Origin of the sequence: Corynebacterium sp. UMB6689, from assembly GCF_030215295.1 — a bacterium.
GTDB classification, from domain to species: Bacteria; Actinomycetota; Actinomycetes; order Mycobacteriales; family Mycobacteriaceae; genus Corynebacterium; species Corynebacterium aurimucosum.
This window is the reverse complement of the sequence record NZ_JASOLS010000003.1, coordinates 1-115,343: the sequence shown is the minus strand read 5'-3', so window position 1 is coordinate 115,343 and position 115,343 is coordinate 1. Positions and strand designations below refer to the sequence as shown.

106 protein-coding genes and 8 tRNA genes (1 of these 114 running past the window's edge) are annotated in these 115,343 nt (G+C 59.5%); 82 read left to right on the top strand and 32 right to left on the bottom strand.

All coding sequences use genetic code 11. The features are described 5' to 3' along the window. Together QP363_RS02530 and dxs are read left to right on the top strand one after the other, a co-directional pair. On the top strand, window positions 1-707 hold the 3' portion of the coding sequence (locus QP363_RS02530) for a class I SAM-dependent RNA methyltransferase (protein ID WP_070719187.1). It extends 586 nt beyond the left edge of the window; 707 of the gene's 1,293 nt are visible here — the last part of the coding sequence; its start codon lies beyond the left edge, outside the window; it ends in the stop codon at window positions 705-707. 114 nt (window positions 708-821) lie between these two features. Continuing rightward, window positions 822-2,714, top strand: a complete 1,893-nt coding sequence (gene dxs, locus QP363_RS02525; protein WP_070719189.1) for a 1-deoxy-D-xylulose-5-phosphate synthase — start codon at window positions 822-824, stop codon at window positions 2,712-2,714. Here the strand turns inward: dxs and QP363_RS02520 are convergent. Both QP363_RS02520 and QP363_RS02515 read right to left on the bottom strand, forming a co-directional pair. Continuing rightward, a complete protein-coding gene (locus QP363_RS02520; RefSeq protein ID WP_284762258.1) occupies window positions 2,711-3,958 on the bottom strand; it encodes an HRDC domain-containing protein in 1,248 nt (415 codons plus the stop codon). The genes dxs and QP363_RS02520 overlap by 4 nt on opposite strands. Window position 3,959: 1 nt before the next feature. Beyond that, a complete protein-coding gene (locus QP363_RS02515) occupies window positions 3,960-4,574 on the bottom strand; it encodes a DUF3000 domain-containing protein (RefSeq protein WP_070446948.1) in 615 nt (204 codons plus the stop codon). A 176-nt stretch (window positions 4,575-4,750) separates the two neighbouring features. Between QP363_RS02515 and hemQ the strand changes: the two genes are divergently transcribed. Further along, window positions 4,751-5,452, top strand: coding sequence for a hydrogen peroxide-dependent heme synthase (gene hemQ, locus QP363_RS02510; RefSeq protein WP_070446778.1), 702 nt, complete (start codon window positions 4,751-4,753; stop codon window positions 5,450-5,452). A 56-nt stretch (window positions 5,453-5,508) separates the two neighbouring features. Here hemQ and msrB read toward each other — a convergent pair whose 3' ends face one another. The 5 genes from msrB to QP363_RS02485 form a co-directional block, all read right to left on the bottom strand. Beyond that, window positions 5,509-5,922 (bottom strand): peptide-methionine (R)-S-oxide reductase MsrB, encoded by a 414-nt coding sequence (msrB, locus tag QP363_RS02505; RefSeq protein WP_070644921.1) that lies wholly within the window; start codon window positions 5,920-5,922, stop codon window positions 5,509-5,511. Then, window positions 5,919-7,130: a glycosyltransferase family 87 protein gene (locus QP363_RS02500; RefSeq protein WP_070644919.1), complete on the bottom strand. Its 1,212-nt coding sequence runs from the start codon at window positions 7,128-7,130 to the stop codon at window positions 5,919-5,921. Before QP363_RS02500 ends, msrB begins: the two co-directional genes overlap by 4 nt. 11 nt (window positions 7,131-7,141) lie before the next feature. Next, a complete protein-coding gene (locus tag QP363_RS02495; RefSeq protein ID WP_284762254.1) occupies window positions 7,142-7,792 on the bottom strand; it encodes a dihydrofolate reductase family protein in 651 nt (216 codons plus the stop codon). Window positions 7,793-7,883: 91 nt separating this feature from the next. Next, window positions 7,884-8,780, bottom strand: a complete 897-nt coding sequence (locus QP363_RS02490; RefSeq protein WP_246821797.1) for a TDT family transporter — start codon at window positions 8,778-8,780, stop codon at window positions 7,884-7,886. 260 nt (window positions 8,781-9,040) lie between these two features. Then, window positions 9,041-9,115: transfer RNA gene (locus QP363_RS02485), tRNA-Val, on the bottom strand. A gap of 290 nt (window positions 9,116-9,405) precedes the next feature. Between QP363_RS02485 and QP363_RS02480 the strand changes: the two genes are divergently transcribed. The 16 genes from QP363_RS02480 (at window position 9,406) to QP363_RS02405 (ending at window position 21,090) form a co-directional block, all read left to right on the top strand. Continuing rightward, window positions 9,406-9,481, top strand: a tRNA-Gly gene (locus tag QP363_RS02480). 62 nt (window positions 9,482-9,543) lie between these two features. After that, window positions 9,544-9,615: transfer RNA gene (locus tag QP363_RS02475), tRNA-Val, on the top strand. A gap of 38 nt (window positions 9,616-9,653) precedes the next feature. Beyond that, window positions 9,654-9,729, top strand: a tRNA-Gly gene (locus QP363_RS02470). Between the two features lie 31 nt (window positions 9,730-9,760). Beyond that, window positions 9,761-9,831 (top strand) — tRNA-Cys (locus tag QP363_RS02465). 32 nt (window positions 9,832-9,863) lie between these two features. Next, a tRNA-Val gene (locus QP363_RS02460) sits at window positions 9,864-9,935 on the top strand. Between the two features lie 43 nt (window positions 9,936-9,978). Continuing rightward, window positions 9,979-10,054 (top strand) — tRNA-Gly (locus QP363_RS02455). A gap of 171 nt (window positions 10,055-10,225) precedes the next feature. After that, complete coding sequence (locus QP363_RS02450; protein WP_284762252.1) at window positions 10,226-12,292, top strand: VWA domain-containing protein; 2,067 nt, start codon at window positions 10,226-10,228, stop codon at window positions 12,290-12,292. Window positions 12,293-12,480: 188 nt separating this feature from the next. Then, a complete protein-coding gene (locus QP363_RS02445; RefSeq protein ID WP_070711296.1) occupies window positions 12,481-13,068 on the top strand; it encodes a copper resistance CopC family protein in 588 nt (195 codons plus the stop codon). Between the two features lie 76 nt (window positions 13,069-13,144). After that, on the top strand, window positions 13,145-13,801 hold the full coding sequence (locus QP363_RS02440; protein ID WP_083308534.1) for a copper chaperone PCu(A)C: 657 nt from the start codon (window positions 13,145-13,147) through the stop codon (window positions 13,799-13,801). 66 nt (window positions 13,802-13,867) lie between these two features. Beyond that, on the top strand, window positions 13,868-15,139 hold the full coding sequence (locus QP363_RS02435; protein WP_284762250.1) for a Dyp-type peroxidase: 1,272 nt from the start codon (window positions 13,868-13,870) through the stop codon (window positions 15,137-15,139). Between the two features lie 93 nt (window positions 15,140-15,232). Beyond that, the gene (thrS, locus tag QP363_RS02430) at window positions 15,233-17,296 is read left to right on the top strand and encodes a threonine--tRNA ligase (RefSeq protein ID WP_284762249.1); all 2,064 of its coding nucleotides are present in this window, start codon (window positions 15,233-15,235) and stop codon (window positions 17,294-17,296) included. Window positions 17,297-17,339: 43 nt separating this feature from the next. Continuing rightward, window positions 17,340-17,918 carry an HIT domain-containing protein gene (locus tag QP363_RS02425; protein WP_070446786.1) on the top strand — a complete coding sequence of 193 codons (579 nt, stop codon included), beginning with the start codon at window positions 17,340-17,342 and terminating at the stop codon, window positions 17,916-17,918. Next, window positions 17,911-18,546 (top strand): phosphatidylinositol phosphate synthase, encoded by a 636-nt coding sequence (gene pgsA / locus QP363_RS02420; protein ID WP_070731232.1) that lies wholly within the window; start codon window positions 17,911-17,913, stop codon window positions 18,544-18,546. The genes QP363_RS02425 and pgsA overlap by 8 nt, the downstream gene beginning before the upstream one ends. Window positions 18,547-18,609: 63 nt before the next feature. Further along, complete coding sequence (locus tag QP363_RS02415; protein ID WP_070644908.1) at window positions 18,610-19,512, top strand: phosphatidylinositol mannoside acyltransferase; 903 nt, start codon at window positions 18,610-18,612, stop codon at window positions 19,510-19,512. Between the two features lie 18 nt (window positions 19,513-19,530). Then, window positions 19,531-20,631, top strand: a complete 1,101-nt coding sequence (locus QP363_RS02410; RefSeq protein ID WP_070446789.1) for a glycosyltransferase family 4 protein — start codon at window positions 19,531-19,533, stop codon at window positions 20,629-20,631. After that, on the top strand, window positions 20,632-21,090 hold the full coding sequence (locus tag QP363_RS02405) for a hypothetical protein (RefSeq protein ID WP_070644906.1): 459 nt from the start codon (window positions 20,632-20,634) through the stop codon (window positions 21,088-21,090). It begins immediately after the preceding gene. Window positions 21,091-21,103: 13 nt separating this feature from the next. On the opposite strand, the gene QP363_RS02400 is transcribed toward QP363_RS02405, so the two are convergent. Next, window positions 21,104-22,318, bottom strand: coding sequence for a DUF2029 domain-containing protein (locus QP363_RS02400; RefSeq protein ID WP_070644904.1), 1,215 nt, complete (start codon window positions 22,316-22,318; stop codon window positions 21,104-21,106). A gap of 25 nt (window positions 22,319-22,343) precedes the next feature. After that, window positions 22,344-22,826: a DUF3817 domain-containing protein gene (locus QP363_RS02395; protein WP_070644902.1), complete on the bottom strand. Its 483-nt coding sequence runs from the start codon at window positions 22,824-22,826 to the stop codon at window positions 22,344-22,346. 118 nt (window positions 22,827-22,944) lie between these two features. Here QP363_RS02395 and QP363_RS02390 point away from each other — a divergent pair, with 118 nt between their 5' ends. Together QP363_RS02390 and QP363_RS02385 are read left to right on the top strand one after the other, a co-directional pair. Next, the gene (locus QP363_RS02390; RefSeq protein ID WP_070644900.1) at window positions 22,945-23,811 is read left to right on the top strand and encodes an acyl-CoA thioesterase II; all 867 of its coding nucleotides are present in this window, start codon (window positions 22,945-22,947) and stop codon (window positions 23,809-23,811) included. 139 nt (window positions 23,812-23,950) lie between these two features. Further along, window positions 23,951-24,706: a YebC/PmpR family DNA-binding transcriptional regulator gene (locus QP363_RS02385; protein ID WP_070446794.1), complete on the top strand. Its 756-nt coding sequence runs from the start codon at window positions 23,951-23,953 to the stop codon at window positions 24,704-24,706. Between the two features lie 5 nt (window positions 24,707-24,711). Here QP363_RS02385 and QP363_RS02380 read toward each other — a convergent pair whose 3' ends face one another. After that, window positions 24,712-25,407, bottom strand: coding sequence for a nitroreductase (locus QP363_RS02380; RefSeq protein WP_083276479.1), 696 nt, complete (start codon window positions 25,405-25,407; stop codon window positions 24,712-24,714). Window positions 25,408-25,548: 141 nt separating this feature from the next. Between QP363_RS02380 and ruvC the strand changes: the two genes are divergently transcribed. From ruvC to QP363_RS02325, 11 genes are all read left to right on the top strand, one after another. Continuing rightward, entirely contained in the window at window positions 25,549-26,160 is a 612-nt protein-coding gene (gene ruvC / locus QP363_RS02375) for a crossover junction endodeoxyribonuclease RuvC (protein ID WP_070446956.1), read from the top strand. Between the two features lie 39 nt (window positions 26,161-26,199). Further along, window positions 26,200-26,808 carry a Holliday junction branch migration protein RuvA gene (gene ruvA, locus QP363_RS02370; protein WP_070446796.1) on the top strand — a complete coding sequence of 203 codons (609 nt, stop codon included), beginning with the start codon at window positions 26,200-26,202 and terminating at the stop codon, window positions 26,806-26,808. A 15-nt stretch (window positions 26,809-26,823) separates the two neighbouring features. Beyond that, window positions 26,824-27,909 carry a Holliday junction branch migration DNA helicase RuvB gene (gene ruvB / locus QP363_RS02365; protein ID WP_070446798.1) on the top strand — a complete coding sequence of 362 codons (1,086 nt, stop codon included), beginning with the start codon at window positions 26,824-26,826 and terminating at the stop codon, window positions 27,907-27,909. 39 nt (window positions 27,910-27,948) lie between these two features. After that, window positions 27,949-28,281 (top strand): preprotein translocase subunit YajC, encoded by a 333-nt coding sequence (yajC, locus tag QP363_RS02360; protein WP_070644898.1) that lies wholly within the window; start codon window positions 27,949-27,951, stop codon window positions 28,279-28,281. 246 nt (window positions 28,282-28,527) lie between these two features. Further along, window positions 28,528-30,321, top strand: a complete 1,794-nt coding sequence (gene secD / locus QP363_RS02355; protein ID WP_210388765.1) for a protein translocase subunit SecD — start codon at window positions 28,528-28,530, stop codon at window positions 30,319-30,321. A gap of 2 nt (window positions 30,322-30,323) precedes the next feature. Then, window positions 30,324-31,487, top strand: coding sequence for a protein translocase subunit SecF (gene secF / locus QP363_RS02350; RefSeq protein WP_070644894.1), 1,164 nt, complete (start codon window positions 30,324-30,326; stop codon window positions 31,485-31,487). 3 nt (window positions 31,488-31,490) lie between these two features. Continuing rightward, complete coding sequence (locus tag QP363_RS02345) at window positions 31,491-33,104, top strand: ABC transporter substrate-binding protein (RefSeq protein ID WP_168166185.1); 1,614 nt, start codon at window positions 31,491-31,493, stop codon at window positions 33,102-33,104. After that, a complete protein-coding gene (locus QP363_RS02340; protein ID WP_070446808.1) occupies window positions 33,101-33,655 on the top strand; it encodes an adenine phosphoribosyltransferase in 555 nt (184 codons plus the stop codon). Before QP363_RS02345 ends, QP363_RS02340 begins: the two co-directional genes overlap by 4 nt. A gap of 34 nt (window positions 33,656-33,689) precedes the next feature. Next, window positions 33,690-35,987 (top strand): bifunctional (p)ppGpp synthetase/guanosine-3',5'-bis(diphosphate) 3'-pyrophosphohydrolase, encoded by a 2,298-nt coding sequence (locus tag QP363_RS02335; RefSeq protein WP_284762246.1) that lies wholly within the window; start codon window positions 33,690-33,692, stop codon window positions 35,985-35,987. A 171-nt stretch (window positions 35,988-36,158) separates the two neighbouring features. After that, on the top strand, window positions 36,159-38,258 hold the full coding sequence (locus QP363_RS02330) for a bifunctional UDP-sugar hydrolase/5'-nucleotidase (RefSeq protein WP_284762245.1): 2,100 nt from the start codon (window positions 36,159-36,161) through the stop codon (window positions 38,256-38,258). Between the two features lie 106 nt (window positions 38,259-38,364). Continuing rightward, entirely contained in the window at window positions 38,365-38,907 is a 543-nt protein-coding gene (locus QP363_RS02325) for a DUF421 domain-containing protein (RefSeq protein ID WP_210386015.1), read from the top strand. Window positions 38,908-39,047: 140 nt separating this feature from the next. Here QP363_RS02325 and QP363_RS02320 read toward each other — a convergent pair whose 3' ends face one another. The 3 genes from QP363_RS02320 to QP363_RS02310 form a co-directional block, all read right to left on the bottom strand. Next, complete coding sequence (locus tag QP363_RS02320) at window positions 39,048-39,302, bottom strand: hypothetical protein (RefSeq protein ID WP_070446814.1); 255 nt, start codon at window positions 39,300-39,302, stop codon at window positions 39,048-39,050. A gap of 57 nt (window positions 39,303-39,359) precedes the next feature. Continuing rightward, window positions 39,360-39,755, bottom strand: coding sequence for a hypothetical protein (locus tag QP363_RS02315; protein ID WP_144656253.1), 396 nt, complete (start codon window positions 39,753-39,755; stop codon window positions 39,360-39,362). Window positions 39,756-40,043: 288 nt separating this feature from the next. After that, on the bottom strand, window positions 40,044-40,904 hold the full coding sequence (locus QP363_RS02310) for a peptidylprolyl isomerase (protein ID WP_070719217.1): 861 nt from the start codon (window positions 40,902-40,904) through the stop codon (window positions 40,044-40,046). Between the two features lie 107 nt (window positions 40,905-41,011). Here QP363_RS02310 and tpx point away from each other — a divergent pair, with 107 nt between their 5' ends. From tpx to hisS, 3 genes are read left to right on the top strand one after another with little or no spacing between them, the layout of a single operon-like run. Next, window positions 41,012-41,509, top strand: a complete 498-nt coding sequence (gene tpx / locus QP363_RS02305; RefSeq protein WP_070644883.1) for a thiol peroxidase — start codon at window positions 41,012-41,014, stop codon at window positions 41,507-41,509. Then, window positions 41,509-42,153 carry an MBL fold metallo-hydrolase gene (locus tag QP363_RS02300; RefSeq protein ID WP_144656256.1) on the top strand — a complete coding sequence of 215 codons (645 nt, stop codon included), beginning with the start codon at window positions 41,509-41,511 and terminating at the stop codon, window positions 42,151-42,153. Before tpx ends, QP363_RS02300 begins: the two co-directional genes overlap by 1 nt. A 5-nt stretch (window positions 42,154-42,158) precedes the next feature. Next, window positions 42,159-43,436 carry a histidine--tRNA ligase gene (hisS, locus tag QP363_RS02295; protein ID WP_070446824.1) on the top strand — a complete coding sequence of 426 codons (1,278 nt, stop codon included), beginning with the start codon at window positions 42,159-42,161 and terminating at the stop codon, window positions 43,434-43,436. Here the strand turns inward: hisS and QP363_RS02290 are convergent. From QP363_RS02290 to QP363_RS02265, 6 genes are all read right to left on the bottom strand, one after another. Then, window positions 43,433-44,842, bottom strand: coding sequence for an L-serine ammonia-lyase (locus QP363_RS02290; RefSeq protein ID WP_070644879.1), 1,410 nt, complete (start codon window positions 44,840-44,842; stop codon window positions 43,433-43,435). The genes hisS and QP363_RS02290 overlap by 4 nt on opposite strands. Before the next feature lie 73 nt (window positions 44,843-44,915). After that, window positions 44,916-45,593 (bottom strand): FMN reductase, encoded by a 678-nt coding sequence (locus QP363_RS02285; protein ID WP_070719219.1) that lies wholly within the window; start codon window positions 45,591-45,593, stop codon window positions 44,916-44,918. Further along, the gene (locus tag QP363_RS02280; protein WP_284762239.1) at window positions 45,594-46,700 is read right to left on the bottom strand and encodes an LLM class flavin-dependent oxidoreductase; all 1,107 of its coding nucleotides are present in this window, start codon (window positions 46,698-46,700) and stop codon (window positions 45,594-45,596) included. A gap of 45 nt (window positions 46,701-46,745) precedes the next feature. Next, complete coding sequence (locus tag QP363_RS02275) at window positions 46,746-47,468, bottom strand: CBS domain-containing protein (protein ID WP_070711279.1); 723 nt, start codon at window positions 47,466-47,468, stop codon at window positions 46,746-46,748. A 135-nt stretch (window positions 47,469-47,603) separates the two neighbouring features. Continuing rightward, a complete protein-coding gene (locus tag QP363_RS02270) occupies window positions 47,604-49,193 on the bottom strand; it encodes an inorganic phosphate transporter (RefSeq protein WP_201829559.1) in 1,590 nt (529 codons plus the stop codon). 336 nt (window positions 49,194-49,529) lie between these two features. After that, on the bottom strand, window positions 49,530-50,423 hold the full coding sequence (locus QP363_RS02265) for a neutral zinc metallopeptidase (protein ID WP_284762237.1): 894 nt from the start codon (window positions 50,421-50,423) through the stop codon (window positions 49,530-49,532). A gap of 204 nt (window positions 50,424-50,627) precedes the next feature. Between QP363_RS02265 and aspS the strand changes: the two genes are divergently transcribed. The 15 genes from aspS to nusB all read left to right on the top strand — a co-directional run bounded on the left by aspS (window position 50,628) and on the right by nusB (window position 66,580). Next, on the top strand, window positions 50,628-52,448 hold the full coding sequence (aspS, locus tag QP363_RS02260; RefSeq protein ID WP_070446838.1) for an aspartate--tRNA ligase: 1,821 nt from the start codon (window positions 50,628-50,630) through the stop codon (window positions 52,446-52,448). Window positions 52,449-52,514: 66 nt separating this feature from the next. Beyond that, window positions 52,515-53,732, top strand: a complete 1,218-nt coding sequence (locus tag QP363_RS02255) for a phosphotransferase (protein WP_083308536.1) — start codon at window positions 52,515-52,517, stop codon at window positions 53,730-53,732. Further along, on the top strand, window positions 53,732-55,087 hold the full coding sequence (locus QP363_RS02250) for a replication-associated recombination protein A (RefSeq protein ID WP_284762235.1): 1,356 nt from the start codon (window positions 53,732-53,734) through the stop codon (window positions 55,085-55,087). Before QP363_RS02255 ends, QP363_RS02250 begins: the two co-directional genes overlap by 1 nt. 67 nt (window positions 55,088-55,154) lie before the next feature. Continuing rightward, window positions 55,155-57,842 (top strand): alanine--tRNA ligase, encoded by a 2,688-nt coding sequence (gene alaS, locus QP363_RS02245; protein WP_144656265.1) that lies wholly within the window; start codon window positions 55,155-55,157, stop codon window positions 57,840-57,842. 45 nt (window positions 57,843-57,887) lie between these two features. Next, a complete protein-coding gene (gene ruvX / locus QP363_RS02240; protein WP_070446844.1) occupies window positions 57,888-58,436 on the top strand; it encodes a Holliday junction resolvase RuvX in 549 nt (182 codons plus the stop codon). Between the two features lie 22 nt (window positions 58,437-58,458). Then, window positions 58,459-59,634: an endolytic transglycosylase MltG gene (mltG, locus tag QP363_RS02235; protein WP_070644989.1), complete on the top strand. Its 1,176-nt coding sequence runs from the start codon at window positions 58,459-58,461 to the stop codon at window positions 59,632-59,634. Between the two features lie 4 nt (window positions 59,635-59,638). Beyond that, a complete protein-coding gene (locus QP363_RS02230) occupies window positions 59,639-60,445 on the top strand; it encodes a shikimate dehydrogenase (protein ID WP_070446846.1) in 807 nt (268 codons plus the stop codon). Between the two features lie 59 nt (window positions 60,446-60,504). Further along, on the top strand, window positions 60,505-60,897 hold the full coding sequence (locus QP363_RS02225; RefSeq protein ID WP_070446847.1) for an A24 family peptidase: 393 nt from the start codon (window positions 60,505-60,507) through the stop codon (window positions 60,895-60,897). A gap of 51 nt (window positions 60,898-60,948) precedes the next feature. Then, on the top strand, window positions 60,949-62,160 hold the full coding sequence (aroC, locus tag QP363_RS02220) for a chorismate synthase (protein ID WP_070446849.1): 1,212 nt from the start codon (window positions 60,949-60,951) through the stop codon (window positions 62,158-62,160). Next, window positions 62,157-62,666, top strand: coding sequence for a shikimate kinase (locus QP363_RS02215; RefSeq protein ID WP_070446851.1), 510 nt, complete (start codon window positions 62,157-62,159; stop codon window positions 62,664-62,666). The genes aroC and QP363_RS02215 overlap by 4 nt, the downstream gene beginning before the upstream one ends. A gap of 75 nt (window positions 62,667-62,741) precedes the next feature. Then, a complete protein-coding gene (gene aroB, locus QP363_RS02210) occupies window positions 62,742-63,812 on the top strand; it encodes a 3-dehydroquinate synthase (protein ID WP_284762231.1) in 1,071 nt (356 codons plus the stop codon). Between the two features lie 18 nt (window positions 63,813-63,830). Further along, a complete protein-coding gene (gene aroQ / locus QP363_RS02205; protein ID WP_070446855.1) occupies window positions 63,831-64,256 on the top strand; it encodes a type II 3-dehydroquinate dehydratase in 426 nt (141 codons plus the stop codon). Between the two features lie 42 nt (window positions 64,257-64,298). After that, window positions 64,299-65,390: a Xaa-Pro peptidase family protein gene (locus QP363_RS02200; protein WP_070446856.1), complete on the top strand. Its 1,092-nt coding sequence runs from the start codon at window positions 64,299-64,301 to the stop codon at window positions 65,388-65,390. A gap of 94 nt (window positions 65,391-65,484) precedes the next feature. Then, complete coding sequence (efp, locus tag QP363_RS02195) at window positions 65,485-66,048, top strand: elongation factor P (RefSeq protein ID WP_070446858.1); 564 nt, start codon at window positions 65,485-65,487, stop codon at window positions 66,046-66,048. 1 nt (window position 66,049) lies between these two features. Next, window positions 66,050-66,580 (top strand): transcription antitermination factor NusB, encoded by a 531-nt coding sequence (nusB, locus tag QP363_RS02190; protein ID WP_070644861.1) that lies wholly within the window; start codon window positions 66,050-66,052, stop codon window positions 66,578-66,580. Window positions 66,581-66,792: 212 nt separating this feature from the next. Here the strand turns inward: nusB and QP363_RS02185 are convergent, their stop codons facing one another. The 6 genes from QP363_RS02185 to QP363_RS02160 form a co-directional block, all read right to left on the bottom strand. After that, window positions 66,793-67,557, bottom strand: coding sequence for an amino acid ABC transporter ATP-binding protein (locus QP363_RS02185; RefSeq protein WP_070446863.1), 765 nt, complete (start codon window positions 67,555-67,557; stop codon window positions 66,793-66,795). Continuing rightward, on the bottom strand, window positions 67,557-68,510 hold the full coding sequence (locus tag QP363_RS02180; RefSeq protein ID WP_070446865.1) for an amino acid ABC transporter permease: 954 nt from the start codon (window positions 68,508-68,510) through the stop codon (window positions 67,557-67,559). The genes QP363_RS02185 and QP363_RS02180 overlap by 1 nt, the downstream gene beginning before the upstream one ends. Further along, window positions 68,503-69,384 (bottom strand): ABC transporter substrate-binding protein, encoded by an 882-nt coding sequence (locus tag QP363_RS02175; RefSeq protein WP_144656278.1) that lies wholly within the window; start codon window positions 69,382-69,384, stop codon window positions 68,503-68,505. The genes QP363_RS02180 and QP363_RS02175 overlap by 8 nt, the downstream gene beginning before the upstream one ends. Window positions 69,385-69,387: 3 nt before the next feature. Continuing rightward, entirely contained in the window at window positions 69,388-70,203 is an 816-nt protein-coding gene (locus QP363_RS02170; protein WP_070446869.1) for a DUF368 domain-containing protein, read from the bottom strand. Between the two features lie 136 nt (window positions 70,204-70,339). After that, window positions 70,340-70,615, bottom strand: coding sequence for a hypothetical protein (locus QP363_RS02165; RefSeq protein WP_070446871.1), 276 nt, complete (start codon window positions 70,613-70,615; stop codon window positions 70,340-70,342). 67 nt (window positions 70,616-70,682) lie between these two features. Next, window positions 70,683-70,756 (bottom strand) — tRNA-Leu (locus tag QP363_RS02160). A 91-nt stretch (window positions 70,757-70,847) separates the two neighbouring features. Between QP363_RS02160 and polA the strand changes: the two genes are divergently transcribed. After that, on the top strand, window positions 70,848-73,499 hold the full coding sequence (gene polA / locus QP363_RS02155; protein ID WP_284762332.1) for a DNA polymerase I: 2,652 nt from the start codon (window positions 70,848-70,850) through the stop codon (window positions 73,497-73,499). Window positions 73,500-73,502: 3 nt separating this feature from the next. Here polA and QP363_RS02150 read toward each other — a convergent pair whose 3' ends face one another. Together QP363_RS02150 and QP363_RS02145 are read right to left on the bottom strand one after the other, a co-directional pair. Further along, window positions 73,503-73,973, bottom strand: a complete 471-nt coding sequence (locus QP363_RS02150; RefSeq protein ID WP_070644855.1) for an RDD family protein — start codon at window positions 73,971-73,973, stop codon at window positions 73,503-73,505. 60 nt (window positions 73,974-74,033) lie between these two features. After that, window positions 74,034-74,774 carry a class I SAM-dependent methyltransferase gene (locus QP363_RS02145; protein WP_070644853.1) on the bottom strand — a complete coding sequence of 247 codons (741 nt, stop codon included), beginning with the start codon at window positions 74,772-74,774 and terminating at the stop codon, window positions 74,034-74,036. A 241-nt stretch (window positions 74,775-75,015) separates the two neighbouring features. Here QP363_RS02145 and rpsA point away from each other — a divergent pair, with 241 nt between their 5' ends. Continuing rightward, on the top strand, window positions 75,016-76,476 hold the full coding sequence (gene rpsA / locus QP363_RS02140) for a 30S ribosomal protein S1 (protein WP_010190105.1): 1,461 nt from the start codon (window positions 75,016-75,018) through the stop codon (window positions 76,474-76,476). Between the two features lie 113 nt (window positions 76,477-76,589). Continuing rightward, window positions 76,590-77,192, top strand: coding sequence for a dephospho-CoA kinase (gene coaE, locus QP363_RS02135; protein ID WP_216379603.1), 603 nt, complete (start codon window positions 76,590-76,592; stop codon window positions 77,190-77,192). 14 nt (window positions 77,193-77,206) lie between these two features. On the opposite strand, the gene QP363_RS02130 is transcribed toward coaE, so the two are convergent. Further along, entirely contained in the window at window positions 77,207-78,571 is a 1,365-nt protein-coding gene (locus tag QP363_RS02130; RefSeq protein ID WP_070446882.1) for a DUF4185 domain-containing protein, read from the bottom strand. Window positions 78,572-78,675: 104 nt separating this feature from the next. On the opposite strand from QP363_RS02130, the gene QP363_RS02125 reads away from it, so the two are divergent. The 4 genes from QP363_RS02125 to QP363_RS02110 all read left to right on the top strand — a co-directional run bounded on the left by QP363_RS02125 (window position 78,676) and on the right by QP363_RS02110 (window position 82,367). Then, a complete protein-coding gene (locus QP363_RS02125) occupies window positions 78,676-79,038 on the top strand; it encodes a DUF4259 domain-containing protein (protein ID WP_201828125.1) in 363 nt (120 codons plus the stop codon). Between the two features lie 97 nt (window positions 79,039-79,135). Next, the gene (uvrB, locus tag QP363_RS02120; protein WP_070446886.1) at window positions 79,136-81,229 is read left to right on the top strand and encodes an excinuclease ABC subunit UvrB; all 2,094 of its coding nucleotides are present in this window, start codon (window positions 79,136-79,138) and stop codon (window positions 81,227-81,229) included. 111 nt (window positions 81,230-81,340) lie between these two features. Continuing rightward, entirely contained in the window at window positions 81,341-81,787 is a 447-nt protein-coding gene (locus QP363_RS02115; RefSeq protein WP_070644846.1) for a universal stress protein, read from the top strand. Between the two features lie 139 nt (window positions 81,788-81,926). Continuing rightward, on the top strand, window positions 81,927-82,367 hold the full coding sequence (locus tag QP363_RS02110) for a universal stress protein (RefSeq protein WP_070446890.1): 441 nt from the start codon (window positions 81,927-81,929) through the stop codon (window positions 82,365-82,367). Window positions 82,368-82,452: 85 nt separating this feature from the next. Here QP363_RS02110 and QP363_RS02105 read toward each other — a convergent pair whose 3' ends face one another. The 4 genes from QP363_RS02105 to QP363_RS02090 form a co-directional block, all read right to left on the bottom strand. Beyond that, window positions 82,453-83,466 carry an App1 family protein gene (locus QP363_RS02105; RefSeq protein ID WP_070711267.1) on the bottom strand — a complete coding sequence of 338 codons (1,014 nt, stop codon included), beginning with the start codon at window positions 83,464-83,466 and terminating at the stop codon, window positions 82,453-82,455. Window positions 83,467-83,476: 10 nt separating this feature from the next. After that, on the bottom strand, window positions 83,477-85,717 hold the full coding sequence (locus tag QP363_RS02100) for a UvrD-helicase domain-containing protein (protein WP_070711266.1): 2,241 nt from the start codon (window positions 85,715-85,717) through the stop codon (window positions 83,477-83,479). Window positions 85,718-85,897: 180 nt separating this feature from the next. Further along, window positions 85,898-86,821 (bottom strand): DoxX family protein, encoded by a 924-nt coding sequence (locus QP363_RS02095; RefSeq protein WP_070446965.1) that lies wholly within the window; start codon window positions 86,819-86,821, stop codon window positions 85,898-85,900. A gap of 95 nt (window positions 86,822-86,916) precedes the next feature. After that, complete coding sequence (locus QP363_RS02090; protein WP_070711265.1) at window positions 86,917-87,519, bottom strand: MBL fold metallo-hydrolase; 603 nt, start codon at window positions 87,517-87,519, stop codon at window positions 86,917-86,919. Between the two features lie 76 nt (window positions 87,520-87,595). On the opposite strand from QP363_RS02090, the gene uvrA reads away from it, so the two are divergent. The 25 genes from uvrA (at window position 87,596) to tyrS (ending at window position 115,179) form a co-directional block, all read left to right on the top strand. After that, window positions 87,596-90,433 (top strand): excinuclease ABC subunit UvrA, encoded by a 2,838-nt coding sequence (gene uvrA, locus QP363_RS02085; RefSeq protein ID WP_284762221.1) that lies wholly within the window; start codon window positions 87,596-87,598, stop codon window positions 90,431-90,433. A gap of 50 nt (window positions 90,434-90,483) precedes the next feature. Beyond that, a complete protein-coding gene (locus QP363_RS02080; RefSeq protein ID WP_284762219.1) occupies window positions 90,484-91,395 on the top strand; it encodes an S-adenosylmethionine synthetase in 912 nt (303 codons plus the stop codon). A 249-nt stretch (window positions 91,396-91,644) separates the two neighbouring features. Further along, window positions 91,645-92,166, top strand: coding sequence for a translation initiation factor IF-3 (infC, locus tag QP363_RS02075; protein ID WP_080550383.1), 522 nt, complete (start codon window positions 91,645-91,647; stop codon window positions 92,164-92,166). A 36-nt stretch (window positions 92,167-92,202) separates the two neighbouring features. Continuing rightward, a complete protein-coding gene (rpmI, locus tag QP363_RS02070; protein WP_039675593.1) occupies window positions 92,203-92,397 on the top strand; it encodes a 50S ribosomal protein L35 in 195 nt (64 codons plus the stop codon). Between the two features lie 56 nt (window positions 92,398-92,453). Beyond that, window positions 92,454-92,837, top strand: a complete 384-nt coding sequence (rplT, locus tag QP363_RS02065; protein ID WP_005323264.1) for a 50S ribosomal protein L20 — start codon at window positions 92,454-92,456, stop codon at window positions 92,835-92,837. A gap of 212 nt (window positions 92,838-93,049) precedes the next feature. Continuing rightward, window positions 93,050-93,502 (top strand): NINE protein, encoded by a 453-nt coding sequence (locus tag QP363_RS02060; RefSeq protein WP_070446903.1) that lies wholly within the window; start codon window positions 93,050-93,052, stop codon window positions 93,500-93,502. 115 nt (window positions 93,503-93,617) lie between these two features. Then, window positions 93,618-94,418 carry an RNA methyltransferase gene (locus QP363_RS02055; RefSeq protein ID WP_070731197.1) on the top strand — a complete coding sequence of 267 codons (801 nt, stop codon included), beginning with the start codon at window positions 93,618-93,620 and terminating at the stop codon, window positions 94,416-94,418. Between the two features lie 96 nt (window positions 94,419-94,514). Further along, window positions 94,515-95,561, top strand: a complete 1,047-nt coding sequence (gene pheS / locus QP363_RS02050) for a phenylalanine--tRNA ligase subunit alpha (RefSeq protein WP_070446907.1) — start codon at window positions 94,515-94,517, stop codon at window positions 95,559-95,561. Between the two features lie 29 nt (window positions 95,562-95,590). After that, complete coding sequence (gene pheT, locus QP363_RS02045) at window positions 95,591-98,104, top strand: phenylalanine--tRNA ligase subunit beta (RefSeq protein ID WP_284762172.1); 2,514 nt, start codon at window positions 95,591-95,593, stop codon at window positions 98,102-98,104. Between the two features lie 173 nt (window positions 98,105-98,277). Then, window positions 98,278-98,730: a hypothetical protein gene (locus QP363_RS02040; RefSeq protein ID WP_070711261.1), complete on the top strand. Its 453-nt coding sequence runs from the start codon at window positions 98,278-98,280 to the stop codon at window positions 98,728-98,730. 144 nt (window positions 98,731-98,874) lie between these two features. Next, window positions 98,875-99,918, top strand: coding sequence for an N-acetyl-gamma-glutamyl-phosphate reductase (argC, locus tag QP363_RS02035; protein ID WP_284762170.1), 1,044 nt, complete (start codon window positions 98,875-98,877; stop codon window positions 99,916-99,918). Between the two features lie 83 nt (window positions 99,919-100,001). Further along, window positions 100,002-101,159 carry a bifunctional glutamate N-acetyltransferase/amino-acid acetyltransferase ArgJ gene (gene argJ, locus QP363_RS02030; RefSeq protein WP_070644825.1) on the top strand — a complete coding sequence of 386 codons (1,158 nt, stop codon included), beginning with the start codon at window positions 100,002-100,004 and terminating at the stop codon, window positions 101,157-101,159. An 18-nt stretch (window positions 101,160-101,177) separates the two neighbouring features. Next, window positions 101,178-102,113 carry an acetylglutamate kinase gene (gene argB, locus QP363_RS02025; RefSeq protein WP_070446917.1) on the top strand — a complete coding sequence of 312 codons (936 nt, stop codon included), beginning with the start codon at window positions 101,178-101,180 and terminating at the stop codon, window positions 102,111-102,113. Then, a complete protein-coding gene (locus QP363_RS02020; RefSeq protein WP_284762168.1) occupies window positions 102,110-103,288 on the top strand; it encodes an acetylornithine transaminase in 1,179 nt (392 codons plus the stop codon). The genes argB and QP363_RS02020 overlap by 4 nt, the downstream gene beginning before the upstream one ends. Continuing rightward, complete coding sequence (argF, locus tag QP363_RS02015) at window positions 103,285-104,202, top strand: ornithine carbamoyltransferase (RefSeq protein WP_070446921.1); 918 nt, start codon at window positions 103,285-103,287, stop codon at window positions 104,200-104,202. Before QP363_RS02020 ends, argF begins: the two co-directional genes overlap by 4 nt. Before the next feature lie 4 nt (window positions 104,203-104,206). After that, a complete protein-coding gene (locus QP363_RS02010) occupies window positions 104,207-104,692 on the top strand; it encodes an arginine repressor (protein ID WP_070446922.1) in 486 nt (161 codons plus the stop codon). Between the two features lie 75 nt (window positions 104,693-104,767). Continuing rightward, window positions 104,768-105,982: an argininosuccinate synthase gene (locus QP363_RS02005; RefSeq protein WP_070446924.1), complete on the top strand. Its 1,215-nt coding sequence runs from the start codon at window positions 104,768-104,770 to the stop codon at window positions 105,980-105,982. Between the two features lie 32 nt (window positions 105,983-106,014). After that, a complete protein-coding gene (argH, locus tag QP363_RS02000; RefSeq protein WP_070719268.1) occupies window positions 106,015-107,439 on the top strand; it encodes an argininosuccinate lyase in 1,425 nt (474 codons plus the stop codon). A 303-nt stretch (window positions 107,440-107,742) separates the two neighbouring features. Continuing rightward, the gene (locus QP363_RS01995) at window positions 107,743-109,170 is read left to right on the top strand and encodes an amino acid permease (RefSeq protein ID WP_284762330.1); all 1,428 of its coding nucleotides are present in this window, start codon (window positions 107,743-107,745) and stop codon (window positions 109,168-109,170) included. A gap of 26 nt (window positions 109,171-109,196) precedes the next feature. Beyond that, window positions 109,197-110,234: an ornithine cyclodeaminase gene (locus tag QP363_RS01990; protein ID WP_070446930.1), complete on the top strand. Its 1,038-nt coding sequence runs from the start codon at window positions 109,197-109,199 to the stop codon at window positions 110,232-110,234. A 96-nt stretch (window positions 110,235-110,330) separates the two neighbouring features. After that, the gene (locus QP363_RS01985) at window positions 110,331-111,458 is read left to right on the top strand and encodes a hypothetical protein (protein WP_284762163.1); all 1,128 of its coding nucleotides are present in this window, start codon (window positions 110,331-110,333) and stop codon (window positions 111,456-111,458) included. 38 nt (window positions 111,459-111,496) lie between these two features. After that, window positions 111,497-113,062, top strand: coding sequence for a VWA domain-containing protein (locus QP363_RS01980; protein WP_284762161.1), 1,566 nt, complete (start codon window positions 111,497-111,499; stop codon window positions 113,060-113,062). 35 nt (window positions 113,063-113,097) lie between these two features. After that, complete coding sequence (locus QP363_RS01975) at window positions 113,098-113,691, top strand: hypothetical protein (protein ID WP_070711253.1); 594 nt, start codon at window positions 113,098-113,100, stop codon at window positions 113,689-113,691. 11 nt (window positions 113,692-113,702) lie between these two features. Continuing rightward, entirely contained in the window at window positions 113,703-113,882 is a 180-nt protein-coding gene (locus tag QP363_RS01970) for a Trm112 family protein (protein WP_010190039.1), read from the top strand. A gap of 37 nt (window positions 113,883-113,919) precedes the next feature. Next, a complete protein-coding gene (gene tyrS, locus QP363_RS01965) occupies window positions 113,920-115,179 on the top strand; it encodes a tyrosine--tRNA ligase (protein ID WP_284762157.1) in 1,260 nt (419 codons plus the stop codon). Window positions 115,180-115,343: the final 164 nt, after the last annotated feature.

Here is a 115,343-nt window from a genome sequence, read left to right as displayed (position 1 = left end):
CGGTCATGGACAGCGACGGTAACCGCCACGTCGTGGAAACCCGGAAGGCGCCGCGCGGCCGGAGGATCGAGACTATTCGGGAGACCATCGAGGCGCCGACGCAAGACGTAGTTCAACGCGCTGATGGCCACGAGTTTCACTTCCCACCCACCGCCTTTTGGCAAGCACACATCGGCGCACCTGATGTCTACACACGGCTTGCGCGTCAGTGGCTCGCGGCTGAAGGCGAGGCCGAAGAACACGAAGCAACGAAGGGATCCGAGGTCACAGCAGTAGCGTGGGATCTCTACGGAGGAGTAGGGCTATTCGTTCCCGCGCTGGCTGAAGTCACTGCACCTGAGGGTGGGCACGCCACGGTGTATTCCGTCGATTACTCGCCGGCGGCTGCGGCAGCGCAGCCGGGCCTTTCAGGAATTGATGTGCACTTCCGGACAGCTAAGGTGGAGCAGGCCGCAAGCCAGCTGCCGCGGCCAACAACGGTCATTTTGGATCCTCCGCGTACCGGTGCGGGTGTTGAGGTGGTGGACGCCATTGCCGCTGCGGCGCCGCAGCGCGTCCTCCACATTGGCTGTGACCCCGCTACGTTTGCGCGTGATATCGCTGCATGGTCCGAGCGCGGCTACCGCATGGAGCGCCTAGCTATGGTGAATGCCTTTCCGGGAACACACCATTTTGAGACCTTGGCACTGCTGGTTCCTGCGGCATAAGGCAGGATGCATCCGCGGCGGAAGATCCCGGGGTAATGATTGACGTGTCACGCGTATAAGCGGGTACGGTGGTAGAGAAGAAAACGATCGATGAAGGGGTTTAAGGCAAGCTCTATGGGCATTCTGGATTCCATTCAATCACCAGGCGATCTCAAAGCCCTGAGCAAGACGCAACTGGTTGAGCTCGCGGCGGATATCCGCCAGCGCTTGATTGAGAAGGTGTCCGCCACGGGCGGTCACCTCGGGCCCAACCTGGGCGTTGTGGAGCTCACGGTGGCGATCCACCGCGTCTTCGACTCCCCGCGGGACCCCGTCGTCTTCGATACCTCGCACCAGTCTTATGTGCACAAGATGCTCACCGGCCGTGCCAACCAGTTTGATTCCTTGCGCCAGAAGGGCGGCTTATCCGGGTACACGGACCGTGGGGAATCGGAACATGACTGGACCGAATCCTCGCACGCTTCTGCAGCGCTATCCACGGTGGACGGCCTTTCCAAGGCTTTCAAGATTCGCGGTGAATCGCACCGCAATGCCGTGGCAGTCGTCGGTGATGGTGCCCTCACCGGTGGCATGTGCTGGGAGGCATTGAACAACATCTCTGCGGATAAAGACCGCAACGTCGTCATCGTCGTTAACGACAATGGCCGCTCCTATTCGCCGACCATTGGCGGCCTTTCGGAGAACCTCGGGCGTATTCGTGCACAGCATGGTTATGACGAGTTCATGGAGTTGGGCAAGAAACGCCTGAAGTCGATGGGTTGGGTAGGCGAGCGTACCTTTGATGCTCTGCACGCGGTCAAGGAGGGCGTAAAGTCCACCGTTCTGCCTACCGAGATGTTCCCAGAGTTGGGAATCAAATACATTGGCCCCATTAATGGCCACGATATCGACGCGGTGGTCCGGGCACTGAGTTATGCCCGGGACTATGACGGTCCCATCATCGTGCACACCGTCACGGAGAAGGGGCATGGCTTTGCCCCGGCGGTCAATGAGCCGAAGGACCAGATGCACTCCACCGGAGCTATCGACCCGGTCACCGGTGTCTCCAAGGGGCAAAAGCAGCCGGGATGGACTGCGGCCTTTTCCGAGGAACTCATCAAGGCCGGTCATGCGCGCGAGGATATCGTGGCTATTACCGCTGCTATGGCGGGGCCGACGGGTCTTGCGCCCTTCCAGGAGGAATTCCCGGAGCGATTCTTCGACGTTGGCATCGCCGAACAGCATGCCATGGCCTCCGCCTCCGGTCTGGCGCTGGCCGGAATGCATCCGGTAGTGGCGGTGTACTCCACCTTCCTTAACCGTGCAGTGGACCAAGTCGTCATGGACATCGCGCTGCTCAAGCTGCCCGTCACCATCGTGCTCGACCGCGCCGGTGTCACGGGCTCTGATGGCCCTTCGCACAACGGAGTGTGGGACATGGCGTTGATGAGCATCGTCCCGGGGATGCGCATTGCCGCGCCGCGCGATGGCGCACGCCTGCGTGAGCTCTTTAATGAGGCCATCGCTATTGAGGATGGCCCCACGGTGGTGCGCTTCCCCAAGGGCAACCTCCTTGATGACCGCGACGAACTCAAGCGCCTCGATGACGGGGTAGATATCCTGAGCTATTCCGATGCTGCTGCGGCGGAGGCCACTGATGTACTTATCGTCGCTATCGGTGCCATGAGTGCGCGTTCCCTGGGAGCAGCTGAGCTGCTCGAAGCCCAAGGTTTCAACGTCACCGTCGTGGATCCGCGCTGGCCGGTGCCGGTCCCGCAATCCATCGTTGCACTCGCTGCTGATCATGATCTTGTGGTCACGGTAGAGGATGGCCTCTTGCGGGGCGGCGTGGGTTCCATGGTGGCGGAAGCACTCGACGCCGCGGATGTGGATACCCCAGTCCACCGCCTTGGTGTTCCTGGGTGCTTCCCCAAGCATGCCAGCCGCGGAGAAATCCTTGAGGAATTCGGGTTGACCCCGGAGGGAATCACGGACTCCGTGAATGAGTGGGTAGCTGCTCGGAGCTAGAGGCGCGGTGGCATACAGCGTATTCGCGCTAGACCGCGACGCAGGAGCGGCGCGGATAGCTCTACCTGCCATTCGCGCGCACCTTGGGAACGCAGGAAATCGGGGATATCGGCGTCTGCTGCGATTTCGCCCGCCACACCGCCTTCAGGTCCGCAGGCCGCCCAGACTACAGCGCGGACCAAGCTGGGTTTGAGGATCAGCTCGTAGCTCATGCCCAGCTCTTCACCGAGAGCCTCGAAATCACTACGGATCTCGGTATAGAGCTGCCACAGCTCGGGGAAATCTCGGTTAAAAGCTGATTTGGAAGGAACCGGGCGTGGGCTGCGCAACGCCTTCGGCCACTGCTGGCGCGGGCTAGCAAGGGCGGTCTCGACGGCATCGAACCAGCGCAAGGTGGCGCCGCCGCGGCGGCGGGGGAAGCCTTTAACTTGATTGATTTCGTGCGGCGACCGGGGCACGCGGCGCGCGATGTCGACGAGCACACGGTGCGGCAGTACTCGGTTAGGGGCGATGTCTTGGGAGCGGGCGATGGATTCGCGTCGCTGCCACAGTTCACGGGCTACCACGAGTTGCTCTCGGGAGCGCAGAGAGGAGACACCCTTGAGGGCCCGCCACGACCTAGGTTCAGGCCCAGTGATGCGGGCGTGGTCTTCGACAATCCTCTCAAACTCTTCATAAGCCCAGTCGAGCTTGTCCTGTTCCGCAAGAATATCTCGCAGTGTCACGGCGAGCTCGTTGAGAAGCTCCACGTCGAGCGCCGCATAATTGCGCCACTTCCGCGGGATGGGGGTTTCGGACCAGTCGGAATCGCCGTAGCCTTTTTCCAGTTCAACGTCGAAAAGCTCCAGCACCATTGCGGCCAAGTTAGGGTGTGCGAAACCGGCGAAGCGGGCAGCTAACTCGGTATCGAACAGCATGCCCGGGTATAGGCCCAGCCACGCTAGGCTCGGGAGATCGGAAGGGGCGGCATGGACCACCCACTTTTGCCCATTGAGCACCGGTGCGAGTGCTGCGCGGAGCTCATCGCGGTGGTGCTCCGGGGCGAACAAGAACGTGCCTGCACCCTCCCGGCGGATTTGCACGAGGAAGGCGCGGTCATCAAAACGGTAGGACGAGGCGCGTTCGGTGTCGATGGCAAACGGCCCGGTGCCCGCAGCTAAGCGGGCGGCACCGGCTTGAAACTCACGGGGAGAAAGGAGGACTTTCGGCGTCCCATCAACCGGTACCTGGCGCAATTCGCTCATCTTAGCGTCCGAGTTCGGCTACGCCCTCTGGCGGCAAACCAGCGACGAGAGAGAGGACTTGCGCAAAAGCTTCGACGTGTGGGGCGAGATCCAGGCCGGAGGCAGTCCACGAGGCGCGCATTTCTAATTGGTAGGCGCGCGGTGGTCCGCCAATTTCGCCGAAACGAACGGAAGCGGTCGAGGTGACGGTGCCTCCCAAATTCGTATGAGTAGCTTCGCGCACGTCGAGGGATTCAGTGAGCCATTCCCAGGCGACGTCGGGAAGCAGCGGGTCCCCGGCGACGGCATCGTCCAAGTCTGCCTGGATGTAGGCCACCAGGCGCATCGCACCTTCCCAGGCTTCCTCAGCGCCTGGGTCGTGCAACAGGATGAGGCGGCCGAAGGCATCGCCTTCAGAGTCAGTAGGGATAAGGTCCCCGTGTTCTGTGCGCTCAACCTCGAGGCCGATGGCGTGGCTGAATGGAGCCAGGCGTTGCGGTGGGCGGATGGTGCCCAAGGTGATTTCGGGGCGCAGCTGTGCGGTATGGAGGGACTCGACGGCCTCCGTGAAGGCGGTCGGAGTGCTCGGCTCCGCAGGGCGCGATTCGGCGGAAGAGGCGGCGGCGCGATCGTGCAGGTTGGTCGGTGCCCCTGCGAGGTTGCGCGAAGAAACGTCGGAATTGCTCACGGGGATCAAGGTATAAGCTCCGCCCGTGTGGCGGTGGAAGGCGCGCCGAAAAGCTAGTGGCGCGCGGAGGCGCCTCCAACTTATGATGGATAAGAAACTCTGTCGGTTGAAAGAAGGAGAAAGGCATGTCGAAGGTCAACTTCGCCGAGCTCAACAAGGTCCAGCGCTACTCGCAGCACGCGGTATTTCAGGTGATCCCGGGTGCGTTGGGCACGGAGCGCGAGGAGATCGTGGCGCAGGCGCAGAAGTTCTTCTCTGAGCTCGAGGAGGCAGGCGTGGTTACCGTTCGCGGTATCTATGACCTGTCCGGAATGCGCGAGAGCGCTGATTACATGATTTGGTGGCACGCGGAAGAATTCGCCGACATCCAGAAGGCTTTCGCGGATTTCCGCCGCGAGACCGTCCTGGGCCAGGTTTCTGAGGTGACGTGGGTAGGAAATGCTTTGCACCGCCCGGCGGAGTTCAACAAATCTCACCTGCCGTCCTTCATCATGGGCGAAGAACCTGGCGAGTGGATTTCTGTCTATCCCTTCGTGCGTTCCTACGACTGGTACACCATGGATGAAGAAAAGCGCCGCCGCATCCTCATGGAGCATGGCATGCAGGGCCGTGATTACCCGGATGTGCGCGCAAACACCGTGCCGGCCTTCGCGCTGGGTGACTATGAGTGGATCCTGGCCTTTGAGGCCCCAGAGCTGCACCGCATCGTGGACCTGATGTACCTGATGCGCTACACCGAGGCTCGCCACCACGTGCGTGAGGAAATTCCCTTCCACACCGGACGCCGCGTGAAGGACGTGGCTGAGCTCATCGCTATCCTGCCTTAAGAGCTGCGATAATTCGGGGTAGCGGCAGCGAAAGGCACCGGAAGTCGGTTGAGGGTTTAGTCCTCGACCGGCTTTTCTTCTAGGTCGAGGCAGATGGAATTAATGCAGTAGCGCAGGTCCGTCGGCGTATCGTAGCCTTCGCCTTCGAAGACGTGTCCAAGGTGGGATTCGCAGTTGGCGCACAGCACCTCGATGCGGCGCATGCCCAGTGAATTGTCTTCACGCTCAATGATGGCGTCGCCGGCCAAAGGGGAGAAGAAGGACGGCCAGCCGCAGTGCGACTCGAACTTTTCCGTGGAGCGGAAGAGCTCGGCACCGCAGGCACGGCAGGAGTACACACCCTCGGTGGTGGTGTTGGTGTATTCACCGACGTGCGGTGCCTCGGTGCCAGCCTCGCGCAGGACGTGGTATTCCTCCGGACTTAGGCGCTTGCGCCATTCAGCATCAGCAATGAGCTTGTAATCAGTCATGCAGGGATTTTATCGCTCGCTTGATGCTTGGGGCTAGTGCCTCGCTCCGCAGCCCACCAGCCGGCCACCGAGGCGGCGGTGACCACAATGAGCAGTCCCCACCCAAGGGTAGCGATAAAGACGCTCATCCAGTGCGCGGCGGTGGGCATGCTGGACGACGTCCACTCGAGCGGCGCCAAGAATAAAAATGCGGCCAACCATGCTCCCCACGTGTGGAAGACCGAGCGCGCAAGTACCACCGTAAACAGCATGGGGATAAGCCACATGGAGTAATACTGCTGACCCAGGGAGGAAAGGAAGAAGATGCCGACCATGATGGCACCACTGGTGCTCAGCGCCCAGAAGGTGGGCTCACTGTCGTGCCAGCGCAGCAGACCGAGGATCGCCACTGCCGCTAGAGCCGCGAAGAGCAACCAGATGGGGTAGTAGATGATGCCGGGGAGATCGAAGTAGGCGCGCACGCCCGGCCACGAGGCGTTGGCATAATCGCGCGTGGTGGACAGGTAAGGCACAAGGTTGGCGCGGAAGCCCTCCACGCCGGGGACGAACGGCCAGGCTGCAAGGTTGACTACCAAAGGTACGGCTACGCCCAAGCCTACAGTGAGCCAGCGCTTGCGGACGAGGGCGAGGAAGAGCAGCGGGGCAAATTGTGGTTTGACCAGAATTGCCAGTCCGATGCACAAGCCAGCGGCCCATCCGTGCTTGTCCAACAAGACCAAAAATGCCACCATCGCGAGCAGCAATAAACCGTTGATGTTGGTAAAGACCAACGTGTTGATAACTGATTCGGTAGCGAAGGCAGCAGCGATGCTGACCGGCCACAGTGGGCCCCGCAGGGTGTGGCCCACGAAGCGGGTCAACACGGCTAGTGCAGCGATGATGGCGGCGGCGTTGGCCAGAATGAAGGCGAGGCGCGCGTGTTCCTCGGACACGAGCCCCAAGGGGGACAAGAGGACCGTGGCGCCTGGGTTATACAGGTAGAGCGGTTCGACGAAAGAATAGTTCTGTTCATAGACCGGGGTGCCCACCCACAGGTTCCGGATCGCGCGGTAGACGGTGCCGAAATCATCAGTCACCGAGCCGTTAACAGCGAGCACGAACACGCGATGAAAGACCAAAACAATGGCGGCGGGCCACGCGGCGGCCGTCCACAGTCGCGCGGAATCAGCGAATGTGGAATCTGAGGGTGAGGGAGCCGGAGAAGTCACGGCAGCACAGTTTACGGGGTCTGAGTGCGCCGGTAGCGCAGAAACACCGTGTTGTCGACGGCGGTGACGTTCTCTAGCTCGAGCTTGAGCGCGGGGGAGGTGGCCTCGCCGTCAACGACTGGCTTTTCGACGGAAGGGGAAAGGTGCGGATCAAGCGTCAAATACAGCTTGTCTACGAGGCCTTCTGCGATAAAGGCGGAGTAGACGGATGGCCCACCTTCACAACTGATGCGGCGCGCGCCCTGGGCGCGGAGGGCAGCAATAGCCTCGCTCATGGTTCCGGTACCTGTGCTAACGACTTCGGCACCAGCGTCGGCTAAGCGCCGTGCCTCGAGTGAAGATGCGCGTTCTGCGGGGGTAAGCACGAGGGGGCCAGTTGCAATGAAGTCCTCGAAGCCGGAAAAATCGAGGGAGTGGCTGAAGACGGCGAGACGGGTATTTGACGCCGGCCCATAATCTTCTGCTTCCACCGTGGCTGAGCCGACGACGGCAACGTCCGCCCACTCGCGTAGGGCGGCAAAGAGTTCAGCGTCGGTGTCGTTGCCCATCGGTTCGGAGGTGCCATCGATGGTGGCGGAGCCGTGGAGCGTACTCACCGCAATTAAGCGGATTCCTTCTTGGTCTGGGCCCAGCAGGCGTTCTATTAGCGCAGTGTCACTCATGGCGCCCTACGGTACCTCAAAGGGTGACTATGCCTGGGCTGGGCTGCCCCTGCGCTGGACTGGGCTGTGGGCTGGGCCGGGCTTCAGAAGTTTAGGCGCTCTGGAGCCGCCACGTGCCGAAACGCAGCGCGGAGGCTCCCCAGTGGAGCAGCAAGAGCACCAGTAAAGCGAAGGACAACCGGTGCCAGCCTTCATCCCATGAACCTAGGCACAGCGTTCCGACTGGGAAGGTCGAACCCCACCAGCCGGGGCCGTAGGGAGCCCACGCGAATACCGCTTGGTAGAAGCAGTACATGGCGAATGCTACGCAGGGTGCTCCGATGGCGAACATGATGATGCCGTAGAGGTGGGCGTCAAAAAGCAAAGTCGAGGCGGCCGTTGATTGACCAACCACGCCCAGCGGGATCCACGCTGTACCTGCAGCTGCGCCCCGCGGCCTATCTCGGCGTTGTACAAGAGACCGGTAACAATAGGCGAACAGTGGAATTGCCGTGATGAAGGTGAGGAAGAAGCACAGCTCGCCGGCAAAGTGATAGAACTGCCCATGGTTGATAGCCAATTGGCCTGCGGAGGTCGCCGCCACCATAGGGGAAACCAGCGCTAGCCCCCAAGGAAAAGCGGGCTTGTCGTAGTGGTGCGGCTGCTGGAATAACCCCCAGAGCTGCCACAGGCACACCACGACAGAAAGCGGTGCGCCAATCCACCAACTTACTAACTGGAAGGCAACGTTTCCGGTTAACGCAGTCCACGCCGAGCCGCACGCCAGCAGACCCATCGTGTACATCCCCCACGCCGCCATGTTCTGGTGCCGAGGAGGTTCATTCTTTGTCCCCACGGTAAAAATCACCAGCAGCATTGCTGCGATAAGAGCGAAGACAATTTGGCCTACGTCTAAACCATGTAAACCCGACAAAGTTGACGCAATGGAGGTTCCCATCAAGGCGCCTGCCCAGGCTGGGCCAAACTTTGGCAACTGCACGAAAATCATCCTATTCCTGCACTTGTTGCTAGTGAACTTTTATGGAGTAATTGGATAACTGCGCCAGGGGGCAGGTTCAATGTTGTGCAGGCTTGTTCGACCGTGCCGTGACCCCAACGCGTTAAGGTATGCGTCTAGCTCCGGTGGTCAGTATGAGGCGCAACGAGAAAACACCCCCGCGAGAAAGGATGAATGCAGGTTTATTATCCTCATCATCTCCACGTGGAGGCTTTTATCCAGTACTGCATGTTGCTGACTCGCAGTAATAATGGTGGTCCTAGCTGGGATTGAACCAGCGACCTTTCCGGTGTGAACGGAACGCTCTCCCACTGAGCTATAGAACCTCGGTGCAGGCTTTAAAGTACACCGCGCATATGGAAACCCCTAATCGTCCAGCTCAACCGTGTTTTAATTTGTGGCTTGTCGGCACTAGAGCCTTGATGGAGTTAATAAGGGGGCTTGCAACCGCCATCCCTGCCGTGTCCGTTGTAACTGCAGTCTCAATCACACTGATGTAATCTGAATCCTGTTGGAAGTCAGGGGATTAGTGCCGTGGGCTGCGGATTTGGAAACTGGGGCGGCGCACGATAAAGTTTCTTCTCGCACCACGGCATACCGGCCGGGAACGTGCAATGCGGATGTAGCGCAGTTGGTAGCGCATCACCTTGCCAAGGTGAGGGTCGCGAGTTCGAGTCTCGTCATCCGCTCCAGGACTTTCTTGAAGTCAAGGTCACTTGGCTAGGTTCAAGTAAGAGTCTTGATAAATGCATAGGCGCGATTAGCTCAGTGGGAGAGCGCTTCCCTGACACGGAAGAGGTCACTGGTTCAATCCCAGTATCGCGCACAAGGACTTAGTCCTAGAAACCGGGCCTGGTTTCGAATGCGGATGTAGCGCAGTTGGTAGCGCATCACCTTGCCAAGGTGAGGGTCGCGAGTTCGAGTCTCGTCATCCGCTCCAGCACATGTAGTGTGTGAGGCGGTATCGCCACGGTGGAATGGCCGAGTGGTGAGGCAACGGTCTGCAAAACCGTGCACACGGGTTCGATTCCCGTTTCCACCTCAAGAGCAGGCGCCCAACTCTGGGTGCCGTGAGCGCGTTTAGCTCAGCGGGAGAGCGCTTCCCTGACACGGAAGAGGTCACTGGTTCAATCCCAGTATCGCGCACAGGGTTTCCACTAGGAGCCCACGACGAGCGAGAGCTCGTCACGCGGATGTAGCGCAGTTGGTAGCGCATCACCTTGCCAAGGTGAGGGTCGCGAGTTCGAGTCTCGTCATCCGCTCCACATCGAGTGCCCCTCCAAATTGGAGGGGCACTTTTAGTTTTCTGTCTCCCGGATTTTAAGGGGGGTTAAGGATTAAGGGGGTGAGGGGGCTCTTCCCCGTCAGCGAGAGAACTTCCGGTCAGCTGTTTATGATGTTTCTCACAGTCTTGTCGTCTCAAGGAAGTAGACATCATGAAAGCCTTTTCTCCACCTTCGTCTTCCCCGCAGGGCCTGTTACGCGGGGTCTTTGCTATTCTCGCAGCGCTACTCATCGCGTTTCTCAGCGTGGCGTCGATACCAGCTTTTGCACAGAATCCCACCGGGGTGACGCCGAGCGTCGAGCCGAGCTCCGAAGCAACCTCCAATGGGGGTGCGGCCGATTCCCAGAGCGGCGCAACGATGCTTGTTCTCGATTCTTCTGGCTCGATGAATGCGCAAGACGCTGGCGGGCAGACCCGCCTCGACGCCGCGAAGGACGCAACGAAGAAGTTCGTCTCTGAGCTTGGTGGGACTATCCCACTAGGGCTTGTTACTTACGGCGGCACGGTCGACGAAGCACCAGAGAATCAGGAAGCAGGGTGCCAAGACATCCACGTGGTCAGTGGCCCCAAAGAGGATGTAGGGGATTCTTTCACTGGCCCGATCGATGCGCTCCATGCAAAGGGCTACACCCCGATTGGTGATTCCCTGAAGAAGGCCGCCGAGGAATTGGGTGGCCAGCACGGCACCATTGTGCTTGTCTCTGATGGAATCGATACCTGTGCGCCGCCGCCAGTATGTGAGGTGGCCAAAGAGCTTCACGAGCAGGGCGTCGATCTGGTCATCAACACCATTGGTTTTAACGTCGATGAGGAGGCCCGAAAGGAGCTCTCCTGTATTGCAGATGCCGCTGGCGGCGAGTATCTCGACGCCGATGATGCAGACTCATTGGCAGCGATGATCAAGAAGGCAGCAGGGCGCGCCGCGGACATCTATCAATCCGATGTTGAACAGATTGAAGGCAGCGAAGACATCAGCCGACCAACGCAGCTTCCACGCTGGGAGTCTGGTGAGGACTTCATCTTCCGCGCGGAGTTGGATGCCCCACCGAACGGCGGCGAGGAATCTCGCACCGATTTCCATGCTGAGTCATGGTCGATCCCCGTCAAGCCGGGTGAGCGCTATGTGGCGACGATGTACAAGACACTTGAAGGTGCAGTGGGAACACCGAACGACCTGTATTTGAAGACATTTTTCGGCGATGGTACAGAACCGCCAACGGGTACGCATGGTGGCGACGAAGGCTCAGATGATTGCACAGCTGACTGGGAAAGTGCGAACACCGGCACTGTATCTGAGGCCTTGGCAAACGCTAGCGCTTATACCTACGAAATCGGTTCCAAGAATTGCCAGGGCGACTTGGTCTTGACGGCGATGCGCGCAGGCCAGTACAAGGCCGATGAACCTTTCGACGTGGAGATTCTGCTTCACCGTGTTGACCCAGTATCCAACATTGACGAGCTTGTTAGTGGTCTTAGCAGCGAGCTGGACGGCGAACTCCATGCCAACGCCAACGATGCTGAACAGATGGCTCCCGGAAACTGGTTTGACAATGCCACGGAGCTTCGCAGCGGTCAGGCCATCGAAACCGACATTGTTCAGGGCGAAGCGCACGTCTACAAGGTCCCCATGAAGGAAGGACAGCAGTTGGCTGCCGCAATTAGAGCTGGAGAGGCTTCGGATAAGAAGGCTCTCCAGTACTCAGGCCTCGATGTGTCTATCCTCAATCCAGTTCGTGAGAAAGCTGGAGAGCATGAGTCTTTGATCTGGCCCGATGAGGGGGACGAGGGATCGGTCTCGGCAGCAAACCCTATTGCTTTCACTAACCGCTTCAGCTCGGATTCTGCACCCTCTTATGGCAACGCGAACTGGTTGGAGGGTGACTACTACATCGTGGTGACACTAGATGCAGGTACGGGGAATAATCTAGCGGATAGTGAAGGCAATTTCACTGACAAACGTGCCACCATGAAATATTACCTCACGTCCAAGGTGTTGGGGGAGCCAATCCAAGGCCCAATCTATGAACCCGTCAAGGACCAGACTGAGGCACCGAAGAGTGATGGTGACGAAGGAAAAGTGGACCAAGCAGCAAGCGCCGATGAGGATGAAGGCTTTGGCTTTGGCATTCTTGGCTATCTCTTAGCCGCTGCGCTGGGCATCATTGCACTTGCCGTAATCATCCTGGTAGTTATCCTTCTGCGCGGACGTAGCCACTAGAAGTCTTATAAGAAACACGACCTTGCTGCTGGAGAGGACTGGGAACTTTTCCGCCGCGTGCAACGACTACTTGGTAACCCCGCACAATCCGTGCGGGGTAAGGATTGGCTCGAGGATCCCTCCCGGCGATAGGATGAGGGAACCTTCAACCAAAAGTTTCATCAGACCATCAAGGAGTAATCCGGGAAATGCAGCTGCGTCAGGTCACTACGGGAATTGCCGCTGGGGCCGCGGGCCTTGCGATTGGGTTGTCCGCGCCGCTAGCGGTGGCACATGACTCAGTCATTGGCGGAAACGTGGTGGGTGACGCACCGCTGGAAGAGTTTCCGCGTGAAATCACGCTGGAGTTCTCTGGTATTCCCCGGGATGACTTCAATACTTTTGCTGTGAGCGATAAGTCAAGCGGCGAGGTGCTCTTTGACGCCACCCCAACCATTGATGGCCGCAATCTCACCGTTGAGGTTCCTCAGGACATCGAACCTGGCGATGGTGAATACCAGGTAGGTTTCCGCATTACCTCCTCCGATGGCCACTCCACGCTCGGTTCCGTGCCGTTTAGCGTGGGCTCTGGGGCCGGCGGACATGAGGCTGCAGATGCTTCTGCCGATGGTGCCAAGGAAGGCGAAGAGGCGCAGGAGTCTCAGGATCCGCTGAGCTCCTTGCCCACTGCGGCCAGATGGATCATTGGCGTAGGGGCAGTTCTCGTTGTCGGCGCAGCGCTCTTTGCCTTCGGAGCAAAGACCCGCCGCGCTGGTGGAGAAGGCTCAGAAGGCTAAACACCACCAGCCGCTGATGAGACGAGAGTCAATCCGCACTTTCCTTAACTACTGTTACTGCAGAAAGGCATGTCCCATGCTGAATACCCGTTCTTTCCTCCGTGTCTCCGTGGCGGCTCTCGCAGCAGGCAGCCTGACCTTGGCGGCTTGCTCCCCGAGCGAAGAGGATTCCGCCGCGGCTCCGTCGAGCGCTGCAAGCAGCGCGGAGAAGGACAAGGACGCAGAGACCAGTACTTCGGCTTCTTCCTCCGCTGAGTCTGGCGTAACGTTCGAGGATGCTGTTGTGCGCGCCATGGAGGAGGACTCCGATATGACCGCTATCTTCGGCACTCTCCACAACAACACGGACAAGGATATCAACGTGCTTGGCTTCAGCTCTTCGGTAAAGGCGAAGCACTATGAGATCCATGAGGTTGTCGATGGCGTCATGCAGGAGAAGGAGGGCGGCTTCGATATCCCTGCCGGCGAATCCATTGAGCTCGCGCCGGGCGGTTTCCACTTCATGTTGATGGGCGTGACCGAGCCTGTTATGGCCGGTGAGACTGCCACCCTCACGCTGGAGCTTGCCGACGGTTCCTCCGTCGAGCTCGGCGATATCCCGGTGCGCACCATTGGTGCCGGCGACGAAGACTACGGCGATATGGACCACGGATCCATGGACCATGCAGAGCACATGGACCACTCGGAGTCCGCAGACATGTCTGACATGAAGAAGGAAGAGCACGCGCACTAGAAACTAGCGTGCTCTGGGCCAAAGTAGGCAAGAAATCGGTTCTCACGAGATAGGGAGAAATCAAGGATGAGCGGGTTCGCGGAACCTGTCAGCCGGCGTGGATTACTCGCCGGAAGTGCTGTGGCGGCAAGCGCGGTAGCGCTTGCAAGCTGTGCGAAAGGGGATGAACCTGGACAGGCATCTGCGGATGCCTCCCGCGCAGCACAGGCTGGGGACGCCGGAAGCACCGGTCCGGACAGCCGCGAGGAGACCATGGGCGGCGATATCGTCGCCTTCGACGGAAAGCACCAAGCGGGCATCCAAACTCCGGTCCAAGCGCACGTGGAACTGGTGGGCTTTAATCTGAAAAAGGGGACCACCGCACGCGGCGCGGCCGCGCTCATGCGCCTGTGGACAGAAGACGCCCGCCGTCTGTGCACCGGTGAGAACCCGTTGGGCAGCCTCGAACCCGAATTGTCTACCACCCCAGCAAACCTCACCGTCACGTGCGGTTGGGGAGAGGGATTCTTCGACACGGTGGACGTCGCCAAGCCCAGCTGGCTGCGCGATATCCAGGCTTTTGACCATGATGACCTCCGCCCGGAATGGGGCCAGACAGATATCGTCCTGCAGATCTGCAGCGATGACCCTTTCACTGCCGCCTTCGTATTGCGGCATATGACCCGCGCGGGCAAAGATTACGCCGATGTTGCGTGGATCCAACAGGGATTCAGCCATGCCTATGGCTCCGCACCGAAGGGTATGACTCCGCGCAACCTCTTTGGGCAAAAGGACGGAACGGTCAATCCCCGAAGCGATGAAGACTTCAACGAACAGGTGTGGATCGAAGACGGCCCCTTCGCCGGCGGCAGCGCCATGGTGGTACGCCGCATTCACATGAACCTGGACACATGGGAGCAGCTTGATCGCGCGGCACGTGAGAACTCGACTGGGCGCACGCTCGATACCGGAGCTCCTCTAGGCGCTAAGGACGAGTTCGACCCGGTGGATCTGGATGCCCGCAACGAGTTTGGGCTCAAAGCCATTGATGAAAACTCGCATGTCGCCAGAGCGCATCCGCCGGCAGAGCATCCAGAACAAAAGCTTTTGCGTCGCCCGTATAACTACAACCTGCCGCCGACTCCGGAGACCACCCAGCGCGGTGAACTTAGCAACGCGGGATTGATCTTCATCTGCTACCAGAAGGACCCGACGACGCAGTTCGAGCCTATTCAAGCGCGCCTTGATGAAGCGGATCGCCTCAATGAGTGGATTCGCCACATTGGTTCGGCCGTGTATTACATGCCGGCCGGAACTGAAGGCGAAACCTTCTGGGGCGAATCGCTCATACGCAGTTAAGAGGGGTAGACTAAGCCGCTGTAACTTTCTCGTTGAGTGCTGCTCGGCCAGGTATGTCGAGCGGCGCGTGAGCGCAAAGGAGCGCACCAAGTCATGGCGGAAATGATTCCAGCAGTCCCGGTGAACTACGAACCAATCACGGTCCCCGCCGGTATTGCCGTGGGAGCAGCGATGCGCGAGCATGAGCTGCCCAACAAGGGCCCGGAAGCTGTCGTCGTCGTCCGCGGCGCCGATGGAACCCTCTACGACCTTTCCCACACCCCGGACACGGACGCCGAGTTCACCCCGGTTGCTGCCTGCGAGGAAGACGGCCGCGCCGTTATCCGCCACTCCTGCGGACACGTCATGGCCCAGGCAGTGCAGGCGGAATTCCCCGGCACTAAGCTGGGCATTGGCCCGGCCATCGAGAATGGCTTCTACTTCGACTTCCAGACCGCTGAGCCCTTCACCCCGGAGGACCTCAAGGCCATTGAGAAGCGTATGAAGAAGATCATCAAGGGCGGCCAGCGCTTCGAGCGCCACGTCTACGCCACCACCGAAGAAGCTGAAGCGGCATTGGCCAACGAGCCCTTCAAGCTGGAGCTGGTCCAGGACAAGGGCAACGTGGATCCAGATTCCGATGAGGCCGCCGAGGTGGGCGCCGGAGATCTGACCCACTATGACAACGTAAACCCCCGCACCGGCGAGGTGGAGTGGTTTGACCTTTGCCGCGGCCCGCACGTGCCGACCACCAAGTACATCCCGGCTTTCACCCTGACGCGATCCTCTGCTGCCTACTGGCGCGGCGACCAGTCCAAGGCTGGCCTGCAGCGCATTTATGGCACCGCCTTCGAATCCAAGGAGGCCCTGGAGTCCTACAAGACCATGGTCGAAGAGGCCGAAAAGCGTGATCACCGCCGCCTGGGTGCTGAGCTGGACCTGTTCTCCTTCCCGGATGAGATTGGTTCCGGCTTCCCCGTCTTCCACCCGAATGGCGCCACCGTGCGCATGGAGATGGAGGAGCACTCCCGCCGTCGCCACATCGCGGACGGCTACTCCTTCGTGTCCACCCCGCACCTGACCAAGGGAGACCTGTTCAAGAAGTCCGGCCACCTCGACTTCTACGCGGATGGCATGTTTCCGCCGATGCAGCTCGACGGTGAGTGGGATGAGGACGGCAACTGCACTAAGCAGCCTCAGGATTACTATGCCAAGCCGATGAACTGCCCGATGCACAACCTCATCTTCGCTTCTCGTGGTCGTTCCTACCGTGAGTTGCCGCTGCGCCTCTTCGAGTTCGGCACGGTCTACCGCTACGAGAAGTCGGGCGTTATCCACGGCCTGACCCGCGCCCGCGGCTTTACCCAGGATGATTCGCACATTTACTGCACCCCGGAGCAGCTCGAAGACGAGCTGACCAAGGTTCTGGAGTTCATCATTTCCTTGCTCAAGGACTACGGTCTGGATGACTTTTACCTGGAGCTATCCACCAAGGACCCCAACAAGTACGTTGGCTCGGATGAGATTTGGGAGCGCTCGACGGCTATCTTGCAGTCGGTGGCGGAGAAGTCCGGCCTCGAGCTGGTCCCGGACCCAGCAGGCGCGGCCTTCTACGGCCCGAAGATTTCCGTTCAGGCGCGCGATGCCATCGGCCGTACCTGGCAGATGTCCACTGTGCAGCTGGACTTCAACCTGCCGGAGCGCTTTGAACTGGAGTACACGGCGTCGGATGGTTCCAAGCAGCGCCCGATCATGATTCACCGCGCACTTTTCGGTTCCATCGAGCGTTTCTTCGGCGTGCTACTGGAGCACTACGCGGGTGCATTCCCGGCGTGGCTGGCACCTCACCAGGTGGTGGGCATCCCGGTCGCCGATACCTTCGCCCCGCACCTCGAGGAAGTCTGTGCACAGCTGCGCGCACGCGGCCTGCGCGCTGACGTGGATACCTCTGATGACCGCATGCAGAAGAAGATCCGCAACCACACCACGGGCAAGGTTCCATTCATGCTGTTGGCCGGTGAGCGTGACGTGGATGCCAACGCGGTGTCCTTCCGCTTCCTCGACGGCACCCAGGTCAACGGTGTGCCCGTAGAGACAGCAATCAACGTGATTGAAGCATGGGTTCGTGAGCGCAACAACGAACAACCGACTAAGGACACTATCGCTGAACGCGTCTAGGCGGATGCATCTAGGTAGAGGTTAGAAAAGGAGAACACACAGAGTGGGAGAGTACGTCGATACCGGCCTGGGAACCCCCGACCGCTTAGAGCGCCTGTGGGCGCCGTACCGCATGAGCTACATCAAGCGTGAGGGCGGCGCCGGCGACGTGCCCAAGGAAGCCCATAATCCGTTCGTGGAGATTCCACAGATGTCGGACGAGGACGGGCTCATCGTTGCGCGTGGCGAGTTTGTCTACTGTGTTCTCAACCTCTACCCCTATAACGCCGGGCACATGATGGTGATCCCATACCGTCAGGAATCAGAGCTGGAAAACCTCACCGAGGAAGAATCTCGCGAGCTTTTTCAGTTTGCCCAAGCCGCCATCCGCGTCCTAAAGAAGGTCTCCGGCCCCGATGCCGTCAACGCTGGCTTTAACTTGGGGCGCGCCTCGGGCGGCTCGGTGGGGCAGCACCTGCACATGCACATCGTTCCGCGCTGGAGCGGGGACTCAAATTTCATGACTATTGTGGACGGCGTCAAAGTGCTGCCGCAGCTCCTCAAAGACACCCGGTCCCTGTTGGCGCAGGGGTGGGCGGAGCTCGCCGCCGAGGGAATCATTTCAGGAGAAGCGCATGCTTAGTGTTCATGGGCGCAAACCCGCCGCCGTGGTTGTGGTCCCAGTGGCCAAACTCTTCCTGAAGATGGGGCTCACACCCAATGTCGTCACCGTCGTGGGCACAATCGTCACCATTGCTATTTCGGTTATCCTGATCCCGCTTGATCACCTCTTTGCGGCGGCGCTGCTGTCGGGACTCTTTGCTGCCTTCGACATGCTCGACGGCACCATGGCGCGCCTGACCACCGGCGGATCCAACTTCGGCGCGACTCTCGACGCCTCCTGCGATCGCATCACTGACGGTGCTTTGTTCGCAGCGATCGCCTATTGGATGGTGTACGTCGATAACGCCCACCCTCTCAACTTCGCCGCCTGCATGGTGGTGCTCGTGAGCTCCCAGGTCATTTCTTATGTCAAGGCGCGCGGCGAAGCCTCCGGTTTTAAGATGGTCGGCGGACTCGTCGAACGCCCCGAGCGCCTCATCTTGGGCCTCGGCGGCGTGGGGCTGGAAGGCTTGGGCGTGCCTTATGCACTCGAGGTTGCCCTGTGGCTGCTGGCCGTGGGCTCTGTCTTCACCATTTACCAGCGCATGCGCCAAGCAGCGCGTCAGGACACCAAGGCGCGTTTCAAGAAGGAACTGAAGCACATTTAGTCCGACACCCTCTTCTACCGGAAGGTACCGCGCCCTCAGCCCACACAGAAAGGCTCCCGAACCGTGGCTCTACTGGACCGTGACCGGCTGACCGCCGCCGCATACATCGCGTGCTGGAAGGTTGTGCGCTTCCTTCCCCAGCCGCTGGCAGCCTGGCTGTTCGAACGCGGCGCGGATCTGGCAAGTGACAACGGCCAAGGCATGGAACAGCTGCGCCAGAACCTGAGCCGGGTCGTGGGGGCGGAAAACGTCACGCGGGAGTTGGTGCGGGATTCGATGCGCTCCTATATGCGCTACTGGCTCGAGGCTTTCCGTCTGCCTGCTATCCATTCGGTTCCGGATCTGCAGAGGCATCTATTGGCAGGTCTGCGAGGCAAGGAACATGCTGATGCCTCCGTGGCTTCCGGGCGCGGGGTGATTTTTGCGCTTCCGCACTCCGGTAATTGGGACATGGCGGGTGTCTTCTGCGTGGGGCACTATGGCGGCTTCACTACGGTGGCTGAGCGCTTGAAGCCAGAGGTGCTTTTTGACGCCTTCGTGGACTACCGCGAGAGCCTTGGCTTTACTGTCCTGCCACTGACCGGTGGCAGTTCTTCTCCTTACCCGCGTCTGAAGGACACTCTGGAACGCGGTGGGGTGGTGTGTTTGTTGTCTGAGCGGGACCTCACGCGCACCGGTGTGACGGTAGACTTCATGGGCGAAGAGGCTAACGTTGCCGCCGGCCCCGCCCAGCTGGCCATCGAGACAGGAGCTGCACTCCATGTCGTGCACTCGTGGTTTGACGGTAAGGATTGGGGGCTATCGGTCAGCCCCGAGGTGGAGGTCACTGACCTGCAGGAGACGTGCCAGCGCCTTGCGGATGGCTTTGCGGAGAACATCAGGGCACATCCAGAAGACTGGCACATGTTGCAGCCGCATTGGAACGCCGATGTGGAGCGGCGGCGAGCCGCTCGCCAGAAGAAGTAGAAAGGCAGAACACAGATCATGCGCATAGGCATCATCTGCCCTTATTCCTTCGACGAACCCGGTGGAGTTCAGGCTCATATCCTTGACTTGGCGACTGTCTTCATTGAGCAAGGACACCACGTGGAAGTACTCGGGCCCGCAGCGGCGAGCACGCAGGTTCCCAGCTTTGTTCGCAAGGGTGGCTGGGCGGTGCCGATTACCTATAACGGATCCGTGGCTCGTCTCTCTATTGGCCCGCACGTGCGCCGCAATATTAAGCGTTTCATCCGCGAGGGAGATTTCGACATCCTCCATATCCATGAACCCAACTCCCCAAGTTATTCCATGGCTGCTCTGGCAGTGGTGCGCGGGCCCATCGTAGCGACGTACCATGCTTCGGCCTCGAGCTCTCTGGCATTGACCCTGGCTAAGCCTTTCCTCCGTCCGTATCTGGAAAAGGTTCGGGGAGGTATTGCGGTTTCAGAGATGGCTCGGCGCTGGCAGGTTGAGCAGTTGGGAGGGGACCCTGTGCTCATCCCTAATGGGGTCGACACCTCTGTCTATGCGCGCGAGCGTGCCCGCGCCGAGCATAAAGAGAATGATTCAGAGATTGAGATTGTGTTCTTGGGCCGGCTCGATGAGCCGCGAAAAGGCTTGGACATTCTTCTTGAGGCTCTCACGCTACTCCCGCAGCCGGTCCGGGTGACGGTTATGGGCGGGGGACACCCGCGACGCGTTCCGGGGGTTGACTTCGTGGGGCGTGTCAGTGATGCCGAGAAGGCGGCTATTTTGGGGCGCGCTGATATTTATGTGGCTCCCAATACAGGCGGCGAGAGCTTCGGCATTGTTCTTGTTGAGGCAATGGCCGCTGGATGCGCAGTGGTGGCTTCAGATCTGGAGGCCTTCGCCGCGGTGTGCAACGCAGACTCGGAGAAACCCGCAGGCGCCTTATTTAAGAACGGTGATGCGACGGACTTAGCGCGGGTGTTGCAGGATTTAGTGATCAATGCGGACAAGCGGCAGGCCTTGATTAGGGCGGGGGTGGAGCGTGCCCGCGAATACGACTGGGATCATGTGGCCGCAGCCGTCATGCAGGTATACGAGACCGTGGCGGATGGCACAAAGGTCCGGGTGTCATAAATGGCTATCGAGATAGTTATCATCCTCGCTGTGCTCCTCGTACTAGGTATGTGGGCGCTGTACACGGCGCAGCGGCTCAACTCGCTCCACATTCGCACGGACGCAGCCTTGGCACAGCTCGAAGCCACTCTGGATCGCCGCGCAGCAGTGATAAGTGCCTTGGCTCCTGAGCTTGAGGCTATCGCGGCGCGCGCAGAGTCAACGGAGCTTGTGCAAGGGCATTTCGATGAACGAGCCGCCCGGGAACGGGAGCTTTCGGCGGCTATTGCGCAGCGCTTTGAGTCACGCCCGCCCGTGCTTGCCGACGCCGAAGGTCGCATCCACCTAGCGCATCGCTTCTACAACGAGGCAGTCAGCGATACCCGCGCGCTGCGCCTGCGGCCAGCCGTCAAGCTGCTGCGTCTGGGAGGAACCGCGAAATTGCCGGAGTACTTTGAGCTCAGTCAGATCGACGTGTGATTCACCCGCCCTGTCACACCCGCGCCTGATTCGCTCTTGCCACACGGTACTCAAGCAGGTGCCAGTAGACGGCACATGCGGTCATTGCCAGGATGAGCAGATTGCGCAACAGGAGCGCGTAGACCGGGTTGGGGTTTTCGCCCACAAAGAACCAGATGTAGTTATACCCATAGGGGTAGATGACGGTTCCCAAGGCCGCCGTTCCTACAGCGAGCACCGCCATGATGGCGCGTACCCCTTTAATGTCAGCGGCCACCTTCCGTGGGGTGGTGGCCGCCGTGGGAGTAGGGGAGCGAAGCGCCACCGCTAGTATCGGCCCAAGCCACACGATGTATTGCGGGGAGAAGACCTTATTTGTCGCGATGAGAAGGAGGATCGCCGCGATGAAGAAGACGAGGGAAGAGTGCGGGCTCCAATTCCCGCGCAGAAAGTGCACGAGTGCCACTCCCACGATCCACGCGAGGGCCGCTCCCATGGCGATGCTGCTCAACGCAATCGCTGTGTCGACGCCGGGGCCGGTGATCTCAAAGCTTTTCGAGGCCGCGTATCCCATCGTCCACACATCAGGCTGGTGATGAGCTTGGTAGACGAACCAGGTGGCGGCTAGAGACTCAATCTGGAGGCCGCGTTCTCCTTGATAGGTCAATGGGGAGAGAACTCGATCCACGCTGGTCATTGCAGCCACGCCGAGGCACAGGGCAACGAGACTTCCAAAGAACACGGCTAGTCGCTGCCAGGTATCGCGAGAGGTTGCTCGCCCGACAAGCCCAGCAGCGAGGACCCCCGGCCACAGTTTCGCGGCGGTGGCCCAAGCCAACAAAACCGAGGCAAGTCTCGGGCGGGTAGCCAGAAGCGCGCCCGCGCCAGCGACAAGCAAGGCAGGATAAAGATCGAGTCGCCATGCGAATACGTGGCCCGCCGCGGTGCCGAAGAACACCCAGAACCACCCAGCGCTATACGCCCCTGGGGTGGTCCGGTGATGGCGCAGGAGAAGGGCGAGGAAGGTGGCGTCGGCAAGCAGCACCATTGCGGTAAAGCCGACGGCATAGCGCTCAAAGTCGTAGCCAGTAAGCCACGCAAGCAGAACGCTGGGCCAGGTGCCGACTTGGGGATATTCCGTCATGTCGCTGGGGTTAGTGCCGTAGACGCCCTCGAGGTAATACCGAACGTCCCCGAGCGGACCCTTCTCGTTGAGGAGTAGGTAGATAAGGAAAAGGCGTGCCAGCACCCACCCAAGCCAGATGCTGGGAGCCTTAGCGATTGTTTTCAATGGTGGACTCGACATCGACGGGCGGACCCAACATGAGCAGAACGCTAAAGACTACAGCTACAACGAACAGCGCGATGATTGCGGTGCGTACTGGGTGGCGGATGGCCTGTGCCAGGATCTTGTCGAAGAATCCCCGTGGCTGAGCGTCATCGCTAAACCGCCATGGGCCGGCGACGAGTCCGCGCCGCGAAACCCACACTGCAAAAGGCAAGGCCGCGAAGGGAATCACGGTGACTACCAAGCCTAGAATCCCCACGCCGAGTGACCATCGGTTGTTGATCCATACCAGCGCCGTCATAAGCAAGAAGCAGAGAAAACCGAAGCCGTGGATACCTCCCGCAATGGGGGTGAGTGCCTCGGTGGCGCCGGAGTATTTGAGGATCATCGAGAAGATCAGTAGGGCCCACGTGAACATTTCCAGGTAAGCGGCCACGCGGTGCACGCTGTGCGGGGTGGTGGAAGTCATGCGGAATATAGTACGCAACCTCTGGGCGTGGATCAGCATGTGAGTAGGATGGTCGAGGTTGGTGTGGCGGGCGCCATAACACGGCGTAGGCCACAACGCTAAAGGAAGGGAGTAGGGCATGGCATCGGTGGCCCAGGCGGTCGATATTGAGCGGATCGGCACAGATGAGTTCCGCGCCCCTGTGGTTCCATCGCGGATTAAGCGCACCTTCGGCGGACAAATTATGGCGCAAGCGCTGAGGGCAGCGCAGCTGACGGTAGAGGGCAAGTTAGCGCACTCCCTGCACTGTTACTTCGTGGGGCCGGGCGATTCGAGCGCACCCACCACCATCCAAGTCGAGCGGGTTAGGGATGGGCGCTCATTTGTGCACCGCCATGTGCGTGTCTTTCAAGAGGATCGTTTGATCTTTATGCTCAGCGCTGGTTTCCACGTGTCTGGGGACAGTGGCCCTGAACACCAGGCTGCGATGCCGCAGGTGCCGACACCGGAGAGCATTAAGGGCTCGCCTTATTCCACCCGCATCATTTTGAAAGAGTGGGAAGACTGGGATGTGCGGCTTGTTCCGGACGCAGACCGTGATGCTGTTGCCGCCGAAACCACCGGGGCCGGGTTTAGGAATATCTGGTTCCGCAATACCGGTGAACTGCTTGCTACCACCCCCGAGCAGTCCCTCCATCAGGCAGCGTTGTTGTATATGTCTGACATGACGCTGATTCGCACGGCGCTTCTGCCGCACCAAGGCGAAAAGATTCAGCTAGCAAGTTTGGACCATTCGCTATGGTTCTTGCGACCAGTGCGGGTTGATGAGTGGATGCTGTATTCACAGTCCAGTCCCTCGGCACAAACTGGTACGGGGCTTGCCCAAGGAAAGATTTTCAATCAGCGCGGCGAGCTACTGGCCGTGGCGGTGCAGGAGGGGCTGACACGCACCCTGCATCCCGACAGCGAAGTCTCCAGTGCCAATGGCAATTGGCAAAATCTCTAACGCCTAAAACACTTTTCTCCAGTGGGTTCTGCTGTGGATGCAGGCGGGATGCAGCCCCTGTGCAGGTGGAGGCTCGTTGAGGCCGTATAATTACAACAGTTTCCACACAAGTCTTTTAAGCCACATCGAAAGGGATGACATGGCAGGCCACTCTAAATGGGCAACAACGAAGCACAAGAAGGCGGCGAACGATGCCAAGCGTGGCAAGGAATTTGCCAAGCTGATCAAGAATATCGAGGTGGCAGCACGCACCGGCGGCGGTGACCCTGCAGCCAACCCCACCCTCGATGACATGATCAAGAAGGCTAAGAAAGCCTCCGTTCCCAACGACAACATTGAGCGCGCCCGCAAGCGCGGTTCCGGCGAAGAGGCGGGCGGTGCCGATTGGGAAACCGTGATGTACGAGGGCTATGGCCCGAACGGCGTGGCCATGCTCATCGAGTGCCTGACGGATAACCGTAACCGTGCGGCGACGGACGTCCGCACTGCGATGTCTAAGAATGGCGGCAACCTCGGCGAGTCCGGTTCCGTGGCATATATGTTCTCCCGCACCGGTCTGGTTATGGTGGAGAAGGGCGAACTCAGTGAAGATGACATCCTTCTCGCCGTCCTCGAGGCCGGCGCCGAAGAGGTCAATGACAACGGCGAGAAGTTCGAGATCACCTGCGCACCGGGCGATGTTCCTGCCGTGCGCGAGGCGCTCGTTGCTGCCGATATCGAGGTCGATGACACCGATACCGACTTCCGTGCTTCCGTTGAGGTGCCGCTGCAGGCAGATGATGCCCGCAAGATCTTCCGCCTCATCGATGCTCTCGAGGATTCGGATGATGTCCAGAACGTTTATACCAACATGGACTTAAGCGAAGAGGTCCTCGCCGAGCTGGACGAGGACTAAGAAGGCTAGTCGAGCTCGAGGCCTTCCATGCCATGAGCAGTCACCGTCTCTGACAATGGTGCGCGGCCCGGGGCAGTCTTGAACACGGGGCTGGACTGGTCTGCTACGCCGAAAGTTAGGGCGGTGACGAGTTTGTAATCCTCGTCCACGCCCAGGAACTCACGGACGGTTGGGGCGAGCAGCGAAATCATGCCCTGCGGGACGCCGTGATAGCCGTGCGCCTGGAGCGAGAGCAAAAAATTCTCCGCATAGGTGCCTTGGTCAAAAGCGGCACGGATGCGGTCACCCATCGGGGGAATGAAAAGCAGCGCGGTGTGCGGGGCACCGAAGAAGCGAAGGTTTTCACGGATAAATTCCGTGCGGGCTTCTTTATCTTCACGCGCAATGCCGAGGAGCCCATACATTTTGGCTGCCAGTTGCTGAGAGCGCTGCGGGTGAACGCCTTGACCGTAATCAATCGTGAAGTCTGGGTTGATGCCGTTCTTATCGAATTCGGATATGAGAGCAGCGCTTAGTTCTTGCAGTGCCGTACCGCCGACGAGGTGCACATTCCATGGTTGGGTATTGGAATTGGAGGGGGCGGATCGGGCGTCGATAAGCACCTGCTTTATGACATCAGCGGGGAGCGGCTCCGGAAGGAATGCGCGCGGTGAATGGCGGGAACGGATAAACTCTGAATAGTCATTAGGATGTTGAGACATGCGCGCCACTCTACGCCGCGCAGTAGGAGAGGCGAGTAAGCGGCTTGGGGGACTGCCTAGACTAGAACACATGTGTGTACACTGTTCCTAGATAAACAAGCGCTTCACAAGGGCGCGTGCAACAAGGGCGAGGAGGCGGCCGTGAACTTGGAGGGGTTGCGCGTCATGGGCATTGATCCCGGTCTGACGCGTTGCGGTCTGTCAGTTGTCCAAGCCGGTCGTGGGCGTGGGGTCATTCCCATCGCCGTAGGGGTCGTCCGCACCCCCAGCGACAAGGACTTAGGGGAGCGCCTGAAGCGACTATCGGTGGCAGTCCGGGAATGGATGGATGACTATAAGCCGGATGTTGTGGCCCTCGAGCGCGTATTCGAACGCGGTCAAGTCTCAACCGTGATGCAGACCGCGCACGCGGTTGGGGTATTGGTCCTTGCCGCAGCAGAGCGGGATATTCCGGTGCACATGTACACCCCTTCCGAAGTCAAGAAGGCAATTTCAGGCAATGGACGTGCTGATAAGAAGCAGATGACTGCCATGATTACTCGAATCTTGGGGCTCAGTGAGGCGCCTAAGCCGGCCGACGCTGCGGATGCCCTAGCCCTAGCCGTGTGTCACTGCTGGCGTGCGCCAGCCCTGGCATGGATGACCGGCGGTGATGCGAGCGCTGGCGTCGGGGCCGGGGCACGAACGAGCGGAGTACGCGGCACCTCGCCGCGTACCGCATCCGTCTCCCGGGCGGCGAAGACGACCTCCTAAGCTAACTGGCACAACCACTCACACCAAGGAACCCTATTAATGATTGCATCTTTGCGCGGAACCGTCCTAGACATCCAGCTTGATCATGCCGTGCTGGAATGCGCTGGCGTGGGCTATAAGGTCCTGGCCACCCCGGCCATGCTGGGAACCCTACAGCGTGGCGAGGAAGCGCGGATCATGACCACGCTCGTGGTAAAGGAAGACTCGATGACGCTGTACGGCTTCACCAGTCAGGATGACCGCGATATGTTCCACGTCCTCCAAACGGTTTCTGGGCTGGGGCCAAAACTGGCTCTAGCTGCTCTGTCCGTGATGAGCGCGGGCGATTTGGCACAGGCGATTGCGGGGGAGGAGGCCGCACGCTTGCAGAAAATCCCGGGAGTGGGCAAACGCGTTGCACAGCGGTTGATTCTGGAGCTCAAAGATAAGGTCAAGGCTTTCGCCCCGGCAGAAGGCGCGGATCTCTCGGCTGCTGCCCCGGCTGCCGCCGGGCCGGTGGTTGAGGATGTCGTTGAGGCTCTTATTGGGTTGGGCTTTACTGATAAAATGGCCCGCCCCGTGGTGGAATCCGTGGCGGCAGAGCAACCCGATGCGGCGACGCCGGTGGTGCTGCGCGCAGCGCTGAGCCAGCTTGGCGCCAAGAAGTAGGGGAGAGTGGGTGACATGTCAGACGTAGAACGCACTGAATTTAAGCTTCCGGAGGGGATGGATTTAAGCTCGCCCCCGCAGCGTAACCAGGATGTGGACGCCACAGAGCAACAGGGCGAGCACGATATTGAGCGCTCGCTGCGCCCGAAGTCCCTCGATGAATTCATTGGCCAACCCAAGGTGCGCGAGCAGCTATCGCTCGTGCTCAATGGCGCGAAAAACCGTGGTGTCACCCCGGACCACGTATTGCTCTCCGGCCCGCCTGGGCTGGGCAAGACCACCATGGCGATGATCATCGCCCAAGAGCTGGGAAGCTCCTTGCGTATGACCTCGGGCCCAGCGCTGGAGAGGGCCGGGGATCTAGCGGCGATGTTGTCGAATCTGATGGAGGGGGATGTGCTCTTCATCGATGAAATTCACCGCATCGCCCGCCCAGCTGAGGAAATGCTCTACATGGCAATGGAGGATTTCCGCATCGATGTCATCGTGGGCAAAGGCCCAGGAGCGACGTCCATCCCGCTGGAAATCCCGCCTTTTACACTGGTAGGAGCGACAACTCGTGCGGGCATGCTGACTGGTCCGTTGCGTGATCGCTTCGGTTTCACCGCGCAGATGGAGTATTACGATACTGAGGATCTCACCCGGGTAATTAGCCGTGCAGCGCGGATTCTGGAGGTGGACATCGATCAGGATGCCGCGGTAGAGATTGGATCCCGCTCGCGTGGAACTCCGCGTATTGCCAACCGGCTTTTGCGCCGAGTCCGAGACTATGCCGAAGTCAACGGGGATGGACATATTAATGTTGCAGCTGCCCAGGCAGCGCTGCGGGTCTTCGACGTCGATGAGCGCGGATTGGACCGTCTTGACCGCGCGGTGCTCGGGGCTTTGATCAAAGGCCACGGCGGTGGCCCCGTAGGAGTGAATACCCTAGCCATCGCGGTGGGCGAGGAACCATCGACGGTGGAGGAGGTCTGTGAGCCCTATCTCGTGCGTGCCGGCATGATCTCACGAACCGGCCGCGGCCGTGTGGCAACAGCCGCCGCATGGCAACACCTAGGACTGGAGGCGCCCGAGGGAGCGGTTGGCGGGACCCTTTTTTAATTGGCCCGGAGGTAGGGCGGTCTGGCACACTGGCCTTTTATGAACGGAACTCAACTTCTTCTTCTCCTTGTTCTCGCCATCCTCGTCATCTTGCCGAGCTTCATGTCGATGCGAGCGCAGCGCAAGCGCCAGGCGCAGATGCAAAAGCTCCAATCCTCGCTGCAGGCGGGGCAGGAAGTGATTACTGCCGGCGGCCTCCACGGCACCGTCGTCGAAACCCGCGGCGAGCAGGTTGATCTGCAGGTGAAGGACGGCACGGTGATGACTTTCGACACGATGGCCATCGTTCGCTCCGCTGACGCAGCCGGCGCAAACACTGATGCGCCAGTGGAGACGGAGGACGAGAACGACGAGCGCTTCCCGAAACTCTAAGATTGCGTTGCGCTCGTCACAGTGCGGGCGCGTACCTTAAGTCTGTTAAGGAAAACAACAGTCCATGACGTACCATGGTGGACTGTGCTTTAGTCATGGAGGCACCGCGGCGCCCAGTGCGTGCGCGGCGGTTGCTGCCATGACCTATGATTTTTAGCCCTGTTCCTCACAACACAGGAGATCTTTGTGTCCGCTTCGAAACGTGGTGGCGTTAGCAGCCGTCAACGGCAATGGCCCAAGCGTGCGATGGCGTTTTTCGCGCTCATTGTCATCGTGGTTTATGCGCTGATATTTTTGACCGGTGATAAGTCACCAACACCCAAGCTCGGCATTGACCTGCAGGGCGGAACCCGCGTAACCCTGGTGCCGCAGGGCGAAGACCCCACCCAGGAACAGCTGCAGCAGGCGCGCACCATCCTCGAGCAGCGCGTGAATGGCATGGGCGTGTCCGGTTCTGAGGTCGTCATCAGTGGCTCCAGCTTGGTCATTACCGTCCCCGGTGAAGATGCCTCCCAGGCGCAGGCCGTGGGCCAAACCTCCCAGCTGTTGTTCCGCCCAGTGGGCGAGCAGCCGATGCCAGACATGGGCAAGCTTGAGAAGACCATGACGGATATGGCTAACCGGTGGGTTAAGTACGGGGTGGTAACTCCGGAGCATGCTGATCAGTCGCTGGCCTCCATCCATGAGGCACTCAACCAGAGTGCCGACGCCGCCCAGGGCGGCGATCAGAAGGACGAGGAGAAGGATGACAAGTCACCGGCTCCGACTGTGAGCGAAAAGCCGCTTCCGGACCCAGCGAACTCCCTTGAGGAAACTGAGCGCCGCGACAAGGTTACTGAGGTTCTGCTCAAGGACCGCCAGTCCGAAGACCCCACCGTGCAGACCGCAGCCTTGGGACTGATGACCTGTGATGCGGAATCCGATCCGCTGGCAGGTACCGACGACCCTGCAAAGCCCTTGGTGGCTTGTGATTACTCGAATCAGCAGCCCTATATTCTTAACCCGGCTCCGCTGCTGGACGGCATTGAAGATCCGAACGGAACTCGCCTGACCGGTAACGAGATTGATAACAACGCCCCGATTCAAGGCGGGCTCAATTCCCAGACTGGTCAGATGGAGATTAACTTCGCCTTCAAGACCGGCGATGGCCCCAATGGTTCGCAAACCTGGGCTACCCTGACCCAGGAGTACCTCCAGAAGCAGGTGGCTATCACCCTCGACTCCGCCGTAATTTCCGCGCCGGTAATCCAAGGCCCGACCCCGGTTGGTTCTGCCACTTCCATCACCGGTGACTTCACGCAGGAGGAGGCCCAGAACTTGGCCAATAACCTGCGTTATGGTGCGCTCCCACTGTCCTTTACCGGCGCTAACGGCGAGCCGGGGGGCACGGTAGAAACCGTTCCGCCATCGCTGGGCAAGGCAGCTCTTGAGGCAGCGCTCATCGCGGGCATCGTGGGCCTCATCCTGGTTTCGCTGTATTCCATCTACTACTTCCGTGCCCTGTCTTCGGTGGCTCTGTTGGTCCTCATCGCTACCTGCGTTCTGCTTTATGGCGCACTGGTTCTGCTGGGCCGGTGGATCGGTTACTCGCTTGATCTTTCCGGCATGGCGGGCTTGGTCATCGGTATTGGTGCCACCGCTGACTCCTTCGTCGTCTACTACGAGCGTATGAAGGATGAGCTCTTGAGCGGACGTACCTTCCGCTCCGCCACCCGCACTGGTTGGGAGCGTTCGCGAGCAACGATTGTCACAGGTAAGGCCGTGACCCTCATCGGCTCCGTCGTGGTCTATTTCTTGTCCATTGGCGCCGTCAAGGGTTTTGCCTTCACCATGGGCCTCACCACCATCTTCGACCTCGTCGTATCCTTCCTGATCATGGCACCGCTCATGCAGCTTCTTGGTAGCCGCCCAGCCTTTGCCAAGCCGTCGATGAACGGCCTAGGCGGTATTTACAACCTTGTGGAGGAACGCCGTGAACGCGGCTTTTATGCCAAACCGGCCAAGAAACCCGTCGCTACTGCTACGGATGAGGAGAAGTAACCATGGCTGTCGAAACTACTAACCGCAAGATTTCCCGTTTTGACCGTCTCTATGTGGACGGCAGTGGATTTGACTTCGTGGGCCGGGCTAAGACCTGGTACACCATCGCCGGCGTGCTGCTTATTGCCTCGATCCTGGCTATCGTACTTCGCGGCTTCAATCTGTCCCTTGATTTCGAGGGCGGCACGAAACTCAACATGCCTGCAGGCGATCTTTCTACTGAACAGGTAGAAGAAACCTTCACGGAAGCCACCGGTGTCACTCCGGAGCTGGTGCAGATTGTGGGCGCCGGTTCTTCGGAGACTCTGGAGATCACCTCCGAGCGCCTGTCGCAAGATGAGGTTAACCAAGCCCGCCAGGCTATCTTTGAGACCTACCAAGTCAAGGATGACAACGGCAAGCCGAGCCCGGATGCAATTGGCTCCTCGACGGTGTCGGAATCCTGGGGCTCGTCGATCACCCAACGCATGGTTATTGCCATGGCGGTCTTCCTCGTGCTGGCCACCATCTATGTGGCGGTCCGCCTGCAGCGCGATATGGCTTTTGCCGCTATCCTCGCGCTCATCTTTGACGGTGTCTTCATCGCGGGCATCTACGCGCTCTTCGGATTCGAGGTGTCCCCGGCAGTCATCATCGGTCTGCTGACAGTCCTGACCTTCTCCCTCTACGATTCCGTCATTGTCTTCGACAAGGTGGATGAGAATACAACGGGGCTGGAAGGCCAACGCAAGAAGACCTACGCCGAGCTCACTAACTTGGCTGTCAACCAGACCGTGATGCGTTCCATCTCCACCTCGGTGATTTCGGCCTTGCCTATCATCGCGCTGTTCATCGTCGCCGTGTGGTTAATGGGCATTGGTACTTTGCGCGATCTGGCATTGGTTCAGTTCATTGGCGTTATTGAAGGTGTCTTTTCCTCCATCTTCCTGGCCACCACGTTGCTGGTGACCTTGTCGAATCAGCGCAAGAGCGTTAAGAAGCACAATGAGGTGGTCGCTGCCTACCGCGCCGAGGGGTGGACTGCAGAAGCAGAGGATGAGGATGCGCCGAAGGCAACACGCACCGTGGCATCCCCGGCCGCAGCTTCTGCACCAGCCGCAACACAGACCGAATCCGGGCCGCGTAGCGACGAGTCCGGTGGGGCGTCCTGGCGCCCTGGGCGCTAAGCCGTGCGTAGTCCATCATTCGCGGCGCTGTGTGCCGCGGTAGCTCTTACTGTGACCGCATGCGGGGCACAGGAAGGCGGCCTTGGCAAAGACACCCCGCCATCGCGTTTTGCGGTGCTGGCCGACGCCCCCATTGCCACCAGCAATGCAGCCACGGCGTGGGGGGATGCGGTGGGGGCGGCCCAGCTGGCTAGCCGTGTTTTCCCGGCGCTCTACGTACCGGGCCCGGCGGGGCAGATGGTCCCTAATTCAGATCTCGCCGATGCCGAGTTCTTTGCTGCCGAGGGTGAGGACGCTGGGGCGCACGTGGACTTCACGCTCACTGAGCAAGCACGTTTTGCTGACGGTGAAGCCGTGACCTGTGATGATTACCTTTTGGCCTTCACCGCCGGGCAGTTGAGCGAGATTTTCGGTTCCCACCTTCCCCTGATGGAGGAAGTGACAGAAGTGGAATGCGCGCCCCACAGCAAGAAATTCACCGTATGGTTTACACCTGATGCCGGCTCGCGGTGGCGGTATTTGTTTGGGCCGGGTTCGGTTGTCCCAGCACACGTGTTAGCCAAGCGGGCTGATATGAACCTCGAAGAACTCAATGCAGCTCTACATTCTCAGGACGTAGCTACTTTGCAGCCGGTAGCAGAGGCGTGGCGCTATGGTTTCTCTACGGAGCCTGGGCGCTTTGACCCGGAGTTACAGGTTTCCTTCGGTCCTTATCAAATCGAGCGCGTTGAGGATGACGGTGCCATTGTGCTCACCGCCAACGATAACTATTACGGCGATAAGCCGACCCTGCGCGAGATCCTCATGCTTCCGAGAAGCGCAGACGCTGCCGCGTTTGTTGCCTCAGATGAGCTCCGCGTTGCCGAGGCTGCCACCGCGTCACCGTCGTGGTTCGATCGGGATGCAGAAGGCAAGCCAGTAGAGGTGACGTCTTCGGCAGGAAGCCTGACAGACACCTTAGTATTCTCCGAGGCTGGGACCTTTTCTCAGCCCTGGGCACGCGCTGCCTTTGCGGCCTGTGTGGATGCACAGCACTTGGCGCAGGTCTCATCGAAGGAATCTGGCGTGGACGTCCCCGCTGTCACCGTCCGTACCGTGCGCAATGATGATCCGGTCGCGGCGCAGATGTCTTCGCTGACAACCGTTCCTGTAGACAATGCAACGGCATCCGGTCTGTCCGGCTACACCATCGGAGTGGGTTACCTCGGGCCTAACCCGCGTTATAAGGCGATGGTGGAGGAGCTCCGCGCCGCGTGCGAACCTGCGGGGATCATGGTGGAGGACCGTTCCGGCGAGCGGGTTTCCCGTGCGCAATTGGCCGCGGATCCTGCAACTGGGCAGCCGGAGATAGATGTCTACCTCGGCGCCGTGGACCCGATGCGTGAGCATTCCGCGCCGTCCTCTAGCGTGAAGCACGCGGCGGCGCTGCGGAATCTGGAGCAGGAATTGTGGGAGGAGCTGCCCTCTATTCCCATCGCCGCGCAGCCTCGCACATTCATTGTCGACCGCGCTGTCACCGGCGTGGTGCCCTACACTGGCCTTGCGGGTATCGGGTGGAACCTCGACCGTTGGAGCTATAACCCCACAACAGCAACTGAAACAAAGGAAGAGTCGTGAGCGAGATTTACGTCGCAGCAGCACAAGCCTTGAAGGATAAGGTGCGCCTTGTCCAGGATTTCCCAGAGGAGGGAATTCTTTTCGAGGATCTGACCCCGGTGTTGGCTGACGCAGATTCCTTCACCGTCGTTGTCGATGGCTTAGCAGAGGCCTGCAAGGAGCTCGGCGCAGACATGATCGGCGGCCTCGATGCACGCGGTTTCCTGCTTGGTTCAGCCGTAGCCTACAAGCTGGGACTAGGAATCTTGGCTATCCGCAAGAAGGGCAAGCTCCCACCGCCCGTCTTGACCCAGGAGTACGAGCTGGAATACGGCACTGCAGCACTGGAAATCCCCAGTAGCGGCATTGATATTAAGGGCAAGCGCATCGTGCTTGTCGACGACGTCCTCGCAACCGGCGGCACACTCCACGGCGCCACCTTGCTCTTGGAATCCGCTGGAGCTGAAGTCGTGGGCAACGTCGTGGTCCTAGAGGTCCAAGGACTTGAGGGCCGCGAGCGCCTGCAAGGTTCTCCGTTGATTGTGCTCAACCAGATGGGGACGAAGGACTAAGGTTGTATGCCTAAGCTACTTCGCGGAGGCAGACATGACGACTGAAAAGCAGGACAAGACTGCATGGCGGCCAGGCAGTGTGCGCGGCATGTCCGCGCGATTGGCCCGCTCCCTGACAGGTGGTCGAGTAAAGATCAATCCGGCTCTGGACCCGTTGATGTCGATCCACCGGGAATTTCACCCGAAGGCGGATGCGGAGCTGCTCAACAATGCCTACACCACGGCACAGCGTCTGCACGAAGGCGTTTTCCGCAAATCCGGCGAACCTTATATCACGCACCCGTTGGCGGTAGCGACAATTGCGGCTGAGATTGGTATGGACACCACGACTGTCGCGGCGGCTTTGCTCCACGACACAGTGGAAGATACTGACTATTCGCTGGAGGACCTCACCCGTGACTTTGGTCCCGAAGTGGCCCGGTTGGTCGACGGCGTAACGAAGCTTGACAAGGTCGCCCTCGGTGCCGCCGCGGAGGCAGAGACAATCCGCAAGATGATCGTGGCCATGGCCACCGACCCGCGCGTGCTCGTTATCAAGGTGTGCGACCGCCTGCACAACATGCGGACCATGCGCTTCCTGCCGCCCGAAAAGCAGGCGAAGAAGGCACGCCAGACTCTCGATGTCATTGCGCCACTGGCTCACCGCCTAGGAATGGCCAGCGTCAAATGGGAGCTTGAGGATTTGGCCTTCGCCATCCTGTACCCAAAGAAGTACGACGAAATCGTGCGCATGGTGGCGGATCGTGCTCCCTCACGCGATCGAGCGCTGAAGGAAATCAAGGCCCAGGTAGGCCAGGCTCTCAAGGCTAATGGTATTGAGGCCGAGGTCATGGGGCGCCCGAAGCACTACTGGTCGATTTACCAGAAGATGATCGTGCGCGGCCGCGACTTCGCGGAGATTTTTGACCTCGTGGGAATCCGCATCCTCGTCGATGACATCAATTCCTGCTACGCGGCCATTGGCGTGGTGCACTCGCTGTATCAAGCTCTTCCAGGGCGCTTCAAGGATTATATTTCCTCTCCGCGATTCGGCGTATACCAGTCACTGCACACCACCGTGATTGGGGCCGGCGGTTCCACCCTTGAGGTGCAGGTGCGCACGCACGAGATGCACTATAACGCGGAGTTCGGCGTGGCCGCCCACTGGCGTTATAAGGAAACTAAGGGCAAGAACTCGGGCCACCAAGAAGAAGTGGACCAGATGGCGTGGATGCGTCAGCTGCTGGATTGGCAGAAGGAAGCTGCAGATCCCAACGAGTTCTTGGATTCGCTGCGCTATGACCTGACAGCCAAGCAGATTTTTTCCTTTACCCCCAAGGGTGACGTGGTCAATCTGCCCGCGGGGTCCACCCCTGTGGACTTCGCCTATGCGGTGCATACCGAGGTCGGCCACAGGTGCATCGGCGCAAAGGTCAACGGCAAGCTCGTGGCTCTAGAATCGGAGCTGAAGTCCGGCGATAAGGTCGAGATTTTTACCTCAAAGGATCCGAATGCTGGCCCCTCGCGGGATTGGCAGGAATTCCTTGTATCGCCTCGGGCGAAGACGAAGGTGCGGCAGTGGTTTGCCAAAGAACGCCGTGAAGAGCACCTCGAGGCCGGGCGCGATGCCTTGGCTGCTGAGGTGCAGCGCGGCGGCTTGCCCATGCACCGCCTGTTTACCGCCAGCTCCATGAAGCAGGTGGCTGAGCAGCTGCACTATCCCGATGTGGATGCACTCTATACCGCTATTGGCGCGGGCCACGTGTCGGCACAGCACGTTGCCAACCAGCTCATGGCCCTGTTCGGGGACCAAGACGATGCCGTCGATGCCTTGGCTTCGCGTACCCCACTGAGCGAACTGGAGAACTCCCGTGCTCAGCACACGAAGGATTCCGCAACTGGTACCGGCATCTTGGTGGAGGGCAGCCCAGACGTCATGGCCAAGTTGGCGAAGTGCTGCCAGCCGGTGCCTGGTGACGCCATCTTTGGTTTCGTCACCCGCGGCGGTGGCGTGTCTGTCCATCGAGCGGACTGCACCAATGCCGAAAAGTTGAAGTCCGAGCCGGAGCGCATGATGCAGGTGGAGTGGGCCGGCGGGCCGAAGTCCTCCGGTGCATTCGCCGCAACCTTGCAATTGGAGGCCATCGACCGCCAAGGCCTGCTTTTTGAGCTCACGCGAATTTTCAGCGAGCAGAGCCTCAATGTGCTGTCGATGACGTCCAATCGCGGTGATGATCACATCGCGACCGTGCGCTTTTCCTTCTCGGTTTCCGATACCAAGCAACTGGGCCAGCTCATGACAACGTTGCGCAACACGGAGGGTGTCTTCGACGTTTATCGCGTCACCGCCTAACCCGCCACCCCTGATTCGGGGGTGCGTGGCTGAACTCAAGGTTGCGCCTGGGTGAAACCGTAGAAGATCCTACGTAAACCCGCTGGTGGTGGTCTCAGCATGCGCTGCGCCATTGTGATGTATGCGTTATAAACACGTGGACAAGATTCCTCTCATTCTCAGGAGACCTACGTGAACTTCCGTCGCTTTGGCCAGCTGTTGGCCGCCACCACCGTTACCGCCGTTGCTATCTCCGGCGCACCTGCCTTCGCCGCCGAGGCTGATCAAGTGACCTTCTCCGTCACTAACTTCACCGACTTCCACGGCCACCTTGAGCTGGCTGAGGAGTTCGACAAGGACACTAAGGAATTGAGCGGCTACACCGAGATGGGTGCTGCTCGCATGGCTGCGCTCATCAAGGCCGTCAACAAGGATCAGGAGTACGCCCTGACCTCCGCCGGTGATAACGTTGGCGGCTCCGCCTTCGTGTCTGCAATTTCTGAAGACAAGTACACCAACGAGGCCCTCAATACCATGAACCTCGATGTCACGGCTGTGGGCAACCACGAGTTCGACAAGGGCACCGATGACCTGATGGGCCGTATCAAGGACCAGTCCAACTTCCCGATCCTGGGCGCCAACGTCACCAAGGATGGCAAGCCCCTGCTCGATGCTTCCTTCGTCAAGGAGGTAGACGGTGTGAAGGTCGGCTTCGTTGGCACCGTTACCAGCAACACCAAGTACAAGGTGTCCGCCGCCTCCATCCCAGGTGTCGAGTTCTCCGACCCCGTCGAGGCCACCAATAAGGAAGCCAGCCGCCTGAAGGAATCCGGCGAGGCCGAGGTTGTAGTGGCGCTCATGCACGAGGATGCTCAGCAGTTCGCGCAGGGCTTCAACAAGGATGTGGATATCCTCTTTGGCGGTGATACTCACGTCAAGACCCAGGGCGAGGTTGCTCGTGAGGACGCACTGCCGCTGTACTGGGCACAGGGCTACGAGTACGGCAAGGTGCTTAACGACGCCGACATCACCTACGACAAGGCCGAGAAGAAGATCACCAAGATTGATCTCAAGCAGTACGACGTGGCCGACGCAGATGTCTTCGCTCAGCTGCAGGGCCTCGAAGACGACCCCGAGGTAGCTAAGGTTGTCGAGGAAGCAAAGAAGGTAGCGGAGATTGAGGGTGCCAAGACTGCTGGTACCACCGAGAAGGCCATGTACCGCGGTTCTGATGAGGGCAAGGACACCGGTACCAACCGCGGTGTGGAGTCGACCCTCAACAACTTTATTGCCGATGGCCAGCGCTATGCTCTATCTAAGCAGACGGACAAGGACATCGAAATCGGTGTCATGAACGCAGGCGGTGTGCGCGCCGACCTCAAGCAAGGTGATGTTTCCTACCAGGACATCTTTGCCGTTCAGCCATTCGGTAATTACGTGATCACCGCGGAGGTTAGCGGCGCAGACTTCATTACCGCGTTGGAGAACCAGTGGAAGCCTGGCCAGTCCCGACCGCGCCTGGCTCTGGGCCTGTCCAACAACGTCACCGTTGTCTACGACCAGAAGGCTGAGCAGGGCAAGCGCGTTAAGTCTGTCACCATTAACGGTGAACCGATTGACCCGGAGAAGAACTACAGCATTGCTCTGTCCTCCTTCCTTGCCTCCAGCGAGACGGAGGCCGGCGGCGATGGCTTCTTCGAGCCCGGTTCCATCAAGAACCGCAATGACGTTGGCTACATGGACACCCAGGCGATGATTGACTACATCGCTTCCGGCGAGTCCAAGGTTCGCACCGGCCAGGGCCAGATTGGTGCCCACGTGTCTGGTGACCTGAAGCCGGGGGAGGAGATCACTGTCGACCTTTCCTCCCTGAACTACTCCAACGCAGAAGAGCCACAGGCTAAGAAGGTCACCGTTGCACTGGGTGACGCTAAGGCCGAGGCAGACATTGACAACGCAGCACAGCCCGGTGACGAGCAGTTCGGTGAGCGCGGCCGCGCGACCGTCAAGCTCACACTCCCGGAGGAGCTGGCGGGTGATGAGAAGCTGCTCATCACTACCGATGCTGGTACTGAAGCAGTTCTGCCGCTGTTCCCTGGTGGGGATGACGGCTCTCGGGACGGCGGTTCCGCCAAGGACGCCGGGTCCTCCATCGGCTTGGGCGTAGGTATAGCTGCCGCAATCGCTGCTGCGATGGCGGCAGTCATCGGTGCCATTAATATGCCGGTTGCTGCACTCCCAGCGCCGGTACAGCAGTTAATTGAGCAGCTGCGCAAGCAGTTCAACATCTAGTCATTTCTGATGCACAGGCCCGCGCTACGGTGCGGGCTTTAGCTTTTTCTTCCGGAAGGTAGGGTAGTAGGGTGTGGATACACTGAGGCTTTTTGGACGCGAGGCAATGTATCAGCTCGGCATTGAGCTTCACCGCATCCCCCTGGTGATGCTCGCAACGCTGGGTATCTATCTGGCCTTCATGGTCCTGGTCAAGCTTTTCGGCAGCCGTGTTCTGACGTCCATCACTGCCTCTGACGCCGTCATCATCATTATGTTTGGTGCGGTCTCTGGCCGCGTCATCGTGGGAAACCCGCCGACGCTCGCCGCCGGCATCATTGGACTTTTCACCCTGATGCTTTTGGAGGCCGCATTCGGTACCTTCCGCCAACTGGTGACGTGGTCACGGTTCATCGACCGCAAGCCAGTCTTGCTCGTGTACAAGGGGCAGCTGCAAGAAGACAATATGAGTTTCGCCCACATTACCGAGAGAGACGTCAATTCCGCAGTGCGCAAAGCTGGCCTGGGCCGGCGCAGCGATGTGCAGCTGATGATTTTGGAGCCAACCGGCCAAATTTCCGTCATCCGTCGAGGCCAGCTTGTTGATGCCTCCGTGTTCAAGGACGTCCTCGGCGCCGAGCGCATCGAGGAAGTGGATGAACCGGACTAGCCTGTATGTTCTGGCTTCTTGAGAAATTGAGTGCTTAAGAAGCCGCGTCGACCCTATCGGGGGCACCGTATCTGGTGGGACGGAAAACCAAAAACTCCTCCTGCGCGGAGTGCGCAAGAGGAGTGTACGGAGCCAGTGGCTTACTTGGTGCCGGCGAGCTTGTCGCCGAGACGCATAGCGTCATCCATGGCGCCGATGATGGAGGTGACGACCTTGATCCACTCGCGGATCTCCTTTGGGCTGATGTTGCCCTCATCGTCGGAGGAGAGAGCGAAGAAAGCCTTGGAGGAGCTGTCATCCTCAACCGGGGCTGCGGAAGCAACTGCGGTACCGGAGAAAGCGATGGTTGCAGCGGTGGCAGCAGCAACGATGGACTTACGGGAGAAGAACTTCATGGTGTGGTCCTAATCTGATTCGAATGTGAACGGAAAGTCTGAGCTATTCGGTCTGACTTACTTAGCGAAGTACTTGTTGTAGAAAGCGAAGACCGTGCCCAGAGCGCCGATGATAGCGGTGAAGACAGCGATCCAGTCGCGGATCTCACGCGGGCTCATGTCGGAGATGGAGGAACCCTCGGAGTCATTGGAGGAAGAGGAAGAAGACTCCTCGTCCTTGTCCTTGTCCTTGTTCCCGTCCTTGCCGTTGTCGCCGGTGTTGGTGTTGTTCTTGCCCTCAGACTCAGGAGCGTCCTTGCCGGCGTCCTCGTTGGTGTTGGTGTCGTTGGTGGTGTCGTTTACCGCGGCGGTGTCATCGTTGGTGGTCTCAGCGGTAGCAACGGTCACGCCGGACAGGGAAACGGTAGCGGCGGTAGCGGCAGCAACAAGTGCCTTACGGGAGAAGAGCTTCATTCTCGTTCCTTAGGTATCTCGGGAATTTCAAAGACCTCACAGATGGTACTGAGGCACTACGCGTTTTGCAAGGGTTCTACCATTCGAATAGCGAGTCTGAAGGTCTGCTGACTGTCGCATGTGAGCTGGGTTTATCACGATATGACGCCTTTGGGCGAAGAATGCTTTGCTAAATGAACAGCTCAAGGCTAAGAAATTCTTAGACCGTGATGGATGGTGAGGGACGGGAAAGGAAAAGCCCCGCTCACTGAACGTGTGCGAGGCTGATCACCGTAAAGGGGGTAAAACTTAGCTTTCGATGGTGGCCTTGGTGATGCGAACCTCTTCAGCAGGTTCACCATCGGATTGTCCATCCTTGACGCCCTTAGCGGCAATGGCGTCGATGGTCTTCTGGCCCTTCTCCGTCAGGTTGCCAAAGTAGGTATAGGCAGGCGGAAGCTGCGAGTCCTTGTAGTTAATGAAGAACTGGGAACCATTGGTGTCTTCACCGGCGTTAGCCATGGCGATGGAACCCTTCGGGTACAGAGCCGGCTGGGCCATTGCTGTGTCGTCAGCTTCATCGGTGGGGTATTCGTTAGCAAACTGGAAGCCAGGTCCGCCGGAACCCTTGCCGGTGGGATCACCGCACTGCAGGACGAAGATGCCGCCATCAGTCATGCGGTGGCACACGGTGTCGTCGTAGTACTTTGCCGAAATCATGTCTGTAATCGCGTTGACGGTGCACGGAGCTAGGGAGCGATCAAGAGTCATTTCAATATCGCCTTGCTTGGTGGCGAAGTTGACGGTCACCTCTCCCTTGGCAGGAATGTCCTTGCCCTGCGGGGTGGGGACCTCACGGGAAGCGTCGCCGGTCTCGGGGTATTCGCAGGTGACGGTCTCACCAAGGGGCTTAGCGCGCTTGCCACTCAAAGCCTGGGCAGTGGGGGCTTCGGTGGTGGTGTTCGCAGCCGAGCTTTCCTCGGCCTGAATCTCCTCCTCCTCTGATGAGCGCGTTGACAGGAACCAGATACCGCCAACGAGAGCGATAATGACCACGGCCGCCATGAGCACAACGCCCAGTGGGCGGCTCTTTTGTTTGCGGTCACGGGATTTCAGCTCGCGATCGAGCTGATTGAGCGCATCATCCAAGCGCTGGCTGTTAGTAGACACCTATGTTTCCTTCACTGTGGTGGTTCACAAACTTTCGACCCACTCATCCTAACCGCACCGTTGTTCACCGTGGCGAGCCGCCCCGCGGGTCAGTACGCTTGGGTGCCATGGCTACAACGAATTTTCAGAATAAACCCGTCGACACCAATGCCGAGCTGCCCAAGGTTGGTGACGCCCTGCCGGACTTCACCCTCGTGGGAACCGACTTGGCAGAGCTGACTAATGCTGACTTCGCAGGCAAGCGCCTGGTGGTGTCCTGCTTCCCATCCGTGGACACCGGCGTGTGTGCGGCACAGCTGCGCAAGTTCAACGAAGAGGCAGCTGGTCTAGAGAACACTGTTGTCCTGTCCGTCTCCCGCGACCTGCCTTTCGCGCAGGAGCGTTTCTGCGCTGCAGAAGGCATCGAGAACGTCGTCAGCGCTTCTGATTTCCGCTCTGATTTTGCCGATAAGCTCGGTCTCGTCCTGGAAGGCTCCCCGCTCAAGGGCCTATTCGCCCGCGCGGTCATCGTCACCGACGCCGAGCACAAGGTGACCTACACCGAGCTGGTTCCGGAGGTCACGACCGAGCCGGACTACGACGCAGCTTTGGCAGCTCTCAAGTAATGAGCGCTCCCGAAATCTACGGTTTCGCCGCTGGGCCCTATAAAACCAACACCTATGTGGTGGCTAACGGTTCTCGGGCGTTCATCGTGGACCCAGGGATGCATACGCGCGAGAAGCTTGAGCAGCTCGCGCGTGAGAAGTCCTTGGAGTTTGAAGCCGTCGTGCTCACCCACGGCCACATTGATCACACGCGCGACGCTGCCGAGTTTGACCTACCGGTCTACATCCACCCGGATGACGCGTTCATGCTGGTGGATGGCTCCGGTGTGTCCCCCGAGTCGCAGATGCTCTTTGCTGCCGCTTCCATGAAGCAGGTAGCGGACCGCCGCGACTTGATCGGCGGGGAAACGTTGAGTCTTGTCGGCCTTGAATTTGATGTGCTCCATGCACCGGGCCATTCCCCGGGATGTGTCATCCTCGTGGCTGAGGGGATTGCCCTGACGGGCGACGTGCTATTTAAAGGCTCCATTGGACGCACCGACTTGCCACACTCCGACCACGCCGCGATGCAGCGTTCACTGCGCGGTCCGGTGTGGGGTCTTGATGACTCCCTTGCTATCTTGCCGGGCCACGGCCCGACGACGACCATGCGACGTGAACGCGCGACTAATCCGTTTCTACGCGCAGCAGGGGATGTACTCTAAAGGGCGTGAGTGATAAGAAGCAGTTCAAAGCCCTGTCCGCGCCTAAGGGTGTGCCGGACTACGTCCCGCCGCAATCGGCCATCTTTGCCAAGGTCCGTGAGGCCTTCGTGCATCAGGCACACCTGTCCGGCTTCCAGCACATCGAACTCCCCGTCTTTGAGGACACATCGCTCTTCGCCCGCGGCGTAGGGGAGTCCACGGACGTGGTGTCGAAGGAGATGTATACCTTCGCTGATCGCGGTGATCGTTCCGTGACGCTGCGACCAGAGGGCACCGCGGGTGTCATGCGCGCGGTCATTGAACACAACCTCGACCGCGGTCAACTTCCGGTGAAGCTCAACTATTTCGGCCCCTTCTTCCGCTACGAGCGCCCGCAGGCGGGCCGTTACCGTCAGCTGCAGCAGGTCGGTGTGGAGGCCATCGGCGTGGATGATCCGGCGCTGGATGCCGAGATTATTGCCTTGGCGGATCGCTCCTACCGCAGCCTAGGCCTGAGCCAATTCCGCCTTGAGTTGACCAGCTTGGGTGACCACGACTGCCGCCCGGCCTACCGCGAGAAGTTGCAGGAGTTTCTGTTCAAGCTGGATCTAGACGAGGACACTAAGGCCCGCGCGGAGCTCAATCCCCTGCGCGTGCTCGATGACAAGCGCCCAGAGGTCCAGGAGCAGCTTGTTGATGCTCCCTTGATGCTTGACCACCTCAATGCCGAGTGCCGCGAGCACTTTGAAACGGTCACCGGCCTGCTCGATGACATGGGCGTGCCCTACACCATCAACCCGCGCATGGTCCGCGGCCTCGACTATTACACAAAGACCTGTTTCGAATTCGTCCACGATGGCCTTGGCGCGCAGTCCGGCATCGGTGGCGGCGGCCGCTATGACGGCCTCATGGCCCAGCTTGGTGGGCAGGAACTGTCCGGAATCGGCTATGGCCTTGGCGTAGACCGCACCATTCTGGCCCTCGAGGCTGAGGGAGTCGAGCTCGAGGGTGTCGACGAGCGCGTGGCCGTCTACGGTGTGGCCTTGGGAGCTGCGGCGAAGCAGAAGATGGTCAGCATCATCAATGACTTGCGTAAGGCCGGCATTGCTGCCGATATGTCCTTCGGCGACCGTGGCCTTAAGGGAGCGATGAAGGGCGCTGATCGTGCCAACGCCCGCTTCGCACTCGTCCTCGGTGACCAAGAGCTAGAGGCTGGCTCCGTGGCGCTCAAGGACCTGCGCGCGCACGAGCAGCGCGACGTCCCTGTGGGGGACATCGTCAACCAGCTCCGTCAGCTGGTTTAGCACTCCACCTGGGAGACGGTAAAGCCCATCGTCTTCGCTAGGCCGCCGAGCGAGGTCTCCTTGTACTTGGAGAGCATGTCGCGTCCGGTTTCGGCCATGGTGCGGACCGCGTTGTCGAGGGTGACGTGGTGCGTTCCCTCACCCATGCGCGCTAGGCGAGCGGCGTTAATGGATTTGACGGCGCCAATAGCGTTGCGCTCGATACAGGGGATCTGCACCAGGCCGCCAACAGGGTCGCAGGTCAGGCCGAGGTTATGCTCAAGCGCGATCTCGGCGGCGTTTTCCACCTGCTCCGGGGTTGCACCGAGCAGCTCAGCCATACCGGCCGCCGCCATGGAGGAGGCGGAGCCCACCTCACCCTGGCAGCCCACCTCGGCGCCGGAGATGGAGGCATTGGACTTGATGATGATGCCAACGGCACCCGCAGTGAGCAGGTAGCGGCGGGCATCGGCGCGCGTGAAGTCCGCCATAAAGTCGCGGGCATAATGGAGCACCGCCGGGATGATCCCACAGGCGCCATTCGTCGGTGCAGTAATGACGCGGCCGCCGGCGGCATTCTGCTCGTTGACGGCGAGCGCGTAGAGGTTTACCCATTCCATTGCGGAAAAGCCACAAGACTCGTCGTCCTGCTTGGCCAACAACTGTTGGTACATCTGCGGCGCACGGCGGTTGACACGGAGGCCACCAGGCAAGATTCCCTTGGTGGAAATTCCCTCGGTCACGCATTCGCGCATGATGTCCCACACAAGGTCGAGGTGTTGGTAGACGTAGTCGAGTCCGCCTTCTTCGCGGTGCAGGACTGCCTCATTGGCGGCGACGATTTCCCAAATGTCCATGTCGTTGGCCGCGCACAGGTGAAGCAGGTGCTCACCCGATTGGAACTCATAAGGAACGGCGTCCTCGGCGGTCGCCGCAGCGACACCGGCCGGAACTCCAGTGTCGGTTTCGAGCTGGGCGTTGTACTCCTCGCGGGACAGAATGAAGCCGCCGCCGACGGAGAAGTACTCCGTGTTCTCGGCGAGGATGGAGCCGTCTTCGTCCCAGGCAGTGAAAATCAGGCAGTTCGGGTGTTCTGGCACCGGCTCGTTGTTGAACTCAATGCTGTACTGCACCTTACCTGCAGGGCCTGAGATGGAGCCCTCGCTGGGGATGAAGGCATCAGCGCGCGGCTCGGCGTCGAGCGGCACCGACAGTGGGTCCCAACCAGCAAGGCCCAAAATTACGGCGCGATCTGTAGCGTGGCCGCGGCCGGTAGCAGAGAGCGAGCCGCGCAGTACGACGTGGACCTTTGCAGGGTGTTCATCCAGTGTCTCGAGGAAAGCCTTGGCGGCGCGCATGGGGCCGACGGTATGAGAGGAGGAAGGGCCGATGCCGATGGAGAAGATATCGGTCACGCTAATTGTCATGTGGGGTCAAACCTCCTTAGAAGCGTTAAATAAGTTACGCTTTACGATAGTACCGAGAGGCCTCCATAGCTGCTTAGTCCGGTTGGCCGTCGTGGCGGGAGAGGAGTTCGCGGAAACCTGCAGGATCCGAATCCAGTATGTCTTCGGAACTGTCCTGGGGCGTTTCCTGCGTTTCGCTGAGGGTGCCCGTAAGCCCAGCGACCCGGTCGAGCGGGCGCACCATGAGATCCGCTAACTCCCTAGCGGCACGCTCGATGCGCCTTTCATTACGCGCGCCCTCCGCGGTGCCATAATCCTCCGTGGCTTGGAAGACGCCGGTGGGGACCACCGTGGCGTGCAGGTAATTGAGTAGAGGCCGCAGGGCATAGTCCAGGACCAGCGCATGCCGGCTGGAGCCGCCCGTGGCCGCGATAAGGGTAGGAAGCCCCTCCAAGGAATGCGGCTCCAAGGTGTCGAAGAACATCTTGAACAGGCCCGAGTAGCTTCCTTGGAATACGGGACTGACTGCGATGAGACCGTCGGCATTCAGCACGGCGGACTGTGCCGCCTTCAGACGAGGCGTGGGCGAGACCCAGTTGGTCATGGCCTCGGCCAGCTCGCCCGCGAGTTCGCGTAGCTCCACGACGGTGATGTCCACGCCTTCACCCCGGGCGGTGACATGGGCGGTGGTGGCGGATGAGAGGGCGTCACCAAGCGCGCGCGTCGACGACGGCAAGGACAGCCCAGCCGTAACAACCACGAGTGAGCGCATTTATTTCTCCTCTCCAGGGCTGACCAGCGCGTGTGGGGGATAGGAGCCAAGCGTGGCGTGCGTCGGTGGGTCAGAAGGTACATGATCTGGGCGGCGTTCCTCAAAGCGGCGGCGCAGTTCCGGCACGACCTGGGTGCCGAGGATTTCGATCTGTTCTAGCACCACTTCTTGCGGCAGTCCGGCGTGGTCGATGAGGAAAAGCTGGCGTTGATAGTCACCAACCCAATCAGCAAACTGCAGCGTGCGCTCCACCACTTGCTCCACGGTGCCTACCGTTAAGGGGGTTTGAGCCGTGAATTCTTCCAGGGAAGGACCGTGGCCGTAGACCGGAGCGTTATCGAAGTAGGGGCGGAAGAAATCCTTCGCCTCCTGCTCAGTAGACCCGATGAAAACGTGCCCGCCGAGGCCCACGATGGCCTGATCGGCACGGCCGTGCCCATAGGATTCATAGCGGTTGCGGTAGAGGTTCACCATCTTCGCGGTGTGTTCCTTGTTCCAGAAGATGTTGTTGTGGAAGAAGCCATCGCCATAATAGGCAGCCTGTTCGGCAATCTGCGGGGAGCGGATGGAGCCGTGCCAGACAAAGGGCGGGATACTGTCGAGCGGCGCCGGTGTGGCGGTGAATCCCTGGAGAGGGGTACGGGACTTTCCTTGCCAGGACACGACGGGCTCACGCCAGAGACGGCGCAGCAAGTGATAATTCTCCACCGCGAGGGGGATGCCCTCGCGGATGTCCTTGCCAAACCACGGGTAGACCGGGCCAGTGTTACCGCGGCCCAGCATCAGGTCGATGCGCCCGTCGGCGAGGTGCTGGAGAAAGGCGTAGTCCTCCGCGAGGCGGACGGGGTCGTTGGTAGTGATCAGCGTGGTGGCAGTGGAGAGTTGAAGGTTCTTTGTCTGTGCCGCGATATAGGCCAGGTGAGTGGTGGGTGCCGATGGGACGAAAGGTGGGTTGTGGTGCTCGCCGGTGGCGAAAATATCGAGCCCTACCTCCTCCGCCTTGAGCGCGATTTCCGTTATCGCGCGGATGCGCTCGGCCTCGGTGGGGGTGCGGCCGGTGGTGGGGTCTTGCGTGACGTCACCAATGCTGAAAACTCCGAATTGCATGCCAATCTCCCTTCTGTGACGTGTCAACAATAATGTACCAGGAGATTATTCCCATTCGAGGGCGTCGACCAACACTGCGAGATCCCCCGGTGTCGCGATAGCCAGCGGACGCTGCGAAGCCTTTCCATGCTCGGTGAGGAGGACTGCGCTGGCACGGACGCCATCTACGGTGGCCTCTGTGAGAGCATCGATAACCTCTTGCGCGCTGGCTGTGCGGGGCAGAAACTCGGCGCGGTCCTTCTTCTCGGCGAATTCCAGAACGGCGCTAATCGACGCCGCATTGACCACGCCATCGTCTCCCAAATCAGCCGCAATCCACCGGGCGATGACGTTGGTCGTCAGCAGCGCCTGGTAAGTCCCCGAATCATAGATAGGGATCTGCGAATAGCCGGTCTGGTTAATGAGCCGTAAGGCCTCCATGATTGGGGTTTCGGGGGCAAGAATGGTTACGTCACGGTCAGAAAGAAGGGACTGCGCTGTAGGCGGATCCGTGAGAAGGCGCTGCAGGTTTTCCAGCTGCGTGACGACCTGTGGGTGTGGGGTAGCGATGGGTGCGCCGTCGAAGTAGCGGCCATGGGCAATGGCATTGCGCAGGTTACCAAAGTCCTTCAGCTGTTCCGCTTGGCGCTTGCCCAACAGATGTTTGTCGTGTGCGCGATCAACAATCCACCAGAAAGAATCTGAATTCTTCGCCCCAATTGCCTGGCGGAGAAATTGTTCAATGTCGTTGAAGGCGGAAAAGAATCTGGCCAGGGAGTTATCGCTCATGAAGCCCCAGTGTACGGATTTGGCAGTGCGTGCTGTGTCCGGTCGCTAAAACACAATCACCGCGAGGACCCCGGTTGTTGGGGCACTCGCGGCGATAGGGCACTATGTGCTGTGCGCGTGTGATGCGCTGAAGCTTTAGAAGGCGACGCGCAGGATAGAAACCGTCACGGCTGCGATGGCTGCCGCTGCCGGGAGGGTGATAACCCACGCGAGGGCGATCGGCTTCATCAGCTTCCAGTTGGCGGCGCGGTTTACGATGCCGACACCCAGGACAGCGCCGATGAGGATGTGGGTCGAGGAGACCGGCAGGCCCAAGAGGGACGCTGCCATGACGACGGCAGCGGCGGCCAGTTCAGCGGCGAAACCGGAGGAGGGGTGCATCTGAGTCAGGCCCGAACCGACCGTCTGGATAACGAAGCGGCCGATGAACCAGAGGCCAGAAATCAGGGCGATACCCATGGCCACCATGACCGGGAGAGGGACAGTGACTTCATCGGAAATCTGGTTCGTCCGCAGGACGTCGAAGACGGCGGCGAAGGGGCCAATAGCGTTAGCGATATCGTTCGAGCCATGTGAGAACGCGAAGGCCGAAGCAGTAAAGACCTGCATCCACGAGAAGAGAAGGAAGGTCGAGCGTGACAGGGACTTCTTCTTCAGGGAGCGGGCGAAGATAAACACAGCCATCCAGACCACGGCGCCTACCATGCCCATAACCAGGAAGTTCTCCAGGGTGGAGAAGTCAACGCCGGTGTTCTTCAACCCCTTGAAAAGCATCATCGCGGAAATAATGATGGCGCCCAAAGCAGCCAGCAGTGGGACCCAGTTCTCCAGGGCGCGGTGCGCATTGATGTCCTCAAGATCCTTGTTGAGGTTATGCAAGTCCCGGTAGTAGTCGGACTCGAGAGCCTCTGGGTCATAATCATCTTCCGCTGTGAGAGCAGCATCACGAGCCATGGCGTTGGTGTAGGAAATCTGCTGCAGCTCATTCATGCGCTCGAAGCGGGTCTTGTGCTCCTTGCGTAGTGCCGAGCGACGAACCTTGATCTCACGCAGGCGTTCGTCCGCAGCGTCGTTGTACACCAAGATGGAGGACTTGATCCACTTGAAGAGAAGGAAGGCGGCAATGCCACCAAGAACTGGGGAAAGGACCCAGGAGAAGGCAATGGTGCCGATTCCGCCCCACTGCACCATGTCCATGCCACCCTTGCCGGTGATGAAGCCGACGGTCAGTGCAGCGCCGACGATACCGCCGACGATGGAGTGGGTCGTAGAAACCGGCCAGCCCATCCGGGTGGCGACGAGTAGCCAGATGGCGGCGCCTAGGAGCGATGCCATCATGATGTAGACGAACTCCATCGGGTCTAGACCGTCAATTGCATCAAGGTCCACGATGCCGGAACGGACGGTATCCGTCACCTCACCGCCAGCGAGGATGGCACCGGATACCTCGAAGACTGCAGCGACCGCGAGGGCCTGCTTCATCGACAAGGTTCCTGCACCCACGGAGGTACCGAAGGAGTTGGCGACGTCATTGCCGCCAATGTTGAAGGCCATGAATAGGGCGAAGATGATCGCTGTAATCAGGACTACGCGATTAGCCCCCTCAGCAACTTCTCCGTTGCTCCAAATGATGAAGAAGATCAGCGTGACAGCGGTGATGGCGCCGAAGAACAAGTGCCAAATCCAGTCCTTGTTCTTGCCATTCATCGATTCGAGGTCAGGCATCGTCGGCGTGGCGGTGCTCAAAACGTCGTTCCTTTCATGAAGAGAACGCTGCGTGATGAGGAAGCGCGGGCTGCCACAGGCAGGGCGAATGCGCCGTGAAAGCAGGGGATAATGTGCCTGTCGCGGTGCAGGGTGATGGCATCACGCACGGTTCTTTTATGCTTTTAAAGACAGAGCGGATCCCACCACAATCCGGCGGGAACTTGATCAGGGTAAAGCATCAAGATTGCCGGCAGGTAAACACTTCATGTATTTGAATTTAATCTGCACTTTTCTGGCACATTTGGGGGTGGTGCGACCTTTCATCGGCCGCACTAGCACCTTTTAAGCGCAGTATTAAGACTTATAGACGCCTCGGCCCAAGGTGTCGCACTGTTCCATCTTGCCGGTGTTATATCCAGCGAGGAAGGCCTGAGCGCGGTCCTCGGAGGAGCCGTGCGTCCACATGTCCGGGCGTACTTCGCCGCCCGAGCGGCGCTGGATGTTGTCATCGCCTACAGCACGAGCGGTGTTCACGGCATCGGTTACTTGTTGTTCAGTAATCGTTTCGAGCAAAGCGTCTTCGCCCTCATCGGCGTAGTGCGCCCAGAGGCCGGCATAGCAATCAGCTTGCAGCTCAATCTTCACAGCGTTGGAATCCTCGCCAGGCTCGTTGTAGTTGGACAAGCTGAGCGTGGCTTCCAGTTTTTGAATGTGGTGGCCAAATTCGTGGGCCACGATGTACATCTGGGCCAGAGGAGCATTCTCGCCGCCGAAATTGCGGAGCTGATCAAAGAAGGCCGTGTCGAAGTAGGCCGACTCATCCGCTGGGCAGTAGAACGGGCCCGTAGCGCCTGAAGCCTGGCCGCAGCCCGACATGGTGGTGTTGTTGAAGATGACGCGGCCCGGCTCGACGTACTCGATGCCTGCCTGATCCGGCAACTGCTGGGCCCAGACCTTGTCGACGGACTGGGCGGCGAACATGACGCGGCAATCGTCGTACTTATTGCCGTCCTCAGCAGTTTGGCAGTGCGCAAATGCGTCTTCGCCGCTTTCCTCTGGTCCCACCTGGGTCTGGTCGGTCTGGGGATCGCTTTCGGTGATGGCGCCGGGATCGCCGCCGAGGAGTAGATAGAGACCAATGAGAAGGAGAGAGCCAATGCCGCCGCCGGTAGCGATCATGCCGCCGCGGCCTCCACCGCCGGAGCTAGCTCGCTTACCATCAAAATTGGCGCCAGATTTAAAAGTCATGCCAGAGATTTTGCCACAAGCCGTAGGTGCTGTCTGCTCGATAAGTGGACTGCTGTTAAGCACACGGTGCTCACCCTAGCGCTGTGCAAGTCCGGTGTGGGCGGTAGACTTGGGCCGTTCAAGTACTTGCATCCCTCGGCGCGTGCTGTCTACGCGTGGCGTGTGTGGGTGCGAGCGTCAACAATGAGAAGGGATTGAACGAGAGTGCTGCGTACACATTTGGCAGGCGAACTGCGCAAGGAGATGGCAGGGGAGACCGTCACCCTGACGGGTTGGGTCGCTCGCCGTCGCGACCATGGCGGTGTTATCTTCATTGATCTGCGTGACCGCTCTGGCGTTGCCCAGGTGGTTTTCCGCGAATCTGAGGTAGCTGAGCGCGCCCACGATCTGCGTTCTGAATACTGCGTCAAGGTTACCGGCGTAGTGGAGCCGCGCCCGGAAGGTTCGGCTAACGCAAACCTGGCATCTGGTGAGATTGAGGTTAACGTCTCGGACCTGGAGGTGCTCAACAAGTCCGCAGCGCTGCCGTTCCAGATTGATGATCCGTCTTCTTCTGGTGAAGTCGGTGAAGAGACCCGTCTGAAGTACCGTTACTTGGACCTGCGCCGCGAGCGTCAGCACGAGGCTCTGCGCCTGCGCTCCGCCGCTAACCGCGCCGCCCGCGAAGTTCTGGACAACCACGACTTTACTGAGATTGAAACCCCGACCCTGACCCGTTCCACCCCGGAGGGCGCTCGTGACTTCCTCGTGCCCGCCCGCCTCAAGCCGGGCAGCTGGTACGCACTCCCGCAGTCTCCGCAGCTTTTTAAGCAGCTGCTCATGGTGGCCGGCATGGAGCGCTACTACCAGATTGCTCGCTGCTACCGCGATGAGGACTTCCGCGCGGACCGCCAGCCTGAATTTACGCAGCTCGACGTCGAAATGTCCTTCGTAGACCAGGACGATGTTATTGCACTAGCGGAAGAGATTGTATCCGCTCTCTGGAAGCTGATCGGCTACGAGATTAAGACGCCCATCCCGCGCATGACCTACGCCGATGCCATGAAGTACTACGGATCTGACAAGCCGGATCTGCGCTTCGACATCAAGATCGTGGAGTGCACCGACTTCTTCAAGGACACCACCTTCCGTGTCTTCCAGAACGAATACGTCGGTGCTGTCGTCATGGAAGGCGGAGCCTCCCAGCCGCGCCGCCAGTTCGATGCGTGGCAGGAATGGGCAAAGCAGCGCGGTGCGAAGGGCCTGGCTTATATCACCATCGCCGAGGACGGCACCCTGGGCGGCCCAGTGGCCAAAAACATTACTGACGCCGAGCGCGAGGGCATTGCCGAGCACGTCGGTGCTAAGCCGGGCGACGCCATCTTCTTTGCCGCCGGTGACGTAAAGTCTTCCCGTGCTTTGCTGGGCGCTGCGCGCGGTGAGATCGCAAAGAAGCTGGACCTTATCAAGGACGGCGACTGGGCCTTCACCTGGGTCGTGGACGCACCGCTCTTCGAGCCGGCCGCCGATGCCACCGCTTCGGGTGATGTGGCTCTGGGTCACTCCAAGTGGACGGCTGTCCACCACGCCTTTACCTCGCCGAAGCCGGAGTACCTGGATAACTTTGATGAGAATCCGGGAGAGGCCTTGGCCTACGCCTATGACATCGTCTGCAACGGCAACGAGATTGGCGGCGGCTCCATCCGTATCCACGACCAGGATGTGCAGAAGCGCGTCTTCGATGTCATGGGCATTGGTGAAGAGGAAGCGCAGGAGAAGTTCGGCTTCCTGCTCGACGCTTTCCAGTTCGGTGCCCCGCCGCATGGCGGCATTGCTTTCGGTTGGGACCGCATTGTCTCCCTGCTGGGCGGATTCGATTCCATCCGCGACGTCATTGCCTTCCCGAAGTCGGGCGGCGGCGTTGATCCTCTGACCGATGCTCCGGGCACCATCCCCGCTGAGCAGCGCAAGGAGACCGGCGTGGACTTCAAGCCGGAAAAGGCGGCTAAGGCTGCACAGGGTGAAAAGGCTGGGAAGGAGTCTTAAGACCGCGCAGCGCCGGTAAGGTAGTTGGGCCTACGACAAGTGGAGGCAGGCAAGCAAGTGAATTCGATGGGACACGAGTCCATGGACAGTTCTGCGGCTGATGCCGTGGTGGCGGAAGCATCGCTGATGATTTCCCGCCGCTATGGCGGCGAGCCTGAGCTGAGTGACATTCAACAGCTCACCGGCTCGGGCAATGCTGTGGTGCTTCGTGCCCGCACGACACCAAGTGCCTTCTTTCCACATCGGTCGGTCGTCATCAAGTACAACCCGGTCACCGGACACACTATTGATGACGCCGCACTCCTGCGTGAAGTGGTGGCCTATCAATTCACCACAGCGCTGTCTGAAGAGGTCCGCCCAGGCCCAGTCCTTCTTGCGCACGATGTGGAAAAGCGCATCCTCGTGCTCACCGACGCGGGCGATGGCGACACCTTGGCGGATGCCCTCGCCCACAGCAGCGATGAAGACCGCGTCGAGCTGCTCCGATCCCTGGGCAGCGCGCTGGGCAAGATGCACGCAGGAACCGCAGGGCGCGAGGAGGATTACGAGGCCCTGCTGAACCGTCAGCTGCGCCGGCATCCCGAATACGCTGAGCACCAGGCGCTGCGTGATGATTCGCTGAAGAGCTCCATCATGATCGGCGCTGACATTCTCAATGAGGCCGGACTGGAACCGCCGAAACACGTTCGCGAATTGGCTCGCACCGCCATGCAGAGCTTTAGTTCTGGCCGCAACCGCGCCTTTACCCCCTTCGATCTGTCCCCAGACAACATCATCGTGGGGACAGCGTTAACCTTCCTGGATTATGAATGGGCTGGTTTCCGTAACGTTGGCTTTGACGTGGCCTGCGTTGTTGCAGGCTTCCCACAATTCCTGTTCTCACGGCCGATTACTGATAGCGAAGCGGAAATCTTCATCCAAGCCTGGCAGCGCCGCATCGTCGATGTGTGGCCCCAGTTTGCTGATGAGAAGACGCTGCATGAATTGCTGGTGGCCTGCCTCATAGGCTGGGCCCTGTCGAGCGTGACCACCATGTATGCCGGCGGGATCGAAGGCGTTGTAGCTCTGGCGGAGGGCAACGCCGAGATTTATCGTGACCCGCATCGCTCGTTGCTTCGCCGTTCCGACCAGGGGCCGTTCACCGAGGATGAGGCTCTCATCCGCCGTGATCTTTATGAAACTTTCGAGGCGCTGTCGCGGTTTGCCGCGCAGTGCAAGAATGATGGATGCTCCGTGGTGGCCGCATTTGGCCGCGCAGTTGCTTCCCGTCTCCGGGAGTCCTGATGGGGCAGGAGTCACTCTTCGGCGATGACCAGTCAGCGCCCAGCCTGCCGGGTGGCCCCGATATGTTTGCAACTCATTCAGGCTCACCCCTTGCCGCGCGCTTGCGGCCGCAGAGCCTCGATGAAGTGGTGGGGCAGAAGCACCTACTGGAGCCGGGGACCCCGTTGCGCCGGCTGGTGGAGGGCTCGGGGGAAGCCTCGGTCATCCTGTACGGCCCGCCGGGAACCGGAAAGACAACGCTCGCCTCCCTGATCGCTTCCTCCTTGGGGGATAACTTCATTGGGCTTTCTGCCCTGGACTCTGGTGTTAAGCAAGTCCGCGAAGTGATCACTCATGCGCGTCGCGAACTCATCGAAGGTCGCCGCACGGTGCTCTTCATCGATGAGGTACACCGCTTCTCCAAAACCCAGCAGGATGCGTTGCTGGCGGCCGTGGAGAACCGCACTGTCCTTCTCGTGGCCGCGACCACCGAGAATCCTTCGTTTTCTGTGGTAGCGCCGCTGCTTTCGCGTTCGCTGTTGCTGCACTTGGAGCCGCTTGACGATGTCTCCCTCCGCAGCCTCGCGGAGCGGGCGCTGAGAAGTGAGCGCGGTTTGGCGGGGCGAATCACTGCCACGGAAGACGCTTTGGATCAGCTGGTGCTGCTCGCCGGCGGTGATGCTCGACGGACGCTGACCTATCTCGAGGCGGCCGCCGAAGCGGTGCCGGATGGCGGCGAGCTCACCGTCGACATTCTCAAAGACAACGTCAACCGCGCGGTCGTGCGCTATGACCGTGACGGGGACCAGCACTATGATGTTGTCTCCGCCTTTATTAAGTCCATCCGCGGCTCCGACGTGGACGCCGCGTTGCACTACCTTGCCCGCATGATTGAGGCCGGCGAAGACCCGCGCTTCATAGCGCGCCGGCTCATCGTGCATGCCTCCGAGGACGTTGGGATGGCGGATCCCACCGCTTTGCCCACCGCCGTGGCCGCGGCGGAGGCTGCGGCCCTGATTGGCCTGCCCGAGGCGCGCATCCCGCTGGCGCAGGCCACGATCCACCTGGCCACGGCGCCGAAGTCGAATTCCGTTATTAATGCCATCAACGCTGCCCAAGCCGATATCCAGGCCGGTAAGAGCGGGCACGTCCCGCCGCACCTGCGCGACGGTCACTACGAGGGTGCCAAGCGCTTGGGAAACGCTGTCGGCTACCGGTACCCGCATGATGATCCACGCGGTGTGCTAGCCCAGCAGTATTTACCGGAGACGCTCACCGATGCCGAGTATTATCAGCCCACCGACCACGGCGCGGAAAAACGGGTGCGCGAGTACCTGGGGAGGTTGCGGGACATCATCCGGGGGCGGCGTCGCTAAGCAGAGCACCGGACGGGTAAAGTTGAGCGCTGACTAGAAACCATTCAACAGTGAAGGACTTTTGCTCGTGAAGACTCATGAGATCCGGGAACGCTTTACCCAGCACTTCGTCAAGGCCGGCCACGAGGCCGTGCCCAGCGCATCGCTGATCCTGGATGACCCGAACCTGCTCTTCGTCAACGCCGGCATGGTTCCCTTCAAGCCCTACTTCTTGGGCCAGCAGAACCCGCCTTTTGCTAACGGTACGGCGACCTCTATCCAGAAGTGCGTGCGCACCCTGGATATCGAGGAAGTAGGCATTACCACCCGCCACAACACCTTCTTCCAGATGGCAGGCAACTTCTCCTTTGGCCAGTACTTCAAGGAGGGGGCCATTACCCACGCCTGGAACCTATTGACGAACTCGGTAGAGGATGGTGGCTTGGGGCTTGACCCCGAGCGTTTGTGGGTCACGGTCTACCTCGATGACGATGAAGCAGCCGATATCTGGCACAACAAAATCGGTGTTCCCCGCGAGCGCATTCAGCGCCTCGGCATGGAGGATAATTACTGGTCCATGGGCATTCCTGGCCCGTGCGGACCGTGCTCCGAGATCTACTATGACCGTGGCCCGGAATATGGCCAGGACGGTGGTCCCGTCGCGGACGATAATCGCTACATGGAGATCTGGAACCTGGTCTTCATGCAGAACGAGCGCGGCGAAGGCATTGGCAAGGGCAACTTTGAGATCGTGGGCGAGCTGCCCAAGAAGAACATCGATACCGGCATGGGCATCGAGCGCGTCGCCTGCATCTTGCAGGACGTGGACAATGTGTACGAAACGGACCTGCTGCGCCCAGTCATCGACGTAGCCGAAGAGCTCACCGGTGCGAAGTACGTTCCGGATGCGCCGAAAGAAGACCTGATCCGTTTCCGCGTGGTGGCGGACCACTCGCGTACCGGCATGATGCTCATCTTGGATGGCGTTACCCCCGGTAACGAGGGCCGCGGCTACATCCTGCGTCGCCTGCTTCGTCGCATCATTCGCTCCGCCAAGTTGTTGGGCGCGAAAGGCGAGACCATGGAGCGCTTCATGAACACCATCATGGACACCATGACGCCGTCCTACCCGGAGATCGCAGAAAACCGCGAGCGTATTCTGCGCGTTGCCGTGGCAGAGGAGAAAGCCTTCCTCAAGACCTTGGAGTCGGGTACCAAGCTTTTCGACGAAGCAGTGATCGAGCTGAAGAGCACCTCCCGCGCAGCTACCCCGAAAGTCCTGTCCGGTGAAAAGGCCTTCGAGCTGCACGATACCTATGGTTTCCCCATCGACTTGACCCTGGAAATGGCGCAGGAAGCCGGTTTGACCGTAGACATGGAAGGCTTCGACGCCGCCATGGGTGAGCAGCGCCGCCGCGCCAAGGCGGATAACCAAGCCAAGAAGCATGGTCATGCTGATCTGTCTCTGTACCGTGACTGGGTGGATAACCACCCGACGCTGTTCACGGGCTACGAGACCTTGGAGTCGGACGCCAAGGTCATCGGTCTTGTGCGCGATGGCGAGAAGGTCTCCGAGGTCCAGGCAGGGGACACGGTCGAGGTTATCTTGGACCAGTCGCCGCTCTATGCCGAAGCCGGTGGCCAGACCGCCGACCGCGGCCGCATTATCGCGGGCGAGACCCTGCTGGAGGTCAAGGATGTTCAGAAGATTGGCAAGAAGTTGTGGGTTCACAAGGCCACGGTGACCGCCGGTGGCCTTGAGCTGGGCAATGGCGTGACCGCCGCAGTTGACCAGCAGTGGCGCCACGGCGCCGTGCAGGCGCACTCCGCAACGCACCTTATCCACGCCGCGCTGCGCCAGGTGCTGGGCCCGACCGCAGTCCAGGCTGGTTCCTTGAACCGTCCGGGCTACCTGCGCTTTGATTTCAACTACACCGACCAGCTCACGCAGGAGCAGCTCGATGAGATCGCTTTGGTGACCAACCAGGCGGTGGACCAGCACTTCGCGGTCAATACCATCGAGACCTCCTTGGAGAAGGCCAAGGAGATGGGGGCGATGGCCCTCTTTGGTGAGAACTACGGTTCTGAGGTCCGCGTCGTGGAGATGGGCGGCCCCTTCTCCATCGAGCTCTGCGGTGGTACGCACGTGAAGAACACTGCAGAGATCGGCCCGGTATCTGTCCTCGGCGAATCCTCCGTGGGTTCGGGCGCGCGCCGCATCGAGGCTTATTCGGGCCTGGATGCATTCCGCTACTACTCGAAGGAGACCGCCCTCGTCGAGGGTGTCTCCCGCGAGCTCAAGGTCCAAACTGAGGACCTGCCGGAGCGCATCGCGCAGCTGACGGAGAAGCTCAAGGCCGCTGAGAAGCAAATTGCCGAGCTTCACAAGGCCCAGCTCATGTCCCAGACCGCGGAGATGATCTCTACTGCGAAGACCGTCAACGATTTCACCCTCGTGGCTGTTAAGCTGCCTAAGGGGGTCAACGGTGGAGACTTGCGCACACTGGCTTCTGATATCAAGAACCGTCTCGGTGATGCCGCCGGTGTGGTTGTCCTGGCATCGGAGAACGAGGGCGGCAAGCTCCCGTTCATCGTTGGCGCCACTAAGCCCGCAGTCGAGCGCGGTGTCAAGGCTGGTGACTTGGTCAAGGTTATTTCTGGCTATGTCGACGGCAAGGGCGGCGGAAAGCCGGACATGGCCCAGGGCTCGGGCGCGAACGCGGACGGCCTGCAGGCGGCCTTCAATGCTGTACGCGACGAGCTCGGTCAGCACTAGTAAGGTGCATGCAAATAGCTGAGTCGCAGAATCAGGAGGAGCACGATGGCCGTAGAGCCTGACAAACCAGGCGTCGACGATCCCGGCCCGGGGCGCCGTTTGGGCCTCGACGTCGGTACCGTCCGCATCGGCGTGGCGGTATCTGACCGAGACGCGCGCTTGGCCATGCCGGTCGAAACCGTCCGGCGTGAGACCGGGTTTAAGGACCGCGACAAGGGCGATATTGACCGTTTGCTCGAGCTGATCCATGAGTATGACGCCGTCGAGGTGGCCGTTGGCCTGCCGCGTGATCTCAAAGGCAACGGCTCATCAAGTGTTAAACATGCCAAGGAAATCGCGTTTCGTATCCGCCGCCGCTTGGCAAAAGATGACAGGATGAAGGAACCTCCGCCCGTACGCATGGTGGATGAGCGCCTCACTACGGTGGTGGCAACCTCTGCTTTGCGGGCCTCTGGCGTGTCAGAGAAGCGTGGTCGCTCGGTCATTGACCAAGCTGCCGCGGTGGAAATTTTGCAGTCCTGGCTGGATGCGCGCCATTTCGCGTTGCACGGCCACAGCCCTTCAAACGTAGGAGACGAAGTACGTGAGCCGTAAACCTTCACGCATCGGACGCTCGATGGAACCTCAATATGTCAAGCGCCGTCAGCGCGGCATGGCCGTGCTCATCGCAAGCTTGGTCCTTATCATTGGCGGACTCGGCTACATCGGCTTCCGCCTTCTGGGAGGGGGCAGTACCTTGGACTACGAGGGGCAAGGCAACGGTGTCACACAGCTTGTTCAGGTCCCAGAAGGCTCGTCCATGGGTGAATTAGCACCCGAGCTGGCAGAAAAGAACGTGGTGAAGACATCCGAAGCTTTCTCCTCAGCAGCCAACTCCAACCCACGCGCAAGCCAAATCAAACCCGGCTTTTACCGTCTCCAGGAGGAGATGAGCGCGAAGGCCGCTGTCGAAGCGCTGCTCGATGAAGCCAATATGGTGGACCTCCTCGACGTCCAAGGCGGTGCCACGCTGCTCGACGTCAACGTGCTTGGCGGTGATGTTCGCTACGGCATTTACTCCTTGATTTCCCAGGTCTCGTGCAAGGAAGGTGGCTGCGTCTCCGCTGAAGAGCTCGAGAAGATTGCGGCCACCGTGGACCCAGCTGAGCTGGGCGCACCGGAGTGGGCCCTGGAAGAGATTCGCGCACGAGGCGAGGACCCGAAGCGCCTTGAGGGGCTGATTGCCCCGGGCCAGTACGTGCTGGATCCGAACATGGATGCCCAGGAGATTCTGACGGACCTGATCACCCGCTCTACGAAGAAGTACAACGACACCAACATCGTTGACCGCGCCCAAGCAATTGGTCTGAAGCCCTATGAGCTTCTAACTGCCGCTTCATTGGTGGAACGCGAGTCCCCGGCCGGTGAATTCGACAAGGTTGCTCGAGTGATCCTCAACCGCCTCGATGAACCGATGCGCCTCGAGTTGGACTCCACCGTGAACTATGGCCTCGAGGACGTGGAGCTGGCCACCACCGATGAGGACCGCCACCGCGAGACGCCATGGAATACCTACGCCAAGGACGGTCTGCCTGATTCGCCGATTGCCTCGCCTTCGGAGGAAGCTATCCAGGCCATGGAGAACCCGGCGGAAGGAAACTGGCTCTTCTTCGTCACCGTCGATGACAAGGGCACCACCGTGTTTACCGATAACTACGATGAGCACCTTGCCAACGTCGATGATGCGGTGCGCTCTGGCATCCTGGACAGCCAGCGCGAGGCCGAAGGTGCGCCGCCAGCCGAGGAGCAGTAAACCAATGCCGCGCGCCGCAGTCGTGGGCAGCCCCATTGCCCACTCGCTCTCACCAGTCCTGCATAACGCTGGGTATGAGGCCCTGACCCTGAAGGAGTGGGACTATACCAAGCATGAGGTGACGGACTTGCCGGCCTTCCTCGCCGAAGTAGGCGAGGAGTACTGCGGTTTCTCCGTCACCATGCCGCTCAAATTTGATGCCCTTGCTTGTGCCGATATCGTCAGCGAGCGAGCTGAGCTCATTGGCTCCGCGAACACCTTGGTACGCACCCCGGAAGGGTGGCGCGCGGATAACACGGATACCGAAGGCGTGCTGGGCGCGCTCGATGAGCTTTTGGGCTCTTCCCAGCCGTCTTCGGCGCTGCTCATCGGCGCCGGCGGAACCGCGCGGCCGGTCCTGTGGGGGCTGGCTCAGCGCGGAGTGAAGGACGTTACCGTGTTGAATCGCTCCGACCGTTTAGCTGAACTGCGTCCGCTCGCTGACGCCCTCGGTCTCACACTCCATGCGGCAACCTTCGAGGATGATCTAGCAGGCCTTGCGAGAGCAGTAGATCTCCTTGTCTCCACCGTGCCCTCTGCTGCGTTGGAGGGATACCTGACGCAGCTGGCCAAGGCTCCGGTTTTTGACGTTATTTATGATCCGTGGCCTACTCCGCTCACTGTGCATGCGGCCGCTGATGGCTACCGGGCCGTCGGCGGGCACATCATGCTGGCTAATCAGGCTTATTCGCAATTTGAGCAGTTTACCGGGCATACTGCCCCGCGGGCAGAGATGCTGGCGGCGCTCAACAAGGCGCTCAAGCTGCCCTAAGCAAGTCCCCACAGCTTGGTGCGTGCGTCTTGTCCGCCCACGCGGTAGGCTGCGGGACCATGGGGGAACTGCTTTTCTTGGCGTGGGGGTGCGCTTTAATTATTTATGACCTGCGTTTCAAACGCCTGCCTAACTATCTGACTCTGCCTGCCGCAGCCTTATCGCTGTGCTGGTTCAGCGTGGCCGGGCTGCTGTGGCCGGGTATCTACGTGGTGGCGGCGTTGCTAAGCCGCGCCGGAAGCATCGGCGGGGGAGACCTCAAACTGGCGCTGCCGCTGGGAATGGTGACCGCACACGTGGCGGGCGTACCGGGGGTTGCGCTGGCGATGATGGGGGCGTCGCTGAGCACGGTGCTCTGGGGCTATATATCCAGGGATAGGACACCCGCGCATGGACCCGGGATGTTGATTGCCGCAGGACTTGTTGTGTTATTTAGCCCCGACATGGTGTGATAGCAGGCCTAGTGACCCCGAAGGAACCCTTGGCGTGTGATAATAGTCCGCATGCTTCGTTGGACTACCGCAGGTGAATCTCACGGCCAGGCACTCGTTGCACTCATTGAGCACATGCCGGCCGGGGTTCCCGTTTCCCAAGACGATATTGCTCTCCAGCTCTCTCGCCGCCGCCTCGGCTACGGCCGCGGCGCCCGCATGAAGTTTGAAGCTGATGATCTCACTCTGCTCAGTGGCATTCGCCACGGCCTTACCCTGGGTAGCCCCATCGCTATCATGATTGGCAACACGGAGTGGCCAAAGTGGACCACCATCATGTCCCCGGATGCGCTAGATCTCGATGACCCGGAGACTGCTAAGGCGATGGCTTCCGGTCGCGGTGCTCCGCTCACTCGTCCACGCCCTGGGCACGCCGATTTCGCCGGCATGGTGAAGTTTGATCACGCGGAGGCCCGTCCCATTCTGGAGCGTTCCTCCGCACGCGAGACCGCTGCCCGCGTCGCCGCGGCCACCGTTGCCCGCAACTTCCTTCGCGAAACCCTGGGAGTCGAGGTGCTGTCCCACGTCATCTCCATTGGTGTCTCAGAACCTTATGAGGGCCCGCACCCTAGCTTTGCGGACCTTGAGGCCATCGACGCCTCTCCGGTTCGTGCCTGCGATAAGGCCGCAGAGGAATCGATGATCTCAGAAATCGAGACCGCCAAGAAGCAGGGCGATACCCTCGGCGGCATTGTAGAGGTCATCGTGGAGGGCCTGCCGATTGGTTTAGGCTCCCATACCTCGGGGGAGGACCGTCTCGACGCGCAGCTCGCCGCCGCCTTGATGGGTATTCAGGCGATCAAGGGCGTTGAAGTAGGCGACGGCTTCGCTGAGGCGCGCCGTCGCGGAAGCGAGGCCCACGATGAAATGGTGCGCACCGATGAGGGAGTGGACCGGGAGAGTAACCGGGCTGGTGGCCTGGAAGGCGGCATGACTAATGGCCAGACGCTGCGTTTGCGTGCGGCGATGAAGCCGATTTCTACCGTCCCGCGCGCCCTGAAGACCGTTGATATGGCTACGGGTGGGCCAGCCACTGCCATCCATCAGCGTTCTGATGTCTGTGCAGTTCCAGCGGCTGGCGTGGTGGCCGAAGCCATGGTGGCGCTCGTCCTTGCGCGTGCCGTGTTGGAGAAATTTGGTGGCGATAGCTTAGCCGAGACCAAGCGAAACATTGCTGCCTACCAGGATTACGTGGCTAGCCGCTTGGATTGGGGCGAGGCATGAATTCCCCGCACGTCGTTCTTGTAGGGCCTCCTGGCTCCGGAAAGACCACGATTGGCCGGCGCCTCTCCCGCGCGCTGAACTGCGAGGTTGTTGACTCTGATGCCCTCATCGAGGCCCGCTACGGCAAGGCTTGCGGCGAGATTTTCTCTGAGCTGGGTGAACCAGCATTCCGTGAGGTCGAAGCCGAAGCGGTGCGCGAGGCACTCGCCACTACTGGCGTGGTGAGTCTAGGCGGCGGGGCAGTGCTGACCGAATCTACACGCGCCCTGCTCGATGGCCTGACTGTTGTATTCCTTGATATCACCCCCGAAGAAGGCGTAACCCGCACGCTGGGGGACAGCAACCGTCCCGTTCTGGAGTCTGCGGACCCGCTGGCGCACTACACCCAACTTTTGGAAACGCGCCGACCCCTCTACAGCGAGGTCGCTGACTTAAAGGTGCGCACTGGTGTGCGCTCCCCGCAGCAGGTGGTGGGTGACATCTTGAGCTTCCTCGAAACCCTCTAGGACGACGAAACTTCTTTACCCGCTACGTGTCGACGCCTCACGAACCCTGCCACCCCAGCCGAAGGAGCACCACCCATGCACACCATTGCTGTTAATGGACCATCGCCTTATGAGGTCACTCTTGGCAGTGGCCTGAGTACCGCCATGATTGAGCGCGCCGCGGCGATTGGGGCGGCTAAGGTGGCAATCATCCACCAACCGCCGCTCGCGCAGGCTGCCCAAGACTTAGTTAAACAGGCTCGCGTACAGGGGATTGAGGCCACCGCAGTTGCGGTCCCCGATGCCGAAGCCGCCAAACAGATCGACGTGCTCGCCCGCTTGTGGGATATCTTCGGAGAAGTAGGTTTTAGCCGCCGCGATGCCGTCATTGGCCTAGGCGGCGGTGCGGTAACTGACCTGGCTGGGTTTGCTGCGGCGACGTGGATGCGCGGCATCCCGGTGATTCAGGCGCCGACGACGTTGCTCGCCATGGTGGATGCCGCCGTGGGCGGCAAAACCGGCATCAACACAGCCGCGGGAAAGAACCTGGTTGGGGCTTTCCATGAGCCGGACTCAGTCTTTGTTGATGTGGAGCATTTGCGCACGCTGCCAGCCGAGGAAATCGTCGCCGGTTCTGCAGAGATTATCAAGACTGGCTTCATCCATGACCCGCAGATCATTGAGCACTACCTGAAGGATCCCGCCACATGCCTTGAGCCCGACGGCCTGCTGCCGGAGCTCATCGAGCGTTCTATTGCGGTCAAGGCCCACGTGGTGGGTCAGGACTTGAAGGAATCCGGGCTGCGCGAGACTCTCAATTACGGCCATACCTTTGGCCACGCCGTGGAGCGTCGCGAGAACTACTCGTGGCGACACGGCCGCGCGGTAGCGGTGGGCATGATGTTCATTGCCCACCTATCCCACGCGCGCGGGCTTATCGATGCCAACCTCGTGGCCACGCACCGCGACATCTTGACCAGGATTGGGCTGCCGACCACTTATGAACAGGGCCATTTCGAGGAGCTGCTGGATGCAATGCGCCATGACAAGAAGAACCGCGGCGGCCACATCCGCTTTGTAGCGCTCACCGGGATCGGGGAAACCACGCGCTTGGAAGACGCCACTGATGAGGAGCTGCGCGCAGCCTACGCGCAGCTGACCGTATAGGAATTTAAGGAGTTCGCCATGACCATTCTCGTCCTCAACGGCCCGAATCTGAACCGCTTGGGCAAGCGCCAGCCAGAAATCTATGGCAGCGAAACTTTGGAGGATATAGAGACTCGCGTCCGCGCGGCGGCGGGGGAGGAAGAGATCGTCTTCTTCCAATCCAACCACGAGGGCGAACTCATTGAACAGGTGCATCGCGCTGCCGACGAAGGCTGGCCTGTCATCATCAACCCGGGCGGTTTTACACATACCTCGGTGGCACTGCGTGATGCCCTGGCGGAGGTAGCCGATGGCCCCGGATTCGTCGAGGTGCACCTATCCAACGTGCATGCGCGGGAAGCATTTCGGCAGCACTCTTACCTGAGCCCTATCGCTCGCGGTGTTATCGCGGGCCTCGGCTCTTATGGCTATGTCGCGGCACTGGGGTACTTCCTGGCAGATTAGCTATCATGGAGTATCGCTTGAATTGATTGGAGTGGTTCTCTCATGGCATTAGCCGATACTCGTTATGGCAACCGCCGCCGCAAGCTCATGACTGAGCTGACTGGTCAGCGCATTGACGCCATTATCGTTACCCACCTGACGCACGTGCGTTACTTGACCGGCTTTTCGGGATCGAATGGTGGACTGCTGTTGCGCAAGGACCTCTCCGCGCTCATGGCAACGGACGGTCGCTACACCACGCAGATCGCGGAAGAAGTTCCGGACATCGAAGCCAGCCTTGGTCGCGATGTAGGCCCGCACTTGCTGGGGCAGGTTTCTCAAGATCTGCGGGTGGGCTATGAAGCCGACTACGTCACTGTCGCACAACTGCAGCGTCTGGAGAAAGCAAAGCCGGAGGGCGTGACTCTGGTACCGGTCACCGGCGTGATTGAGAAGATTCGCCTGGTCAAGGATCACGTTGAGCTGCAGAAGCTCGAAGAGATAGCGGCCTTGGCCAACCAGGCGCTCACCGATCTCGTAGAGGCTGGGGAGGTCGCCGCTGGGCGCACGGAACGCCAAGTCGCTGCCGATTTGGAATACCGCATGCGCATGCTCGGCTCGGAGCGCGTGAGCTTTGACACCATTGTGGCTTCCGGTGAAAACTCCGCTAAGCCCCACCACGGTGCGGATGACCGCGAGTTGCGCAAGGGGGATTTGGTTACGATCGACTTCGGTGCCCACCTGCGCGGCTTTAACTCCGACTGCACACGCACCTTCGCTATCGGTGAGGTCACTGAGTTTGCCCGTGAAATCTACGACATTGTCCTGCGCGCCCAGGAGGCAGGTGTGAAGGCAGCGGTGCCAGGTGCCAAGCTTGTCGACGTCGACGCGGCCTGCCGTGACATCATCACTGAGGCCGGCTATGGCGAGTACTTCGTTCACTCGACTGGCCACGGAATCGGCCTCGACGTGCACGAAGGGCCCTCCGCAGCGAAAACCGGCAAGGGCGAGCTCGCCGAAGGGATGACGCTGACCATTGAGCCGGGCATCTACGTTCCTGGTAAGGGCGGCGTGCGGATCGAGGACAGCCTGTTTATTACCTCAGGGGCACCAAAGATCATCACGGCCTATCCGAAGGAACTTCAGGTGCTGTAGCCAGCACCCCTTCGTACCGTGCAGCAGCCGCGTACGGTATGCTTAGACACTGTTTTCATAGTTTCGACTACAAGTTATTTGGGAGAGTCATTTCATGGCAGATACCACTGATTTCAAGAACGGCCTCGTTCTGAAGATCGACAACAAGCTGCAGCAGATCGTCGAATTCCAGCACGTCAAGCCTGGCAAGGGTCCTGCATTCGTGCGCACCAAGCTCAAGGATGTGGTCTCTGGCAAGGTCACCGACAAGACCTTTAACGCTGGTGTGAAGGTGGAGACCGCCAACGTTGACCGCCGCGACATGACCTACCTGTACAACGATGGCCAGAACTACGTGGTCATGGATGATAAGACCTACGAGCAGTACGAGCTGCCGTTTGATAAGTTCGGCGACGCCGGCAAGTTCCTCTTGGAAAACATGCGTGTCCAGGTCTCCTTCCACGACGGCGACGCTCTGTTCGGTGAGCTTCCGATCTCCGTTGACCTGAAAGTTGAGCACACCGAGCCGGGTCTGCAGGGTGACCGCTCCAACGGCGGCACCAAGCCGGCGACACTCGAGACCGGTGCCGAGATCCAGGTGCCGCTGTTCATCGAGACCGGTAACACCCTCAAGATCGATACCCGCACTGGCGAGTACCTCTCCCGCGTCAACAACTAAGATGACCCGACCAGAGCCTAACTATAAGCGGCACACCGCGCGCTACCGCGCGCGCCGCCGAGCTGCGGATATTCTCTTCGAAGCAGAATCACGCGACGTTGATCCGGTAGCCATCGTGGAAGACCGCGTCGAGCTTGCTCGCGACCCGGAAAACGGCGTGGCGCCGATCGCGGACTACACCCGCGAAATTGTCAGCGGAGCAGCTGAAGAGCTGGACGCCATCGACGATGCGATTGCTCGTTACCTCTCCAGCGAGTGGTCGCTCGAACGCATTCCCGCCGTTGACCGCGCGATCATGCGAGTATCGGTATGGGAAATCCTCTTCAACGCGGATGTTCCGAACGCTACCGCGCTCGTTGAAGGCGTGGAGCTTGCTTCCGAATACTCCAATGACAAGGCCGCGCCTTATATCCATGCGGTGCTGGATGACGTCATCCAATCACAGTCTGCGGATAGCCCGATGGCCTCGTCCTCTGCCGAGGAGCCCGCAGAGCCCGCTGAGACTGCGGAAACGGAAGGGGACACCGAATAGGGACCCACCGCTGGCGTTAATTGTTTCGCCAGCCCTTTCCAGAAAAACTCCGGCCAGTTAGCTTTGCGGACTGGCCGGAGTTTTGTCTTGGACGGGTTCAAATAGAAAACTGCCCTTGTTGCCAAAGATCTGGCCAGATCTTGAGGTGAGGGCGAGAAACTTTGGCAACAAGGGCAGTTGCGGCGGTGGTGCGTGCGTGGTGGTGCAGTGCGCTAGAGCAGCGAAGAGAGGAAATCCTTCGTGCGCTGGTGCTGAGGATTGTCCAAGACCTGCTGTGGGGTGCCGGTTTCGATGACGCTGCCGCCGTCCATGAAAACGATGGTGTCGGCGACCTCCCGGGCAAAGCCCATCTCGTGGGTGACAACGAGCATGGTCATGCCATCGGCGGCAAGTTCCTTCATCACGCGGAGCACCTCACCGACGAGCTCGGGGTCGAGGGCGGAGGTGGGCTCGTCGAAAAGCATGAGCTTCGGGTCCATCGCAACCGCGCGAGCAATGGCGACGCGTTGCTGCTGACCACCAGAGAGCTGGACTGGGTAGGCGTCCGCCTTGTGCGCGAGGCCAACCTTTTCCAGCAGCTCCATGGCCTTTTTCTTTGCCTGCTCCGGGTTCTGCTTCTTTACCTGGATGGGGGCCTCGATGATGTTTTCCAGCACGGTGCGGTGGCTAAAAAGATTGAATTGCTGAAAAACCATGCCGATATCTTGGCGCTGGGCGGCGGCTTCCTTCTCGGAGATTTCATAGAGCACGCCGTTGCGCTCGCGGAAACCAATCAGTTCGCCGTCGATGTAGAGGCGGCCGGCCGTGACCTTCTCCAGGTGATTACAGCAGCGCAGGAAGGTGGACTTACCAGAACCGGAGGGCCCCAGAAGGCACGTGACCTCACCCGGCATGACGGTGAGGTCGATGCCTTTGAGAACCTCAAGTTGGCCGAAGGACTTGTGCACATTTTGTGCGGAAATCATGGGTGTCGGCATTAGTTCTTTACCTCCGGGATGACAGAGACGTTGCGGGGAATGGTTCCTTCGGCATCCGCCAGCGCGGCCAACTGGCGGCCGGTGAGCTCGCGGGTGGCGCCGCGCTCAAAGCGGCGCTCTAAGAAGTACTGGCCCACCATGAGCAGAGAGGTGATGGCCAAATACCACGTCGCCGCGACCATAAGCAGGGGGATGGGCTCGAAGAGCGCAGCCGAAATGTCCGTGGCGCGGCCAAAAATCTCCGCCGTGTAGGGAATAGCAACCACAAGTGAAGAAGTCTTGAGCAGTGAAATAAACTCGTTGCCGGTCGGCGGGATGATGATGCGCATGGCCTGCGGGAGCACAGTGCGGCGCATGGTCATCCACCATCCCATTCCCAGAGCCTTGCTGGCTTCCTTCTGGCCCTCCGGAACAGAAGAGATACCGGAGCGAACAATCTCCGCCATGTATGCGGCTTCGTTCAAGCCTAAGCCTAAGACGGACAAGAGGAATGCGTTATTGAGTACCTCGGTGAGGGAAATCTCTGTGAATCCAAGGTTGATGGATTGGTAGAGGGCTGAAAGTAGACCCCAGAAGACGAGCTGCACGTAGATTGGGGTGCCACGGAAGAGCCAGAGGAAGACCCACGACACGCCACCTAGCACAGGGTTAGGGGACATGCGCATCACCGCGAGGGCAGCGCCGCCTACGACGCCGATGATCATTGCCAGAATCGTAATGGCAATGGTGTGCAGGGCAGCGGTGGCAATCCGAGTATCGAAAAGATACTGGAAATACGTGCCCCACCCGAAGGCTTCGTTGCGTGCCGAGGAGATGATGAACCATACGGCAAGCAGAGCGAGGACAGTGGCGAATACCCAGCGCCAGGGGTGACGCAGTGGGCGGGCTTCGATCTTTTCTGGGGCAGTCGAAGCCGATGAATTCGACGCTGCCGGGAGAGAGGAGTTAGTCATTGATCGGCCTTTCGTTAATCATTGCGTGTTCGACGAGTCCGTCGTCAACACCCCATTTATCGAGAATTTCAGCGTATGCCCCGGTATCGATGAGATGCTGGAGTGCCGCCGCCACGGCAGGGCCGAGGTCTGAATCCTTTGGCACGGCGAAGCCGTAGGGTGCGGCGTCGAACATCTTGCCGACCATGGACATACGTCCATCTGAGCGGTTGACAGCCCATGCGGAGACTGGTGAATCCGCAGAGAGGGCGTCCGCGCGGCCCATCAAAACCGCAAGGGCGGCGTTATCGCTTGTGTCATAGGGCAGGATGGTCAAGTTACCATCGCAGGCTTCCTGCTTGGGACGCAGATCGTCGGTCTCCGACACCGTCGTGCGCTGCACCGCGACGGTAAGGCCACAGGGATTCGATGGATCGACCTTGTGGGGGCCGTCGGTGAGTTCTGCCCACTGGATGCCGGCGTAGAGGATGTCGACGAAATCGAAGTTTTCCCGGCGCTCATCGGTATCGGTGAACCCGGAACCGCCGAGATCAATCTGTCCCGACTGAACCGCCGGCAAGATCATGGAGAAGTCTTGTTCCACTGGCTGGAACTTGAGCCCCAATACTTGGGCGACTGCATTGGCTAGGTCCATTTCCAAGCCGATGATCGAGCCGTCGGAGTCCTTGAACTCGAACGGCGCGAACGGTGGGTTCGTGCCGACGGTGAGGACACCATCGGTGTCCTGATACATCGCGGCAATCTCGGCAACTTCGTCCACGTTGGGCGCGGACCAGCCCTCTGGCAGCGCTGGCTCCTCGTTGGTGACGCAGCCGGAGAGGGCAACGGAGGCCAGCGCTCCGACAGCGCCCACGATGGCCTTCTTCTTATTCATGCTTTAACTCTCTTGATAACTTGCGGCTTTGCGCCTATCCACGGCGATGAAAATAGCGACGATGATGCCGCCGAGCGCGAACATAAGCAGGATAAGCGGTGTGGAAGCATCCTGGTCTGCGCCCCACGGCCACAATGCGCGAAGCGAGCCCAGCATAAAGCCGGCCATGGCGGCCAAGGTCGGATCGCGGTGGGTATCGAGTAGGTAATTCAAAACCTTGACGAACGCGACAAGGCCGCACAGCGCGCCGAGGGCGAAGACGCCCACGATGGTCATGTTCCGGTCAGAGACCGCGCCAATGACAGGCTGGTAGAGGCCCATCGTCAGCAAGATGAGTGAGCCCGATACGCCGGGGAGAACGAGCGCGCAGACGGCCACCATGGCCGCCAAGAACACCACAATCAGGCTGGGGTCTTCGACAGGAGTTGAAGTAAAGCCGGTAACGAAGAAGATCGCGACGGTGGCGATGATGAATGCGGCGATGGACGCGGGCGTAAACCGCGACATCATGCTTATTGGAACGATGATGGACACGGCGACCATGCCGAGGAACAATGCGCGGGACAAGGACACTTGTCCTTCCACAAAGTTGTGGAGCAGCGTGGAAAAACCGAAGACGGCAAGGAACATGCCGGCGGCGACTGAGAGGAGGAAGCCCCACTCAACCTTTTTGAAACGGCCGGAAATGAGATCATTGGCGTTGTGCAAAGCGCGTTCATAGATGCCTACGATGAGCGCCACGGTGCCTCCGGAAATACCGGGGACCAACTCGGCCATGCCAATGAGGGCGCCGCAAATGGCGTTAAGAATATAGTGCATAAACCGAAAGTAACGTTGACAGTCTCCTCGGTGGGGATGCCGTGCCGAAGGAGAGGAATGGGCAGATGACTCCTTATTCTCTCACTCCGCGAAGGGCTTATGCAAACTATTCAGCCCATAGAAGGTTATACGTTGCCTACATCGGCAAGCGCTTGGCCACCTCGCCGTAGATCGAACCCAAGATGGCGAAGGCAGCGAGGCCTACAAGGCCGTCGAGAAGCACGGTGTAGAAAGTGTTGAGCTGCGGATCGTCCGAGGACGCCGCAGACTTACGCAGCTCCTGGTAGTAGGAGGAGCCTTCCACCTTGGAGGAAACCTCCTTGTCGGCACTCGAATCTGCGGCAGTAGCCACGGTGGTACCACCCAAGGTGAGGGCAACGGCGGTGCTCACAGCGATGATAGTGCGACGCATGGTAACGGATTCCTTTCGGTTGAAAACGCTAACACCCCACAACAGGGTCTGTTGCGGGGTGGAATTGTGCCCCTGGTGAGACTCGAACTCACACTACACGGGTTTTGAATCCGTTGCCTCTGCCAATTGGGCTACAGGGGCGCACAAGCAACGATAGTAGCGCAGCCGACCAATGTGAACCTAATTGCCTGCCTACGGCCCTCAACGGTGCCGCTCCGTGCAACACGTTAGGATGGGCCGGGTGACTACTTCTCAGCCCCGACTCTTGCTCATTGACGGCCACTCCATGGCCTTTCGCGCATTTTATGCACTGCCCGCGGAGAACTTTTCCACCTCGGGTGGCCAGCACACGAACGCGGTATACGGCTTCCTGTCCATGCTGGCGAATATCCTCGCCGAGGAGAAGCCGGACTTCGTCGCTGTAGCCTTCGACGTGGGCCGCAAGACCTTCCGTACCGACATGTTCCCCGAGTACAAGGCGCAACGAGAGGCCGCCCCTGAAGAGTTTCGCGGCCAGGTTGAGCTCATTCGTGACGTGCTGGAAACGTTGGGAATTACCACGCTCTCGCGCGAGAATTTCGAGGCTGATGACATCGTGGCCACGTTGTCTACCCAGGCGGGCGCGGACTATGAGACCTTCCTGGTTACCGGTGACCGCGACTATTTGCAGCTTGTCGACGACTCCACGACCGTCCTCTATCCCATGCGCGGGGTGTCCAAGCTGCATCGCTTTACACCGGAGGCCGTGGAGGAGAAGTACGGTCTGAGCCCGCAGCAGTATCCGGACTTTGCGGCCTTGCGCGGAGATCCTTCCGATAACTTGCCTTCCGTTCCGAAGGTGGGGGAGAAGACCGCCACGAAATGGATTACCCAGTATGGTTCCCTCGATGGCCTCATCGAGCATGCCGAGGAAATCAAGGGAGTGGCGGGCCAGAACTTCCGCGACCGCATTGAACAGGTCAAGCTCAACCGGAAGCTCACCCAAATGGTGACGGACATGGACCTGGAGGTTGGACCGGCAGACCTGGAATTCAAGGGAGCGGTCGCTAGCGAGGTCGCGGCTCGCTTCGACGAGTTGGAATTTGGCACCAACCTGCGCGAGCGGGTCCTCAACGCCGTCCCGCACGATGCCGCCGCCGAAGCTGCCGCGGCGGAGGAAACGCCGGATGTATCGGTGACCGTGGTGGACACGCCGCTGGCTAAGTGGCTCGAAGGTAAAAAGCATGTCGCGGTATTCGTGCAGGGTGACGGAACCCCAGGTGCAGGAGATGCGGCAGCGCTAGCACTGGTCGATTCAGCTTTTGAAGGACTCCAGATTGAATTGGCGGACCTGGATGCAGAAGATGACGCCGCCCTGGCCGCGTGGTTGTCATCAGATGCGCCGAAGTATGTGCACGAGGCAAAGGCTACTTGGCACATGCTGGTGGGGCGAGGGATTGAACTACGTGGAATTGCCCATGACACAGCCCTGGCGGCCTACCTCCTGCGCCCAGGTCAGCGCACGTATGCGTTGACGGACGTGTACCAGCGCCATCTGCAGAAGTCCTTGGGGGTGGCCACGGAGCAGCTTTCCCTCTTGGATGACAATCAACTTGTAGAACAGGCCGGCGCCATCATGGAGCTGGCGGCAGAACTGACTAGTCAACTCCAAGAGATTGATTCCTTCGAGTTGTATACGGACCTTGAGTTGCCGCTCGTGACCATCCTGGCCCAGATGGAGGCCGCTGGTATTGCAGTTGACCGCGATGTCTTGGAAACGCAGCGTGATGCTTTCATTGAGCAGGTCAATGAGCAGGAACGCGCCGCCCGCGAGTTGGCTGGTGATGATTCTCTTAACCTGAATTCCCCGAAGCAGCTGCAGGCGGTGCTCTTCGATACTTTCGATATGCCGAAGACGAAGAAGACTAAGACAGGTTATTCGACCGCAGCTAAGGAAATTGAGCAGCTGGCCGCTACCCATCCGCACCCCTTCCTGGATCACCTGCTGGCGCACCGCGAATACCAGAAAATGAAGACGACGCTGGAGGGGCTCATCAAGACCATTCAGCCGGATGGCCGCATTCACACCACGTTTAACCAGACGGTGACTTCAACCGGCCGCCTATCCTCGACCGAGCCGAATCTGCAGAACATCCCGGTGCGCACGGAGGCTGGTCGCCAGATCCGCTCGGCCTTCGTGGTCGGTGAAGACTTCGAAACCTTGATTACGGCCGATTACTCGCAGATTGAGATGCGAGTCATGGCGCACCTTTCTGCCGACCCTGGGCTTATTGAGGCCTACCGGGAGGGTGAGGACCTCCATAACTACGTTGGTTCCAAGGTCTTCGATGTTCCTGTCGATGAGGTCACCCCAGAGCTGCGCCGCCGAGTCAAGGCCATGTCCTATGGCTTGGTCTATGGGCTATCCGCATTTGGTTTGTCGCAACAGCTGGGCATCCCCGCACGGGAAGCCAAGGAGATCATGGAGAGCTACTTTGAGCGATTTGGTGGTGTAAAGCGCTACCTCGACGAAGTTGTCGTGCAAGCTCGAAAGGACGGCTACACCTCCACGGTCTTCGGGCGCCGCCGCTACCTACCGGAGCTGAACTCCGATAATCGTGTTGCTCGCGAGAACGCCGAGCGCGCAGCGCTCAACGCCCCGATTCAGGGAACTGCAGCAGACATTATCAAGGTGGCCATGATTCGCGTGGACAAGGCGCTTGAAGGTTTGGCCTCGCGCGTCTTGCTCCAGGTTCACGATGAACTCGTCGTGGAGGTGGCTCCCGGCGAAGCGGAGGACGTCCAGCGCATCGTGGAGCGAGAGATGGACAAGGCTATCGAGTTGACTGTGCCCCTTGAGGTCTCCGTTGGTGTGGGCAAAAACTGGGATGCCGCAGCGCACTAGGGCTTAGGTCAAGCCCACCGCGCGCTCGTCTTCGGTGGGCGTGCGGCGCTCGACCAAACATCCGGCAAGGAGGTCGAATGGGGTTTGTCCCAGCAGCAGGACGCTGAGGCCGAGGATGCCCAGGATGGTTGCCTCCACGAAGGGGAGTCCTGTCAACGCGAGAAGTGTGAGAAGGAGCCAGCCGTTGCGAACGGCTGCGCTGCCGATTCCGGGATGCTCAGCAATGACTTCTAGCTTTAGCGACCACTTACCCAGGGAAGTCTGCTTTGCGGCCTCTACCCACACTCGGTAGACGTAGAAGACGAGTGCGAGGGCAACGATGTCATAGACAGCGCCTGCTCGACCGCTCAGCACTTCATCGGCGATGAGGTTGATAAGCCACTTGAGTGCCACGATGATGGCGGCGGCGAGAAAGGCATCAATCCACCAGGCCACTGCGCGGCGCGCGAAAATCCCGAGGCGTTCTAGAAGCATGGCTGTCAGCTTAGTTCGCTGCAGCCGATTGATTCGATACCAGGGGAGGTAGTGTCTGACCTACCGTGCTTCGCACACGAAGATGGCGGTGCCGGGGAAAATGGCTCCCCGCTCAGGCGACCATTGTCCCCACGTAAGTGTGTTTTCCTCCGGCCACTCGGGTTCGATGAGGTTGCGAATTTCAAATGCACCGCGCACTTGGAGTGCTCGCACCCAATCGCCCATCGTGCGGTGGAACTCGGCATAGCTGAGCTCACCGCTGTCATCCTGCTCTAGGTAGGCGCGTTCAAAATAAGACAGCTGCGCAGTGAGGTCCTGTGGATCATCGGGGAAGACCCAACGCATGGGGTGTGGCACAGAAAAGACGAAGCGGCCATGAGGGTGCAGAACACGGTGGACTTCGTTCAGTGCCTGGTCAAGGTTGGCCACGAAGGGAAGGGCGCCAAAGGCGGAGAAGACGACGTCGAAGGATCCGTCACGATAGGGAAGTGCTAGGACATCAGCCTGAACGAGCGGTAGGCCACTCTCGGCATGGGAAAGCATTCCAGACGAGAGATCGAAGCCCGTGGCAAAGCGCGCGCGTCCTTGCAGCCACTGCGTGCAAGGCGCGGAGCCGCAGCCGAGCTCGAGGACGGTAGCGGAGGAGACATCGCCCAGTAGCTGCGCTTCCGCCTCGTGCAGCATCTCAGGACACCAGTAGAAAGAGGATAGATATTCGGGGTGTTCCGCGTGGTAGGAATCGGCGTCACGATCCCAAAAATTGCGATTGGCTGAGGAAGCAGAAAAGGCTGCAGAAGACATTCTCACTTTTCCAATTTCTTTTCCGTGTTGTATTTGCCGTTTTAGCTGCGAGGATGTAGGGTTGTACGGGCGTGTCTATGACTCGGGACGCGCTGGGCTACTGTAGGAGAGCTCGGCACGGCTGCGAGTCGGGATTGAAATCCATCTTAAGCCTTGCGCATTTGCGCTGCTTAATGACGCTTTTCAAGAGACGCGTAACTGTCCAATTACGATCTCCTACGTTTATTCGGAGCATAACTACATGCCAACTTCTAACACCCCTCAGGTTGCGATCAACGACATCGGAACCGCAGAGGACTTCCTCGCAGCCGTCGACGCCACCATCAAGTACTTCAACGATGGTGACATCGTCGAGGGCACCGTGGTCAAGGTTGACCACGACGAGGTCCTGCTCGACATCGGTTACAAGACCGAGGGCGTCATCCCGTCCCGCGAGCTCTCTATCAAGCACGACGTCAACCCGGATGAGGTTGTCGAGGTCGGCGACGAGATCGACGCACTTGTTCTCACCAAGGAGGACAAGGAAGGCCGTCTGATCCTGTCCAAGAAGCGCGCACAGTACGAGCGCGCTTGGGGCGCCGTCGAAGAGCTGCACGCCAAGGAAGAGCCGGTTACCGGTACCGTCATCGAGGTTGTCAAGGGTGGTCTCATCCTCGACATCGGCCTCCGTGGCTTCCTCCCGGCTTCCCTCGTTGAGATGCGCCGCGTTCGCGACCTGGAGCCGTACATCGGCCAGGAGCTCGAGGCCAAGATCATCGAGCTGGACAAGCAGCGTAACAACGTTGTCCTGTCCCGCCGCGCATACCTCGAGCAGACCCAGTCCGAGGTCCGCTCCGAGTTCCTGCACCAGCTGCAGAAGGGGCAGGTCCGCAAGGGCGTTGTCTCCTCCATCGTCAACTTCGGCGCCTTCGTCGATCTCGGCGGTGTCGACGGCCTGGTTCACGTTTCCGAGCTGTCCTGGAAGCACATCGACCACCCGTCTGAGGTTGTCACCGTGGGCGACGAGGTCACCGTCGAGGTTCTCGACGTCGACCTGGACCGCGAGCGCGTGTCCCTGTCCCTGAAGGCAACCCAGGAAGATCCGTGGCGCGTCTTCGCCCGCACCCACGCTGTGGGCCAGATCGTCCCGGGCAAGGTCACCAAGCTCGTTCCGTTCGGCGCCTTCGTTCGCGTCGAGGAGGGCATCGAGGGCCTCGTCCACATCTCCGAGCTGGCTCAGCGCCACGTGGAGGTTCCGGACCAGGTTGTCAACGTTGGCCAGGAAGTCATGGTCAAGGTCATCGACATCGACCTCGAGCGTCGTCGTATCTCCCTGTCTGTTAAGCAGGCCGACGAGGACTACACTGACGAGTTCGATCCGTCCAAGTACGGCATGGCTGACTCCTACGACGAGCAGGGCAACTACGTGTTCCCGGAGGGCTTCGACCCAGAGACCAACGAGTGGCTCGAGGGCTACGACGAGCAGCGTCAGGCTTGGGAGGCTCGCTACGCCGAGTCCGAGCGTCGCTTCAACCTGCACACCGCTCAGATCGAGCGCAACCGTGCTGCAGCTGCTGAGGCCGCTGAGTCCGCTGCCAACTCCAACTACTCTTCCGAGTCTCAGGATGCAGCTCCGGCATCCGATTCTCAGGCAGAGGTTGGCGGCTCCCTCGCATCCGACGAGCAGCTCGCTGCTCTGCGCGACAAGCTCGCTGGCAACTAAGAATGGATCTTTCTCGGTTCGCACTCAGCGATGAACCCGAGATGGTCTAGCTTTTGAGAAAGGCCGCTTCTCCCACTGTGGGAGGGGCGGCCTTTCGCGTATCCTAAGCCGGTATGAAGCTCATTGGACTCACCGGCGGTATCGGCAGCGGAAAATCTACAGTGGCGCAGCTTCTCCTGCACCACGACTGGGTATTAGTGGATGCCGATCAGATAGCTCGGGACATCGTTGAACCGGGGCAACCGGCGCTCGCTGAGTTAGCAGACGCTTTCGGGGAGGATATCCTTCAAGCCGATGGAAGCCTCGATCGTGGGTTGCTGGCTTCCCGCGCTTTCGCCAGCCGGGAGAAGACCGATCTCCTCAACTCCATTACGCACCCGCGTATTCAGGAGGAAACCCAGGCCCGCTTCGACTCCGCGCGCCGCGCTGGCGCCGACTTCGTGGTGTATGACATGCCGCTCCTCGTGGACAAGGGTCTACACAAAAATATGGACGCCACCATCGTCGTTGACGTCGATGTGGAGGAGCGGGTTCGCCGCCTCGTGGAGTATCGCGGGCTGGATGAGGGGGATGCGCGCCGCCGGATAGCCGCGCAGGTCCCGGACGATGTGCGCCGCGCCGCTGCTGATTTCATTATTGATAACAACGGCGCTCGCGATAAGCTCGATGCGCAGGTTGACGGGGTCGTCGACAAGCTCCGCTCCCGGTTCGCCTAGGGACGCGCAATTAACTAACGCGTCGCTACGACGTCAGAGACTTCAACGTGGTCGTTGTTTTCCATGTCTTCGCCCACGAAGTCGAGGTCTGTGCGCATGAGCATGGTGTTGTAGTCATGCCAGGACGTCAGAGTGTAATAGAGGTGCTGATCGTCCTGGTTCGGCAGAACGAAGGGAGCATAGGTGTCATTGAGCGGCTGGCCGCTGACGACCTTGGTGGTCTTTTCACTCACCAGCATGCGGCGCGGCGACCATGGGCCTTCTGGGCTATCGGCCGTGCGCATAACGATGCCTTCGCCCTCCACCCCGTACATAGTGATGTATTTGCCCAAGTAGTGGTTGTAAGCCACAGAGAGTTCGGATACCTTGCCGTCGAGTACCTCGGTGGCGCGCGCCGGATTCTTCACCCAGGAGCCGTCAGAGTAGTAGCTGAAGGCTTCCTCGTTAGGAAACTCCGACTTCAACGCACGGGACAAATATGCTGGGCCGCGGCGGCCGTTGCCGGTGGTGAAGCGGTAAATGTACTCGTCGTGCTCGATGAAGGCTGATTGTTGAAGTTTTTCAAACCCTTTGCGGTAGTTGGCGCCGCCGGGAATCGGCGCGTTCGCACCGTGGCTAGTGTTGGTTCGGGTGGCCTCTGGCACTGCGCGCCACGTGACTCCGCCATCAGTCGACTTCACGGTCGCGCCAAAGTTGGTGGACCAGCCGGTCTTCGGATCGTGCCAGGAGCGCACCGACATGTAGTCGATGTAGTGCACGCCGTCGACCACTATGCCGGCCGTGGGGATAGTGGTGCGCTCGCCGTTGGTGTCTTTATCTCCCACCTTCTGGGAAGGGATGAACTCCTTAGCCCGGCCTTGAGCCGACCATCCAGAGTTCGTTAGTGCTTCCTCCAGGCGCAGGCCGTCACCATAGTCGTGGTCGCTCGTGCGCAAAAGGAGGTTGGAACGCCACCCGTCGCCCTCGCTTGAGCAATCCATGGAATCGCCGAAGACATAGTAGGATTTGCCCGCGCCATCCGAGTAGGCGATGCCGAGGTCAGTTCCGGAAATATCAAACTTCCGGTCGGTGCGGTTTGGAGAACCGGAACCAGTGATGAGCTGCATGATTTGGGTTGGCCCGCCGCTGATCTGGCGCTGGTTATAGTTGCTGCGCTGTGGTGCCTCAGTATTGCCCGAACTGCTGGACCGGGAAGAGCTGCCGAGTAGGGCGTCGAGCCCACCGAGCGAAGAGCCGGAAGTCTCGGGTTTCGACGTGAAGCTGCCGGACCTCGAGTAGGCCGTACACGGTGACGCGTGGGCCGCAGGGGAGTGGGTCACGATAGCGACAGGCACTAGTCCGGCAATGGTCAACGCGCTGGTAAGAGAACGAAGCTTCATGTCAGCAGATTCTAAAGGAGAGCGCCAACTTTTAAAGGATATGGCGGCTAAAATTTACCTTGTGCTCGCATCCCGTTCACATTCCCTGCTTAATCTGCACCTCCATGGGAACGTGGGATGTTGGGCCTTTTGATAATCACGCCGCGTGCGAAGTGCTCGCGGCAATCCGTGATGGCTCCTTCGATCTTGATACGTTTAAGAAAAGCTGCGTGGATTCTCCCATCGACGTCGATGATGCCGAGGTAATCATTGCCTTGGGGGCATTGGCCACCACGCCTGAAGATAGGCTCCCCGCTGGAATTAGCGCGGATGACGTTAAAGCTTTGCGCACACCACAGACCCGGGCCTGGTTGCGCAAGAAAATCAATACAGCGATGGAGCCCAACAGTTCCCCGATTTATGCGTTGTGGGAAACCACGGGTGAGCTTGAACTGTGGTTGCGCAGGACGCGCGCGGCGTTGCCCTAAAATGCAGTGAGGCCTCCCTTCACAGACACAGGTGAGACAGGTTGCCTAGCCAGTGGGCCCTAGCAGGTTTCGTGGTGTGCGCGTTAGACTGGTCAGCATGGCTTTTGCTGCTGAACACCCCATCCTGCCCGTCTCCGAACATCGCCCTGTTGGCGAAATCGAGCGGCGCTCCGCCGAGTTCCGTGTTGAGTCCGAATTCCAGCCCGCTGGCGACCAGCCCGCCGCCATCGCGGAACTGGATGAGCGGCTCAGTCGCGGCGAGCGCGACGTGGTACTCATGGGTGCCACGGGTACCGGTAAATCCGCGACAGCCGCCTGGCTCATCGAAAAGCAGCAGCGCCCAACACTTGTGATGGCGCCGAATAAAACGCTGGCGGCGCAGCTGGCAAATGAGCTGCGCCAGCTTCTCCCACACAACGCGGTGGAGTACTTCGTCTCCTATTACGACTACTACCAACCGGAAGCCTATATCGCGCAGACGGATACCTACATTGAGAAGGACTCCTCTATCAATGAGGACGTGGAGCGCCTCCGCCACTCCGCCACGTCAGCTCTTCTTTCTCGCCGTGATGTGGTTGTGGTTTCTTCTGTGTCGTGTATCTACGGTCTGGGCACGCCGCAGTCCTATCTTGATCGCTCTGTTGTGCTAGAGGAAGGGGAGGAGATCGACCGCGATCGCTTCCTCCGCTTGCTCGTGGATATTCAGTATGAGCGCAATGACGTGGGCTTTACGCGCGGAACCTTCCGCGTCAAGGGCGATACCGTGGATATTATCCCTGCCTATGAAGAGCGCGCGGTGCGCATCGAGTTCTTCGGCGATGACGTGGACGAGCTCTACTACATCCACCCCTTGACGGGCGACGTGCTGGAGCGGGTCGACGAGGTAAGAATCTTCCCCGCAACGCACTATGTAGCTGGGCCAGAGCGCATGGCCCGTGCCATCGAGGACATCAAGGAGGAGCTCGCGGAGCGCCTCGCGGAGCTGGAGAACCGCGGCAAGTTGCTCGAAGCGCAGCGCCTGCGCATGCGTACCGAATACGACCTTGAGATGATCGAGCAGGTGGGCTTTTGCTCCGGCATTGAGAACTATTCGCGCCACGTTGATGGACGTCCCGCCGGCTCCGCGCCGGCGACACTCCTGGACTATTTCCCAGAGGACTTCCTCACCATCATCGATGAGTCTCACGTGACCGTCCCGCAGATCGGCGGCATGTTTGAGGGCGATATGGCCCGCAAGCGCAACCTCGTGGAGTTTGGCTTCCGTTTGCCTTCTGCCGTAGACAACCGTCCGCTCACTTTCGATGAGTTCGAAGAACGTGTGGGACAAGCGGTGTACATGTCGGCGACGCCCGGTGATTTCGAAATGACGGCTTCCGGCGGCGAGTTCGTGGAACAGGTCATTCGCCCCACCGGCCTCGTAGATCCCAAGGTGACGGTCAAGCCCACCAAGGGCCAGATTGATGATCTCATCGATGAGGTCCGCGCCCGCACCGCGAAGCAGGAGCGCGTCCTGGTCACGACGTTGACCAAACGCATGGCAGAGGACCTCACGGACTATTTGCTGGAACACGGTATCAAGGTGCGCTACCTCCACTCGGATATTGACACGCTTCAGCGCGTGGAGCTGCTGCGCCAATTGCGCTTGGGGGAATTCGATGTCCTCGTGGGCATCAACCTGCTGCGTGAGGGCCTCGACCTTCCTGAAGTTTCACTTGTCGCCATCTTGGATGCCGATAAGGAAGGTTTTCTGCGCTCCACCACCTCGCTTATTCAGACTATTGGCCGCGCCGCCCGAAATGTGTCCGGTGAGGTCATCATGTACGCCGATAAGATTACGGACTCAATGCAGGAAGCCATCGAGGAGACTGAGCGCCGCCGTGAGAAGCAGATTGCCTATAACAAGGAGCACGGCATCGACCCGCAGCCGCTACGCAAAAAGATCGCCGATATCTTGGACCAGGTTTATGAGAACGCCGATGAGCAGGGGCAGGACGCGGATCCCACGGCCATCGTCGACAAGCCGGATGTGTCCTCCATGGCTGCCGACGAGGTGCAGGCGCTTATCGACGACCTAACGACCCAAATGCGCGAGGCAGCCCGGGAGCTCAAATTCGAGTTGGCGGGGCGCTTACGCGATGAGATCGCTGATCTGAAAAAGGAGCAACGCGGTCTCAAGGAGGCCGGCATTTGACGACGCGCCTAGTCCTGAAATTTGCCAACTCAATGTGCGGGTAAAACCCGTCTCGGCATAGCAGACCGTGTCATACTATTTAAAGATTAAGCACTACTTATAAGGAGAATTATGCTGAGCTACAACGTTATCGCTGTCGGAACCGATGGTTCTCAGACGTCCATGCGCGCTGTCCGTTCTGCCGCATCCATGGCGCGCGCTTATGACGCGACACTGATTATCGTGTCTGCTTTCTACAACCACTCGGGTTCGATGCTCGGCGCCCCGAACTCAGAGGATGCCCGAGTACCGGTTGTGAGCGAAGAGATGTCGGAAAGCTTCCTCAACAATGCCGCGGAGATTGCGCACGGCGAGGGGGCGGAGCGGATTGAGATCATCGCTAAGTCCGGTGACCCGGTGAATTCGCTCCTCGAGGTCGGCAGGGACCATGACGTTGATATGTTCGTTGTGGGTAACAAGGGAATTCATTCGGTGCGTGGTCGCGTGTTCGGCTCCGTGGCGACGGAGCTCACTCGTAAAGCCCACGCTGACGTCGTCGTGGTCAACACCACTGACTAGGGCAGAACATGGCGCGCTGAGCCTCGTGCGCGCTGATCGACGTGAACGCGCCAGCGTTGTTAGACTAGCGGGTGCGCAAAAGCTTTAAAATTTTGTCAAGCGGTGGCCTCATGGTTGAGGCCAGCGAAGAAAGGTCATCATGAGCGATTACAACAAGATCGTGGTCGGCACCGACGGTTCCAAGTCCTCCCTGCTTGCTGTGGAGCGCGCCGCCAAGATCGCCGCAGCCTTCGATGCCACCCTCATCATCGGTTGCGCCTACTACGAGAACCAGGAGCAGGCTTCCAAGACTTTGCGCCAGGATTCCGTGACGATTCTCGGTGATGAGAAGGCCCAGGCCAACCTCGCCTCTGGCAAGGAGCACGCAGAGAAGTTCGGCGTGGCGAAGGTGGAGACCGCTGTGCGCCCGGGCACCCCGGTTCAGGCCCTGATGTCCATTGTCAACGACAACAAGGCAGACCTGCTCATCGTGGGTAACCGTGGAATCAACTCCCTGACCGGCCGCCTGCTTGGTTCGGTACCGGCGGACGTCGCACGTCAGTCTGATTGCGATGTCATGATTGTCCACACCGTCAACTAACGCTTTATTGCGTGCACGGCGCGCAGCGCCCAGAGACCTTCAAAGAAAGGGTTACCTGGGCCGCTGCGCGCCTTTTCTTATCTTCCTAGCTGGAAGGAAGAGTGCGGTAGGCACGGGCAAGGGCGTTACCGTCGGTGCCTTGAATGAGCGGGATATCGAAAGAAGACTGCTCGTTGACCTTCACCAAGGGAGCGAGCGAGCCGTGGGACAGCAGCTGCTCCTGCGGTGTGAGATTGCGTATCGCAACTGCTGCCACATGGTTAGGATGCTCCGCTGCCGCGTCCGCATAGGTCAAGGGATCGTGCTGGCCATCATCACCGATGAGCAGCCAGCGCAGTTTGCGGAAAGCGATGAACAGGTTTCGCAATTGGACGCGCTTGTGCTCCAGGCCATTGCGGAAGAGGCCGGTAGGTGTAGGCCCCCAATCCGTCAGGAGTAGCGGGCCGCGGGGGAATCCGTTGTCCGCCATGAAGTTCACCAACGTGTCATAGGTGTTCCACGCACCGGTGGAGAGGTAAATGAAGGGTGCCTCTGGGTGCTGCTGGTAGATCTCTCGGTAGAAGCTGGCCATGCCTTCTACTGGTTTGCGCGTATTAGTGCGCTTGACCCAAGAATTCCACGCCGCAATCATCGCGCGTGGCAGCCACGTGACCATGATGGTGTCATCGATATCGCTGACCACACCGAAGGTCGTGTCCTTATCCACGATGAGGACCTCCGCGCTGGCTTCCTCGGCGCCCTTGGCACGGATGGTGACCTCGTGCCAACCGGGTTCTAGCCCGTGGTCATGGACTAGCACGTCGACATAGCCGTTGTCGTTCGTGGTGCCCGCTACCGTTTTCCCGCCAACCGTAACTTCAACCTCGTGGTGCGTGACCTGAATGGTGAAGAACTGGCGGTATCCGCGTTGAGCCCACGTATCGCGCTCTTCGGCGGCAGGGTCATGCATGAGGACCCGCCCCAGCACGTGGACGAATTCCTCGTTGCCGTAGCCGGCATAGCCAGTAACACTGGGGCGCCAGCCTTTGCGTGCTGAGCGCTTGAGCGAGTAAGCATTTGCGGTGGATTCGACTTTGCGGGCGATATCGGAAAGTGCCATGCGCACCAGATTAACGGAAAACCTCCGCGTAGCGGCCGGCGATGGTGAGGGACTGCGTCGCACGCGTCAGCGCCACGTAGAGGTTGTGCAGACCCTGCGGGGACGCTTCCACGATGTCATCCGGATTGACTACGGTGACGTGGTCAAACTCCAGTCCTTTGATCTGCTCAACGTTGGCTGCGGTGATCACAGCGCGCAGGCGCCCGTCAGCGTCCTGGAAGGTTGCGGGCTGAAGGTCGCTCTCACCGTCCTGCCAGATAACGTCCACACCGTCGCGCACCGCGATGCCTGGCGTCGCCTCGGGGTTGATGGATTGAAGGAGCTGGTTGGCCAGCTCCGTGATCGGGCGCGGGGTTCGGTAGTTGACACTCAGACCGTGCAATCGGAAGCGCTGGCCGACGAAAGGCTCGAGAGTCTCGCCCCAATCATCAACGCCGGCGGGAGCTCCAGTCTGGGAGGTATCGCCGACGAGCGTCATCCACCGGGAAGGGCTGCGCCGGAAAATCATGCGCCACTCCATTGGGGTCAACTCCTGTGCCTCGTCGACGATGACGTGCCCGTAAGCCCACGTGTAGTCCTCGCGGGCACGTTGAGCGGTGGTGCGGGAATCCCGAACTTCGTGGCGTCGAGCGAGGTGCTCGGCATCGATGACGTCGTGGGCAGAGAGAATCTCCGCTTCGAACATGTCATCATCGTTGTCGGTGGAATCAGATGAGCTCAGAATGTCGAGGGCATCTTCTGCCTCGGCGACCTGCTCACGCCATTCCTTCTCCTCTGCAGCGCGTTCCGCTTCTGGGTCTGGCATGCCGATGAGGACAGCGAGTTCGTCGAGAAGCGCAGCGTCGGACGCCGCCCAAGCCCGGCCATCCTCGCGGTAGAGGGCACCCCGGGTTTCCTCATCGTAGGCGCTGGCCGCTGAATCGATGCGTTCGGTGCTGCTCAGGAGCTCGGCGAGCACATCTGTAGGCGCCAGATGGGGCCAGAACTCGTCGATGAGCTCCAGGACCTGCGGTTCTTCAGCAAGATCATCGTGGAGCTGGTCCACATCTGCGCGGGAGAGCAGGTTGGCGCCTCCCAGCGGATCAGAACCGATGCGTTCGGCCATCTGTTGGGCCAGCGATTCGATGAGGTGTTCCGCAAACGCGGCTTGGGCATCGTTGTGCGGCTTGCGCGAGCGCCGTGCGCGGGTTCGTGCTGCCTTGACCATCTGGGGGGCCACGGTGAGCTCGAGCCGATCGATCTCCAGCGTGCGCAGCTGCTCGGGCACACGCTGGTAGTCCTTCACCGCGTTGCCGAGAATCTCCACCATGGCCTCTGAACCCTTGATTTCGCGGGCGAGCAAGGTTTCAGCGTGTGTAGCCTCGATGCTGGGGAAGAGAGAAGAAATGGTGGAGAGTACAACGCCGGTCTCACCAAGTTCCGGGAGTACTCGGGAAATGTATTCCAGGAAGGTGGAATTGGGGCCCACGATGAGCACGCCCGTGGCGGCTAATTGTTCGCGGTAGGTGTAGAGCAAGTAAGCCACACGGTGCAGCGCCACCGCCGTCTTGCCGGTTCCTGGTCCGCCTTCGACCACCATGACTCCGCGCGTGCTGTCACGGATGATCTCATCCTGTTCGCGCTGAATGGTCTCCACGATGGAGGGCATATGGCCAGTGCGGGCACGCTGCATGACGTGGTGGAGGGCGGATTCACTAGCGACATCGCTGCTTTCTGCAGTGTTGTCTCCTTCGAGGATCTCGTCGCTAATACCGGTGACAGTGCGACCGGTAGTCCTGATATGCCGGCGGACGTGAACCCCTTCAGGGTGCGCAGTGGTTGCCAGGTAGAAGGGCCGCGCCATCGGGGCACGCCAATCCAAAAGAAGCGTGCGGTAGTCCTCCTCCCGGGCATCAAGTCCCATGCGGCCGATATAGCGGCGGTCGAGGCCTTCCGGGGTGGGGTTATCGCCAGGTGCATCAATGTCGATGCGCCCAAAAACTAGACCGAGTTGGGCGACGTTAAGTCGATCCAGCTTGGCTTGTAGGCCGTGGTACTCGGTTTCGCGGCGCACGAGAGCATCAGCATCTGGGGTATGAGGGTCGACGGCTGCTTGCACCTCGTTGAGGCGTACATTGGCAGCGTGGACCTCGTTGTCCAGACGCTCAAAGAGGCCGTCGACATAGGCTTGTTCGCTGGCTATTTCGGCGCTGTGCTCGCTCGCGTGGGCGCTGGTTTTCCCGGTGTGAGTCGCGGGTGAAGATTCAGACACAAGGCTCCTTGGGTGCGTATGAAGGCTTCTCGTGAACAGACGGGAAGTAAGAAGGGAGATAAAGGAAGAGTGGACAGGAAAAAGAACAACGGCCCAGCATACTAGCTGAGCCGTTGTTGTCTCCACCGCGGTGATTATCGCGGTGCGTTGCGGGGCTTTCCGCAGCGTAGGAAGGAGAGCTTAGAAGCGGTCACCAAACTTCTTGAAAGCTTTATCCAGCTTCTTGGAGGCTTGCTTCTGGAGCTTCTCAGCGCGCTTGCGAGCCTTCTTCTGGGCGCGCTTTCCGTCGAGCGAATCTGCCTTGGCTAGGGCCTCGTCAGCGCGGTCTTGTGCCTTGCCGGCTGCCTTTACCAGACCCTTGCGGGCGGTTTCGGTGTTGTCACGTGCAGCGTCAAGCCAATCATCTTTGTTCTCCTCAAAGAACTCACGAGCGGTCTCAGCCTTGTCCTCGACGAAGGAGCGCGCGGAGTCGATGAAGTCCCGGCCAGCGGACTCCCAATCATCACGGTTGTCCTCGACGTAGTCCTTGGCGGTTTCGAACCAGTCATTAGCCTTATTGGTCACATCAGAAGAAATCTCGTTGGCGCGGTTGGAGAAGTCTTCTGCGAACTTCTGCTGCTCGGACTTACCCGGCAGCGCCTGCTGGATCTTCTTGTTGGCACGCTCCGAGGCCTTGGCAGCACGCCAACGCACGGAGGGCTTGCCTTCGGTGTCCTGCGTAACAATGGCCAAGGCACCAAGTAGGGCAGTGTTGGTGATGAAGCTGTTGCGCTGTGCTTCCTTGTCCTTCTTGGAATCGGCGGTCCAGAAAGCGTTGCCCACCAGGTTAGGGACGTGCGTCAGCGCGAGCACTGCAGCCGAGGTGCGCGGGGCTTTGCCCAGTGCCAAGGTGGTACCTGCAGCGGTCTTCGCACCGCCGAGTGCGCGGGTAACGAGCTCTGGGTCATTTGGGATGTAGCCTGCATATTCGCGGGGCAGCACCTTGCGCAGGCGCTTGAGCGCGGACTCGGTGTCCGCGACGTGCTCCGAGGTGTTGCGGAGCGTATCCACACCATCCCAGACAAACACGGAGGCCAGCATAGGACGGGCAAATTTACGAATCATAACGTGCTCCATTCAATAGATCTTTAAAGACGTTCGTCACACCATAGTACGCGGGTTAAGCAAGTGCCGCTGTCAGTGCAGCAGTTAATAAGTTGTTACCAACGCCGCTCCCACCATTCGTCCATGTGCGGGCGCTCTGCGCCGAGCGTGGTGGGTGCGCCGTGCCCAGGGCGGACGATCGCTTCGTCCGGGTAGACATCAAAGAGACGCTGCGTGACATCCTTGTACAGACGCACGAAGTCACCTTCCGAGGTGGTCTTGCCCACTCCGCCAGGAAACAGTGAATCGCCAACGAAAAGGTTGGTAACCCCATCAATCTCTGCGGTAATGGCCGCACCGCCGGGGGTGTGTCCGCGCAGAATAATAACGGGTAGTTCGTAGCCGGCGAATGGGAGCGTATCGCCGTGCTCCAGCTCGACGTCGACGGGTGCCGGCAAGGCAGGGGAGTCCAGGAAAGAGGAGTAATGCACGGCACCGGTTTTATCCAGAACCTCTTTGAGCGCGCGCACGTGGTCCCAATGACGGTGCGTGGTGAGAACGGAAGTGATCTTTACCCCATGGTCGGCGGCCAAGGAGAGCAGCGCAGGGGCGTCAGCGGAGGCGTCGATAAGCAGCGCCTCGTCACCGGCGCACAACAGGTAGCAATTGTTGTCCATCTCGGACACGGAAATTTTGTGAAGCTCAAGCGCGTTGTTCATAAGTCCAACCATACGGGTACATTCTGAGTGAGAACTCTCTGAACACACATTCTTTTGTGTAGGAAGGCAGCAACTAGTGGCTGATCGTTTGGTCGTACGAGGTGCGCGTGAGCACAACCTCAAGGGCGTGGATATCGACATTCCGCGCGATAACCTGGTGGTGTTTACCGGTCTATCAGGATCCGGTAAGTCCTCACTCGCCTTTGACACCATCTTCGCCGAGGGCCAGCGGCGCTACGTGGAGTCCTTAAGCTCTTATGCGCGCATGTTCCTCGGCCAAATGGATAAGCCGGACGTCGAGTTTATCGATGGCTTATCACCGGCGGTGTCCATTGACCAAAAATCCACCAACCACAATCCGCGTTCCACCGTCGGAACCATCACTGAAATTTATGACTACCTGCGTTTGCTCTTTTCTCGCGCGGGTACAGCGCACTGTCCTGAGTGCGATGCCGTCATTGAGCGCCAAACCCCGCAGCAGATCGTGGATGAGGTCTTAAGTCACGAGGAGAAGCTTAAGTTCCAGGTCCTTGCCCCTGTGGTGCGCCGACGTAAGGGCGAGTTCGTTGACCTCTTCGCAGATCTCGCGGCGCAGGGTTATTCCCGCGTTCGGGTGGATGGTGAGCTTTACCAGCTCAGTGACCCGCCCAAGCTGAAGAAGCAGATCAAGCACGACATCGATGTCGTCGTGGACCGCCTGCAGGTGAAGGCTTCTCAAAAGCAGCGGCTGACGGATTCGGTGGAAACAGCACTGCGCTTGGCAGACGGCCTAGTCACCCTGGATTTCGTAGACCGCGAAGAGCTCACGCACACCTACTCGGAGAAAGCAGCCTGCCCCAATGGCCACACGCTGACCATTGAGGAATACGAGCCTCGCGCGTTCTCGTTCAACGCGCCTTTCGGTTCCTGCCCGGTGTGCGATGGCTTGGGCACGCGCCTTGAAGTGGATGTGGATTTGTTGATCCCGGATCCGGATGCCCCGGCTGTCGAAGCCATCCAACCGTGGACGTCGAGCCCCAACGCGCGATATTTTGTCAAACTGGTTGAAGGGCTAGCGAAAGCCCTGGACTTTGATCCGCGCACCCCGGTGTCCGAGCTGAGCAAGGAGCAGCGCCACGCGCTGATTTATGGCACGGATGTGGAAGTCAGCGTGCGCTATAAGAACCGCTATGGCCGCCAGCGCAACTGGACCGCGCCGTTCGAGGGTGCCATCGGCTTCTTGGAACGCAAGCTCGATCAGACGGATTCTGAATCCCAGAAGGACCGTCTGCTTCAGTACACCCGCCGCGTGCCTTGTAACGCTTGTGGCGGTACCCGCCTGAAGCCGGAAATCTTGGCGGTGCGCTTAGCCTCCACCGCACATGGCGAGCAGTCCATCGCTGGCTTGACGGCGCTGTCCATCGAGGAGGTGGCGGAGTTCCTCGACTCGCTCGTGTTGGGCCACCGCGAGGAGATCATCGCCGGTGCCGTGCTCAAAGAAATCCAGGCTCGCCTGCGCTTTCTTCTCGACGTCGGCCTGAACTACCTGACCCTTGACCGCGGCGCCTCCACGTTGTCCGGCGGTGAAGCACAGCGCATTCGACTCGCCACCCAGATTGGTTCTGGTCTGGCGGGAGTCCTCTACGTGCTGGATGAGCCCTCGATTGGCCTGCACCAGCGCGATAATCAGCGCCTTATCGCCACGTTGAAGCGCCTGCGCGATATCGGAAACACCTTGATTGTGGTGGAACATGATGAAGACACCATCCGGGAAGCGGACTGGCTTGTCGACGTTGGGCCTCGCGCCGGCGAATTTGGCGGAACTGTGGTCTATCAGGGAGAACCCGCCGGTATCGAATCCGTGGAGGAGTCCCTGACGGGGCAGTATCTGTCAGGAAAGAAGAACCTTGCGGTCCCGGATACACGCCGTGAGATTGACCCCGAGCGCATGCTCAAGGTCGTCGGCGCGCGCGAGAATAACCTCAAGGGTATTGACGTCGAGATTCCACTGGGCGTCCTCGTCTGCGTCACTGGTGTGTCTGGCTCAGGAAAGTCCACGGTGGTCAACCAAATCCTGGCCAAGACCTTGGCCAACAAGCTCAACCGTGCTCGCCAAGTGCCCGGTCGTGCCACACGCGTGGAGGGCGTGGAACACCTAGACAAGCTGGTCCAGGTGGACCAGAGCCCCATCGGCCGCACCCCGCGCTCGAATCCGGCAACCTACACAGGCGTCTTCGACAAGATTCGTAATCTTTTCGCGGAAACCCAGGAGGCGAAGGTCCGCGGCTACAAGCCGGGCCGGTTCTCCTTCAACGTTAAGGGTGGACGCTGTGAGGCCTGCCAAGGCGACGGCACCATCAAGATTGAAATGAACTTCCTGCCCGATGTTTACGTGCCGTGCGAGGTCTGTGATGGTGCCCGCTATAACCGCGAAACGCTGGAGGTCCTTTATAAAGGTAAGAACATCGCAGAGGTTCTCGATATGCCGATTTCGGAGGCAGCCGAGTTCTTCGAACCCATCACCTCAATTCATCGCTACCTCAACACCTTGGTGGAGGTAGGCCTGGGATATGTCCGCTTGGGTCAGGCCGCCACGACGCTTTCTGGTGGTGAGGCACAGCGCGTAAAGCTGGCATCCGAGCTTCAGAAGCGCACGAATGGACGCACGGTCTACATCTTGGATGAGCCGACGACTGGTTTGCATTTTGAGGACATCCGCAAACTTATGCTCGTCATCCAGGGGCTGGTGGACAAGGGCAATTCGGTCATCATCATTGAGCACAACCTAGACGTCATCAAGGCCGCCGACTGGATCGTGGATATGGGGCCAGAAGGCGGTTCCGGTGGCGGGACTGTCGTGGCCCAAGGCACGCCGGAGGACGTGGCGCAGGTAGAAGGCTCCTATACGGGAGGTTTCCTCAAGGAGATGGTGTGATGGTGAGGCAGAAGAACACCCCCAGGGCTGCTTTAGCTCTTTGCCTCGCCGTGGCAACAACCTTAACTGGCTGTTCGAGCCCCGAACAGAACATCAAGCATCCATCTACTGAAGAAGCAGGTGAGGGTGATACGCCGAACTTCGACGTGTCCTCGCAGCTGCGCGCCGTTATCGCCGACGTAGAAAGCGAGTTTGACGTTCGTGCCGGTGTGTCCGTGGCGGATAAAAAGGAGACGTTCAACGCTGGGCTCAAGGGCCATGAACCCGCATGGTCGACCGTGAAGGTTCCCATCGCCATTGCCGCTCTGCGTGATGGAGCTAGCCTCGAGCTCGTGGACCTCGCAATTAAAGAATCTGATAATGATGCAGCCTATGCACTGTGGTCCCACGTCCAATGGACCGAGGGGGATGCCGGCAGCGCGGTGAAATCCCTGTTGAAAGAGTATGGCTCAACCGGCGAATTTGCCGACCCCTTTGGCTATTCCACGTGGTTGCTCGAAGAACAAGCGAAGTTCGGCGCGCACTTGCCGTGCATACCAGAAGCTGAGCAAGTGTATGACGCGATGGATGACATCGTGGAGTGGCAAGACAATGGGCTTGATAAGCTGCCGGACACCCGCGCCAAAGGTGGCTGGGGATTATCTGAAACTGATAACGGATATACTCACCGTCAAATTGGAGTTCGAGAAACTGCAGGCGGCGGGACTGCGGAGAATAGCGCGGTGGGTCTGGCCATTGAGGTCACTATGCCTGGGGAGTATGCCGATGAAGCGATACCCGCCCTCGACATGCTAGCCGCCGGAGTTGACCGAGTGGTCTCTGAGGCGCTGAAAGCCAGAGCACTAACGCCGTTGGAAGGTTGCGCGCAACCCAGTGCGCCATCAGCGGTGGTAGGGACGTCGTCAACCGCTGCGAGAGAGGTATCGACAAACACGTCGGCACGCCGATTTGGCTCACGATGATCGCGGTGATAGAGTAGTGCGCACTACCGCCCGTAGCGCCTCCTCCAGGAGGTACTTGGGCCGCAAGCGGAGTTTCTCCCACCCGATGCCGCGCAGGATGAATTGTCCAGTGCAGGATAAAGGTTAAGAGTAGGCGCCATTTATGGCGCGTGCTTGAAAAGAAACTCCCGGATGCCTATGGCACCGGGATTTATTCGTTTGTGGTCACGGTAGGCACACTACTAGCCCCCACAATCGAGGAGAACCACAATCAGCGCTGAAGCTCGCATTAATGAGCGCATCCGAGTACCCGAGGTCCGTCTTGTTGGCCCCGGTGGTGAACAGGTGGGCATCGTTCGTACAGACGATGCTCGCAAGCTCGCGTACGAAGCAGACCTTGACTTGGTCGAGGTCGCCCCGAACGCGAAGCCGCCCGTAGCCAAGATCATGGATTACGGCAAGTTTAAGTACGAGCAGGCCCAGAAGGCCCGCGAGTCCCGTAAGAATCAGCAGCAAACCGTGGTAAAGGAACAGAAGTTCCGTCCGAAGATTGATGATCACGATTACGAGACCAAAAAGGGCAACGTGGTGCGCTTCCTGGAGAAGGGTTCCAAGGTAAAGGTAACCATCATGTTCCGTGGTCGCGAGCAGTCGCGCCCGGAGCTCGGTTTCCGTCTGCTGGAGCGTTTGGCTGATGACGTCGCAGAGGTTGGCGTCGTGGAGTCGCGCCCCAAGCAGGATGGTCGCAACATGACCATGGTTCTTGGGCCCGTCCGCAAAGGCAAGAAGTAGACCACGCTCCACTTAGGATTTAAGGATTTAATTCTCATGAAGCAGAAGACTCACAAGGGCACCGCCAAGCGCATCAAGGTGACCGGCTCCGGCAAGCTGCGTCGCGAGCAGGCCAACCGCCGCCACCTCCTGGAGGGCAAGCCTTCCAAGCGCACCCGTCGCCTGAAGGGCACCGAGGACGTTGCCAAGGCAGACACCAAGCGCATCAAGCGCCTTCTCGGCCGCGCATAGTCAGCGCCGAAACACTCCATTTCCACACACCACAATCAAGATAAGGAAGTATTACTGTGGCACGAGTAAAGCGCTCAGTTAACGCCAAGAAGAAGCGTCGCGCGATCCTGAAGTCCGCTAAGGGCTACCGCGGCCAGCGCTCCCGTCTCTACCGCAAGGCCAAGGAACAGTGGCTGCACTCCATGACTTACGCTTACCGCGACCGTCGCGCCCGTAAGTCTGAGTTCCGCAAGCTGTGGATCCAGCGCATCAACGCTGCTGCTCGTATGAACGACATCACCTACAATCGCCTCATCCACGGCCTGCGCTTGGCTGAGATTGAGGTTGACCGCAAGATCCTGGCTGAGCTTGCTGTTAATGACTTCGAGGCTTTCTCCGCACTGTGCGAGGCCGCCAAGGCTGCACTGCCGGAGGACGTTAACGCTCCGAAGGCTGCTTAAGCTTTCACTAACCCGCCCACGCCCACTGCTTTCCGCATCAAGGAAACGGTGGGCGTTTGGCGTTCCAAGCTTCAATTATGGGCACAGGAGCCAATGGGGAATAGGCCCCAGTGTGGTGAAGAAAAAGGGGACATGGCGTGTGCTTTGTGTTACCTTAATCAAGTTCCCACGTTCTCTTCCTGTGTTTACAGGCTTAAAAAGGAGTCTTTCTCATGACCAACCCCAACGGCGGTTTCCAGCAGAACAACCCGAATGCTTCGGGCAATAACCCTCAGTACTCCAATCCGTTCGACTCCAACGGAAATCAGTACCAGGGCGGCAACTACGGCCAGAACCTGCCGGCCCAGCAGGGCGGGTACCAAGGTCAAGGCCAGTATTACTCTCAGCAGGCTCCGGTCAACGCGCCGCAGAAGTCCTGGCTGGTTGCCCTTTTGCTGGCTTTCTTCCTCGGTGGCTTCGGCGCTCATAACTTTTACGTTGGCCGCACGGGTCGCGCTATCGGCCAGGTATCCCTCTGTGTCTTTAGCGTCTTAACGTCGTGGCTGGGTATTGGTGCAATCTCGGCGGGTATCCTCTGGATCTGGGTGATTATTGAGTTCATCATGATCATCGCCGGTGCAGGCGGTTATGACCGAGACTCCAACGGCATCCCGCTGAAGAAGTAGTCTTTTGCACATATTTTCTAGCCCACCTCTCTCAAGCTTGGAAGAGGTGGGCTAGCTGCATTGTGCTGCCCATGCGATCCGTGAGCTCGCAGGAGGCCTCGGTAGGGTGGGGGCTATGATACTGGACTTTGAGAATGCCTTCACCGAGCGCACGCCGCGCATAGTCAATGCCGCAAAATTGCATCGTGCCGCTAGCCGTCGGAAGGCAGAGCGTTTCCTTATTGAGGGTGAAAATGCTGTCGACGCAGCGGTGTCCACAGGCGCAGCCACGGACGTTTTCATAACGGAAAAGGCCGCCGAACGCTTTGCACATATTGTGCAAACCTGCGGCTATATGGACGTCTATGTTCATCCCATCTCCGACAAGGCAGCCAAGCACCTCTCCGATACGGCCACGAGCACAGGCCTCTTTGCTGTGTGCCGTCCTGTCCTGTGGACTGCAGGTAAAATCCTGGCGGGCAAGCCGCGTTTGGTCTCAGTCCCAGTGCTTACTTCCGAGCCGGGCAATGCAGGTACCTTGATCAGGACTTCGGATGCCATGGGCGCCGATGGCGTCATCTTCGCGGGTGAGACGGTCGACCCCTTGGGCTGTAAAGTCGCGCGTGCATCAGCTGGCTCACTCTTCCATATTCCCGTGGCTCGTGATCCCAATATCAAAGATGTCTTGGGTAAGTTGCGCTCCTCCGGCATGCAGGTGCTGGCAACGGCCGCTGACGGCGAGGTGGACCTCGCGGATGCGGACCTTTCCCAACCCACCGCATGGCTGTTTGGAAACGAAGCCCATGGTCTGGGAGAGCTGTTGGATGAAGCCGATATGCGCGTGCGCATTCCGATTTTGGGCCGTGCAGAGTCTCTGAACCTTGCCACGGCTGCCAGCATCTGCCTGTACGAATCTGCCAAGCAGCAGAACCGCTAGTCTCTCCTTGGGCTGGGGCTGGTGGCCACAGAAGTCGGGGAGCACGGTAAGATAGCTCGCGTTAGTTTTTGTGCGAGAAGAAGGTAATCAAGGCACGTGTCCGACACACCTCAGATCGAATTGACCGAAGAGGCCCTCGAGGCCGCCGCGCAGAAGGCCATTGCCGCCTTCGAGGCTGCATCCGACCTCGACGAGCTCACTTCCGCCCGCCGTGAGCACCTTGGTGATGGCGGCTATATCCCGCAGGCCCGCCAGTCGCTGGGGCAGTTGCCAAAGGATCAGCGCAAGGATGCTGGGCGTGCGGTAAACATCGCGCGCGGCAAGATGGAGAAGCGCTTTGCACAAATTCGTGAAGTGCTCGAGCAGGAGGCTCGCGCCGCGCAGCTCAAGGCGGAGAAAGTCGACGTCACCGTCCCAACTACCCGGGCGCAGACCGGTGCTTTACACCCAATTACTGCGCTGTCGGAGCGCATTGCGGACATCTTCGTGGGCATGGGCTGGGAAATCGCCGACGGCCCAGAGGTCGAGGCTGAGTACTTCAACTTCGATGCTCTGAACTTCAAGCCCGACCATCCGGCACGTACGTTGCAGGACACCTTCCATGTGGGTAAGGAGGGCTCGAAGCAGGTTCTCCGTACTCACACGTCGCCGGTGCAGGTGCGTACGATGCTCGAGCGTGATGTACCGCTCTACATCGCCTGCCCAGGCCGAGTTTTCCGTACCGACGAGCTCGACGCGACCCACACGCCGGTCTTCCACCAGGTGGAAGGCCTTGCCGTGGATAAGGGACTGACCATGGCCCACCTGCGCGGCACTCTGGAGCACCTGGCCAAAGTTCTCTTCGGTCCGGAGACCACCACTCGCATGCGGGTGAACTACTTCCCGTTCACCGAGCCTTCTGCTGAGGTCGATGTGTGGTTCCCGAACAAGAAGGGCGGCGCCGGCTGGATCGAGTGGGGTGGCTGCGGCATGGTTAACCCCAACGTTTTGCGTGCGGTCGGCATCGATCCGGAGGAGTACACCGGCTTCGCCTTCGGCATGGGCCTTGAACGCACCCTGCAGTTCCGCAATGGTCTCACCGACATGCGCGACATGGTGGAAGGCGATGTCCGCTTTACCTTGCCATTCGGCGTGCAGGCATAGGAACCCAGAGAAAGGATAGAAAGAAAACAATGCTTATTTCCCAAGACTGGGTTACCCGCCTCCTCGGCACCGCAAACTCTGGCTGGAACGTATCCGCCGAAGCGCTAGACTCCGGTTTTGTCCGCGTCGGCTTCGAAACCGAGGGCTATGAGGCTCTTCCGGAGACCACGGGCCCGCTCGTTATTGGCCAAGTTGTGGAGATTGAAGAGCTCACCCAGTTCAAGAAGCCAATCCGCTACTGTCAGGTGAATGTTGGTAAGGCCAATGGCACCGGCGAGCTACAGGGCATTATCTGCGGCGCGCGTAACTTCCGCCTCAATGACTATGTTGTGGTTTCCCTTCCGGGGGCTGAGTTGCCGGGAGGCTTCAAGATTGCTGCGCGTGAGACCTATGATCACATCTCCAACGGAATGATGTGCTCCGCGGCTGAACTGGGCTTTGGTGCGAAGGCTGATGGCATCATCGTTCTGGGAGAGGAAGTCGCCGACAAGGTTGGTGAGGACGCTCGCCCCCTCATTGGGCTGTCCGATACGGTTTTCGACGTCAACATCACCCCAGACCGCGGCTATGCTTTGTCGGCACGTGGCCTGACGCGGGAGATTGCCTCCGCTTTCGACCTCGCCTTCCCCGACGTGGCGCAGGATCCGAACGTTGCTGGAGTCGATACCTCTGCTGTACCGGCGCCGAAGGGCGAGCTGATCGCCGTCGATCTGCGTGAAGAAACCAAGGCCCAGCGCTTTGGTCTGCGCAAGGTTAGCGGCATTGATCCCGCTGCCCGCACACCCTTCTGGATGGAGCGCGAGCTCATGCTGTCCGGCCAGCGCAGCGTCAATCTGGCGACCGACATCACCAACTACGTTATGCTGCTCCTCGGAGCACCGATGCACGCCTTCGATGCCAACGTCGTGAACGGCGAACTCGTGGTGCGCAATGCTAGCGAGGGGGAGACATTTGAGACCCTCGACCATGTCAAGCGTGAGCTTTCGGCGGGTGACGTGGTCATTTGCGATGGCAACGGAATTCAGTCCCTGGCTGGTGTCATGGGCGGCACGACCTCTGAAATCTCCGAGACGACCACTGACGTGTACTTCGAATCGGCCATTTGGGATCCGATTACCGTGGCCCGCACGTCGCGCCGCCACAAGCTGTCCTCGGAAGCCTCCCGCCGTTTCGAGCGTGGCGTCGACCCGGCCATCGTAGAGGTTGCTCTCGACGTTGCGTGTGCGCTGCTGCAGCAAATCGCGGGCGGCACCATCGAGGAGGGCCGGACGCTCGTGGGAGACGTCGCCAAGCGCGAGCCCATTACACTGCGCGCCGCCAAGCCGAGCGAATACGCCGGCGTTGAGTACTCCCGCGAGACCGTGGTGAAGCGCCTTACTGAGGTTGGTTGCGAGGTCTCTGGCGAAGAAGAGTTTTCCGTCGTCCCCGCGTCTTGGCGCACCGATATCGACATGGATGTGGATCTCATCGAGGAGATCCTGCGTCTGGAGGGCCTCGAAGATATTCCGACCATTCTGCCTACCCCGGTGGGAGGTCGCGGCCTTACTCCGGCGCAGAAGCGTCGCCGTGCAATCGGACACGGCTTGGCTTATGCGGGCTATGCCGAGGTTCTGCCTTCGCCGTTCATTGCCAACGACACCTTCGACACCTGGGGTCTGGATAAGGAAGACCCGCGCCGCCGCACTGTTGCCGTGCAGAATCCTCTCGAATCGGATAAGGCCATTCTGTCCACGACGTTGCTTCCGAATCTCCTTGAAGCCATCGCCCGCAACGTGGCCCGTGGTCGAAGTGACCTCGCCCTCTTCGGTCTCCAACAGGTGGCATTCAAGCGTGCTGATGCGTCCCCGATGCCGTCGGTGGAGACGCGCCCGGAGGACTCCGTGGTGAGCGAGCTTTTGGAGTCGCTGCCGCTACAGCCGCTGCACGTGGCCACGGTCGCTACCGGCAACATTGAGCACGAGGGTCCGTGGGGCTCTGGTCGTGCTTATAGCTACGCAGATGCCATTGAGTCCGCGCGCCAGGTTGCCCGCGCCGCCGGTGTTGACATCACTGTCAAGGCGGCCGAGCAGCTCCCGTGGCATCCGGGCCGCTGTGCCGCCTTGGTCCTCGCTGCAGACGAGGAAACCGTCGTGGGCTATGCCGGCGAGCTGCATCCGCAGGTACTGGAGGCCCTTGAGCTTCCAGCCCGCACGTGCGCCATGGAGCTCGATGTCACTGCGCTGCCGTTGGAGGAGAAGTTCCCAGCACCGGTCCTCTCCTCCTTCCCGGCCTTGCACCAAGACATCGCACTGGTGGTGGATAAGGATACCCCGGCAGAGGCAGTGCGCCGAGTGGTTGAGGAAGGCGCCGGCGAGCTCTTGGAATCTGTGGAGCTCTTCGATGTCTTCCGTGGTGAGCAGCTCGGTGAAGGTAAGAAGTCCCTTGCCTTCCAGCTCTTGTTCCGCGCAGATGACCGCACGCTGACTGATGAAGAAGCTAACGAGCACCGACTCGCTGCCGCAGACCTAGCCAAGCAGCGTCTTGGTGCGGAGATGCGCGCTTAGCGTTTACTGGCACCTTTGGTTCCTTAACCCGGCTCACGCACCATGTGAGCCGGGTTTTCTTATGCTGCAAGGAGTGAAGGGGTGGGGACAGGTCCCCTGGAACTGGATGTAGTGTGGCTTGGCTCATAACCTCAAGGGGGCAGCGTTTCCACACCGAAAGGATTGTTCACACCATGCGTTTGATTTCTCGTCTTATAGCTACCGCCGCGGTCGTCGGCGCACTGACCATCGCCCCACATGCTTCCGCTGACTTGTCCCAGGGTTTCTCCAATGCTGATGGCACCGTCAACTGCGAAGCGGCGAATATTGAAGGAACTTACGTCGCTTGTCTGTCCAATGGCGCACGTGCCACTAGTCCGGAATGCAACCCGCCGGGGCAGTTGGCACCACGCTTCTTCTACCATGCGGGCCGCTCCAAGGCTGATTGTTTCAACCAGGGGCTCACGACTTCCAACTTCAAGCGCTTGCAGCCTGGCCAAGTTCACCAATTCAATGAGGTCACCGCCATCGCGGACGCCCAAGGTGGTATCCACTTCGTTGGCCCACAGGGTTACCTGGGCTACGCAGGAAAGAAGGCCGTGTCAGGCGCCGAAGGCCTCGGACAGGTTTCCTCCCGCGTCATGTAGGCTTCGCTCCTATCCCTACTGCAAGGCTCGAATTTTCGCAGGACACTGCGGAGATCCGAGACTTATTCTCTGCGGAATGAAGAAAGTGCTTCCAATTTGATTGAATAACATACGGCGGACTGCATTATTTGCTACTGTGGCTGCATGACTATTTCAGTAGCTATTGCCGGAGCCACGGGTTATGCAGGAAGCGAGATTCTGCGCCTCTTGCTGTCGCACCCAGCGTACCTTTCAGGTGACCTGCACATCGGCGCGCTGACGGGGCACTCCAATGCCGGTCAGCGAGTCTCCGAACTCATGCCGCACCTGCCGCAGTTGGCAAATCGCGTCATCGAGGACACCACTCCGGAAATTTTAGCGGGCCATGACATCGTTTTCCTCGGCTTGCCGCATGGGCATTCCGCGGAGATTGGTCGTCAGCTGGGGGAGTCCGTCACTGTCATTGATTGCGCCGCCGATTTCCGCCTCCGCAACAAGGAAGATTGGGATGCATTTTATGGCGGGGAGTATGCCGGTTCATGGCCTTATGGAATTCCTGAAGTTCCCGGCAACCGGGACAAGCTTAAAGGCAGCAACCGTGTGGCGGTCCCTGGGTGTTTCCCCACCACGATTACTCTCGGCGCTCTGCCTGCCGTGGCGAAAGGGCTGGTTGAACCGGATCTGTCCGTTATTGCGATTACCGGTGTTTCCGGCGCGGGAAAGAAGGCCTCCGTGGCCCAGCTAGGCGCGGAAACAATGGGCAATCTCAAGGCTTATAAGCCGGGCGGTACTCATCGACACACTCCGGAAGTCCTGCAAAACTTACAGCCCTTTACGCAGAATTCGGTTTCGGTGAGCTTTACTCCGGTGCTCGCGCCTTTGCCGCGTGGCATCCTGGCGACGATTACGGCGCCGCTGAAGGGGGATGCTGACAAGCGCAGCGTTGTTCAAGCTTTCCGCGAGTTCTATGCGGAAGAGCCGTTCTGCCTGGTTCTGCCGGAAGGTCAGCAGCCGGAAACACAGAACGTAGTGGGGACCAACATGGTCCACATCCAGGCTCACGTGGACGAACGCGCTCAGCGTCTGGTGATAACCGCAGCCCTAGACAACTTGTGCAAGGGCACCGCCGGTGCAGCTGTCCAATGCATGAACCTGACCTTGGGCTGGGAGGAAACCTTGGGTCTGCCGCAAGCGGCCGTCGCACCTTAAGCACTCGAAATACTCGCGCGCGTTCCCCGCGCTATCCAATTCCGTGGGGACTTCCGTTCTGTTAAGACAAGGAGAAAATAAAAATGATCACTGCACCCGCAGGTTTCCTGGCAGCGGCCACGAGGGCGGGGATTAAGCCCTCGGGAAAGCCTGATATGGCACTCGTGGTTAACCAGGGCCCGAATTTCGACGCAGCGGCGGTGTTCACCCGCAACCGCGTGGTGGCCGCACCCGTGAAGCTTTCCCGTGAGGCAGTAGCCGATGGCACACTTCAAGCAGTTATTTATAACTCTGGCAACGCTAACGCCTGCAACGGCGAGCAGGGAGACAAGGATGCCGCGGCGATGGTTGCCGCTGTCTCCGAACACACGGGCATTCCTGTAGCCAACGTTGCTGCGTGCTCGACGGGCCTCATCGGAGAGCCACTGCCCATGGAGCAGGCCCTAGCAGGCATCGGGGTGGTTGCCGGGAATTTGGGTGCAGATAAGGCTCACGGTCAAGCTGCGGCAGAGGCCATCATGACCACCGATACCGTAATTAAGGAAGCAGTCGTCGAGTCCGACGGCTGGAGCATGGGCGCGATGGGCAAAGGCGTGGGTATGATGGCTCCCTCGCTGGCCACCATGCTGGTTTGCGTGACCACGGATGCCGTGGCCTCCCCGCAAGCATTGCACTCGGCCCTGCAGGCCGCCAGTGATCAGACCTTCAACACGCTCGATGTGGACGGTTCGACGTCAACGAACGACACCGTCATCATCCTGTCCTCTGGTGCTTCTGGTGTAGAACCGAGCCAGGAGGGGTTGGATGCAGCGGTCCTGGCCGTGTGCTCCGATATCGCGGATCAGCTCCAGGCAGACGCTGAGGGCGTGACCAAGCGCGTAAAGATCACCGTGGAGGGAACGAGCACCAATGAGCAGGCGCTGAACGCTGCGCGGACGTTAGGGCGCGACAACCTCTTCAAGTGCGCGATGTTCGGCTCGGATCCCAACTGGGGCCGCGTGCTCGCCGCAGTGGGCGTGGCGGATGCCGATATGGACCCGGAGAATATTTCCGTGTTCTTCAATGACCAGGCCGTATGCGTTAAGTCCACTGGTGCGCCCGGCGCGCGCAATGTTGACCTTTCTGGCGCCGACATTGACGTGCGCGTGGACCTCGGAACCGGAGGAAGCGGTACTGCCTTCGTGCGTACCACCGACTTGTCCCATGACTACGTGGAGATCAACTCCGCGTATAGCTCTTAGTTCTCACGGGGAGGAAGAATGCTTCAGGGATTAAGCAATGCTGACCGCGCCACGGTGCTCGCGGAAGCTTTGCCGTGGCTGCAGCACTACCGCGACAAGATCGTCGTCGTCAAGTACGGCGGTAACGCGATGGTGGATGACTCGCTCAAGGCTGCCTTCGCCGCCGACATGGTTTTCCTGCGCACCGTGGGCGCTAAGCCCGTGGTGGTGCATGGTGGCGGCCCGCAGATCAATGAGATGCTAGGCAAGCTGGGCATTGAAGGGGAATTCAAAGGTGGCTTCCGGGTGACCACCCCGGAAATCATGGACGTGGTCCGCATGGTTCTCTTCGGCCAAGTGGGGCGTGGGTTGGTCAACCTCATCAACTCCCATGGTCCCTATGCTGTGGGAACTTCCGGTGAGGATGCTGGGTTGTTTAAAGCCCGCAAGCGGCTCGTTGACGTCGACGGTGAGCCCACCGATATTGGCATGGTGGGGGACATTGTTAGCGTCGAACCTTCTGCTGTCATGGACATCATCGAGGCCGGGCGCATCCCGGTGGTGTCCACCATCGCTCCCGGAAATGACGGCGAGGTCTACAACATTAACGCGGATATCGCTGCCGGCGCGCTGGCACGAGCCCTAGGTGCCGAACGCCTGGTTATCCTCACCAATGTGGAGGGTCTGTATACCGATTGGCCCAACCGCGAATCCCTGGTATCGAAAATTGAGGTTGACAAGCTCAGGGCACTGCTCCCCGGCTTGGATTCGGGCATGATTCCGAAGATGGAGTCCTGCCTCATGGCCGTCGAGGGTGGTGTGAGCGCCGCCCATGTCATCGACGGGCGTATTGCTCACGCCGTGTTGCTGGAGCTGCTCACTACGGGCGGCATCGGCACGATGGTGCTGCCCACTGATTACAACCGTGAGGACTACCCAGAAGGCACGATCTTTAGGAAGGACGATAACAAGTGACTGCGCAGACCACACTGACGCAACGGTGGGGACAGGTGCTGAGCAACACCTATGGCACCCCACCCGTGGCCATCGTATCTGGCAAGGGAGCCACGGTTACTGATGAAGACGGTAAAGAATGCATTGATATGCTCGCCGGCATTGCAGTGAATTCGCTGGGCTATGCCCACCCGGCCATCGTTGAAGCGGTGAGCACTCAGGTGGCGACCGTGGGGCATGTCTCCAACCTCTTCGCCAGCAAACCTGTCGTCGAGGCTGCCGGAAAGCTCCTGGAAAAGGTGGGGGACAGCGACGCCCGTGTCTTCTTCTCCAACTCCGGCGCGGAAGCCAATGAGGCTGCCTTTAAGCTGGCTCGCCTGACGGGGCGTCGCCGCATTCTCGCCGCGCATCATGGTTTCCACGGCCGGACGATGGGCTCTCTCGCTATGACGGGGCAACCTGCAAAGCGCAAGGCTTTCGAACCTTTCCCAGGCGGAGTGGAGTTCTACACCTACGGCGATATTGATTATTTGACCACGTTGGTGGAGCAAAACCCGGAGGATACCTCCGCCATCATCTTGGAGCCCATCCAAGGGGAGACCGGTGTGATTCCAGCGCCCGATGGATTCTTGAGCGCCGTGCGCGAGCTGTGCACCAAGCATGGGATCCTCATGATTGTCGATGAAGTCCAAACGGGTGTGGGGCGCACCGGCGATTTCTTTGCCTTCCAACATGAGAACGTCCTTCCGGATGTCATCACCATGGCCAAGGGCTTGGGCGCGGGTATGCCGATTGGTGCCACGATTGCCCGTGGTCAGGCTAAGGATCTCTTTACTCCGGGTTCGCACGGCACGACCTTCGGCGGAAATCCCGTCTCCTGTGCGGCGGCAGCGACGGTGCTGGAGCTTGTCGACGCCCCCTTCCTCGCCGACGTTAGCCGCAAGGGCGAGTGGCTACGCACCGAGCTAGCTCAATCTCCGGCTGTGCAGTCTGTCCGGGGCCGAGGGCTTATGCTAGGAGTTGTATTAAATAAGTCGGTGGCTAAGGACGTTGTGGCTGCGGGCCTGCAACACGGTCTTATTCTCAACGCCCCAAGTAGCGAGGTCGTGCGCCTGACCCCGCCGCTAGTGATTACCGATGAAGAACTCGCGCAGGCTGTGGAGCGCCTGCATAAGGTACTGGAGGATTTTGGATGAGCGTGCGCCATTTCTTGGCCGATGATGACCTCACACCGCAGGAGCAAGCGGAGGTCCTTGATCTCGCGCTGAGGTTAAAGAAGGACCCTTTTGCCGAGCGTCCTTTGGAGGGACCGAAGTCAGTCGCGGTTCTTTTTGACAAGACCTCGACGCGCACGCGCTTCTCCTTCGAGGCAGGAATCGCTCACCTAGGCGGCCACGCCATCGTCACGGAGACTAAGTCCACGCAGATGGGGAAGGGCGAGACTTACCAAGACACCGCAGCCGTGCTCTCCCGTTTTGTCGAGGCTATTGTCTGGCGCACCTATGCACACCAGAATTTGTTGGAGATGGCTGAAACTGCGACGGTCCCTATCGTCAACGCTCTGTCCGACGACCTACACCCCTGCCAGATCCTGGCGGATTTGGTGACCTGCCGCGAGAATTTCGGTGACCTTGCTGGCTGCAAGGCCGTCTACCTGGGTGATGGCAACAACAACATGGCTAACTCTTATATGTTGGGTTTTGCCACCGCGGGCATGGAGATGACGATCATTGCGCCGGAAGGTTTCCAGCCGCAGCCGGAATTTGTAGAACGTGCCCGCACGCGCGGCACGGTGACCGTGACTGATTCCCTTGATGCTGTCGGCGGCGCCGACGTTGTTATCACCGATACCTGGGTTTCCATGGGGCAGGAAGATGACGGCAAGGACCGTCGCACCCCGTTCCTGCCTTACCAGGTCACCCCAGAGGTCATGTCCCGTGCCAAGGAAGAGGCAATCTTCCTGCACTGTTTACCGGCCTATCGCGGCAACGAAGTGACCGCTGAGGTGATTGACGGACCACAGTCCCGTGTTTTCGACGAGGCGGAAAACCGCCTCCATGCGCAGAAGGCGCTGCTCGTGTGGCTTCTTGCAGCTCAGGAGGAGAACTAAGCGCATGACGACAACACCAACTACGCGCAATGCCCGCCAAGCAAAGATCTTGGAGATTCTTGACCGCACGCGGGTCACGAGCCAAGTCCAGCTCTCCGAGCTCTTGCTCGATGAGGGAATCGACATCACACAAGCCACCTTGTCGCGCGACCTCGATGAGCTGGGCGCCAAGAAAGTGAAACGCGATGGTGGCCGGTCCTTCTACGTGGTGGGCGGCGAGTTAGAGCAATTCGAAGACCAGCTCAACGGTCCGCGCGAGAAGCTGCGTCGCATGCTCGATGAACTCGTGGTCTCCCACGACTTCTCCGGCAACATCGCGATGCTTCGTACTCCCGCGGGCGCTGCCCAGTACCTAGCATCCTTCATTGATCGCGTGGGCCTGCCAGATGTGGTGGGTTGTATTGCTGGCGATGACACCATCTTTGTCCTTGCCCGTGAAGGACTAGGAGGCCGTGAGCTTGCAGAAAAGCTCACCAGCCGTACTATTTAACATTTATACGTAAGTCTGTATAATATAAATCAGTTCAATTTTTAGCACCTGTCTGTCTTAAAGGAGCAAACTACTATGACTGCACGCGTTGTGCTTGCCTACTCTGGCGGTCTGGATACTTCCGTCGCCATTCCCTACCTGGCCAAAATGACCGGCGGCGAGGTTATCGCTGTGTCCCTCGACCTTGGTCAGGGCGGCGAGGATATGGAATCTGTGCGCCAGCGTGCTCTCGACTGCGGTGCTGTCGAGTCCATCGTTGTCGACGCAAAGGATGAGTTCGCAGAAGAGTACTGCTTGCCCACCATCAAGGCGAACGGCATGTACATGAAGCAGTACCCGCTGGTGTCTGCTATCTCGCGCCCGCTCATCGTCAAGCACCTCGTAGAGGCCGCTCAGGCCCACGGTGGTACGCATGTTTCGCACGGCTGCACCGGCAAGGGTAACGACCAGGTGCGTTTCGAGGTTTCCTTCCGAGCATTGGATCCGGCACTGGAAATCATTGCGCCGGCGCGTGACTACGCCTGGACCCGCGATAAGGCGATTGCCTTCGCTGAGGAAATCGACCTTCCGATCGAGCAGTCCGCTGCGTCCCCGTTCTCGATTGACCAGAACGTGTGGGGCCGTGCGGTCGAGACCGGCTTCCTGGAAGATCTGTGGAACCCGCCGACAAAGGATCTCTACGCTTATACCGAGCAGCCGGACCTGGGCAATGCCCCGGACGAGGTGACCATCACCTTTGACAAGGGTGTGCCCACCGCTATCGATGGCAAGCCGGTTACCGTCCTTCAGGCCATCGAGGAGCTCAACCGCCGCGCCGGTGCACAGGGTATTGGCCGTCTCGATATGGTGGAGGACCGCCTGGTGGGCATCAAGTCCCGCGAGGTCTACGAGGCACCTGGCGCCATGGTTCTCATCAAGGCCCACGAGGCATTGGAAGATGTCACTGTGGAACGCGAGCTGGCCCGCTACAAGCGCCTTACGGACGCCCGCTGGTCCGAAGAGGTCTACGATGGCCTCTGGTTCTCGCCGCTGAAGCGCTCTCTGGATGCCTTCACCGAGTCCACCCAAGAGAATGTCACCGGCGATATCCGCATGGTTCTGCATGCCGGCACCGCCACTGTCAACGGCCGCCGCTCTGGTCAGTCTCTGTACTCCTTCGACCTGGCTACCTATGACACGGGCGATACCTTCGATCAGACTGCGGCCAAGGGCTTTGTTCAGCTGCACGGCCTGTCAACACAGATCTCCAACCAGCGTGACCGCGACGGCGGTTTCCCCACCGGCAAGTAAGCAAGCTCCGCCAAGGTCAAGGTAAGGAAACGATGCACAAGACTAACGAGGGCGCGTTGTGGGGAGGCCGCTTTTCGGGCGGCCCATCCGAGGCGATGTTTGCCCTGTCCGTATCCACCCACTTCGACTGGGTCCTCGCCCCCTATGATGTGCTGGCCTCCAAGGCTCACGCTAAGGTCCTGCACAAGGCCGGATTGCTGTCCGACGCCGACTTGGACACCATGCTCAACGGCCTCAGCGAACTAGGGGAGAAGGTTGCTTCTGGTGAATTCACCCCGCTACCGACGGACGAGGACGTCCACGGCGCGATGGAGCGCGGGCTCATCGACATTGTAGGCCCCGAGGTTGGTGGACGCCTGCGCGCCGGACGTTCCCGCAACGACCAGGTAGCCACCCTGTTCCGGATGTGGATCCGCGATGCTATCCGCGATATCGCGCTCCAAGTCACCGACTTGGTGGACGCTCTGGCTGGTCAGGCCGAAGCTCATCCGGATGCGATTATGCCGGGCAAGACCCACTCCCAAGCGGCGCAGCCAGTTCTGCTAGCGCACGAGTTGCTCGCACACGCCCAGCCGTTGCTGCGTGATATCGAGCGCCTCCAGGATCTGGACAAGCGTTTGGCCGTGTCTCCTTATGGCTCGGGTGCACTCGCTGGTTCCTCGCTGCACTTGGACCCGGAGGCTATTGCCGAGGAGCTCGGTTTCGACTCCGCCGCAGAGAACTCGCTGGACGGTACGGCAGCGCGGGATTTCGCCTCTGAAACGGCCTTCGTCCTTACCCAGATTGCCGTGGATATGTCGCGCCTATCCGAAGAGATCATCTACTGGTGCACCCCGGAATATGGCTACGTCACCTTGGATGATGCTTGGTCCACTGGCTCGTCGATCATGCCGCAGAAGAAGAACCCGGACGTACCGGAGTTGACCCGTGGCAAGACCGGCCGGCTCATTGGCAACCTCACCGGCTTGCTGGCAACGCTTAAGGCGCAGCCCTTGGCCTATAACCGTGACCTGCAGGAGGATAAGGAACCTATCGTCGACTCAGTGGCGCAGCTGAACCTTTTGCTGCCGGCGATGACCGGATTGGTCGAAACCCTGACCTTCCACGAAGATCGCATGCGCGAGCTCGCCCCGCGCGGTTTCACCTTGGCCACTGATCTGGCCGAGTGGATGGTGCGCCAAGGCGTTCCTTTCCGCGAGGCTCATGAGGCTTCTGGTGCGTGCGTGCAGATCGCAGAGTCCCGCGGCGTTGACCTAGTGGATCTCACGGATGAGGAATTGGCGGGCGTCGACAAGCGCCTGCTCCCCGAGGTCCGCGAGGTGCTGACCATTGATGGGGCAGTGGCATCGCGCTCTACTAAGGGCGGCACCGCCGGTGTCCGCGTGGTGGAGCAGCGCGAAAAGGTTCGCGAGCGTGCTCGTGGCGCACGCGACTGGGCGCAGACTCCGCTGCGCTAAACGCGCCAGCTTCTCTAACCGCATGGTCCTCCTGGCCATGCGGTTCTTTTCTTATGTGGGGGTGACGCAGAGCGCTCTTTTCCACTGCGTATAGTTGTCGTGTATCACAGTGCGGGGGTAGGAGTGAGCTGCGTCTCATAGGGTTCCTATAACGTTTCCTTAGGGAATGCGAAGCTCCATCGCGTTCCGGATTCGGAAAGGACTATCTCCCTTATGACTGAAACACTTCGGCCGCCCAACGCGGAGTCTCATGAGAAAGAGAAGGCGGTCTATGCTTCGGAAGACCACGGCCTCCAGAAGGGGATGAGCAACCGTCAGCTGCAGATGATTGCCATCGGCTCTGCCATCGGTACTGGGTTGCTGCTCGGCACCGGCGGGCGCCTCCAAACGGCGGGCCCCTTCCTGGCCGTCTTGTACTTGGTGTGTGGATTCTTCGGCTACATCATTTTGCGCTCGCTCGGTGAACTCATCGTGTACCGCCCGAGCTCAGGTTCTTTCGTCTCCTACGCGCGTGAGTTTTATGGCGAAAAGACTGCCTTCGTGACCGGTTGGCTCTACTGGGGAAATTGGGCGGCGACGTTGGTGGCAGATGGCACCGCAGTGGCCATCTACATCAAGTGGTTTGGGCAATATACCACGTGGCTTGACGCCGTCCCGCAATGGTTGCTCGCTCTCGGTGTGGTGTGCAGCATCCTGCTGTTCAACATGCTCTCAGTGAAGATCTTTGGCGAGCTGGAGTATTGGTTCTCCATGATCAAGATCGTTGCGCTGATCATTTTTATGGTGGTGGCGATTGGTGTGGTTATTTTAGGCCATCCGAATGGTGACCCGACTGGGTTTAGCCTCATTGCTGATGCCGGCGGTTGGCTGCCGAATGGTCTGCTTCCTGCGGTTATCGTCATTCAAGGCGTGGTCTTCGCCTACGCCGGCATCGAGCTGGTGGGCACCACCTCCGGCGAGACCAAGGATGTCGAGAAGCATATTCCGCGTGCGGTCAACAGCGTGTTGTTCCGCATCGTGGTCTTCTACTTCGGCAGCGTCCTGCTGCTGACCTTGGTGCTGCCGTATACGACCTACGTGGCGGAGGTTTCGCCCTTTGTGACCTTCTTTGAGACCCTCGGGGCAGGCTATGCGGCGCCCATCTTCCAGCTGGTGGTTATCACTGCAGCTATTTCCTCTCTGAACGCCGGGCTATATTCCACGGGCCGCATCATGTACAACATGTCCACCGCTGGATCCGGCCCTAAATTCGGTGCCCGCATGTCTAAATCCGGCGTTCCCTATGGCGGCATCGTGATGGCTGCCTTCGTCGGCCTCGCCGGTGTGTTTCTCAACTATGTCGTGCCGGAGATGGCTTTTGAAACCGTGTTGAACCTCGCGGCGCTCGGAACATTGGCGTCGTGGGCGGCAGTAGCCATGTCACACATTAAATTTGTGCAGCTGGCCAAGAAGGGTCGCTATACCCGCCCGACATACCGCTCACCATTCGGACAAGCCGGTGACTGGTCGGTGTTGGCTTTCATCGCCGTGGTCATCTTTCTCATGGCCTTCGATTACCCAATCGGAACTTTTGCCTTGGCTTCGACGCTGCTGCTCATCCCGGTATTCGCAGCCATGTGGTTTGCCTGGCGTGAGCGCATTTATGCCATCGCGGCGGAGAGGAAGGCCAAGCACCTGCCCACCTCGCGCTTCCCGGCTGCGCCGCAGACGGACCTTCACCCTAAGAACTAAGACAAGAATCAAGAGCGGAGAAAGAGATGAATCACGCAGTCAAGTTTGTTGATGTAGAAAACATGGCACGCTGGATACAGCGCGAGGGAGTAGAAAACATCATCACCGGTATGGTGGATTACCTTGAAGCGGACTATCGCGAATGGGAGCGCTTCGACAAAATCGCCCGAGTTGCCTCCCACACCCCGTTTGGCGTCATCGAACTTATGCCCACTTCCAACGGTAAGGAGTATTCCTTTAAGTACGTCAACGGTCACCCCTCCAATCCCGCGCGCGGATTCCAAACGGTTACGGCCTTCGGCGTGCTTGCCGACGTCGACAATGGCTACCCCACCTTCGAAGCAGAGATGACTCTGCTCACAGCGCTGCGCACGGCCGCTACCTCGGCCATGGTTGCCAAACACCTGGCCCGGCAGGATTCGAAAAGGATGGCCATGGTCGGGGCTGGTTCCCAGTCGGAATTTCAAGCACTGGCCTTCCGCGGAGTCATGGGGATTGATGACATAGCCATCTACGACATTGACCCACAGGCGGTAGAAAAGTTTAGGCGCAATCTTGAGCCGCTGGGCTTTAGTATCACTGCCTGCACGAGTGTCGATGAGGTGGTGCAGGGCGCGGATATCATCACCACCTGCACGGCGGATAAAGCGCAGAACCAGATTCTGGCTGAGCGCCATGTTCTCCCGGGCGTGCATCTCAACGCTGTGGGCGGTGATTGTCCCGGCAAGACGGAGCTGGAAAGCTCGATTTTGGACAAGTCAAAAGTCTTTGTTGAGTTTCCCGAGCAAACCCGCATTGAGGGCGAGATTCAGCAGAAGCCGGAGGATTTCCCAGTCGTCGAGTTTTATCAGGTACTGACAGGCCAGGCCACGGGCCGCGATAGCGAGGAGCAGATTACGCTTTTTGATGACGTCGGATTCGCTATTAATGATTTCTCTGCTCTGCGTTATCTACGTGATTCTGTTCGGGGCACCGACCTAGAGTCCGAGATTGATATCATCGCTAACCCTGAGGACCCGAAGGACCTCTACTCTTTGGTAGCGAACGTTCCTTCTCTTCTTTAAAGAACTGGGTGAGGCAGGACAGCGGGCTCCCGCTTTACCCCCTCACCCCCTTCCTTTACCCAGCAATGAGAAGAAGATCACTTTATGATTTAGATCATGAGCAGCACATCGTCGACGAAGCGTACTAAATCCTTCGTATTCGCCGCAGTGTTCATCGCCCTCGCCGTGGCCTCCCTCGTGGTGGGGCGTGGCGGAGATTCCCTGCCGAAGTTCAACTTTTTCAAGGACACGACCCTTGTCACGGGCGCAATTAGTCCAGAACTGGAAGCTACCTTTAAAGACCCGGCCATGCTCGAGGCTTTAGAGAAACACAACATCGAGCTCGACCTCGATGTTGTGCCGGCTCGTGACTTCGTTGAGCGCAGCAGCAGCGTGGACAAGGATTATGACTTCATTTTGACGGACCCCAATGGCGCTGCGTGGGTGTCTGACCTACGCAATACCAACCCGGAGTTGGCGGAACTGGATGAAGGTTCTCCGATGGTATTTGGCAATCAGTTGTTGGTGCTGGTGCATAGCGAGCTTGTAGAGGACATGAAGAACCACGACTTGGTCACGGAATCCGACAACCTAGCTTCGTTGAACGTAGAGACCTTGGTGGACATGTCCCAGGAAAACACTCGCTGGCGTGACATTAGCCCAACCTTCGGCTCGCCGCGTGTCGTGGATGTTGCAGTGCCCCAGGTAAGCCAGTCTTTTGCCGCATTGCGCTACGCCCGTGTCCTACGCACCGTTGGGGCGGATTACGCGGAGAAGAAGCTAGGACGCGATGACAAGGCGAAGATTGATGCGGAAGCTGATGACATCATGCGGGGTCTCGTAGCGGAACAAGGCTACAGTGAGACCACCGACCAGGGAATTCTCGATGCTTTTCTTCGGGTAGATAAGGGGGAGATGCCCATGGCCTTGGCAACTACCGATCAGTACGTGCGCCTGCTCCACGAGGGTGAGGACCTGTCCCGCTATACGTCCTTAGCCCTGAACCCACCGACGACGTTGACCAGCATCGTCATTCCTCGCACTGAGGAGGGAGCGCTGTTTGCTAAAGCAATGAATGAGGACGGCATCCCTGCGGTGATGGAGGGGCTCGGGCTCAGCACACAGGGCTCCGGCTTCAGCTCGAAATTTGATCCATCCAGTGATCACAGTATCCCCGTGGATGGCGGGGAATATAGCCAGCTGCGGTGGGCGGATTACGAGGAAATTCTGCAGGCAGTCGGATAAGGCTCCGCAGTAACAAGCATCAGGAAGGTTGTGAGGGAATGTTTCGGTCACTGCGAGTGTTGCTCATTCTAGTAGGCACCATGGCGCTGACGGCCTGTTCGATGGGTGATCTGTTGGATGACTCTCAGAAACCCGGCGCTGGAAACTCATTCAGCGGGGGTCTCAGAATCGTGGCGGCAACGGAGCTCGAACCTCTGGAGCCCGTGCTTGCCGAAGCCTCCCAAGACCTCGGCTTCGACATCACCATGACCACCGAGGACGGAACGCTGGCGAATTCTCGCACACTTAAGCAAGGTGGTTTCGAAGGGACCTATGACGCGACGTGGTTTGCCACCAATCGCTATGCGCGCATTATTGGTGCAGATGGCCAGCTGGGAAGAGAACACAGCGTGGCACGTTCCCCGATAGCTCTCGGCGTGCAGACCTCTGTGGCACAAGAGCAAGGCTGGACTGGCAAGCAGCCGACGTGGCAAGAAATCGCCAACTCCGGAATAACTTTTGGCATGACGGATCCTTCTACCTCAAATTCGGGTTTCTCCGCGTTATCGGCAGCAACGACTGCTTTTGCGGACACAGGACGCGCCCTCACGGAAAAAGACATCAGGCAATCCACTGGCAAAGTGCAGAAGCTCTTTGGCAACCAAACCCTGACTTCAGGTTCCTCTGGCTGGTTGGCCGACCGCTTCCGCGAACACCCGGAGCAAGCCGATGCAATCTTTAACTATGAATCTGTGCTTTACCAGCTCAAAGATGAGGGAGCAGACATAGAGGTGGTCATCCCCTCCGATGGAGTGATTTCGGCAGACTACCCGTTGTCTTCCTTGGGGAGCTCTTCAGACAAAGACGCAGAAGCAAAAGTACAGGCGCTTGCTGAGTGGTTTGCGGAGCATCCAGACAAGCTCACCAGCTTCCATTTGCGGGTAGATAATTCCGACTTGCCCGGCACTATTTTTGAGCTGCCCTACCCAGCAAACGAGCAAACCGTTGATGCGCTGGAGGCTGCCTTTGCCCATGAACTGCGCAATCCTGGCAACACGGCTTTGGTCCTCGATACCTCCGGCTCCATGGAAGGCGAGCGTATGGATCTACTCAAGAGTAGTTTGCTCCCGCTTATCGACGGCTCAGCTGACGGCACCCCAGATGGCGAAGGCCAAGTTGCCTTCCGAAATCGCGAGCAGATCAAGCTGATTCCGTATTCTTCAGAACCCCAGCAACCGACTCGTGCACGCGTGGATAAGGATAAGCCGGCAACCACCAAGGAGCTTGCAGACCGCGTGGAACGCCTCGTTGCGGATGGCGATACCGCGACCTTCGAGGCCGTCCTAAATGCTTTCGATGAAGTGGATACCAGTGGCGGTGATATTGGCACCGTCGTGCTCATGACCGACGGCGAAGTTACACGTGGGCGCACATTTGCACAGTTCAAGGAAGCCTATGAGCAGCTGCCCGAGGACAAAAAGGAGATTCCGGTCTTTGTCATCTTGTATGGTGAAGCCAATATCCAAGAGATGGAAGAACTTGCTCAGCTCACTGGTGGCAAGACCTTTGATGCGCTCAACGGCGACCTCGCTGCCGCATTCGAAGAAATTCGTGCCTACCAGTAAACCAACTCCACCTTTCCCAGGAGGATCTGCCCTACATGAACGCCCTGAACTCGCGAAAAGTTGTTGTCGGCGTTGCGGTTACCGCACTCGTCGTTGTCCTCCATGTTTTAAGTGGCGGCGGTTTGGGCTTCCTGTGGCCGGTCGTCGCAATCTGCACCGGTATGGCTGCTGGATTCGTGACGCCGCCACGGCAAGAGAAGGTTCTGGAGCCACCAAAGGCAGGGGAAGGCGAGCTTATCCACACCTTGGAGGAAGTCCGGTACACCTTTACAGCGCACAAGCTTCCTAGTCCTGTCCAACGTGCGTGGGATTCTTTCGATGAGTCAGCGGTGTGGGTGTTAGACAATTGGCACCGACTCGATGAGGCTCCGCACCAGCAAGCCCTCGTGCGCGACATGATTGAAGAACACTCCAAAGAGCTAGTGAGGTCTTACCTTGATGTGACAGACCTGGAAGATCCGGTTGCTGTCGAGGAGATGAGTGAATCGCTCAGCATCCTGGGCCGCGAAATGGAGCAAATCAAGGAGGCGATTTCCCAGAACTCGGTCCGCAAGCTGCGCAATCATTCCATGGCGCTCAAGCTCGAATATGGTGGGACCCTTCCTTCTTTGGAATCTAGGGAAGTGTAGGCTTAGCGCTTATGAGTCTCGATTCGCAACTGCTTGACATCTTGGTGTGTCCGCAGGATAAAGGTCCGTTGAAGTATCTGGCCGAGGAACAGGTCTTGGTCAATGAACGCCTTGGCGTGGCCTATCCCATTGAGAACGACATCCCCGTCATGCTGGTGGACCACGCTACGCCGTGGCCGCGCCAGAACTAGATCTCAAAAGAACGAATCGATTTTCAAAGGAGCCTTCATGAATATCATTGATGAGCTGCAGTGGCGCGGCCTCATTAACCAGTCCACCGACCTCGACGCACTCCGTGAGGCCTGCGAAGAACCCATCACGTTGTACTGCGGTTTTGACCCGACAGGCGATTCGCTGCATGCCGGACACCTCGTACCGATGATTATGCTTCGCCGCTTCCAGAAGGCTGGTCACCATCCGATTGCCCTGGCAGGTGGCGCGACGGGCCAGATCGGTGACCCGCGCGATGTAGGGGAGCGCACCATGCTCTCGCAGGAGACCATCAACGACAATATGGTCGCCATTAAGAAGCAACTGCGTCAGTTCATTGATTTTGAGGGTGAGAACGCCGCCACCATGGTCAACAATGCTGACTGGACTTCGAAAATGACCGTGATCGATTTCTTGCGTGATGTGGGTAAGAACTTTTCTCTCAACACCATGCTGGACCGTGACACCGTCAAGCGCCGTTTGGAGTCTGATGGCATCTCGTACACCGAGTTTTCCTACATGCTCTTGCAGTCCAATGACTATGTCCATCTGCACGACGAGTTTGATTGTGTTCTGCAAATCGGTGGTGGTGATCAGTGGGGCAATATCGTTTCGGGCGTCGATCTCAACCGACGCGTCAAGGGAGCCAAGGTGCACGGCCTGACGGTTCCGCTCGTGACGGATGCCCAGGGACAGAAGTTTGGTAAGTCCACTGGTGGCGGAAAGCTCTGGCTCGACCCGGAGAAGACATCGCCTTACTCCTGGTACCAGTACTTCCTCAACGCGGGTGACTCCGTGGTCATCGACTACTTGCGGTGGTTTACCTTCCTCAGCCAGGAAGAAATCGCTGAGTACGAGCAGAAGGTTGCCGAGGAGCCCTTCCGTCGTGAGGCACAGCGCCGCCTGGCGCAGGAAATGACCAATTTGGTCCACGGTGAGGAAGCCACGAAATCCGTTGAGCTTGCCGCACAGGCCTTGTTCGGTAAGGCGGAGCTTGCTGAATTGGACGAGCAGACACTGGTTGGTGCGCTGTCTGAGACCACTGTCGCTGACATTGCTGCTGATGAGCCACGCACGATTGTGGACCTGTTGGTTGCTTCTGGCCTTGCCGATTCCAAGGGCGCAGCTCGTCGAACCATCAAGGAGGGCGGTGCATATGTCAATAACCAGCGCATCGAGTCTGATGATTGGGAACCAGCCGCCGAGGACTTGCTGCACGGTGCGTGGCTTGTGCTTCGTCGTGGCAAGAAGAACTTTGCTGGTGCCAAGCTCAACTAGTTAGGCCCGCCATCGGAGATCCTGCAGTGGTTAATCCCGTCGCATAGTGCGGCGGGATTCGTCGTTTTCCGGTGAGATAGCGCTGTAACCTGACTTAGGCCATGGGCTGGTGAGCAATGTCACTCTTGACATTGTTACCTGGCGGTTTTCGTCGGTGGGGTGGG

What these genes read in the sequence shown, in the direction of transcription:
- QP363_RS02095 (WP_070446965.1), bottom strand. Translation starts at nt 86,821, where the DNA reads ATGATTCGTAAATTTGCCCGTCCTATGCTGGCCTCCGTGTTTGTCTGG.
- coaE (WP_216379603.1), top strand. Translation starts at nt 76,590, where the DNA reads ATGAAGCTCATTGGACTCACCGGCGGTATCGGCAGCGGAAAATCTACA.
- QP363_RS02380 (WP_083276479.1), bottom strand. Translation starts at nt 25,407, where the DNA reads ATGTCTCAACATCCTAATGACTATTCAGAGTTTATCCGTTCCCGCCAT.
- QP363_RS02180 (WP_070446865.1), bottom strand. Translation starts at nt 68,510, where the DNA reads ATGACTAACTCCTCTCTCCCGGCAGCGTCGAATTCATCGGCTTCGACT.
- QP363_RS02445 (WP_070711296.1), top strand. Translation starts at nt 12,481, where the DNA reads ATGCAGCTGCGTCAGGTCACTACGGGAATTGCCGCTGGGGCCGCGGGC.
- QP363_RS02250 (WP_284762235.1), top strand. Translation starts at nt 53,732, where the DNA reads ATGGGGCAGGAGTCACTCTTCGGCGATGACCAGTCAGCGCCCAGCCTG.
- QP363_RS02435 (WP_284762250.1), top strand. Translation starts at nt 13,868, where the DNA reads ATGAGCGGGTTCGCGGAACCTGTCAGCCGGCGTGGATTACTCGCCGGA.
- QP363_RS02440 (WP_083308534.1), top strand. Translation starts at nt 13,145, where the DNA reads ATGCTGAATACCCGTTCTTTCCTCCGTGTCTCCGTGGCGGCTCTCGCA.
- QP363_RS02520 (WP_284762258.1), bottom strand. Translation starts at nt 3,958, where the DNA reads ATGAGCGAATTGCGCCAGGTACCGGTTGATGGGACGCCGAAAGTCCTC.
- yajC (WP_070644898.1), top strand. Translation starts at nt 27,949, where the DNA reads ATGAACGGAACTCAACTTCTTCTTCTCCTTGTTCTCGCCATCCTCGTC.
- QP363_RS01980 (WP_284762161.1), top strand. Translation starts at nt 111,497, where the DNA reads ATGTTTCGGTCACTGCGAGTGTTGCTCATTCTAGTAGGCACCATGGCG.
- QP363_RS02010 (WP_070446922.1), top strand. Translation starts at nt 104,207, where the DNA reads ATGACGACAACACCAACTACGCGCAATGCCCGCCAAGCAAAGATCTTG.
- QP363_RS02285 (WP_070719219.1), bottom strand. Translation starts at nt 45,593, where the DNA reads ATGCGCTCACTCGTGGTTGTTACGGCTGGGCTGTCCTTGCCGTCGTCG.
- ruvA (WP_070446796.1), top strand. Translation starts at nt 26,200, where the DNA reads ATGATTGCATCTTTGCGCGGAACCGTCCTAGACATCCAGCTTGATCAT.
- argC (WP_284762170.1), top strand. Translation starts at nt 98,875, where the DNA reads ATGACTATTTCAGTAGCTATTGCCGGAGCCACGGGTTATGCAGGAAGC.
- rpmI (WP_039675593.1), top strand. Translation starts at nt 92,203, where the DNA reads ATGAAGCAGAAGACTCACAAGGGCACCGCCAAGCGCATCAAGGTGACC.
- QP363_RS02280 (WP_284762239.1), bottom strand. Translation starts at nt 46,700, where the DNA reads ATGCAATTCGGAGTTTTCAGCATTGGTGACGTCACGCAAGACCCCACC.
- QP363_RS02005 (WP_070446924.1), top strand. Translation starts at nt 104,768, where the DNA reads ATGACTGCACGCGTTGTGCTTGCCTACTCTGGCGGTCTGGATACTTCC.
- QP363_RS02130 (WP_070446882.1), bottom strand. Translation starts at nt 78,571, where the DNA reads ATGAAGCTTCGTTCTCTTACCAGCGCGTTGACCATTGCCGGACTAGTG.
- QP363_RS02320 (WP_070446814.1), bottom strand. Translation starts at nt 39,302, where the DNA reads ATGAAGTTCTTCTCCCGTAAGTCCATCGTTGCTGCTGCCACCGCTGCA.
- secD (WP_210388765.1), top strand. Translation starts at nt 28,528, where the DNA reads ATGGCGTTTTTCGCGCTCATTGTCATCGTGGTTTATGCGCTGATATTT.
- nusB (WP_070644861.1), top strand. Translation starts at nt 66,050, where the DNA reads ATGACCCGACCAGAGCCTAACTATAAGCGGCACACCGCGCGCTACCGC.
- QP363_RS02185 (WP_070446863.1), bottom strand. Translation starts at nt 67,557, where the DNA reads ATGCCGACACCCATGATTTCCGCACAAAATGTGCACAAGTCCTTCGGC.
- QP363_RS02215 (WP_070446851.1), top strand. Translation starts at nt 62,157, where the DNA reads ATGAATTCCCCGCACGTCGTTCTTGTAGGGCCTCCTGGCTCCGGAAAG.
- pgsA (WP_070731232.1), top strand. Translation starts at nt 17,911, where the DNA reads ATGCTTAGTGTTCATGGGCGCAAACCCGCCGCCGTGGTTGTGGTCCCA.
- aroB (WP_284762231.1), top strand. Translation starts at nt 62,742, where the DNA reads ATGCACACCATTGCTGTTAATGGACCATCGCCTTATGAGGTCACTCTT.
- QP363_RS02170 (WP_070446869.1), bottom strand. Translation starts at nt 70,203, where the DNA reads ATGCACTATATTCTTAACGCCATTTGCGGCGCCCTCATTGGCATGGCC.
- QP363_RS02335 (WP_284762246.1), top strand. Translation starts at nt 33,690, where the DNA reads ATGACGACTGAAAAGCAGGACAAGACTGCATGGCGGCCAGGCAGTGTG.
- QP363_RS02200 (WP_070446856.1), top strand. Translation starts at nt 64,299, where the DNA reads ATGGCATTAGCCGATACTCGTTATGGCAACCGCCGCCGCAAGCTCATG.
- QP363_RS02230 (WP_070446846.1), top strand. Translation starts at nt 59,639, where the DNA reads ATGCCGCGCGCCGCAGTCGTGGGCAGCCCCATTGCCCACTCGCTCTCA.
- QP363_RS01990 (WP_070446930.1), top strand. Translation starts at nt 109,197, where the DNA reads ATGAATCACGCAGTCAAGTTTGTTGATGTAGAAAACATGGCACGCTGG.
- QP363_RS01995 (WP_284762330.1), top strand. Translation starts at nt 107,743, where the DNA reads ATGAGCAACCGTCAGCTGCAGATGATTGCCATCGGCTCTGCCATCGGT.
- QP363_RS02165 (WP_070446871.1), bottom strand. Translation starts at nt 70,615, where the DNA reads ATGCGTCGCACTATCATCGCTGTGAGCACCGCCGTTGCCCTCACCTTG.
- QP363_RS02175 (WP_144656278.1), bottom strand. Translation starts at nt 69,384, where the DNA reads ATGAATAAGAAGAAGGCCATCGTGGGCGCTGTCGGAGCGCTGGCCTCC.
- QP363_RS02290 (WP_070644879.1), bottom strand. Translation starts at nt 44,842, where the DNA reads ATGACAATTAGCGTGACCGATATCTTCTCCATCGGCATCGGCCCTTCC.
- secF (WP_070644894.1), top strand. Translation starts at nt 30,324, where the DNA reads ATGGCTGTCGAAACTACTAACCGCAAGATTTCCCGTTTTGACCGTCTC.
- ruvX (WP_070446844.1), top strand. Translation starts at nt 57,888, where the DNA reads ATGGCCGTAGAGCCTGACAAACCAGGCGTCGACGATCCCGGCCCGGGG.
- QP363_RS02145 (WP_070644853.1), bottom strand. Translation starts at nt 74,774, where the DNA reads ATGTCTTCTGCAGCCTTTTCTGCTTCCTCAGCCAATCGCAATTTTTGG.
- QP363_RS01970 (WP_010190039.1), top strand. Translation starts at nt 113,703, where the DNA reads ATGAGTCTCGATTCGCAACTGCTTGACATCTTGGTGTGTCCGCAGGAT.
- QP363_RS02125 (WP_201828125.1), top strand. Translation starts at nt 78,676, where the DNA reads ATGGGAACGTGGGATGTTGGGCCTTTTGATAATCACGCCGCGTGCGAA.
- QP363_RS01985 (WP_284762163.1), top strand. Translation starts at nt 110,331, where the DNA reads ATGAGCAGCACATCGTCGACGAAGCGTACTAAATCCTTCGTATTCGCC.
- rpsA (WP_010190105.1), top strand. Translation starts at nt 75,016, where the DNA reads ATGCCAACTTCTAACACCCCTCAGGTTGCGATCAACGACATCGGAACC.
- mltG (WP_070644989.1), top strand. Translation starts at nt 58,459, where the DNA reads ATGGAACCTCAATATGTCAAGCGCCGTCAGCGCGGCATGGCCGTGCTC.
- QP363_RS02390 (WP_070644900.1), top strand. Translation starts at nt 22,945, where the DNA reads ATGGCATCGGTGGCCCAGGCGGTCGATATTGAGCGGATCGGCACAGAT.
- QP363_RS02060 (WP_070446903.1), top strand. Translation starts at nt 93,050, where the DNA reads ATGACCAACCCCAACGGCGGTTTCCAGCAGAACAACCCGAATGCTTCG.
- argJ (WP_070644825.1), top strand. Translation starts at nt 100,002, where the DNA reads ATGATCACTGCACCCGCAGGTTTCCTGGCAGCGGCCACGAGGGCGGGG.
- QP363_RS02325 (WP_210386015.1), top strand. Translation starts at nt 38,365, where the DNA reads ATGTATCAGCTCGGCATTGAGCTTCACCGCATCCCCCTGGTGATGCTC.
- msrB (WP_070644921.1), bottom strand. Translation starts at nt 5,922, where the DNA reads ATGACTGATTACAAGCTCATTGCTGATGCTGAATGGCGCAAGCGCCTA.
- QP363_RS02225 (WP_070446847.1), top strand. Translation starts at nt 60,505, where the DNA reads ATGGGGGAACTGCTTTTCTTGGCGTGGGGGTGCGCTTTAATTATTTAT.
- QP363_RS02105 (WP_070711267.1), bottom strand. Translation starts at nt 83,466, where the DNA reads ATGGCACTTTCCGATATCGCCCGCAAAGTCGAATCCACCGCAAATGCT.
- ruvB (WP_070446798.1), top strand. Translation starts at nt 26,824, where the DNA reads ATGTCAGACGTAGAACGCACTGAATTTAAGCTTCCGGAGGGGATGGAT.
- thrS (WP_284762249.1), top strand. Translation starts at nt 15,233, where the DNA reads ATGGCGGAAATGATTCCAGCAGTCCCGGTGAACTACGAACCAATCACG.
- pheT (WP_284762172.1), top strand. Translation starts at nt 95,591, where the DNA reads ATGCTTATTTCCCAAGACTGGGTTACCCGCCTCCTCGGCACCGCAAAC.
- QP363_RS02040 (WP_070711261.1), top strand. Translation starts at nt 98,278, where the DNA reads ATGCGTTTGATTTCTCGTCTTATAGCTACCGCCGCGGTCGTCGGCGCA.
- tyrS (WP_284762157.1), top strand. Translation starts at nt 113,920, where the DNA reads ATGAATATCATTGATGAGCTGCAGTGGCGCGGCCTCATTAACCAGTCC.
- aroC (WP_070446849.1), top strand. Translation starts at nt 60,949, where the DNA reads ATGCTTCGTTGGACTACCGCAGGTGAATCTCACGGCCAGGCACTCGTT.
- argF (WP_070446921.1), top strand. Translation starts at nt 103,285, where the DNA reads ATGAGCGTGCGCCATTTCTTGGCCGATGATGACCTCACACCGCAGGAG.
- argB (WP_070446917.1), top strand. Translation starts at nt 101,178, where the DNA reads ATGCTTCAGGGATTAAGCAATGCTGACCGCGCCACGGTGCTCGCGGAA.
- QP363_RS02055 (WP_070731197.1), top strand. Translation starts at nt 93,618, where the DNA reads ATGATACTGGACTTTGAGAATGCCTTCACCGAGCGCACGCCGCGCATA.
- QP363_RS02405 (WP_070644906.1), top strand. Translation starts at nt 20,632, where the DNA reads ATGGCTATCGAGATAGTTATCATCCTCGCTGTGCTCCTCGTACTAGGT.
- QP363_RS02395 (WP_070644902.1), bottom strand. Translation starts at nt 22,826, where the DNA reads ATGACTTCCACCACCCCGCACAGCGTGCACCGCGTGGCCGCTTACCTG.
- efp (WP_070446858.1), top strand. Translation starts at nt 65,485, where the DNA reads ATGGCAGATACCACTGATTTCAAGAACGGCCTCGTTCTGAAGATCGAC.
- QP363_RS02315 (WP_144656253.1), bottom strand. Translation starts at nt 39,755, where the DNA reads ATGAAGCTCTTCTCCCGTAAGGCACTTGTTGCTGCCGCTACCGCCGCT.
- aroQ (WP_070446855.1), top strand. Translation starts at nt 63,831, where the DNA reads ATGACCATTCTCGTCCTCAACGGCCCGAATCTGAACCGCTTGGGCAAG.
- QP363_RS01975 (WP_070711253.1), top strand. Translation starts at nt 113,098, where the DNA reads ATGAACGCCCTGAACTCGCGAAAAGTTGTTGTCGGCGTTGCGGTTACC.
- QP363_RS02090 (WP_070711265.1), bottom strand. Translation starts at nt 87,519, where the DNA reads ATGAACAACGCGCTTGAGCTTCACAAAATTTCCGTGTCCGAGATGGAC.
- QP363_RS02110 (WP_070446890.1), top strand. Translation starts at nt 81,927, where the DNA reads ATGAGCGATTACAACAAGATCGTGGTCGGCACCGACGGTTCCAAGTCC.
- QP363_RS02265 (WP_284762237.1), bottom strand. Translation starts at nt 50,423, where the DNA reads ATGACTTTTAAATCTGGCGCCAATTTTGATGGTAAGCGAGCTAGCTCC.
- QP363_RS02115 (WP_070644846.1), top strand. Translation starts at nt 81,341, where the DNA reads ATGCTGAGCTACAACGTTATCGCTGTCGGAACCGATGGTTCTCAGACG.
- dxs (WP_070719189.1), top strand. Translation starts at nt 822, where the DNA reads ATGGGCATTCTGGATTCCATTCAATCACCAGGCGATCTCAAAGCCCTG.
- QP363_RS02300 (WP_144656256.1), top strand. Translation starts at nt 41,509, where the DNA reads ATGAGCGCTCCCGAAATCTACGGTTTCGCCGCTGGGCCCTATAAAACC.
- tpx (WP_070644883.1), top strand. Translation starts at nt 41,012, where the DNA reads ATGGCTACAACGAATTTTCAGAATAAACCCGTCGACACCAATGCCGAG.
- QP363_RS02450 (WP_284762252.1), top strand. Translation starts at nt 10,226, where the DNA reads ATGAAAGCCTTTTCTCCACCTTCGTCTTCCCCGCAGGGCCTGTTACGC.
- QP363_RS02490 (WP_246821797.1), bottom strand. Translation starts at nt 8,780, where the DNA reads ATGATTTTCGTGCAGTTGCCAAAGTTTGGCCCAGCCTGGGCAGGCGCC.
- hemQ (WP_070446778.1), top strand. Translation starts at nt 4,751, where the DNA reads ATGTCGAAGGTCAACTTCGCCGAGCTCAACAAGGTCCAGCGCTACTCG.
- QP363_RS02275 (WP_070711279.1), bottom strand. Translation starts at nt 47,468, where the DNA reads ATGAGCGATAACTCCCTGGCCAGATTCTTTTCCGCCTTCAACGACATT.
- QP363_RS02495 (WP_284762254.1), bottom strand. Translation starts at nt 7,792, where the DNA reads ATGAGTGACACTGCGCTAATAGAACGCCTGCTGGGCCCAGACCAAGAA.
- QP363_RS02410 (WP_070446789.1), top strand. Translation starts at nt 19,531, where the DNA reads ATGCGCATAGGCATCATCTGCCCTTATTCCTTCGACGAACCCGGTGGA.
- QP363_RS02270 (WP_201829559.1), bottom strand. Translation starts at nt 49,193, where the DNA reads ATGCCTGACCTCGAATCGATGAATGGCAAGAACAAGGACTGGATTTGG.
- polA (WP_284762332.1), top strand. Translation starts at nt 70,848, where the DNA reads ATGGGCCGGGTGACTACTTCTCAGCCCCGACTCTTGCTCATTGACGGC.
- QP363_RS02150 (WP_070644855.1), bottom strand. Translation starts at nt 73,973, where the DNA reads ATGCTTCTAGAACGCCTCGGGATTTTCGCGCGCCGCGCAGTGGCCTGG.
- uvrB (WP_070446886.1), top strand. Translation starts at nt 79,136, where the DNA reads ATGGCTTTTGCTGCTGAACACCCCATCCTGCCCGTCTCCGAACATCGC.
- QP363_RS02385 (WP_070446794.1), top strand. Translation starts at nt 23,951, where the DNA reads ATGGCAGGCCACTCTAAATGGGCAACAACGAAGCACAAGAAGGCGGCG.
- argH (WP_070719268.1), top strand. Translation starts at nt 106,015, where the DNA reads ATGCACAAGACTAACGAGGGCGCGTTGTGGGGAGGCCGCTTTTCGGGC.
- QP363_RS02255 (WP_083308536.1), top strand. Translation starts at nt 52,515, where the DNA reads ATGGGACACGAGTCCATGGACAGTTCTGCGGCTGATGCCGTGGTGGCG.